Source organism: Microcoleus vaginatus HSN003, assembly GCF_022701255.1.
In the GTDB taxonomy this organism is placed as follows: Bacteria; Cyanobacteriota; Cyanobacteriia; order Cyanobacteriales; family Microcoleaceae; genus Microcoleus; species Microcoleus vaginatus_B.
Genome location: NZ_CP031705.1, coordinates 1548297 through 1663639 on the forward strand (window position 1 = coordinate 1548297; position 115343 = coordinate 1663639).

Below are 115343 nucleotides of genomic sequence, written 5' to 3' on the forward strand. Positions count from 1 at the left end.
CGGTCAATTCAGCGCGGGCAAAATTGACGAAACAGAACTCAAAGCAGTGGAAGAGAAAGCTTGTCCGGGTGCGGGTTCTTGCGGCGGAATGTTCACAGCAAATACGATGTCGAGCGCTTTTGAAGCGATGGGCATGAGTTTGCCTTATTCTTCGACAATGGCTGCTGAGGATGCCGAAAAAGCTGACAGCGCTGCCGAATCTGCAAAAGTTGTGGTGGAAGCAATCCGCAAACAGTTGCTACCGAGCCAGATTTTGACTCGCAAGGCCTTTGAAAATGCGATCGCGGTCATCATGGCAGTCGGCGGTTCAACCAACTCTGTGCTGCATTTATTAGCCATTTCCAATGCGATCGGAGTTGAACTGTCCCTCGACGATTTTGAAACTATTCGAGCAAAAGTGCCGGTGCTGTGCGACCTCAAACCCAGCGGCAAATATGTAGCAACCGATTTGCACAAAGCAGGCGGCATTCCTCAAGTAATGAAAATGCTGCTAGAAAAGGGTTTACTACACGGAGACGCCCTGACAATTACCGGTCAAACTGTTGCTGAAGTGTTGGCAGATATTCCAGCCGAACCCCGCACCGACCAAGATGTCATCCGCCCTTGGAACAACCCGCTTTACGCCCAAGGACATTTAGCAATTCTCCGGGGAAATCTGGCAACAGAAGGAGCCGTTGCTAAAATTACTGGCGTTAAGAAACCGCAAATTACCGGTCCAGCGCGGGTATTTGAATCTGAAGAAAATTGTTTGGATGCAATTTTAGCCGGCAAAATTCAAGCGGGAGATGTGATTATCATCCGCTACGAAGGGCCCAAAGGCGGGCCGGGAATGCGCGAAATGTTAGCACCAACTTCGGCCATTATTGGCGCAGGTTTGGGCGATTCTGTAGGGTTAATTACTGACGGTCGCTTCTCTGGCGGAACTTACGGAATGGTTGTCGGTCACGTTGCACCAGAAGCACAAGTTGGCGGGACAATTGCTCTGGTAAAAGAGGGCGATTCGATTACGATTGATGCGAACAATCGCTTGTTGCAGCTCAATGTTTCTGATGCTGAATTGGAGCAGCGGCGCGCTCTTTGGCAGCCTCCTAAACCTCGGTATACTAAAGGCGTTTTGGCTAAATATGCTAAGTTGGTTTCTTCTAGCAGTGTCGGTGCTGTGACTGATTTGGGTTTGGGTTAAAGTTGGAATTAGTTAAAAATCGCCGATCGTAATCGGCGGTTGAAACCTGCACTACACAAACTTTCGCCCTCTCGCTTGAGACTGAAGAATAAAGCTGTAGGGTGCGCCTCGGCGCACCTTGCCGCTATGAGCAGGAATATTATCAATTCCGGTTGCAGTCCTCATGATTGTTGGCTGTTGACTGTTGACTGTTGACTGTTGACTGTTGACTGTTGACTGTTGACTGTTGACGGGCGGGTCGAAAAACTGAATGGTTGAGTGTTAACTGTTGACTCGATTTTATTATTCCGATGCAACCGGAAACGATATATCATGTTTGGTCGAACGTAATATTACACCAGTTTCAAAAAAGAATGTAACTTGAGGCAAGCTCCTAACCCGTATCGAATCACTCATTCCCAATTCTAAAATTATTCAAATCTTCAAATCTTCAATTCTAAAATTATTCAAATCTTCAAATCTTCAATTCTAAAATTATTCAAATCTTCAAATCTAAAATCTAAAATCGTATCACCCCTGTCCAAAAACCTTCACCGCTTCAGCCAAGTCAGTCTCACCTATCAAAATGCAGCATTTCAACAGCTCGATATTCAGCGTTTCTAATCCTGACAACTCGCTCTGAATTACTTCTTCATAACCATCTTCTCGCAGGTGATACAACCGCAGTGTGCCATCTTCCCAAAACCACACCTCCGGCACGCCCAAAGCGCGATATTTTGGCAGTTTGTTCAATCCACCGCTGGTATAAACTATCTCGATCGACAAATCGGGAATTGACTTAGCTTCCTTCAAACAAAATGATTTGTCAGCTTGGGTGGAAACTTCTCCGGTTTTCTCCTGCGTCATCGAACCACAAGGGTAAAATCTGATGCCTTGTGTTAGCAGAAAAGTTGTCACCAGATAGCCTATGATTTCAGAAAAGTTTTCGTGTTGGAATCCCGGCATCAGAATCTCGATCGCCCCTGCAAAAAAAGATAGCTTAACTCCGGGTGAATCTTCCGAAGCTTTCTGGATTAACTTAAACTGCTCCCAATTGCCGCCGATCACTACTCGCTGGTCGATAGTTTCTCGATCGAGAATTTGTGTCATAGCAAATTCATCTATAATTGGTACGCTCAATTATTGTATGTAATTTCGAGCGATCGCCCTTGCCCTCAAAAGAGCGATCGCCCGCCAATCTCTATCCGCCCATCTTAACGCTAACGGCGCTGATTCAAAAAGCGGCCTGCCATCGACATGGCGTCAGTAATATCTACATCGCCGTCTCCATCTGCATCTAAAAATGTATTCAAAACGGGATTTCCGCCCTGGGCTGGATTTTGGGCGTTGCCGCCGGTTTGTAGCAAATTCAGTACGAGCGGCACCAAAACAGGTATCATCGCTTGCACTGTGGCGTTATTCAAACCGGTTCTTTGGGCGATATCGGCTATTATTTGCGTCAGTTGGCCTGCTCCGAACAAACTCTGTACCGCTTGGGGATTGGGATTTGTACCGCTAAATTGGTTGACAAGTTGTTGAGCTTGTGCGTCTCCTGACTGCGCTCGCACGTTTTGCAATGCCGATCGCACGTGTCCGCCCAAAACCGACATTGCTAGCTGAGTCGTGCCCGCATTGACGCCCTGGTTGCCGCTCAACTGCTCTACCGCACCAAGAATGTTCCCCAACTGATTGGGGTTTGCTTGTTGGTTGGGATTGTCGATCGCGCTCAAAATTTGGTCAAATAGTCCCATAATTTTCGCTCCGTACAGTGATTGCTCAACTTGAAATTATAGCAAATCCTGTTTTTCCAGATTACTGAAAATAGTGTTGAGTTGGCTATTATCACTCCGCGAGTGGGGTAGCGACAGCCAGTCAGTAAGCAATCTCATACAATGTTAGATTTTAGATTTTACATTTGGCATGAATTATGATATCAGAGTTTAGATTGCGCGCTTAGAGTGGTCTTCTTTTTTGAAACTGCTCTCAAAACTGAGAATTTTTAAGTTTTTACAGTTCCTCTCTCCTCGGACTTGGTTGGCGCGTTCCCGCTGGAGAGGGAATTATATTCGCTAGCAATTGGAGGTTTTAAGAGCGTATTTTGCCTTAAATTCTCCTGCTTAATCGGCAGGGCGATCGAAAATTCCGTCCCCATTCCCACCTCCGACCAAAAGTTAATAGTCCCGCCGTGTTTCTTGACGATAATTTCGCGACCAATTGCCAATCCCAAACCAGTACCTACACCTCTCGGTTTAGTAGTAAAGAATGTTTCAAACATTTTTTCTTGACTTTCTGGTGCTATTCCCATACCGTTATCAGAAATTCGCACTACCACTGAGTCGTCGTCCAAGTATTCTGTAGCAATGACAATTCTCGGCGAAAAACTCGGTGCTTCCTGTTTCATTGACTCCGAAGCCGATTGTTTTTTCGCCTCCTCAGAGCGGCTTTTCTCAATTTTTGCTTTTTCTTCCACAGCATCTAGTGCATTGTTCAGAAGATTCACAAATACCTGGTAAAGCAAACCCATATAGCCTTCAACAGTCGGAATGTTCCCGTAATTGCATACAATTTCAATGCCCTGTTTGATGCGGCTGTTGAGAATCAGCAAACTGCTGTCTATGCAGGCGTGCAAATCGACGGGATGAGGGGCCGCATCGTCGAGGCGAGAAAAATCTTTCAAACTTAAGATAATAGCTTTGGCTCTTTCCGCCCCTAGCTGCATCGAGTCAAATATTTTGCTCAAATCTTCTTTGAGAAAATCGATGTCTATTTCTTCGCCTTTGGCGATAACTGCAGCAGGCGGGTTGGGGATTTCTGTTTCGTAAGTCTTGAGCAAATCTAAAATATCTTCAACATAATGTCTCGCTGGATCGATATTGGCATAGATAAAATTGATGGGATTGTTAACTTCGTGAGCAACACCGGCTAACATCCGCCCCAAAGTTGCCATTTTCTCATTTTGAAGTATCTGGGTTTGTTGTTCAGATTTCAATTCTTCTAGCAAGTGATTTACTTTCTGAATTAGTTGATTCAGCGAAGCTGCTAATACTCCCACTTCATCGGTGCTGGTAACTGGTACTTGCAACTGAAAATTAGATTCTTCAGTCACTCGCTGAGCGATTTTAGTTACAGCGGCGAGGGGTTTGGCGATCGCCCGACTGGTGAAGCCCGCCAGCAGTGCTGCAACGACGATCGACAGCGCCATGCTACCCAAAATTATTTGCACCCGCAGCGCCTGCGCTTGCAGCAGGGCCTCCCGCCCAGCATCTTCTTGCTCTTGGGCGCGATCGATAATTTCTGCTATATCATTGACCGCCCTATCTAGTTGCAACCCTATTTTATCTCGATCAAAATTCAACAGCAACTTACGTTTAATATTTTGTTGAGCGGGGTTGTTTGGCAACTTACTAATTTTTTTATTCACCCTTTCTAGTGGATAAATATAATTGACCAGTAGCGAATCGCCCGTTTTTCTGATTTTTTTGATTCCTTCAATTCGTTCCCGCGAGTTAGGTTTTTTAAATTCTGCAAACAACACTTTTAAACTGGAAATATTGTTTTGTAACTCTTTGTATTTACTGTCAAATGTTTGGGGCTGTTGTAGTCCGTAAATCAGCCATTGTTGGCTGTTTTGCGTCCGCAGTAAAGCCACCTGCAACTTATTTAAAAGCTGACTTTCTCGATCGATGTGTACTTGATTATTAGTTATTCGATAGTAATGAGTGCCCACCAACATCCCGACAGCCGTTCCCCCAATCGCAACACAAAGAGCCAGTGCGTAACCACGGCAGATTTTGTCGTGAATACTGAGGTTGCCGAAGGAACGGGCTATGTGAGCGAAATAATTGGGCTTTGGTGGCTGACTGTCTTTGATGTTATGCTCGCAAGAGGTAGAGAGTTCTTGTGAAGGCTGATTCAGATGTTTGACCTGCATAGATGCTAACCTAATAATTCACGCACTGACAATTCAGTCTAGCTTAACTCGCGGCTAATTTGAGAGTACCGCAGGGATAATTAATTTGATAATTTTTGTGAATTAGGATGCTCTTACCTTGCCTAAGAAACCCGGTTTCTCGTTTCCGCTTTCGGAGCTTCCAAGACGCACTTACGTTAACAAACCCGGTTTCTCTGTACTTAATGTCATATTTTTTTATTAATAAAAAACTATTGCTAGACTTGCGAGCGAATAAATCACTGAATAAATAAGTAGGTAGATGCAAATAAGCCAGCCTGCATTTCGATCGAGTAATAAGCTGTAGCTTAACTAGGTATGCGGGACACATAATCTTTATGTAACTAAATATTAAGTAGCGTGATTAAAATGAAATTTAACACGTTGTGTAGGGTAGTTTACTCTTTCTCCTCTAACTTCTAATCCCTGAATTATGGGGTGGCGACTTCTAACTCCGATTCAAATATCTCTCCCGCTAATTCATCTTTTTGCATGGGTTGCTACTCCAATTCAATTGGGCTTATTTCTGCCCAATATTTGGATAATAAAAAATATGTGAAACCTATTTTTTTGTTTTTATCTTAACTGTCGTAATTCTTGACAGCGGTGTATCATCAGTTTTTTTTATGATTATTCGGGAGGATCTAATTTTAGCAGTTTTTTGGGGTTATTGCTCCATCATTTTGATATAAATTTTCGATAATAAACCCAATTAGCCAACCGCAAATCAAGCTAATTTAATGTTAAAAAGTTTCTACAATAATCTACGAGTTTTCAAGTAATGCGCTTAGAAAAGGCCAGAGTTATTGTTCATTGCTTAATCCCACTACATGAGATATTGCTGGTAGTGTTTTACGCTTCCTATCACAAAATCCCCACATGAAAGTAATTTAATCCCTCACAACTTCTCACTTGGGGGAATAGTGTTCTGTATGCTCTGTATAATTCCCAGTAATCGTCAATCGTCAACAAATTTTATCTTTACGGCGAGTTCTCCGAGCTTCAACATAGTCGTAAAGGGTTTACGGCACTTGCTCTTTTTATTATCTCAGGAAAGTGATGAAAGAGCGTTACTTGCTCTTTTTATTATCTCATGAAATTGATAAGAGATCGTTACCTTAGAGTAGCCGAATTTCCCTAACTCATTTCATGCAGGAGCCAACAGTAAGTAAATATAATATTTAGAGAATGTTGTGCAGCTAAGTAACTCTTTTGGTTACTATGGCTGACCCCAGGCTACGCTATCAGCTCATGTGTTTAAGGCGAAGTGTTTAAAAAAATAATCAGCAATAAAACCCTATAAACTCATGTTCATGCGTACTACGGCTCTCACTCCAATAGAACTCAAGACTGCGATCGTCCGGGAGCCCTTGGTGGTTTCGCCCGATACGACGGTGATGGATGCGATCGCCCAAATGAGCAGCGTGCGATCGCTCTGCAACACCACTAGAACCGCCGATGGTCAACTTGACGAGCTCCACCTAGAGGCGCGATCGAGCTGCGTGTTTGTAGTAGAAAACGAGCAATTGGTCGGCGTACTGACCGAGCGAGACGTGGTGCGACTGAGTGCCCAGCAGCGTTCCTTGGAGAATTTGGCGCTCCGGGAGGTGATGACATATCCCGTCGTCACCCTCCGCGAGTCCGCCTTCACCGATTTATTTTTGGCGATTAATCTGCTCCAGCAGCACCAGATTCGCCATTTGCCCATCCTGGACGAACTCGATCGCCTAGTGGGCCTAGTGACTCACGAAAGTCTGCGCCAAACCTCTCGACCGATCGACCTGCTGCGGTTGCGTATGGTAGCAGAAGTGATGACCCGCGAAGTGATTTGTGCTGCGCCAGATTGTTCCCTACTGGCGATCGCCCAACTTATGGCAGAGCATCGCGTCAGTTCCGTGGTGATTGTACACCCAGGCGGAATCTCTACTGAACCGCTACAAATTCCAGTGGCGATTCTCACCGAGCGGGATATTGTGCAATTTCAGACATTGGGCTTGAACCTGGAAACCTGTCTAGCTCAGGCGGTAATGAGTACGCCGATTTTTGCCGTTAGACCCGACGATTCGCTCTGGACTGTGCAGCAGATCATGGAGCAGCGATCGATTCGTCGGTTGGCGGTGACAGGGGAGCTAGGAGAGCTATTAGGCATCGTCACCCAGACCAGTTTGCTGCAAGCCCTCAACCCGCTGGAGCTATACAAACTGGTTCAGAAGTGGCAAGAGAAGGTGGTGCGCCTAGAGGCGGAAAAGGTGGCGCTGCTGGCAAATCGCAACCTTGAGCTCGAGCAGCAGGTGGAAGCTCGGACAGCCGCCCTCAAAGCAAAGGCCGATCGAGAGCAACTTCTGAATACCATTGCCGATCAGATCCGCTCCTCCCTGAATTTGTCAGATATTCTGCATACTACGGTGCAGGAAATTCACTCGCTTCTGGGGTGCGATCGCGTCATCATTTACCAGTTTGGGCCTGACTTTAGCGGCACGGTGATTGCGGAAGCGATTACCGACACGGGGCGATCGGTGCTTCATAGGGAAGCCCACGATCCTTGCATGAGCCCAGAATGGCTTGAACCCTATCGCCAGGGCAGAATTCGCATCATCAACGACATCTACGGCGAACCAATGACCCAGTGCCATCAGGAACTGTTAGTGGGGTTTGATATTCGCGCCAAGCTGATGGTGCCGATCGTGATTGAGGAACAACTGCGCGGATTAATGATCGCCAGTTATCGAGCCACTGCACACTCTTGGACGACTGACGAGATCGAACTCCTGCGACAAGTTTCTCTACAAGTGGCGATCGCCCTTGGGCAATCCACGATCCAGCAAAAATTGCAGAATGAACTGGTAAAGCGACAGCGGATCGAAGCCACCCTGATCGAGAGCGAACAACGCTACGCCGCCCTTGCCGCTGCTGCTCCGGTGGGGATTTTTCGCACCGATACGGAGGGGCGATGCACCTATATCAACGATCGCTACTTTCAGCTCAGCGGACTCAGACCAGAAGTCACTATCGCGCAGGGATGGCAACAAGGAGTGCACCCCGACGATCGCGATTGGGTCATCGCCCAATGGGAGCAATTCATCCAAGGTAACGACTCTTTTGAACTCGAATATCGCTTTCAACGTCCCGACGGTACGGTAACGTGGGTTTATGGGCAGGGCGTCGCCGAACTCGATGCCAATGGACATCAGAGCGGCTATATAGGCACGATTACCGACATTAGCGATCGCAAACGAACTGAAGTCCGCCTGCAAGAAAGCGAAGAACGCTACGCCACCCTAGTGGCAGCCGCTCCCGTGGGGATTTTTCGCACCGATGCTGTGGGCAATTGCATCTATGTTAACGATCGCTGGTGTCAGATCAGCGGACTCACCCCAAAAACCGCCGTCAGGGAAGGATGGCAACAAGGGCTACACCCCGACGATCGCGATTGCGTCATCGCCGAATGGGAGCAATCTGTCCAAAGAAATCGCCCTTTCCAACTCGAATATCGCTTTCAACGTCCCGACGGTCGGGTAACGTCGGTTTATGGGCAGTCCGTTGCCGAACGGGATGCAGACGGGCAAGTAGTCGGCTATGTAGGAACTACTACAGACATTACCGATCGCAAACAAGCCGAACAAAAACTCCAGCAACTCAACCAACAGCTAGAAACCAAAGTCGCAGAACGCACCCAAGAGCTTTGGCAAGTCAACAGCCTGCAACGCGCCATCCTCGATTGTGCTGATTACTCCATCATCTCCAGTGACCCAACTGGCATCATCCAGACCTTGAATGCCGCAGGCGAAAGGATGCTGGGTTACAGTGCTCAAGAAATCATCGGCCAAGCCACCCCCGCACTCATCCACGATGCAAATGAGGTAATTGACCGGGCAGCATCACTCTCTGCCGAACTAGGGCAAAATATTCCCCCGGCTTTGAGGTTTTTGTTGCCAAAGCACGCCAAGGCTTGGTCAGCGAAGAAGAGTGGAGCTATATCCGCAAAGATGGTTCTCGATTTCCTGTGTCGCTATCCATCACCGCCCTCAAGGATGTCAATCAGCAAATTATCGGCTTTTTAGGCGTCGCCAAAGATATTAGCGATCGCAAACGTGCAGAAGCGGAACTAAAGAAAGTATCGGATCGCCTCGCTTTGTCTCTCAAATCAGGGGCGATCGGCTGTTGGGACTTCGATCTTGCACAGAACACCGTCTTTTGGGATGAGCGGATGTACGAACTGTACGGTGTCACAAAAGAATCTGATTCCTCTCTGCCTTACCACATTTGGGCAAACGGGCTACATCCCGAAGACCGCACTGCCACCGAAACATTGCTCCAGCAAGCCGTTTTAGGACAGGCAGAATACGATATCGAGTTTCGAGTGGTGCATCCCGATGGCAGCATCCACTTTATTAAAGCCAATGGAGTGGTGGTACGAGATGCCCAAGGCCATCCCCAGAGCATGATTGGGATCAACTTTGATATTAGCGATCGCACACAGGCTGAACTCCAACGACAGCAGTTAATTCAAGAATTATCAGCCTTTAAACAGGCCTTGGATCAATCTGCCCTTGTGGTCATCACCGATGGGGAAGGGGTGATATCCTACGTCAACGATCGCTTCTGTGTAGTCTCTGAGTACTCCCGCGATCGACTGATCGGACAAACCCATCGCATTGTCAACTCTGGCTATCATCCCCCGGCTTTTTTCCAAGACTTGTGGCGCACCATTAACAGCAGTCAGATTTGGCGCGGTGAAATTTGCAATCGGGCAAAAAACGGTAGCCTGTACTGGGTAGCCACCACCATCGTTCCTTTTTTGGACGAACAAGGCCGGCCTTTTCAGTATCTAGCCATTGGCTTCGACATTACCGATCGCAAGTTGGCCGAAGCAACGCTTCAGCAGGAAAATACTTTCCGTCAACAAATTGTAGAAAACATGGTAGAAGGGCTGTGCGTTTTCCATCGAGTTGAGGAATTTCCCTTTGTCGGCTTCACAGTCTGGAATCAGCAAATGCAAACGATTACGGGTTACACCTTAGAAGAAATTAACCGTCTGGGGTGGTATCAAACCTTGTACCCGAATCTAGAAGATCGAGAACAGGCGATCGTCAACTGTAGACAGATGCAGCCGATCGCTGTGGAAAGGGAAATCCAGCGTCAAGATGGACAGCGGCGCACTATCTCCATTTCCACCTCTGTCCTATCGGGTGATGATGGACATCTCTATTCGCTGGCCCTGATCCAAGACATTACGGATCGCCAACAGACAGAGCGAGAAAATCGCCTGTTGAAAGAACGCCTCGAATTTCTTCTGGCATCCAGTCCCGCGATGATCTATAGCTGTAAGCCCTATGGCGACTATGAATTAACCTTCATGAGCAAAAATATGTCAGCTATTTTGGGCTACAAGCCAGAAGAATTTTTATCGGAATCTGGCTTCTGGGCTAACCATCTTCACCCAGAAGATGCCCCTAGAGTGTTGGCAGATCTATCCGCTCTCTTTGAGTACAATACTCATCAGCATGAATATCGATTTTTGCATCGCGATGGTCACTACGTTTGGCTACGGGATGAGCTGCGCGTGGTGCGAGATGAACAAGGTCGCCCAACCGAAATTGTGGGCTATTTTGCCGATATTAGCGATATCAAACAAACCCAAGAAACCCTAAAAATACAACTGGCGGCAATTGAGGCAGCGATCAACGGCATTGCGATTCTCCAAGGAGATACCTACCTCTATTTGAATCAAGCCCATCTAGAATTGTTTGGCTACGAACGCGCTGAAGAAATCTTGGGCAAATCTTGGAAACTTTTGTATTCCCAACAGGAGTTAGAACGGTTTGAGCGGGAAGTCTTGCCGGTGCTGAGGCGCGATCGCGCTTGGGAGGGAGAGGCGATCGCCCTCCGCAAAGATGGCTCTACCTTTGCCCAAGAGCTATCCCTGACCCTCACAGAGGATGGATTATTGATTTGTGTATGCCGGGATATCAGCGATCGCAAACAGATCGAAGCCGAATTAGCAGAGAGTGAAGCTAAATTCCGGCGGCTGGTAGAAGGGGCTAATGATTTGATCTGGTCATGTGAACCCGATGGCATACTCACTTATGTGTCACCGCAATTCAAGACCATGTTTGGCTGGGACGAGAGTGCATGGATTGGTAAGTCGTTTATATATCTGGTGCATCCAGACGATCGCTCTTTGGTGATTACTGATTATCGGGAGAAGGTGAAACTTGGTAAAAAGTCAAGTGATTATGAGTTCCGACATCGCCACCGAGATGGCAATTATGTCTGGGTAAGAAGCAGCGCCACACCCGTTATAAATGCTGAAGGGGAATTGATTAGCATCCAGGGAATTTTATCGGATATCAGCGATCGCAAAGAAGCTGAACTCGCAAGAGAAAGCAGTGAAATCCGCTTCCGCCGGGTGTTTGAGTCCAGTGTGAGCGGCATGATGTTTGCCGATTTTCAAGGGAACATTATCGATGCCAACGCTCGCTTCTTACAGATGGTTGGCTACACTCGGGAGGAACTAGATGCGGGGCTAATTCATTGGGATGCCATGACCCCCCCCGAATATCTCCCCGCTGATGTTTTAGCGATGGAGCGCGTGATGCAGGATGGCGCGATCGAACCCTGGGAAAAGGAATACTACCGTAAGGATGGCACCCGGATTTCTGTCCTGATCGGAGTGGCACTCCTCCCAGATTCAGACGATCAAACTATTTGTGTATTAGTAGACATCAGCGAGCGCAAACAGGCGCAGAAAGCTTTGCAGGAATCTCAGCAGTTTCTGCAAACGGTACTCGATACCATCCCGCTCGCCGTGTTTTGGAAGAATCGAGAGTCGGTTTTTTTAGGATGCAATCAGCAGTTTGCCAAAACTCTAGGCTTGCCATCTACGACGGAAACTATAGGTAAAAAAGATTTAGATATTTGCCAGGAAGAAGTCGAGGCGAACGAGTATTGTGCGATGGATCGGCAGTTAATGGAAACGGGTGAAGCTATATTAGGGCTCGAAGAAACGCTAACCCTACCCCATGGTAAACTAATATTTATCGAAACCCACAAGGCTCCCCTGCGAGACTGCTCAGATAATGTTATTGGTCTGGTAGGCACGTTTCAGGATATCACCGATCGCAAAGAAGCCGAACAGAGATTGCAACAACAAGCAAAACAGGAACGTTTGCTGGGAGCAATTACTAAACGGATGCGATCGTCTCTGAATCTAGACGAGATTCTTAATAGCACAGTTGAGGAAATCCATCAGCTCTTGCAATCAGACCGAACGCTGGTTTATCGGGTTTTTCCTGAAGGGACGGGGGCTGCTATTGCTGAATCTGTTTCGCCAAATAGGTCTAGGCTCCTGGATATCCTCTTCCCAGAAGAGGTTTTCCCCGAAGACACCTACGAGCGCTATATCCAAGGAAGAGTTTATGCCCTCAACGATAGCGAAGATGAAAACGAGTCAATCTTACCCTGCTTGGTCGAATTCCTCGCACAAATCCAGGTCAGAGCCAAACTCGTAGTTCCAATTATTCAGAATCAAACCCTCTGGGGGTTGCTGATTGTTCATCAATGCGATCGTCCGCGCCAATGGCAAGACTGGGAAATCAATTTACTTAAACAAATTGCTAACCAATTAGCGATCGCGATTCAGCAATCTTACCTCTACGAACAGGTACAATCGGAACTGGCTATCCGCAAGCAAACAGAAAATGCGATCGCTTTACAACTGGAACGCCAGCGAACTTTGGGAGTCATCGCCCAGCAAATTCGCGAATCGTTAGATATTAACCAAATTTTGGCGGCTGTCACACAGCAAGTCAAAGAAATCTTGCAAGGCGATCGGATCATCGTGTTCCGGCTATTTGGGGATGGCAGAAGTCAAATTGTTGAAGAAGCTGTGTCTAGCGAGTTCCCCGCGCTCAAAGACCTTCACTGGGAGGACGAACGGTGGTCGCCAGAAATCCTCAACCGGTACTGGCAGGGCAAGCCCCGCATCGTCCCCGATGTAATGACTGATATCTGGACTGATTGCTTGGTGGAATACGCAAGCGTTGGTCAAGTCCAGTCCAAAATCGTTGCACCTATCCTGCAAGAAGTCCGAAGCAGCGAAAGCCATAGATGGATTGCCCCAGGGCAAACCAAGAAGCTGTGGGGGGTTTTAGTCGTCCATGCCTGTCGAGAACAACGAGTATGGCAAGAGTCTGAAGCGCAACTCCTGCAACAAATTGCCAACCAGTTGGCGATCGCAATTCAACAAGCTAGCCTATTTGAGCAGTTGCAGCAAGAACTCACCGAACGACAACAAGCCCAGCAGCAACTCACCGAGCGCAACCAACAACTAGGAGCCTCTAACGAAGAACTCGCCCGTGCTACCCGTCTCAAAGACGAATTCCTTGCCAACATGAGCCACGAACTCCGCACCCCCCTTAACGCCATTCTGGGCATGAGCGAGGGGCTACAAGAGCAAGTCTTTGGCATCGTCAACGAACAACAAATCAAAGCTTTACAAACCATCGAGCGCAGTAGCTCTCACTTACTAGAGTTAATCAACGACATTTTGGATGTCGCCAAAATTGAATCGGGCCAAATGGAACTCGATTGCACCCCAGTTTCAATCAATCATCTCTGTCAATCCAGTATGGCCTTTATCAAACAACAAGCCCTGCAAAAACGCATCCAGCTAGAGATTCAAATGCCACTCAATCTGCCCGACTTATTGATTGATGAACGGCGGATGCGCCAAGTCTTGATCAACCTGCTCAATAACGCTGTCAAATTCACTCCTAACGGAGGACGCATAACCCTAGAAGTCAGCCGTCAACAGGGCCCTGCTGACCCAGATTCTGCCGATTCCCCACCCAATTTTTTGGTCAAAGAGACCCTGCAAATTGCCGTCATCGATACAGGTATTGGTATTGCCCCAGAACATATCAACAAACTGTTTCAGCCCTTTATCCAAATCGATGGCGCGCTGAATCGTCAATATACAGGCACTGGCTTGGGGCTTGCCCTGGTGAAACGCATTGTCGAACTCCACGGCGGGCAGGTGGGCCTCACCAGCACTGTGGGTGTAGGAAGTTGCTTCATGATCGACCTTCCCTGCACTGGTTGTGCGCCCTCCTCTGTTGATCTGGAATCCCAAACAGAGTCCCGCATCGAACCCAGCCAGCCCGAAGAGGGAGGCTCTCCCTTAATCTTGCTGGCAGAAGACAACGAAGCTAATATCACTACGATTTCGAGCTACCTGAGAGCTAAAGGCTATCGCATTCTCTTGGCGAAGAATGGAGAGGAGGCGATCGCCCTGGCAAAGTCTGAAAACCCCAATCTAATTTTGATGGATATTCAAATGCCTGGTATGGATGGTCTAGAAGCTATGCAGCGTATTCGCTGCGATCCCAACTTAGTTGATCTGCCGATCATTGCCCTAACTGCCTTAGCCATGACGGGCGATCGCGATCGTTGCCTTGCCGCCGGAGCCAATGATTACCTCACCAAACCCGTCAAGCTGAAGCAATTGGCAAGCACTATTCAACAACTTTTAGCTTCTAAGTAAAGATAACCCGTGAACAGACCCTCCGTTTTAATCATTGATGACGATCCCAATAATTTTGATGTAATTGAAACCCTCTTGAGCGAGCAAGACTATCAATTGCATTACGCTGCCAGCGGGCAAGAAGCGATCGCATCCCTCGACATATTTGAGCCTGATCTTATTTTGCTGGATGTGATGATGCCAGGAATAGATGGTATCGAAGTTTGTCGGCAAATCAAAGCCATGCCAAAATGGCAAGCCGTTCCCATCATTATGGTGACAGCATTAAACTCAAAATCTGACCTTGCCCATTGTCTAGCTGCCGGCGCTGACGACTTCATTAGTAAACCTGTAAATGGTATTGAACTACGTGCCAGAGTTCACTGTATGCTACGAATTAAGCACCAGTATGACGACCTGCAAAGCTTACTCAAATTGCGGGAAGATATGGTTAAAATGGTAGTCCACGATTTACGCAATCCCCTGGCTGGTATCTTGCTAGGCTTGGAACTCCTAAAAAGCATAGAGTATCCTAGAGAAAAACAACAAACCCAACTGGCTCGACTTTACTCTTCAGCACAAGCAATACAGCTATTAATTGATGATTTATTGCAAATTGCTTTACTAGAATCCGGTAAAACCCGTCTCAATTACACAGAGGTTTATCTGTGCGATCTAGTAAAGTCTGCCCTATCAAACTTTGAAGCGATCGCTGCTAAAAAAAATCAGTCGCTGGTCGCTCAATTACCAGGAGAAATCAGTAAAAAAGTCTCGGTTGATGCCACGATGATACATCGAACGCTGGATAATCTCCTCTCGAATGCTATTAAGTTTTCCCCACGCAATAGTCAAATCATACTGAATGTAGAATTCCTCCCATCGGGCAACGCCAAAATCCAGGTTATCGACTCTGGGCCTGGTGTTCCTGATACATTGCGACACAAGATTTTTGAGAAATACGAGATTGGAAATTTGATGTCGGAGGTTTCTCAAATAGGGTTGGGTTTAGCTTTCTGCAAAATGGTCGTTGAGGCACATGGGGGCGAAATTGGTGTCAGAAGTAACCAACCCCAAGGAGCCATTTTTGAAATCACTTTGGCAGCCTAGCTGATTGCTATCACATCAACTCATAAAACTTTTTACATTATTCAAAGGGTGGCAATTATGTCTCAATTCTCTCTCTTAATTGTTGATGATGAGCCGGATAACTTTGATGTGATTGAAACCCTGTTATCAGAGCAGGATTATCAATTGCATTACGCGGCCAGCGGCCAAGAAGCGATCGCATCCCTCGACCTATTTAATCCGGATATTATTTTGCTGGATGTGATGATGCCAGGAATAGACGGCATCGAGATTTGTCGGCAAATCAAAGCCATGTCAAAATGGCAAGCCGTTCCCATAATTATGGTGACAGCATTAAGCTCAAAATCAGACCTTGCCAACTGTCTAGCTGCCGGAGCCGACGACTTCATCAGTAAACCTGTAAATGCTATTGAACTGCGTGCTCGCGTGCATTCAATGCTCAGAATCAAGCAACAGTATGATAATATTCAGAACTTATACCACATCCAAGAAAATACCATCAATCTCTTGGAAAGCACCCTCAATGAGCTGCGTGGCAACTTAGCTTCTACTCTATCCCACGAACTGAATACGCCCCTCAATGGCATCTTAGGCACGATCGGGTGGCTCAAGGACGAGATCGAAGACATTGAGATCGCCCAAATCCGTGAGATCTTAGGCTGGGCATATAACTCGGCCCGTCGCCTAGAAACATTAACGAAAAAATTCCTGATTTATTTAGGATTAGAACTATCCGCAAGTCAACAGCACAAGATCGAATCTGCCCGGACTCAATTTTCAGCTTCCGCCGTTGAAGCCGAGTTGACATACCAGGCTCAGAAGGTCAACCGTAGCAACGATCTGTTGTTAACTCTTGAGGAAGCGGAGATCGCTCTATCAGAGCGATCTCTATCAACGATGCTCCATGAATTAATTGATAATGCACTGAAATTCTCCTCACCAGAGACAACCATTAAAGTTAGTAGTCAAGTCGTAGGGGAGATGCTGCATTTATCTGTACAAGACTCGGGGCAGGGCATGACAGAAGAGCAAATTGCTAAAATTGGTGCCTTCATGCAGTTTGAACGCAAGAGGTATGAGCAACAGGGTACTGGTATCGGCTTAAAAATTGTCCAGAAAATAGTCGAACTGGCAGGAGGAGAGTTCTCAATTACCAGTATCTATCAAAAGGAAACAACGGTACATCTCACTCTGCCGATTGTCTGCAATTAGCATGAGTTTTTATATCATATCAATTCCGGTTGCACCGGAATCATTGTTGACTGTTGACTGTTGACTGTTGACTGTTGACTGTGAGTCAAAAAACTGAAAATTGCGCGAATTATTTGTTGACAGCTTGATTCGACTTTACGCCCGACGATGAAGCGCGGATTTGATATCATTCCGGCCCAGCGGGAATTGATATGAGAAGGAATAAATTTGCTTTGCCTGGGAATGGCAACACATCAAAAAAGATGAACGAGCAGGACAAATATTTGACTCCGAATTAGAGCTTGCTTCTGCGCTAATTCATGGGGTAGAAGGTAAAGAAAAAACCGTACACAACCTTACACACCCTATTAAATTTAACTCGAATCACCCTACTTAATCTTTTGTTACATACTGGTGGCGAATTTTCCCACCGACTTACTAAGTTCTCGTGCAAGCTACAATTGCAGACTCCGGCGCGATCGCACTCCATCTGCACCCGCTACCACTAAAACCCCGCAAATCGCGCCCGCAGTGCGACAGAATCGGGATTTGCGGGTTCGCGCAGTACGATCTGGCGCTTCGCCATTTTAGATTTTAGATTTTAGATTTTAGATTGGCCATGACTGATGACTATCGGCGTAATGTAAAAATCAAAGCATAACCCTTTTATTTGCCACTTTCCTCATGCCTTTGCCGCGCCTGTTAACCTTAATTGCTGCTTTCTGCCTCGCCCTGGGGCTGATTATTGGGCTGGTGAGTTCCTTAACAGGGCTTTACAGTCAAGTTGCGTGGTCTGCTTCTCCGCTGCTGGCTAATTTGCTGATTTTCTTGATAATTGTACTTTTGGGAACCCTAATTTTTGCGCTGGTTTACTATTTTAGGCTGCTGCAACGCCCTCAGAAAGTTAAGGGAAAACGGCCGATTACTCCGAAGGTTCCTGTGGTTAAAAGTGAAGCAGCTTCGGAAAATCTCAAAGCAATTCGGCAACAAGTCGATCGCATTCAAGATGAAGTAGCGCGGCAAGCTTTGCTGTTGAGAGCTCGCGAAATTGAAGCTAGCATGGCTCGCGGCAGCGTTCGAGTGGTTGTTTTCGGTACCGGTTCTGCGGGCAAAACTTCCGCTGTGAATGCGTTGGTGGGGCGGATGGCGGGACAGGTGGGCGCGCCGATGGGAACTACCGAAGTTGGCGAAACTTACACTCTGAAATTGAAAGGAATCGATCGAGAATTAGCAATTACTGATACCCCAGGTATCTTGGAAGCGGGAGTAGCGGGGACTTACAGAGAAGAATTGGCGAGGCAGTTGGCGGCGAGGGCAGATTTGATCTTATTTGTTTTGGACGGTGATTTGCGAAAATCAGAGTACGAACCGCTGCGGACTTTGGCGGAAATTGGCAAAAGGTCGATCGTGGTTTTTAATAAAGTTGACCTTTATCCCGACACCGACAGAGATGAAATTCTCGCTCAACTGCGGCAGCGAGTCAAAGGTTTTGTATCAGCAATGGATGTAGTCGCGATTAGCGCCAATCCGCAAAAAGTTGTACTAGAAGATGGCACAATTTTTCAGCCAGACCCGGATATTATGCCATTAATTCGGCGGGTGGCTGCGATTTTGCGAGCTGAAGGCGAAGACTTAATTGCGGACAATATTTTGCTGCAATCTCAGCACTTGGGAGACCAAGCGCGCAAGTTAATTGATGCTCAAAGAAGGCGGCAAGCTGATAAGGCAGTAGAGCGATTTCAGTGGATCGGAGCCGGAGTAATTGCCGTAACGCCTTTGCCAGTTGTGGATTTGTTAGCGACAGCAGCAGTTAACGCTCAAATGGTGGTAGAAATTGCCAAGATTTACGGCTGCGAATTAAATATCGATCGCGCGAAAGAATTGGCATTGTCTCTAGCAAAAACCCTAGCAAGTTTGGGAATAGTTGAAGGCGTAATTCAAGTAGTGTCAAGGGCGCTGCAGTTAAGCGTAGCCGGGTTTGTACTGGGCAAAGCAATTCAAGCAGTCAGTGCCGCTTATTTAACCAGAATTGCTGGTAAAAGTTTTATTGAATATTTTCGCCATGACCAAGATTGGGGCGATGGCGGCATCGCCGAAGTCGTACAAAGGCAGTTTCAGTTAAATAGGAAAGACGAGTTTGTCAAAGCATTTGTCAAAGATGCGATCGCCCGCGTTGTCGAACCTCTGAATATTTATCAGCAGGAATCGGAACCAGAATTAGAAATGTCAGCCGAATTGGAATCAGAAATAGAACCAGAACCCTTGTATCAGCCGCCGCAAGACGACGATTGGGAAACTTACAACAACAAACGAAAGGATGACTGGTAATTGGGCATTGGGAATTGGGCAAACAGGGAATTGAGAATTGGGTAATTACGATCGTTCAATGAGATGTTCCCTGAGTATGCTTTGTTGAATTTTATTAAGAAATTTTACAAAAATTTTACACCTGGGGGAGACTCCGGGGGGATCAAGTCAAACCGAGCGATCGGATGCAACACAATTTTGATAAAATTGAAGATTCACAACAAAATTTGCTATTGTGCGTCCGGGTAAAAACAATGAGCGATCGACCAATTATTCTCGGTATTGTCGGAGATAGCGCAGCGGGCAAAACCACCCTCACGCGGGGAATTGCCCAAGTATTGGGGCCAGAAAATGTCACGGTGATTTGCACTGACGACTATCACCGCTACGACAGAAAGCAGCGGGCCGAAATCGGAATCACAGCATTGCATCCCGACTGCAATTACCTCGACATCATGCAGCAGCACCTCAGCCTGCTTCGTACCGGACAAGCAATTCTCAAACCCATCTACAACCACACGACAGGTACATTCGACCCACCAGAATACATCAAGCCCAGCAAATTTGTCATAGTTGAAGGTTTGTTGGGTTACGCAACCCGAACAATCCGCGATTCTTACGACGTAAAAGTGTATCTTGCTCCTCCAGAAGAGTTGCGAACTCAGTGGAAAGTTAAGCGCGATATTATGAAGCGCGGCTATACTGAAGAACAGGTGCTTGCAGAAATAAAAAAACGGGAACCGGACTCGGAAGACTTCATTCGTCCTCAGCGCAAATCGGCCGACGTTGTAGTTAGTTTTTACCCGCCAGAAGCGGACAATGAATCGAATTTGAGCGTCCGTTTAGTGCTCAGACCGACAATTCCTCACCCTGATTTTACTGAGATTTTAGGTCGAGGCAGCGAGAGTTTTAAACCTGCAATTCGCTTGGGACTCGATCGGGATATGGGCAAACCTGTTGACGTTTTGGAAGTAGACTCCCACGCTACCAGCGATCAAGTAAACGAACTGGAAATGCTCTTGTGCAGCGAGTTGCCACACCTGCGGGGATTTTGCACCGCCCAAGGCAACCCGGAAATTGGCAAACTGATCGGCACAACTGGCGAAGTTTTGCAAAGTTACCCGCTAGCTTTGACGCAGTTGCTAGTGGCATATCACATGATGAAAGCAATTCATGTGTATTAGTTAGTTGTTAGTTGTTAGTTGTTATTTTTTAATGGTTATTAGGTTTTTGGTCATTAGCTTCAATTACTATTACCAATTAGAATTAGTAACAAATAACAACTAACCCATGACTAAGGGTTCATAATTTGAGAATCTGCAATTTTCCAGATGCCATCCCCATATTCTAAGGTATAGCGAACTAGCTTAGTATTAAAACTGCTAGTCTCGACTCTGCCATTTCGGTACACTGTGGCATCTTCGGTGACTCTGACTTCAATAGTGGCTTTGTTTCCAGATGCTGCAAAGCGTTCGACGGATTCAACTTTTTGGACACCGTATCGGTACTGAGAATTGGTGTTTCTCAGATTGTCCATCGCTTTGACTGTATCGGTATACAAAATACCTGTAGTCATTTTAGCCAGCAATTGGCGATCGAATGGAGTACCAAATATTTGCTGCTTTGCCTCCAGCCACTTGCCAATTAAATCCGAAGCTTGTCCGAGAGTAATATTCGGAGCTTCACTAATATAATTTTCGCAGTAATTTGTTGCTAGCCGTTGTCTGCTACAAGTAATATTTTCCGCTTTCGCGGGCGGAGTCAACCAGAAAGGAGTTAAGATAGCGAGTAGGATTATCGGTTTCATATCTAAATTCCTCAATCATCCTAAATTGACTTTGTTTAGCCAAAATATAAGTGAGAATTATTAGGAAATAATCTCAACCTATCATTAGTTGGTCAGTAATTGGCTCTACATCATGTACTGGGGGAATTTCGGAATTTTAATTGTATTATTTTTGTCACAATTGAGAATAAATCCTCGGTGCTCGCAAAGTCGGGTAAGCCGTGGCTAATTGTTGAATTGGCGTGGAGACTGGCAATTGACTTTGAGGTGCGGGCACCATTTCGCCTCGGAAGTCCAGGAGGGTGACGAGCAGCAGGTAGGCAACTGCTAAAATTATAGAAATCACCCCAGTGATAATAGCAATAATTTTTGAACGATCCATATTCAGAGAAATTTAAGTTCACGTAAGATTAGTTTAACATTAAAAACAGCAATTATTACTGAACGTATGCCATAGAATATAATCAGGTGCTAGTTATTTATCTGACAAAAATGGAACCTCTTGTAGATGCGCCAAATCCCACCGAGATGCACGGAGCTACCCCTGTGGTGGAAACATTTAATCTGGGGAAGTTCTACCGTACCGGCTTCTGGATGAATGAAAAAATTGAATCGCTCAAAAATTGCACTCTGACTGTCTGTGAGGGCGAAACTTTCGGGTTGTTAGGGCAAAATGGAGCGGGGAAAACTACGCTGCTGAAAACTTTGCTGGGTATAGTGCGCCCCACTTCTGGGCGGGCGCTGCTGTTGGGGAGGCCTTTGGGCGATCGCACTGTGAAGCAGCGAGTCGGCTATTTGCCAGAAAATCCCTATTTTTACGATTATCTCACCGGCTGGGAATTCTTGCAATTTGCGGCAGGGTTATTTCAAATTCCCCCGTCAATTCAGCGGCAGCGAATTCCGAATTTGCTAGACTTAGTTGGGCTATCTCAATCGGCGGCAATTAAAAAACAGTTGCGCCAGTATTCTAAGGGAATGCTGCAACGGATCGGCATGGCTCAAGCTTTGATTAACAATCCAGATGTGGTGTTTTTAGATGAGCCGATGTCGGGTTTAGATCCGATGGGGCGCTATCAGATGCGGGAGATAATTTTATCGCTGAAAAATCAAGGAAAAACAATTTTTTTTAATTCGCATATATTGTCTGATGTGGAGAAGATTTGCGATCGAGTGGCAATTTTGGCTAAGGGTGAATTAATCTCCATGGGTGCGATCGACGAAATTCTCGGTAATACTGAAACTTACCGGGTTGAAGGCAGGGGCGGCCACTTGAATATCCTGAAAAAATGGATACCGGATATGGAAGTTGATAATGATTTGTGGTACGGTCATTTGCAGGGCGATCCGAAGGAGTTTCTTTCTAGTCTGAGCGGTACGGGAGGGCAGCTAATTGGGATGAATTTGGCTAAGCCTACTTTGGAAGAGTTTTTTATGCAGCAACTGCAAGAAAGAGGAATTTATTCTAGTAGTTGAAGTCAATACATCTGATTTCTTGTGGGGTGGGCATCTTGCCCGCCCTGACTATAGAAACGGGCAAGATGCCCGTTCCACAGCAGATAAAGTTTATTTTGGGGTGGGCATCTTGCTCGCCCAAACTAATAAGAAAACGGGCAAGATGCCCGTTCCACAGCAGAGCAAGTTTCTTGTGGGGTGGGCATCTTGCCCGCCCAAACTAATAAGAAAACGGGCAAGATGCCCGTTCCACAGCAGATAAAGTTTCTTGTGGGGTGGGCATCTTGCCCGCCCAAACTAATAAGAAAACGGGCAAGATGCCCGTTCCACAGCAGATAAAGTTTCTTGTGGGGTGGGCATCTTGCCCGCCCAAACTAAGAATAAGAAAACGGGCAAGATGCCCGTTCCACAGCGCATCAAGTTTATTGTGGGGTGGGCATCTTGCCCGCCCCTGAAAGGCTAAGGTTTTTAACCTCTGTTAACAATGGCAACTCTATATTTCCACACACCAACTCTGCACAATTCCACTGCCGCAAATACTCACAAACTTCAGAAATAATCGCATTTGCTGCCTCTAAATCTCCTGCTTGATAAGCATGATAGTGCGCTCTGATTAGGGGCTTAATATCCTCGATTTCTTGCCATTCCAATTTAGGTTTGAGGGGAATGCTGATATAATAGTGATAGGCTTGGCTGTGGGCGGTACGGAGATTTTCAGCGTTTTGAATTAGCAGGTACTCGCCCTTTTCTCCAACTAGCGGATGCCACTGATAGGATTTGAGGTGGCGAGCGTAATATAGCAATAGAAAGCTGCTTGGGTAGTGATGGATAATTGTACTATTCATACCCGAGAAGAAATAGAAAAATCCATCACAAATAAAGGGGCAAAATTAATATACTTTTCGCCCTATTCGCCGGATTTCTCACAAGCATGAAAATTTATGGTCAAAACTTAAAAATATTCTCCGTTCTCTCAAGACGACCTCCCATCTGCCTTCATCCCCGTTCATCCGCCTTCATCGGCGGTGGAAAAAAGTGCGATCGCCCTTTATCCAAAAAGTGCGATCGCCCATTTCAATTCCTAGCCAGAAATCACCTCACTCAAAAGATGAGCCTGAGAACCCTCCAGACGCGGCCCGTGAATCTGCACCACCATAGAAGCCAAATAATTGCCCCAGCGAGCCGCTTGTACAGAACTCAAACCATTAGTAATTCCAAACAAAACACCGCCCGCAAAAGCATCTCCAGCACCGACAGTATCGATCGCCTTTACCGGAAATCCAGCGACATCCACAATCTGTTTGTTCTCCACCACCATGCAGCCTTTATCCCCATTAGTGATAAAAGCCAAATCCGAAATCTCGCTCATTTTCCGAGCGCACTCTTCCAAAGATTCCTCCTTAAAAAAGCTCCGAACCTCATCAGAATTGCAAAAAATTACATCGCAATATTCGGAAACCACCTTGTGAAAATCATCAGCAAAGCGATCGACTAAAAAGCCATCCGAAAAAGTAAAAGCCACCTTCACACCCAGACGCTTAGACTGTTCCATCGTCTCAATGCTAGCCTTTCTCGGATCGGGAGCATCCCAAAGATAGCCTTCAACATAACTATACTTGCAGTGACTCAGGCGATCGACATCAATATCAGTCGCCGCCAGAGTAGTAGAAACACCCAAATTAGTACACATCGTGCGTTCCGCATCCGGCGTAGTCAGCACAACACAAGTACCCGTGGGTTCCTGCGACGACTCAGCAGGATGCACATTAAAATCAATCCCCGCCGCCAGCAAATCTTGCCGATAAAATTCGCCGTTAGTATCCTTAGCAACCTTCCCCGAATAATACGCTTTACCGCCGCTATGAGCCAAACCAATCATCGTATTTGCCGCCGAACCCCCCGATCGCATTTGTAGCGAATTGTGCTCTAAATCGTGCAAAATCCCCCCCTGCGTTTCCGAATTCATCAGCGTCATCCCGCCGCGATCCAGCCCGTGGCCGAGTACAAATTCATCTTCTACCAATGCTAGGATGTCTACCAGGGCATTTCCCACGCCAAACACATCCACGGAGCGGGAATCTTGATTGTTTTCTGTCATCAGTAATTTTTGGTTTACACTAATTATCAACTTTATAATAAATCGACTTCAACTCAACATCTATTTTCTTTAAGTTATCTTTATCTAAATCCCCAAGCCCAAATCGATCTAATCCAAAATCCCAAATCTAAAATCCCAAATCTAAAATCGCTATGACTGATACTTGTCTCCCACCTCTGATTCAGCAAATGTTGCAGCCCGAGTTTTACCCGCACGGGGTGACAGAACCAGTGCAGCTAATTCAGACTCACGCTTCCTTTGTTTTGCTGACAGGAGATTATACTTACAAACTCAAGAAACCCGTCAATTTTGGCTTTTTGGACTATTCAACTTTGGAAAAAAGGCAGCATTTTTGCAACGAAGAATTGCTGCTGAACCAACGCACTGCTCCGAAAATTTATCTAGAAGTTTTGCCAATTATTCAAGTGGGGGATTCGTTTAAATTGGGCAGCAACTTACCTGCTATAAATTCTACTACAGAAAATGCGGTAGAATATGTGCTAAAAATGCGGGAGTTTCCTCAAGATACGCTGTTGCTTAGTTTGTTGGAACGCGGACTGTTAACAGAGCAACTTATGGCAGACTTAGGGCGCGAAGTTGCCAACTTTCACAGCAGGGCAATTAGTAATAGCTATATTCGGACATTTGGCGAAGTCAGTCAGATTCGGACTGCAATAGACAACAATTACCTGATTTCGCAAAAATATATCGGCGGGCCGCAGACTCAGACACAATATGAGGAAACTAAAAATTATACAGATGGGTTTTTTGAAAAAAATAAAGAATTATTTAACCTGCGGATTGCCAACAATAAAATTCGCGAGTGCCACGGAGATTTGCACTTGCGGAATATAGCATTCTGGCAAGATAAAATATTGCTATTCGACTGCATTGAATTTAATGAGCCTTTTCGCTTTGTTGATGTCATGTACGATGTAGCTTTTACAGTAATGGATTTGGAATCGCGGGGGCGCAGAGACTTGGGCAATGCTTTTCTCAATACTTACATCGAACAAACAGGGGATTGGGAAGGACTGCAACTGTTGCCTCTGTATTTGAGCCGTCAAGCTTATGTTAGAGCGAAAGTAACTTCGTTAATGTTAGACGATGCCGCTATTTCAACAGCGAAAAAAGCAGAGATTTCACAGACAGCAGCTCATTACTATAAACTGGCTTGGCAATACACACAACCGCCCCGGGGAAAGTTAACTTTGATGTCGGGTTTGTCGGGTTCTGGAAAGAGTACAGCGGCTCGATATTTGGCTCGCCGCACTGGGGCAATTCACATTCGATCCGATGCTGTTCGCAAACATTTAGGGGGGATTTCTTTAAATGAACGCGGCGGGCAAGATTTGTACTCCGATGAAATGACGGCACAGACTTATGGTAGATTGTTAGAGTTGGGGATAGTGCTGGCTGACCGAGGTTGGGATGTGATTTTAGATGCAAAGTTCGATCGCCAAAACAGGAGAACCGATGCGATTAATCAGGCTCAATCCCATGGCTTGCCCCTGCAAATTATTTACTGCACCGCACCAATTGAAGTATTGCGAGAACGACTGCAACAGCGCAGGGGCGATATTGCCGACGCGACTGCAGAACTATTGAGTTCGCAGCAAGCAGCTTTTGAACCTTTTACAGAATTAGAGCAAATTTCTGTACAGATTGTAGATACCGCGCAAGACTTAGAGGTACAATTAAACGTGATTTGTGGGGAGTAGTTGCAGATCGATCGCCCTTCCCAATTTGATTGTCTGCTAAGATTATCAATATCTTTCTGTGTTATTACAAAAAAAACTTGCAGCTCATGCCAAAATTTACCGGAGACTCCAAGGGGTTTAGCCCCGCGCTGATATGGTTTGTGTTTTTTACCGTTGGGTTTCGCTTAGTAGGATGTACGCTGCCGGTGAGTCTCGGCCTTGGTGTCATCGGCGGCGTGGCAGCAGGTTTAATTGTCGCTTGGTGGCACAACGAACTACTACTAAACCCGAATATGCGTTCCAAGGATAAAAGCTCGGATGCTATCGTCAATAAAGAAGTAGTGGAAACAGAGAACAAATTCTATAGCAAAACCTCTAGGCGTGACGCTGCTACATTGTTCGACTGGTTGTCGGGGCCAGAGGATCGTCGCTAGCACAGAAAATAGTTTTTAGTAGGGAGTTTTAAACTTTAAGTTAAAGAGTTCATAATTCAAAACTCAATACTAAAAATCAACAACTCCCGCCACCTAAATTACTAATTACAGATTAGCGAGTAACGAGAGTCTATTAAAATTACCCATTACCGCTAACTAGCAATTTAAATTACTGGCTGAATGTTTGTATTTCTATCGAAACTCTTGCCGCTGTTTATTTATCCTTTGGGGTTGAGTTGCCTGTTAATGATGGCGGCTTTAATCACACTTTGGAAGCGTCCCAAATGGGCGGCGGCGCCAATTGCTGCGGCTCTAATTATTTTACTGCTGGGAAGTAGCGGTTGGGTTTCAAAATCGTTAGTTCGATCGCTCGAATGGCAAAACTTGCCAACGGCCGAACTCCCCCAAGCTGAAGCGATAATCGTCTTGGGCGGCGGTGTCAAAGCAGCTTTACCTCCCCGTCCTTGGGTAGAATTAGCGGAAGCGGGCGATCGAATAATCTACGGTTCCCGACTTTACCGGCAAGGCAAAGCTTCCCTGCTAATTCTCAGCGGCGGTAGAGTAAATTGGAAAGGCGGCGGGCCTCCCGAATCGGCAGACATGGCAGAAATTGCCCAAACAATGGGTGTACCGGCATCAGCAATTCTGCAAGAGCCCGATTCACACAACACTTATCAAAATGCCGTCAACGTGCGGAAAATTTTAGATGCTAAAGGCATAAAAGGGTCGGTTTTGCTAGTGACATCGGCGATGCACATGACTCGATCGCTCTTAATTTTCAAGCGTCAAGGAATAAAAGCAATTCCAGCACCAACAGACTTCCAGATAACGCAGCAGGATATCGCAGCATCCCAAAACAATTGGCAAGCAGTCGCACTGGATTTATTGCCGGATACCTATCAGTTAAACCAGTCAACTAAAGCTTTGAAAGAATACATCGGCTTAATCGTTTATCGGCTGCGGGGATGGCTTTAACAGAATTTTAGATTTTGGATTGTGGATTTTGGATTGAAGAATTCAAGTAGTCTCAACCGTGAAGCCACTTCCAAAATCTAAAATAGATTCAGTGTGTTAGCTTAAAGTCATTACAGCAAATATTAGCCACAGTCGCCCCCAAACAATCATGCTGCCCCACGAGTTGCAAAACATTGCCCCAGAACCGACTCCCGCGGCCGAAATTTTTCAGAGACACCAAATTGTCCGCGAGTTTTACGACGAAATTAAGTACCGTCAAGAACTAGAACTTCACTGCCAGTGGTATTACGCTACAGCCAAGCAGCATCAGCAGGAATTGCAGAAAATGCAGGGAGATTGGAATATTTTAGGTTGGTTTAGCCGCGGACGCTCGAAAAATTAAGGATTAGATAAAAAAGATAGGGTAGTGCTTTTTTGTAAAGGGCGGAGAAAAATAGTATAATCGATCGACGATCGCGACAGAGGAATGATTGAATGAAACTCGATCTAAGTTGCCCGACCTGTGGATCTGATGACATTATGAAAAATGGGACAACGCGCAGAGGAAAACAAAACCATAAATGTCGAGACTGTGGAAGACAGTTTGTGGAGGATCCACAGTGGAAACCAAAAGACAAAGACATCATCGCATTGGTAAATTTATTGTTATTGGAGAAAATCCCCTTAGCCGGAATAGTCAAAACAGTAGGTGTGTCAGCAAGCTGGCTCCAAAACTATGTGAACAAATATTATCAAGCATGTAGAGCAGCAAGCAGAAGTAGTGCCAAAAGCCAAAGGGAAGCTGACGGTTCAAATGGATGAGTTGTGGTCGTTTGTGGATCATAAAGGAAACAAACAATGGGTCTGGATTGCGCTCGATGCTCAAACCAGAGAAATCATCGGATGTAATATCGGAGAGCGTTCACGGGCATCAGCCAGACAACTCTGGGATTCATTACCAGGGGTATATAAGCAGTGCGCCAAGGTGTATACAGACATGTGGGAGGCGTATGAAAAGGTAGTGCCAAGCAAAAGGCATTTTGCGGTAGGAAAGGAGACCGGATTAACGAATTATATTGAAAGGCTCAACAACACGTTAAGACAGAGAATATCAAGGTTAGTGAGAAAAACATTATCATTCTCGAAAAAGCTAGAAAATCATATCGGGGCAATCTGGAACTTCATCCACGAATATAACCAACAAGTCAGAAAAAAAATGGGGATTGCATAACAAGATCGATTTTTTTCTCTGTCCTTTACAAAAAAGGACTACCAAAGATAGTTTGTAGTAAGAACTTTCGTTCCGCCGAGCGACTAAAAGCTACAGAAAAAACTGAAGTCCTCACTACAAACTGTACAACAGCTATATGACTCCCGCCCAAAAACGGATACTTGCTTTCCGACAGAAGTCGTGATCAGCGAAAAATTTTAGACTCTAGTTCAAACTCCCAGATTCATCTGTGGAGTAAATCTAAAATCTAAAATCTAAAATCTAAAATCGACTGACCGGATTGGATATTGTCTTGGGGCTCCGGCTTCAACTTTTGAGACAGCTAGACTTCCGAAGATATCAATTCGACCTCATCCTCTTTCAGGTGAGCTCGAAATTTTTTGTCAAATTGTACTAGAACTGGCCAATTAGCACTGACAGGTCGGCCGTGCCATTCGTGAACGATCGCCACGACTTCTCCTTCCATACCCTTAATATCAAATGGTTGACTGCGATTTTCAGGATGGTGGTAGACAACAACAGAGTTTTTAATGCAAACGCGATCGCCAACTTTCATAAATTTAAACTTAGTGTTCTTTCTTCCAAACTCTACAAAGCGCGCAAGTGCAGAACACCTGTACGCTTTGCCGACAGTCTTTTTATCTTCCCACATAAGTAGAGCGAAAACTTAAACAAAGTTGGCGCTTCCCTGTCGGTGCTTCGATCCCCAGCCGCGATCCACGTCAGCCGAAATGCCGATCGATCCTCGGTTGAACCGGCAGGCCCGATCGAGATTTAAACCTCGATCGGGCGGATTCTCAAGGGCGTGAATTGATGCCGGCTAATCGAGAAACGATTAACTTAACTGATTTAACCAACACTCAACATCAACACCCAAGGTTTGACCCAACTCCAGCAACTGCCGGATCGAAGACAAGTCCCAGCCGGCGCCGGAACCTGCAATCCCCAAGGCAACGGCAGCGACCACACTGTCGCCCGCCGAGACATCTTGCAGTTGCAGCCAGCCCAAACACAGAGGCACAATTTGACTGTACAGAGAATTGAAATACAGTTCCTGCGATCGATCCAGACACAAACCCAAACTCAGTCGATCGCCCACCGCAATCAAACGCTCGATCGTGCGGATATCAGCTTCTAAGTTGACAGGCGAGCGAGCCTCCGCGCCCGATCCTGCTTGCAGCAGCGCGTCAAGCGATCGCCAAACCATCTTTTCCAAAATTTCCTTGACTTCGGGAACGTTCAACCGACAGCGGAGATGACCGCTTTCAGTGGCGATCGCCTCAATTTCGCCCAGCAGCGGTTCGACATCCTCGGTTTCCACTTCTAGGGCCTTGGCCGCCGTCAAACAGCGGTGTCCCAAAGCCACCTCAGCAGCCACCTGCAACTCTACCGGCACCTGCAACTCGTCTCGGTGGAACGCCATCATCACCCCGTAATTTTCGCGGTAAACCTGAGTGTAAAGCTGATCCAACCGAGTCAAATTTTCCTGACTCAGCAACTGCACGATCCGGTGGCGTTCCTCCGCAAATAAATCCCGCAAGCTAAAGGACTGATCCCCAAACAGCCGCACCATTTCCAGAATCGCGTGGGACGCCGAAGCTTCTTGCATAACTCCAAACAACCGCTCTTTGAGCATAGTGTAAGACCGGCGGCTGCCAAAAGGCTGAATGCAGCAGTGGAAGTCCCAGCCGCCGAGGTGCAACGCAGCAAACACAAAAATCTCTGTTTCCCGCGTAATTTCCGAGGTTAACTGCAATTGACCCACAGCCAGAGTCATCGAGCCCATGCGCTGAATTTGGAAATCTTGCTGCTCGGCCTGATAGCAGTAAACTCGCTCTTCGCGGGGAAATTTGGCAAACAGAGAACTGATTGCGTAGTGGGCGGCCACTTGTTTGAGACTAATTTGGGCTGTCACCACCAGTTGGCGGTAAACTTCTGCCCCTGTTTTAAAACACTCAACGTTGCTGGGTACGAGGGCTAGTCGAGCGACAAAATCCTTTTCTAGCTGGATGCCGGTAACTTCCCCCGCCAATTCCAGCGCCCGGGCCGCGTAGCGCAGAATTTGCACGCCTTCTGGCCGCGAGATTTCTTCAAAAAACCAGCCGCAGCTAGTGAACATTAACAGGGCGTGGCGCTGCATTTCCAGCAGCCGCATGGCGTCCACCTGTTCGGCGTCGTCGAGGGGGCGAACTTGATGGCGTTGGAGGAAACTGTCAACATTAGTGGACGATCGATCCCGGATAACCTCAATATATTCATCTCTGGCTTTCCAGGGATCGCTCAACAGCTTGCGCCCCGCTTCTTCGTAAATCGGAATCAGTCGATCGCGCAGCCAATTGAGAGTATCCCGCAGAGGGCGGCGCCATTTGAGGTGCCATCCGCCGCCACCACCGCAGCCGCAATCATCTTGCCAGCGATCGACCCCGTGAGAGCAACTCCAGGCCGTTACGGGTTTGAGTTCCACTTCCCAAGCGCTCGGATTTTGACTTAAATAATGAGCAAAATTCGTCACCGTCCAGCCTCGGCGGGGAAACTCTTCTGTGAAGGCGTAGGCGAGGCATTTTTCGGTACTGTTTTTGTGGTGGCCGAAAGTTTCGCCGTCCGTCGCCACGCAGATTAATTGAGCCGGGCGGTGGTCTCCCCGTACTGCTTGACCCAAGCGCCCGACCAAGTGGTGGCTGCTGCTGAGAACGTCATTGAAGCCCATATCTCGCGAGATCGGGCCATCGTAGAAAAAGATATCGATGTAGGGAGTGTTGGCAGTTGGGGCAGCAGAATTTTGGGAGTGCTGGCGGCCAAAATGGTGAGCGCTCAGTGGCGAGAGTTGGTCAGCCATCAACCGCATTTCTGGTTTCAAATAGCAGCGGTACGGGCGAGTCGGATCGATTTGACCACCGCCGACTTCGTGCCATTCGGAATTGTGCCCTGGTTCCCCTTCGTGGTTTTGCCCGATTAGCGGGCGGCAGCGTTCGGCTTGGGAGGGGGCTAAGACAATGAAGCGGATGCCTTCAGCGACTAAAACTTCGAGGGTGGGGTAGTCTACTGCGGTTTCGGCGAGCCACATTCCTTCGGGATCGCGATTGAATCGGGAGCGGAAATCTGCGATCCCCCACCGAATTTGGGTGTATTTGTCTCGCTCGTTAGCCAGCGGCATGATGATGTGATTGTAGACTTGCGCGATCGCGTTGCCGTGACCGTTGAGCCGCTGACAGCTTTTGCGATCGGCCTCCAGAATCCGCTGGTAGACTTCCGGGTCATAGCGTTCGAGCCAGCTCATCAGGGTGGGCCCGATGTTGAAGCTCATATACTCGTAGTTGTTGACGATCCCCGCGACTTCGCCGCGATCGTTGACTATGCGGGCAAAGGCGTTCGGGCGGTAGCACTCCTTGTCAATGCGTTCGTTCCAGTCATGGGAGGGAGAGGCGCTGGCTTGGCGTTCGATCGCGTCCAGGTAAGGGTTTTCCCGGGGTGGCTGGTAAAAGTGACCGTGAACCGTCACGCACACCCCAGTTGCAGCAGCCACGCTGGTTTGGGTTGGAGCCGTTACGGTTGGCGAAGGCAAAGGTAGCACATCGGATTGAGTTGTAGAAATCGAAATCATGCGAGCAACTCCTCAAGTAGTTAAAGACAATAAAACCAGCCTAATTAGAAACTTAAACCTTACGCAGCAAGAGTTACAGCTAGGCATCTGTTAGGGCTAAATTTGGCTGACAAGTTTTCATACATTTGTAGTATTGGGAGCAAAGCATTCGTTCCAAGATGCCAACCGTCGATCCCTGGTTTTTCTGCCAATGCTTTGCTGTTGAAAGAGTTAAAAAAGGTAGCTTTTGCTGCTTTTTGGCACTTGCGACCCATTTCGGGTTCGTGCTTGCAGGGCTGCTCATTGAGAGTTTCATTTACCTTGCTGGATTGTAAAGTCTTATTCATTAAATAGCAACTTTTCGCCGGAAAGATTTAATTTTTGGCAATAAATCTTGGCGGTTGTGGATATCGGTTTAATGCCCGATGAATTTATAGAGTAAGAGTTTTGCCCGAGTTTCGCATCATACTTTAGGTGCTTTTTACCTAAGTTCTGGAGAAGTTAGGCCAGTTGGGTTAGGGCGGGGCAGAGTTGCTGCAAATGTACTTTCCAGAAGAGTTTTGACACTGGTGCGGAGTCAAAGGGCAACAAAAAAGCAAGACGGTAAGTGTTATGTTTTAACTCCTGAGAGGTATGTGGGGGCGGAGGCCTTGGAGGAGGAGGAGGAGAGTTTGGACGAGAAGATGCTGCATTTGACGGCGAAGTTTGAGAGGCAATTTGCCGAGAGTGCCAAGTTAGAGCCGATGATTCAGGAAAATCTGCCGAGGGTGGGTTCTGGCGGATAGTTCGTCAATTGCTGAAGATTATCATGACTTTTGGCGAGAACTTAAGGAACGTATTGTGCAATATCAAGTGCGGCCCGTACTTTCTGTTAATCGCGAATTACTGTTGCTTTACTGGCCAATTGGACGGAATATTTTAAACAGGCAACAGCAGCGAGGATGGGGAGCAAAAGTTATAGACAATTTAGCTGTTGACTTAGAAACAGCTTTTCCTGAAAGGATGTTTGCCGACGATTGAGCAGTTGGAAGCTGAGTTAGAAGCGGTGGATGTGGAAATTGAGGAGGAATGATAAAATCGGAGAGTGCGAAGTAAAGATAACTATTATGAAAAATCTTAGAGCAATCCTTCACCCTAGCTGTAACCCGTGATGTTTTGCGACCCAAGGTGCTCTCAGGTGAGATTCGGGTGAAGGATTTAGAGAACCTACCTAGAAATATCAGGAACCCGCACCATCATTTCTCCTATGCACCGTCTTTTCAAACTTGATGCCTTCAGGAGGTTTTGGAGGTTTTGGAGGTTCTGGAGGTTCTGGAGGTTTTCTAGAAGTATTAGACTCTTGCTGATCGGCTGAATTATTATTAGTCATGGAGGTTCCTTTGAGTAATAACGAATGTAATCCCAATATAACGCTAATTTACGAATACGCGGAGCAGGCATTAAAAGATTTAGATCAGAGTATCAATAGGCTTAATACAAAACTAGGTGTAGTGCTGGGATTTGATGCAGCTCTAATTCGCTTTTTTTCAAGCTTACCAGATCGTTCGCTTGCAGTAAATATTGATGCTTTGGATATTTCGTTGGAGTGTAATTTTTGTTTAGTGTTAAAAATTTTAAGTTACCTTGCTTTAATAATTTCTTTGATTTATTGTTTCTTGGGGTTTAAGCCACAAACAGCAGGGCAAATAATTTTACCAGAAGAATTAATAGAAAAATGTCTTGACATAACAGAGGAAGACTATAGACTCTCAATCCTAGAAAATTGGAATCAATCAATCAAGGAATTGGCGAAAAATAGAGACAAAACATCAGATTTGTTTAAAAGGGCTATCGGGGCACTAATATGCGCTGCTATTTTGTCAGCTATTGACGTAATTTTATCTTCTTTCCTAGTCAAGTAAACTACTAAAATAGAGAGAGGATTAATTAAGGGACATCAACCAACAAAAATAACAATTCTGCAACATCTACCTGCAATCCGTTACCACTGTTGCAGGCTATTCCCTCTGCAAACTATTCGTAGACGATGATAGCGTAGACTGGCGAGTAGCTGCGAAAGGCGGGACAGGCCCCATTAGAGCACCTCGCTTAGAATTGCAGTTAAAATCTACATCAAGAGATATCCAAGACGATAACTCCATCCGCTACCCCCTCAAGCTCAAAAACTACGACGACTTAAGAATGGATAACTTCGCCATTCCCCGAATTTTAGTTGTCGTTTTAATCCCCGAAACACCCGAAGACTGGTTAACGCAGTCCGAAACAGAACTCTGCATCAGAAACTGCGGATATTGGGGTTCGCTGCGGGGAAAGCCAAAAACACAAAACACAAACGCTGTCACCGTCGCCATCCCCAGAACCAACCAATTTACAGTCGCCGCCCTTCAGTCAATTATGGAGGGAATTAGCCAAGGAGTTCAACCATGAAAGCCACCGTAAAAGATAGCCAAACTCTCGAAACAATCGAGCTAAATCAACTGAGAAATTACTTACAAACTCACGGCTGGCATGAAGACCAACCTTTTTTAGATAATGCCACACTTTGGCACAAACCGACAGCCGATGCAGAAGAATTTGAAATATTGCTACCTAACCGGGAACACCTGGGAGATTATGCAGCCCGCATCCGCGAGGCAATCCAAACCCTAGAAAACGCAGAAAATCGCCCTCAAATTGAAATTTTAAGCGAACTACTTACCAGCATTCCCAACACGATTATTCAGGGAATTGTTATGCAAATTCACACCCCAAATACCCAAAAATTAAGTGGCGAAATTACTCTCCTCGGCCTTGTAGCTGACAAATTGCGGAAAATTCAAACTGCACTCGCAGACAAAGATTACATCCTAGCGATTAAAGCTTATCAAGAACGCTTACCGATTCTCTGTAGCGGTGACTTAATCAAAGACAACAACGCCTTCATCCTCAAAAACCCCCACAACTTAACTCTCGATGAATTGTGGTAAAACTAACAGATTTTGTCGAAATCTATATTAAACACCTTCCAAACAAATATCCAGTTCCCTAGCAAAGGCCTCTGGCGCATCCAGCATCAGCCAGTGTCCAGTATCGGGGATCGTAGTTGTCGTCAGTGTGGGACGGAGGATGTGGAGGCTGAAGGGAAAAGTGTTTGAGGAAGCAATAATGGCGTGGGCCCGTGTTCCAGGGGCTGCTAGGTAGCGATCGAGAGCATCAACTGCTTCAAAGGCAAACATCCCGCGATACATTCCACACAGGCAATCCTGTGGAGTCGCCGCCAAGCAAGCGAGAATCCGATCGCGCGTATGGGTCGTGCTTCCTGTCAGCGCCTCGTTGAAACTGGTTTCCACAGCAGCCCGCCAATCCTCCGTCTCCAGAGCCCTCTGGTAGGGGACGATGCGTGCCTCGTACATCTGTGCAGGCACCTTGGTAAAATCTCCAGGTGAGTCTGCCAGGATCAACTGCGCGATGCGGTGCGGTGCGCTGGCTGCTGTGGCGAGGGCAATACAAGCACCGAAACTGTGCCCGACGATCGCCACTCGATCGAGTCCCAGCCCATCCAGTACCGCGAAAACATCCGCTGCACAGGAGGCGGGCGCATAGTTGCCGTCCTCCGGCGGTGCGGAATCACCGTGTCCCCGCACGTCAAGGGCGATCGCGCGTCGGGTACGGGCGACACGGGCAAGCTGTGCCTCCCAAATGCTCGCAGAAACCGCCATACCGTGCACGAACACCACCGGCAGCGACTCGGACTCCCCAGCGGTGACAGGGGGGCTGGCTTCGATGATGTGAATAGTGCCGATCGGTCCTTTGATAGTTGTCGATCGCATACAATTTTCTCCTAATTGTGAATTTCCTTTTTTCACACAACCAATTTTACCTCTGTTACTCCTTGGCGCAATTCATACTGTCCTTTTACCCAAAATTGTTTAATTTTTTCACCCAAAAACGGAGCAATTTGCATCATCAATAAACGCAATAATCCATTTTTTCGCAGTTGTTCACCTTTCCACGCTTCTTGTGCTTGCAGTTGTTGGGCGCGAATAATTTCTGGTTCGCGTTCTGCCTGAATCCGCGATAATGCTAAGTCAATATCCTCGTAATTAGCCCCTGCTTTCAATAAAGGTACAAGGTGATTGGCGGCAACAATTACATCACGTAAAGCCATGTTAATTCCTTGAGCGCGAACCGGAGACATGGGATGTGCAGCATCCCCCAAAAGTATGATTCCTGGTCGATGCCAGCGCGGACAGCGACCAACCACAACAGATAATCGCATCGGAGATTCGATCGTATCGGCACAGTTGCGGAAATGTTCTGCCATCCACGCAGGCGATCGCGATGCGAAAGTTTCTGCCCAGTCTGTGTGTTTCCAGTCAGTTTGATCGTCTGCCGATAGCACCCAAGCCAGATGAAGTTTTCCTGATTCTGCCCCATGAAAGACACTGAATCCGCTACCGCCATTCAGGATGGAATAAAATACATTATCCCCCACAAACCGAGGATGAGCAGCCAGTTTAAACCACAGAACATCTATACTATTCTGCTGTTTTACTAACTCTAATTCTGCACGTTGTCGTACAACCGAGTTTCTACCATCTGTACCAATCACAAGTGCAGCAGGAATTTCTCGCCCATCTCCTAGCTTTACACCCGCAATGCGATCGTTGCTGTAGAGTAAATCTTTTACGGGAACACCTGGGATAAATTCAAACTCTGGATGCAATTGAGCTTCTGAAATTAGTGTTTCTAGCAAAGGCGGTTGCGATACCAGTGTACAAGGTTGATTTGACCCCATTGGCTCATCAACTCGAAATAGTTGTCGATCGCCCAAAATAAACTCCCAGGCATCAATTTGTCGGTGTGGAACACGTTCTAACATTGAGGATAAGCCCATTTGCTCGATCGCATCCAATCCGCTCGGCATTAACCCTTCACCGCGAAACACTCGGTAGGAATCTTTTGCCGCCTCAACCAAGGTTACGGCAATACCTCGTTTGACCAGCAGCAAGGCAAGTGCCGCACCAGTTGGCCCCGCTCCCACAATTACAACTTGCGTCATTCCCATTCCCCATTGCTTTTTAATGTATATCCCAGCTTAATTTCCATCCTAAGAGATAAAGCACGGCCCGCAACTCTTTACCCACTTTTGCTGGCAACTATTTTACTAAGTAAATTAATCTAATTCAACGTAAAATTATCTCGCTGTTATATCACCGACTTCTTTAAAAATTCGGGGCTTGGGGTGTTCTGTTTTACATTAGGAATAAAACAGCATTTGCTAAATATTGCGGTTGTCCGATGCGTCTCGATCAAACGAAGAATGTGTGGCATAGCTCGTGAAGTACAGGTATCGCAGGCTGCCTCAAAGCTCGATCGCCCGATCGCCCACCCCCAGCTTTAAGCCCACACCCAAATATCGAACCCTCCCCCTTTCTTAAACTTTGTGGCAGGCTATGATTGACGGTTGGCAGCTTTTGAGAATCTAAATGCTAAACACAAATACAATAATTTCCAGTCTGCTGTTATTTATCCCGGTTTCCATCGCCGGACACTTTCTCGGCTGGGAATCCTCCACAATCTTCATCACCTCGGCTTTAGCTATCATCCCCCTAGCCGCCTGGATGGGGACAGCCACCGAAGAAATCGCCGTCGTCCTCGGCGCCAACTTGGGGGGTTTGCTGAACGCTACCTTCGGAAATGCCACGGAACTGATTATCGGCATCGTCGCCCTCAACGCCGGACTAATAGATGTTGTCAAGGCCAGCATCACCGGTTCAATTATGAGCAACCTGCTGCTGGTGATGGGATTTGCAATGCTGCTGGGCGGCTTGCGCTACAAAGAACAAGATTTTCAGCCGACAGTCGCCCGCTTGAACGCTTCAGCGATGAACTTAGCGGTGATTGCCATTTTGGTGCCGACGGCAGTTAATGCCACCTCTATTGGCATCCCTCCCGAAACTATGCAGAACCTCTCTAGCGCTGTTGCTGTAGTCCTGATTATCGTCTACGTGCTGACGCTGCTGTTTTCGATGAAAACCCACAGTTATCTGTACGATGCAGGGGTGGCAGAAATAGGAATGCTTGAAGAATTAGCCGAAAGTAACTTAGCACCAGACAGTCCAGACCACAAAGTCAATCTGCCGCTGTGGATTGGGGTGCTGTTGGCCTGTACCCTGATGGTAGCTGTCGAGTCAGAACTGCTGGTGGGTACTCTGGAAGAAGCGACGGCGCGTTTGGGGCTGACATCATTGTTTACCGGGGTGATTTTAGTGCCGATTATTGGCAATGCGGCCGAACATACGACGGCGGTGACGGTGGCGATGAAAAATAAAATGGATTTGTCGGTTTCTGTGGCCGTGGGTTCGAGTTTGCAAATTGCTTTGTTTGTTGCCCCGGTGTTGGTTTTGGCAGGTTTTGTCTTGGGCAAACCGATGGACTTGAATTTCAACCCGTTTGAACTTGTAGCGGTTGCGGTGTCGGTGCTGATCGCCAATTCTATCAGTTCTGACGGCAACTCTAACTGGCTCGAAGGTACTTTGCTGTTGGCAGCTTATACGGTTTTGGCGCTGGCGTTCTACTTCCATCCGGTAATTGAGGGACTTGTTTAAAAGGCTTTCTTATCGGGAAGGAAGAGGGAAGAGGGAAGAGGGAAGAAGGTATTCAGCAGAAGGCGGGTTTTCCCACTTCCCTTTTCCACTCGCCCACTCGCCCACTCTCACTTCTTTCTTCGAGAGTGGTGGTTGCGATCGTACAATTGGAATCTGGCTGCTCTGGGTTATTAGTTCTGGTCTTTTTGTAAATTATCTGCTGTCATCAGGGATTTTTGACATTGATCGGCTGTGACAAAGAACAGAACCTTTGGCCTCAACCCGATCGTTAGATCGCAGTGCCACTGGTTATAGAAAAAGAGGGGATGCTGAAGTCAAGCGAGACTAAAGCCTCGCTTGACTTCAGCGACGCTGCAAGATTTCAATCAAGAGTGCTCATGAGTTTTGTACTAGGTGTGCTACGATCGTCATAAGTTGAAAATCGAGTAGAACTAGACAACGTAAAAACTTAACTAGATTGTTAAGTACCTAGTCACACAAAGACGGTGTTGCCGTCTAGGAAAACTCGTATTTGAACAAAAACCGAACTAGATAAAAAGGACTACTCAAATACGGTATGCCCTACCAAAATTAACGCTCTTAGAGAAGACACCTCTACTTTGGCTGGAGTAATCCTATCAAGGCAAGTGAGGCAAGCTGAACCAAAAATCTCAGTCACCAAGAGTGCACAGAGGTTAATCTAATCGCTTAATACTTTATTAAACTTGCTCATAGCGAATTATGGTCAGCCTATTGACAGAGGCACAGTTATGTGCAACATTCTCAGAATAATGACGAAAATCGGCAGCAAAAATTTTCTGGGAGAGTAAACGACGGTTGATTTAAAACTGACCAGCCTATAAAAAGGTCGAACGGGATACCACGATTCGTTAAATTGGTTGAAAATAATGGTTAAACAATGGCTAAAAGCTTCCACAATAATAAATAGTTGTACAGACTGGAAAAATAGGGTGCTGCTCCACCCGAATTTACGCCTGTGGACAAGTAAGAGCCGACTCCCTTGGCAGAAGCAGGAATCAGACCCTCTAGAAAATACTTCTAGTTGAATGGTGAAGCAAAAATAAGCTTAGCCAAAGTTTTGTATAGCAGTGTCAAAGTAAAACTTGATAGAGCAACCTCAATCAGGGTTATGTGGCTTCTGTGAGTTATTGCCTCAATCCCAAATGCCCGAATCCCTCCGATCCAGCCAACTCTGGCAAATCCGTGTGTATCCACTGCGGGTCTGAACTTTTGTTGCAAGGTCGATATCGGCTTGTCGCGCCTCTCGGAGGCGGCGGCTTTGGCAGAACATTTGAAGTGGACGACAACGGCGCCCGAAGAGTGCTCAAAGTCTTGCTCAAAGAACATCCCAAAGCTGTAGAACTTTTTAAGCAAGAAGCCGACGTATTGGTCAGGCTAAGACATCCAGGTATTCCCAAAGTCGATCGCGACGGTTATTTTATATTTACCCCTGCTCACAGCACAGAGTCTTTTCACTGTCTGGTGATGGAGAAAATTGCTGGGGCCAATTTGCAAGACTGGCTGAAACATCGGGGCCGCCCCATCAGTCAAGAACAAGCTGTGAACTGGCTCAAACAACTGTCGGAAATTTTAGACCAAGTTCACCGCCTCAACTATTTCCATCGGGATATCAAGCCGCACAATATTATGTGCAAGCCAAACGGGCAGTTAGTGCTGATTGACTTCGGGACTGCTCGGGAAGTTTCCGCGACTTATTTCGCTAAGGTGGGCCAGGGGCAAAATGTGACTGGTATTGTTTCCCCGGGCTACACGCCGCCGGAACAAACTAATGGCAAGGCTGTTCCGCAGTCAGATTTTTTTGCTCTGGGGCGCACTTTTGTTTATTTGCTGACTGGAAAGCCGCCGACTGCGTTTCCAGAGAACCCGCGCACGGGCAGATTAATGTGGCGCAAAGGAGCTCCTCAGGTTTCCGACGCCGTGGCTAATGTAATCGATTATCTGATGGCGCCTTTTCCGGGAAATCGACCTCAAAGTCCGCAGATGGTTTTGCAGTGCTTGGAGGAAATTAAACTCGATGGCGCGGAAAGTCAGTTGCCGACTCAGTTGCCGACGACGGGGCAAACTAAAATTCGCGCAACTTCCGGGCCGTCTGGGGCGAAGAAGCAGAGTTCCATAAACCGCCTCAGACCTCTGAATTCGGGATTGAACAAGACCGAGAAAGATGTTTTTGATTGGAAAAAGAAGTTGCTGGCGGGCGCGGCTGTTTTGATGGTGAGTATTGGCGCGTCTCAAATTTACGGTTCGCTGCGTTACGGGGTGTTTCCGGCAAACCCGGTGTGGCTGCTTTCTACTTTACCTACCACTCATTTTTTGCAAAGAAGTTTGGATAATGTCGGGGGTGTAAATGCGATCGCCCTGTCGCCTGACGGTCAAACTTTGGTGAGCGCAAGCTTTGGGACGATTAGAATTTGGAATGTGAGGACGGGACGCCTGGTGCGGACTCTCAATTCGGTGCATTCTAAAAAATCGGTCAAGACGCTGGCGGTGAGCCCCGACAGCTCGATTTTGGCCAGCGGCGGCGACGACAATAGTGTGATTCTCTGGGATTTGAAGACGGGGCGGCGGACGCGGACGATTGCCGCTCACACAGCCCCCGTCAACGCGATCGCTTTTAGCAGGGACGGTCAAACTCTGGCTAGTGGAAGCGATGACAAAACTGTTCGCTTGTGGAATGTCAGAACCGGCAGCAGGTTGCGGACTTTGAGCGGCCACGCCGGAGGAGTAAACGCGATCGCTTTGAGCCGGGACGGTAAAACTCTGGCTAGCGGCAGCGAGGACAAGACTCTGCGTTTGTGGAATCTCGGCACGGGAGAAGTCAGAAGAATTATCACAGGGCACGGGGGCCCCGTTAATGCTGTGGCTCTTAGCCCGAACGGGAAAATTGTGGCTAGTGCTAGCACCGACAAGACGATCCGTTTGTCGAACGTGCAAGACGGGAAGCGCACCCGCACTTTTAAAGGGCATTCGGCCTGGGTGAGGACGATCGCCTTTAGCCCAGACAGCCGCACTTTGATCAGCGGGGGCGGAGATATTATAGTGTGGGATTTGAAGACGGGAAAAGAAAGAAGCACTCTTTCAGGTCACAGCCAGTTTGTGAGTTCTGTTGCTATTGGCAGAGATAGCAAGACTTTTGTGAGCGCCAGCCCCGATCGCACTATTAAGATTTGGCGAATGCCATAGTCCTAGTATTTTAAGATTTTAGATTGAAGAGTCGAGGCGATCGAGAAATCCCATCCCGACTCCGACGTGGAAGTCTGGGCATTGCCCGCCCTACAACTGTTACTTGCCGCAATTGGCAAAAGTAGAAAACAGGTTAAATTCTGTAACTCTCCACGCTTGCCATGTCTGCGCGCCAGCAAAAAGACTGTACCTAGTTATGCTTTTATCGCTGTCCACATAACTTTGCCAACTTAATGAAGCAACAGTTGGATACTGGGCTGGAAACTCCCCTGGTATAGGACTTACTTGCGAGCTCATGTTCCATCCTACTTGCTTGCTAAATTCTTTAATTTGACCTTCGCAAGTTCGACAGCTAGAACCGCCCACTTTCTGCCAAATCTCTAACTGTGGAGTCAATCCATATTTGCCATTGCTCGATTGCATCCACATCTGATCGATCGCCCGGAGGTTCGGACAAGACAGATTGGCGGAGTTGTTGCGGATCAGAGAGACTGTTTCTTGATCGGCTTCGTACCATTTTTTGGCTTCTAATAAGGATTGAAGTTTGCTGAATTCGCTGGTGCTTTCTTGTGAATGAGCGGTAAATGCTGGTTGCAAAACTGCAAGAAATGTGCCTATTAATGCGAGTGATTGTTTGCCAAGTTTAATCATGATGTTCCTGTGAGCAAAAGTGATTTAACAAATGACCAGTTTACCATCTATCTCTAGACAGAGATGAAATTTTCAGAACCGAGGAGATTGGGAGCAACGCCTGTCAAAGAAGCTAAAACTTCACCGCTGCTGGCTACTCTAATTAATGTGCCGTCCGTTCCCGGCGAAATTGATAGCTGTCCGAAGGTCAAGCCATTAATTAATTGAATGGTATCTTGAGAGTTGGCGAAATCAGAGATTGTATCAACTCCCAACCCCGCACCTAAAACAAATACATCGTTGCCCGCGCCGCCGACTAGATTATCGTTGCCCAAACCACCGTTGAGGGTGTCAAAACCTTTGCCGCCATAAAGGATATCGTTGCCACCCCCGCCAGTGAGAATATCGTTGCCCCGCAAACCGTTGATGTTATCGTTGCCTGGAGTGCCAGTCAGGTTGTCGTTGCCGTTCGTGCCGTTGATGACGTTTGGAGAGTTATTGATGCCGCCTGGAGCGTTGCCTATGTCAGAAATAAAGAGGTCTGGGCCGTTGTTGGTATCTCCCGGCACGAGATTGGCTGCAAAAGATGAAAACGCCACTTTCTGCCCGTTGGCCGAGATGGAGGGCAACTCGGAGTCGCTGTTCCCCTGATTGCCTGCTGAGTCAACAGAGAGACGGGTAGTAGTATTGGTTAACAAGTCGCGCAGGAAGATGTCTTCTTTATTGTTAGTGTCCCCTGGCACGAGGTTGGAGGCTTCAGATGAAAACGTCACAAACCCCCCGTCAGCGGATATGGAGGCGGACCCGGAATCTTGGTTGCCCTGATTGCCTGTTGAGGAAATAGAGACGCGAGTGGTGGTATTGGTTGACAAGTCGCGCACGAAAATGTCGTCGCGATCGTTAGTGTCCCCCGGTACGAGGTTGGAGGCATCAGATGAAAACGCCACAAACCTCCCGTCAGCAGAAATAGAGCAGAGGCTGGAGGAGTCGTTCGCGCGATCGCCATTGGAACTCACAGAGACGAGGGTAGTAGTATTGGTCAACAAGTCGCGCACGAAAATGTCGCGTTCGTTGTTAGTATCCCCAGGCACGAGGTTGGTGGCCCAAGAGCGAAATGCCACAAACCGCCCGTTGGCGGAGATGGAGGCGAAGTCGGAGTAGTCGTTCGCGCGATCGCCACTAGAACTGACAGAGACGAGGGTGGTGGTATTAGTTGACAAGTCGCGGACGAAGATGTCCTCCTCATTGTTAGTGTCCCCCGGCACGAGGTTGGTGGCACTAGATGAAAACGTTACAAACCGCCCGTCGCCCGAGATGGAGGGGTTCCCGGAAAAGTCGTTCCCCTGATTGCCTGCTGAGCCAACAGAGACACGGGTGGTGGTGTTGGTTGACAAATCGCGGACGAAGATGTCGTTGTTATTATTTGTGTCGCCCGGCACGAGGTTGGTGGCATCAGATTGAAACGCCACAAACCTTCCGTCAGCAGAGATGGAGGGGTCGTAGGAGCTGTCGTTCCCCGGATTCCCTGCTGAGTCAACAGAGACGCGGGTGGTGGTGTTGGTTAACAAGTCGCGCACGAAGATGTCGTCGCTATTGTTAATATTATTGTTCGGAGCTCCGATTCGGAAGATGGATTGTTGAAGTGTAAACGCCACAAACCGCCCATCACCGGAGATGGATGATTTGACCGAGTAACGGTTGCCCTGCACATCGCCTGCTGGGTCAGAGATGCCTGTTGAGTCTACGGGGATGCGAGTAATGGTCATAAGCCCTGACATTTAAGAGTAGAAGTTTGGAGATGCCGTGCGGTTGATTGAAATTATTCAATAAGCCGCTCTCCAAGTCAATTCATAAAAGTCATAACTTGGAGTTCATAAAAGCCATATTTATCAATAAATGTTACCAACACTAGACAAAATAGCCTAACTCATATGCAGTCAGCGAGCGAATGATACTTGCTCCAGAATTAAGGAAGTTTTCTGTATTGCAAAATCTAATAACTAATTCCCCGCCCGTTTTTGGCAAATTCATCCACAGTTTGCTGCGAAAGTTCATGAAGTGCGAGCGCCTGCAATACATCAAAAGGCAATGTCAAATGATGTGCTCCAGCTAATAAAGTCTTTACCGCTTCTTCCGGCGATTTAATGCTAGCTGCCAAAATTTCAGTATTACTTTTCTTCAAGACATTTGCCATATCTTGCACTAAGGCAAAACCGTCTCCCAACAATCTGGTGGCGCGATTCACATAGGCGATCGCATATTTAGCACCCGCTTCTGCTGAGACAACTGCTTGTGATGCGCTGTATATCGCCGTCACCGCGCAAGGAATGGACGGTGACAAATGCGCGACTGCTTGGAAACCCGCCGCCGTTGCTGGAACTTTCAAAACTGTTTGCTGTCCAATTAATTCAAAAGCAGCTTTTCCTTCTGCTACCATGCCATCAACATCAGATGCCATTAGCTGATAATACACTTCCCCAGGAATCAGTTGTGCCAGTTGTTTAAGGGTTTGCTCAGGAGATAACTCGCTTTTTGCCAAAAGTGTCGGATTAGTAGTAATTCCCGCTATCCATCCGAACTTGCTCGCCCGTGCGGCTTCCGCTACAATTGCAGTATCAACATAAATTGCCATCGGCTCTACACCTTCAGTTTCTTAATATTTTCCAGAGACTTGCTTTCAGATTGAGATAAATCCGAGCAAAATTAATTGTTAAGCTTTAACAATATCAGAATCTCGGAAATATTACTGTTAAGTAAATATAACAATTCAGTGATGTGCATCCTCGGTAGTAGTACGTGAGTTTTGAAGGCGTTAGTTTTGAATTCAGCAGGACTTAGGCCCAGAAATCCAGTTTATTCTCAAAAATTGGTGGAGGACGACATATCTGTGAATAAACCGGGTTTCTGAGGAAAATTGGCGAAGTGCTATTTAAGATAGCTAACAACTGAAATCAAAACTTTTAAGGCAGTTGGTAACTGCGGTTGTCGGGTAAGGAAAACTTTACTCGACCCATCCCGGATACAAATAAGTTACATTTGTAGTAAGGGTTATGTATGCAATAACTCCAGGAGGTGACTCAGAAAATGACCGAACAGAAAAATCAGCAGCCACAAGTCAGCCTTGAGACATCTTCTGAACAGCCCCAGTTGGAAAAACCAGCAGAAACCCCTGAAGAATTGTCGAGAAATGTTAAGTCTGAAACTCTGTCTCAAGCAATTGAAAATAACGCCGAAGACCGTTTGAAGGCTCTAGGTCGCTTAATGATGGTGAGCCTAACTTGGTCGCTGGCGGGGCTTTCCAAACGCGAGTAAGTTAGGGAGCGCTACTGCGTAAGGGCGAGTTATGATTTGTGAGTTTTGTTGTAAGTTTTGTTTAACTCAAAACTTACAACTCCCGGACTTACATGATGTCCGGTTAGTTGCAACAAAACCTGTTTTTTGGAAAAATTTTATTCCTTAAAGCAACGACAAAATTCTTCAACAGAGCACTCATAACTGTTATTTTATTCCTTCAAACGGCCCCAAAAAAGTCGGTTCCGGACGGGTAACGCGCACTTCCCAAAGCGCTTTGAGGACTGCCAAAAATTCGCGGAAACTGTAGTGAATCATGCCCTTATGGCTAAATTTGCCCCAATCCGGCGTTCCTAAACCGATCGCCTCTATGCCCAACCGGCGACAGGTATAAACAGCGCGGGCTAAGTGAAAGTTTTGGGTAACTAAAACAGCCTGCGTTATGCCAAAAATCTCTTTCGCCCGGTAGCAACTTTCATAGGTGCTAAATCCGGCATAATCGAGAATGATATTATTAATCGGTACGCCCTGTGCTTCGGCGTAGTCCTGCATTGCTTGGACTTCGTTGTAATCGACGCTGCTATTGTCTCCTGTCATCAAAAGTTTGTCCACTCGCCCCGCTTTGTACAAATCGACGGCTGCTTGCACTCGATCGGCTAACATGGGGCTTGGAGTACCGTCTTCCCAAACTCCGGCACCAAAAACGATAGCAATGGGTTCTGTCGGCACGTTAGCTATATCGCTGTAGCGGTAGTTGCTGGTAACAAGCCTGACGTAGTAGTTGAGGGCTACGGGTATGAGGGCGGAGGCTAGTATTAACAGCGGTAAGGCAAATCGCAGTTGCAATAGAAACGATTTAGGCAGCATAAATTCAAGCCAATGTGGGGAACTTTTTCATTGTTTCAATAGATTCTATCTCAGATGACCCAGCGGGTGGAAGTTGGCGTATTGAAGTGATATAGATATTATCATAAGGCAAAAAAGATTTTTGAGCTAGTGTAAATAGCCTCTCGGTGTGGAGGGCGCACCCTACAAATATAATGGGCAATTAACTGGGTGATTGTATAGGTAATGCCGAGCCAGAGGTTTTGACAGTGAGTCGAATTGTTTGAACCACAATTGGTTGTTTGGGCGAGCTCCATCCTCCTACAATTGCGATCGCCCTTGAATTGCGAAAACACGGTCATGATGTCGTGTTTGCAACCCACAAGAGGCTGAAAATGGTATTTTTGTGGTTAGCGATGAGATTGAAAAACTGCTTTGATAAGCTGCTATTTCGGTGTAAAATTATTAGATATCTTGCAAAAATCCTTTTCATCAATTGATGGGACGGGCAAGATGCCCATCCCACAAGAGTTATTTTTTCTTGTGGGATGGGCATCTTGCCCGTCCTAATTATTTTTGCAAGAGGTCTATTACTCATTGGTAAGCCCTGCTAATTCATTCTTTCACCCGCTATAGAATTAAACCCTTGTGGGAGTGTGGTAATGTCGCACTACTTAATGTTTTCCGAACCAACTGCCTGGGAAATCGAATTAAATCCTTTTTCTTCTAACTTTTGCAACAAGCCTTGTAGAATCCGCCTCACCATCCAAGGCCCTTCGTAAACCCAACCGGTGTAAACTTGAATTAAACTCGCCCCGGCGGCTATTTTTTCCCAAGCATCCTCGGCGGTAAAAATGCCACCAACTCCAATTATGGGCAATTCGCCTTTTGTATATTGCCAGATAAATCGGATTACTTCTGTCGATCGCTCCCGCACAGGAAGCCCGCTAATTCCCCCGGCTTCTTCGGCGATTGGTTTGTTTGTTTCTCGCAATATTTGTGTTTTCAATCCGTCGCGGCGGATGGTGGTATTTGTGGCGATAATTCCTGCTAGTTGGTAGGTTTTTGCTAAGTCGAGGATTGATACGATCGCCTCCGACTCCAAATCCGGCGCAATCTTGACTAAAATTGGCTTAATTCCCCGATTTTCTTGTTGCAAACTTTCCAAAATTGTGCTAAGCCCAGCAGCATCTTGGAGCGATCGCAACCCCGGCGTATTCGGAGACGAAACGTTGACTACAAAATAGTCGCCCCAATCTTTCAGCAGCTTAAAACTCTCCAAATAGTCGGCTGCTGCCTCCTCTAACGGTGTTACCTTAGATTTACCGAGATTGATGCCCAAGGGGAACGGAGACTGAGGCATGGGGCGCGAGGCATCGAATTTGGACTGTTTCTGTGCTGCCTGAAACCGGGCTGCCATTGCCGCGGCTCCTTGATTGTTAAATCCCATGCGGTTGAGGGCTGCACTGTCCTCCGTCAAGCGGAACAAGCGAGGTTGGGGGTTTCCCGGCTGCGGTTGACAAGTGACAGTGCCGAGTTCGGCAAAGCCAAAGCCAAAATTTGCCCAAATATCGGCAGCTACGCCGTTTTTATCAAATCCCGCAGCCAAGCCGACAGGATTTTTCAAGCTCAGTCCCCACAAAGATTGTTCGAGGCGAGAATCTTGCACTCCCAAAGATTTCTGCAATCGGGAGAGCATTTGGCTGGTTGCGGGGTTTGACTGGGTTCTGGCTGCGAGTTCGAGAACTTGGAGAGTGCGGTTGTGCAGCCACTCGGCATCGGTTTTCAATACGGAAAACAACAGCGGCCGTACACCTGATTGATAAATATCCAATGACTTGTACTGGGGCAATTTACAAATGAGAAATGAGAAGCGAAATAAAAATATTCACGAGCCGACAGCGAAGGCGAGGTTGTTACTTCAACTTCCATCGACTTTATCCAATGTTTTAGATTCAAGGATAAGTGAGACGATTATATTATAAGTTGATTCTTTTGTTTTTTAAGTTTTTTAATTTTTAAGTTGGTAATTTTAAATTAGACAAAGGTGTGGGGAAGCTTGGAAATGGGGCAGCAGCAAAGACCGAAGGATTTAGACGAACAAATCGCGACCCTGGAACGCGTTCTGGAGACTCTCCGAGAAGAGGAGAATGTTGAAGTGCTACTTTCGACCACACTCGGTTACTTGCAAGCGGAATTTGACTGGGGGTTGATTTGGATCGGGTTGTACGATCGACAGGCCCACAGATTATTGGGAAAAGGCGGCATGACTCCTAACGGCGACCAGTCTTTTCTCAAACAGCGGTTTTCCCTCAGCCCAGGGGATTTGCTGGAACAAGTTGTGATTCAGCTCCGGCCGGTGGGAGTCCCGGATTTGCGATCGGAAGGTAGAGCCGGAGAATGGCGCAAAGCAGCTCAAACTTTCAATATTCAAGGCACGACTCTGTTTCCCCTGCGCTACAAAGACCGCTGCTACGGCGTGATTTTGCTCGGGACTGACGTGTGGGGAGCGTCGCCAAAGTCGGGGGAAAAAACGCAGTTGGCGATCGTATTTGGAGCGCTGGCAACTGCTCTTTACCAAATAGAAAAAGACTGGCAGCGACAACAAGTCAAACACCCAGATCAGTCTCTTTTAGCGCTGATTTCGCAGTTGGGGGAACTGCGATCGCTCGACCAATACTTGCAAGCGGTTGTCGAACAAGCCCATGAATTTATCGATCCCACGCGCACCAATGTTTATTGGTTCGAGCGAGAGCGGCGCTATTTTTGGCGCCGAGTCAGCAACCGCGAAGTTACTCCGGGTTTGGGCGGGCCGGGCCGAGCGGCTTCGGGCATCACCGTCCAAGACTTGGGCGAATTTTATCAGGCTTTGGGCAGGGAAGAAATGGTTTGGATCGGTGAATCTCAAAGTTCTCTGAAAACTGAGCTGACGGGGCGATTGATGCAGCAAATCCGCGCTCGCTCTCTGTTGGCTGCGCCGATTGTTTCAGAAGGGGAATTGTTGGGATTTTTGGCAGTCGAAGCCGGCGAGCCTCGGATTTGGCAAGAGAATGAAAAGCATTACCTGCGGGGAGTGGCGCGTTTAGTGGCTCTGACGGCTCCTGTCTCGGAGATGGAGGAGAAAATTCAGCAAACTGAGATCGATCGAGATTTAACTGCCGGAATAGCTCACGCTATCTACAGCGATGCTGACTGGGAGGCGACTTTGAAAAATACCGCCGAACAGTTGTGCGAGCGGCTCAAATGCGAATACTTTTTGCTGCTGCTGTACGGCGAAGAACAAAATCGCTTTGAAATTGTCTGCCAAAATCTGCCCCGCAACCGCAGGTCAGTGCCGTCGCCGCTCAACGCCCTGGATGTGGCTGACGTGGGGCTGTTGCAAGAAAGCGAACCTGTGGCTATTGAAAATTGGGAAGAAGACGGGAGGTTAGGCGCTTGGCGGGAAGTGTTGGGGGAGGCGGGGGTGCGATCGCTTTTGGCATCGAGCACTCGGGGGAAAAAGAAAGAGGGAGAACGCCCCAATCGCCAATCGCCAATCACCAATCGAAAATCCATCGAGGGTTTGCTGGTTGTGGGGCACAATGCAACTCGCACTTGGAGGCGATCGGAGCAAGAATTAGTTCGGCTAGTGAGCCAACAGCTAGGATTGATCCTGCACTCCTGGCAGCAGAGTTCGGAAATCGACAAATATCAGCAATTTGAGCGATTGCTCAAATCGGGTTTGGCGGTTTTGCAGCATTCTCCTGATGAGCAATCTGGGGAACCGATATCTGCTGCTTCACCGACGATGTTCCCAGAGTTGCCGCTACAAAAGCTCGATCGTAACTTTGCTCAACACGTTTCCCAGACACTTTCCTGTCCTTTAGTAGCCGTAATTACTTGGAATCCCGGTGACGAGGAAGGTTCAATTGCGACGGCGCTAGCTGCCAATCCCGTATTTGCGCTCAATCCCGAGGCGGTGATTCCTGTCAAAACCGATGCCTTGATCCAACAAACCCTGGCTGCTAGCGGGGTGCTGCAACAGAGCACGAGCCAACTGCCGCTGGCGACAAAGCGGTGGCTCCGCAGTCCGGGAATTGGCGAGATTCTGACGGTGGCGCTGCGGACGGCCCCAGAACACGCTCCGGCGGGCATTGTGGTGGCTGCGGACGCTCCCGGTCGCCAGTGGTCGGAGTTGTCGGTGAGTTTACTCAGCTCGATGGCGTCTCAGTTGGCTTGGTGGCGCAGGTATTTGGCGGTGCAATCAGCCGAGGAGTCGCACCGATTTGATCTGGAGATGCTCAACTGGTACAAACAGCGACGTTTTGAGGACTTTTACCGCACTGTGGGAGCGGGGGTGAAGGAGTTGGGGGAGTTGAGTCAGTCGATTTTCCAGTCAGTGAAGGAACAAAAGGATGCTCTGAAAACTTTGCGCTACCAACAGGTTTTGCGGCAAATTGGCAATGCTTTGGGGTCAACTCATTTGCTGCTGAAACAGGAACATTGGCGGCTGCAATTTGGACAAGATGCGGTGCCTGTGAGCGCTTGGCTGAGGCGATCGATCGATCGAACAGCCTCCCTGGTCAAACAGTCGCAAGTCTTGCTGGAAGTACACAGAGAAACTGCTGTGTCGATGCCTGCGGGTAAAACTTTGAGCGTTCGCGGCGACAGCATCAAGCTAGATTTGATCCTGTGCGAATTGCTGGCGACGGCTTGCAGGCGCTCTGCTGTTGGCGCCAAGATTGAGATTCGCTCTCAGTTGGTGGGGGAAGATTGGCTAGAATTGTCTGTGATCGATAGCGGCGCGTGCGATCGACAGTTAATTGCTGCTTTCAACGGCGGTTCCGGGCCGGACATATTAGCCGTTTCTAGTTCCAATAGGTCGATCGTCCAAAATCTCTTAATTTGTCAGCGAGCGGTACGCTTAATGGGAGGAAACTTTTCTATAGAAATGTTAGAAAACAATTTAATTGTGGCTCGTTTAGTGCTGCCCCTAGCCCATTCTTAAAATTCTGTACCGGCGATTTCACCCCTATCTGCAATTCACATACTAAATAGTTATAAACCAGCCCCAACCCAACTTCTAGCGGTAAAGTGCTTCAGGTACACCCTATATAATTAGGTTCTGCGTCCAAGAGTGGATGATTGATATCAACTCCGCTTCTATTAGATCGAGTTGTGTTAGGTAGTAAGATTAAATGAACCGCGAAGACGCTCATAGCGCGAAGGAATAACCGCATCTTCTTCTTTCTCTTCCTTCGCGTCCTTTGCGCCTTCGCGGTTTAATCATTCCGATGCAACCGGATGCGATATAACATCCAAGGTATTAAAAACCCTCGGCCTAAACCGATGAAGTAACAGTTTCCGCCGCCTCAGAACTGGGGAAAAACCTTTGAGTAATCCAAGCAGTTACAATATGAGAAAGCAATCCCATCGGCCCAGCAAAAAAGCACAAAGCCAAAGAATGAACCGTCCAAACTCCTGTCCGCTGTCCTTCCAAATAAATCCAGCGCCCGACAAACAAGTCCATCACTAAAAAATGTATCCATCCCGTAGCCGCCGCCGTTTCTTCCCCCAGAAACTTAGCAATATCTGCTAACTTAGGATTCGACAAAGCAGCCGCATTTTCCGCAGTCAGACTGCTACCAAACAAATATATGTACAAAACGGCTAGCACTGCAAACGGAATAAAGGAATTCATCACTTTTCGGGTAATTCCCCAGTTTGGTAATAAAATCATAATTGCCCAGAAAGGCACAACGAACAGATTACCGGCATTAAAAATTAGTTCGGGTGTCATAGTTGGCTCTTGGCTCCTGCGAATACAATGCAATTAAGGATGTTAAGATTACTTTACACAATTTTTGCGGAAATTTCTCAAAACCCGAAAAAAATCTCATTCACAAATGAAATAGAATTGCTATACTTATCTAAAATTTCAAATCTCGCATCTAAAATCGATTAAGGCAGCACAGCCCATGACAAATTATAATAACTTTGCCGATTGGTGCAAGCAAAAAGAGAATCTCTCACCCGATGCTAAACATACGGTAGAAATACTGTTGCAAATATCAGACTCTTCCGAGTGCGAGCGAGCCAACGAACTGCTTTCTAATACAACAGAACTTAACCTCAAAAACCTTCAAATTACCGATATCAGTCCCCTCTCATCCTTCACTCAACTTACTAATCTCATCCTAACCAACAATCAAATATCGGATCTCGCTCCCCTGCAATCTTTAACCAACCTGAAAAATCTGGTTATAGATGTTAATCAAATATCAAATATCAGTCCGCTGTCATCTTTAATAAATCTGACTGTACTCGTTCTCGATACCAATCAAATCTCCGACATCAGTTCCCTAGCAGGTCTAACTAATCTTACCGCACTTGTCTTGTTTGACAACAAAATTTCCGACATCACTCCGGTGAAAAACTTAACTAAATTAAATGCGCTGATCCTCTACAACAATCAAATTTCAGATATCGCTCCTCTGGAAAATTTAACTGAACTCCAGACACTCTACCTTTACAATAATAAAATATCGGATATCACTCCGCTGGCTTCCTTAAAAAATCTGACTACGCTGTTTCTCTTCGGAAATAAAATATCTGACCTTACTCCCCTAGCATCGCTAACGAACTTAAATAAATTGGTTTTATTCCAAAATGAAATCACAGATATTAGTCCTTTGACATCGCTCACTAATTTAATTGAACTCAACCTCGGCAACAATCAAATATCAGACATCAGTCCGCTGAAATCGTTAACTAATTTGACTGAACTTTATCTGTTCAACAATCCGATTTCGGATAGCAGCGCGCTAGAAGCTTTAAATAATTTATTTTTGCTAGACTTGTACAACAATCAAATCTCTGATATCAGTTCCCTGCAATCTTTGCAAAAGTTAACTAGCTTGGACTTGCGCGGGAATCCCATTGTTAATAAAATTTGCCCTGTCAATCCTGAATCTATATGTCGGTTTTAATTCTTAAGGTCGAGGCAAGATGACGGTTTATAGAGTATAATGTTGAACGTCAATATCAGGAGAAAGTGATGAGTGGACACGATGCTTTGATGTTAGGATTGCTGCTGTTGCCCGGTTTGGCTTTGTCGATCGCAATTCTGGGCGCTTTTGCCGCTGGTGGATAATCAGTCTTTAGCACTCATCAGCGCTCCAGCAAGCAGTTTACTGGTTCCGAGAGGGCGGGTTTATCTATTTGTTGAGTTGCCGGAAATATCTTGGGCAAAACCCGCCCGCTTTCTCTACCAATTTACAAAAATTGTGCTGTCACATCCGAATTTACCAAAGTGTTCGCGCACAAAATACCCGATGCTGCGACGGCGGGGACGCCAATTCCTGGCATGGTGCTGTCTCCCACCCTATACAAGCCTTTGACTGGTGTTTGCGGCCCGGGAAATGTGCCTTTTCCGGCGGCAATTGCAGGCCCGTAAGTTCCTTGATATCGGCGCAAAAATCGGGCGTGGGTTAGCGGTGTGCCGATCGACTCTAAGACTATCCGCGATCGCAAATCCGGTATAATTTTTTCTAAAGCTTGAAACAGAGATTGCGATCGCTCTTGCTTTTTCTGCTGATACAATTCGCCATATTCCCAACCCTCGTAAGGTTCCAATGTATAAGCGTGAACGGCGTGGTGTCCGGGCGGCGCGAGAGTTGTATCCCACACCGTAGGAATCGAAATCATACAAGTATTTCCGGGTACTGTAATGTCAATCTTGCTGTCGTGAACGACGACGTGGTGGCCAGTCAAACCTTCTAGTCCTTCGGCCTTAATTCCTAAATGCAGGTGCATGAAACTCTCTACTGCTGGCATCGACAAAGCGCTTTTTCGATAGCTTTCCGGCAAATCTTCAGGCCGCAGTAATTTTGTATAAGTATCCCAGATTGTAGCATTTGAAATGACAATTGGGGCGCGGATAATTTCGCCATTTTGCAAGCGAACTCCGGTGGTTTTGCCGGATTCAACTAATATTTGCTCGACAGAAGTTCCCAGGCGCAATTTTCCTCCCCAGCGCTGCAAGCCTCTGACTAAAGCATCGACGATCGCACCGCTGCCACCTACAGGATATTCGATCGCACAGCGCGATCGTTCGCCAATCATAAAAGCTATTTCCGGCGCGATAGTTCCGTGCGCTTTCAAACCCGACAGCAAAAAGCACTCCAAATCGATCAAACGCCGCACCCAAGGGTCATGTACGTCCCGATCCATCAAGGAACCAGCAGAACCCGCGATCGCACCTACTAGCGGCAACAGCTTCAGCAAAGCAGGCGAGTACCGAGACAGCAAAACAGGTATTAATTGCCAGTCGGATCTCAGCGCTAAAGCCGGAATTCCACGCAAAGCTTCATACAAAACTAATAAATTTTTTTGAAATTGCTGTAATTCTACAGCGCCTTGCGGTGCGAACTTAGCTACAGCATCTAAGTAACTTTTCGCATCAGCATAAATCGGTAAACTTCCCTCTGGAAAATGGTAATGCCCCAGGGGATCGTAGGCAATTGCTGCGATCGATTCCTCTAAAACATCAAAAACTTGCCGTAAAGGATTAAACGACTGCGGGTCAGTCAAACCGCAATAAAAAGAAGGCCCCGAATCAAAGTGAAATCCCCGGCGCGAAAAGCTGTGAGCGGCCCCGCCCGCTATGGTGTGGCTCTCGCATACAAGAACCCGCTCGCCGTAGCGAGCTAGCATCGAGCCGGCGACTAAGCCGCCAATACCGCTGCCAATTACGATCGCATCAAAGTCTTGCATTTATCCAATGTGGTATAATTGTATTATTTCTTGCTGAGTGTTGACAGGGTATTTTTATGGGAGGAAAACTATGAAAGCTTTATCTATTTTAGATGAAGTTGTTCGGGAATTAGAACAAGACGTGAATCTCTCGCGCATTAAAAAAATATTATTTTTTGCTTGTAAAGAGTCCTGGGAAAACGATCCGGCCCAACTCGCCAGCGCAGATGTAAGGATTTTAATTGAAGAACTGTGCGCCAAGTATAGCAGGTTAGAAGATATTGAAGGCGTTTTAAATAGTATAGTCTCTAAGGTTAATAAAAAAAACGAGTATGCTTTAGTAGCAGACCTCATAGTCTGTCAACTTAGCAGGCTGTATGAATTTGAAGATTTCACCAAATTAGAAATAAACATATCTAGTTTTGGCGGTCAGGAAGCTCCCGCATTTGAAGAGCACTTTAGTTCGGAAGTACCCAGCAGCGAAGAAAGTGCAAGAAACCCCGGCAAATTATTTGATGTCAGACAAAAAATTTTGCAGCAAACAAATCCGCTGAGGGCGAAAATTCTAATTTTTTCTACTCTTTATCACCAGTTTACTTTTAGCGATCGCGACTGGCTACTGCTGAAAACTCAAGAACTTGACAATCTACTACGACAACTGTTTAATGTCTGTGGCAGCCTAGCCGAACTGGAATCTCGATTGTACACAACTGCTAGCAATCTTGACAACAGAGATGAAAACGACCAAGCTGCGAGCGTAATCATCAAAGCGATGAATTCTTGTTACGCAAAAATGCAACAGGAAGAACCGGATGAAGCGGAATCTTCGGCTGGTGAAGATTACGATCAGACACATTTAAACAACAGTGTTTATCAAGAGAGCGAGCTGGTGGACAGGGGCAGCGATTATTTTGATCCAGGCGAGATTACTCACATCCTTCAAGCTGCTCCATCTCACTATCATTATGACCCCCAAAAGAGTTCCTTAGTGCCGGATACGGCAGAAAATATACAGTTTAAAGAACCCGAAACCCGCAATAATTATGCTACCGATTTCAGACCGGAAATGGTAGAAACATTCCCAGTTGCAGAAATGCCGACTATTATCGAAATTTTAGAACCGGCGGCTCCTGTTATTATAAATATTAGCGATTCCATCAAACGCAAGTTGGAATTGGAAGAAGAAATGACAGAATTAGTCAGTCAAAGTGCTAACTCCGCAACGGCGCAAATAGAAAATATATTCACCCAGTTAGAAGCTGCTTTGAACGGAAAATTTTCTACGGGAAGTGTAGAGGAGCGTTTGTACTGGAAATATAAAAATCTCAGAGAGTATGTAGGGAAAGTTCAGAAGTTTACCGATAAATTGCTGGAAATTTTGAGCGAATTGGAGTCAAAAGAAAGCGGTAAATATCCTTCTGAAATCACAGAAGACCTGGATGACAATATTTCAGACATACCGCAGGAACACTCTAGCCATAAAGCAAATCAGTATCAGCTTCTGGAAATGGCAAAACAAGGCAAACCAAAGGCGATCGCCCAATTGATTAATCAATTGCTACAGCCTAAAGGAATTGCTGCTACAGCGGGATTTAAAGACGGTTGGCTCCATGTGATTCTAGAGTCTGCTGAAGTACCAAACCAACAGGCGACAGCTACATACATTCACAAAAAACTCTGTACTTTAAAATCCAAATATCTTACTCATGTGAAAATTCACGGGCGACAGTTAGGTAATAAAACAGTCTTTTGGACTCAAGAATTTGTCAATCAAACTCATTAAATGTCCTACTCAAGTCTGAGGCTACACAAACTAAATCCGCTTGCGTCAACTGAAGTTCAAGAAATTTCATCAAATTTCTCAGACTCAAGTCTGGTGCTAAAAAAACTAAGTCCGCCTGCGCGAACCGAGATTTAAGCAGTCTAAAAATAGCCGATTGTACCTAATTAACAACAAAAACAAATATGAATGCCAGCGAAATTTTAAGGCGATATACATCAGGAGAACTAGATTTTCAAGGTATGAATCTCAGAGGGGTATACTTGAGCGGTGCCGATTTAATTGGCGTCAATTTAAGCAGTGCTGACCTCTGGGGTGCAAACTTAGCGATGTCGTACCTGAGCAGAATTAACCTTCAGCGCGCCAATTTAACTAATGCAAAGCTGTGCGGTGCTAACTTAAATCAGGCCAACTTGAGCGGAGCAAATTTGTCCGATGCCGACTTCCACGGAGCGACTTTGCAAGGTGCAGACTTTCGCAAAGCTAACATCTCTTTGGCAGTTTTTATTGATGCAAATTTGAGCGATGCAGATATGCGAGGTGTCAACTTGCAAGGTGCAGATTTGCGCGGTGCGTGCTTGCGGGGTGCAAATTTGCGGAAGGAGCTGCGGCTTTTTGAGGGTGCAAATTTGCGGGGTGCAAATTTGCAAGGTGCAGATTTGCGGGGCGTCAATTTGCAAGGTGCAGATTTGACTAAAGCTAATCTCAGTCACGCTAATTTGACTGAAGCATTTCTGGGAGAAGCAAATCTGACTCAGGCAAATTTGAGCGAAGCTATTTTAGATGGCATATTTTTGACTGAAGCAACTTTGGTAGAAACAAATTTTTCCTGGGCTGTAATGGCCAATGCTAAGTTGGAAAGAGCTGTGTTACTTGATGCTGAATTGGCTGGCGCTAATTTGCGCGGTGCATTTATGACTGATGTTAAGTTGAGCAATGCTAATTTAATCATGGCTGACTTGAGTCGAGCTAATTTGGTGCGGGCTGATTTGAGTCGAGCTAATTTAAATCAGGCAAATTTGAGTGAAGCTGATATGACTGATGCTTACCTCGCTAGAACAGATTTGCGGGAGGCAAATTTGCACCGCACAACTTTGATTAGGGCAGATTTGAGCACTGCTAATTTAGCGGGAGCTCAATTGCGCGGTACAATTATGCCGAATGGAGAAATGCACCTCTAATTACTTGTAGTAGCAATTTAAGGCTGTCGCCAAAAGAGTTAATCTTGGACCCTGTGATTTGACTATTATGAGTAAAAATGAGCTGGGTAGGAGAGCCGTCATTAATTTAATAGTTAAGGCCATTTTGTAGCATTCACAACTGGAGGGCAATGCTGTGTTAGATACAGGAAAAATTTTACAAGAACGTTATCAATTGCAACAGCGTTTAGGACGCACAGCGGCCGGTCATCAAACTTGGCTAGCAGTGGATTTAGAGTCTCAAGAACAGGTGACGCTAAAAATGTTAGCTTTTAGCCCGGAAATGCACTGGGAAGAACTCAAGCTTTTTGAAAGAGAAGCACAAGTTTTGCAGGCGCTAGATCATCCCCGCATTCCTTGCTATCGAGATTATTTTTCCCTAGAGCGGGAAGTCGGAGCAGGATTGCCTTGGTTTGGGTTAGTACAAGATTATATTCCGGGATTTTCCCTTCAGGAATTATTAGAAAAGGGTCAGCGTTTTTCAGAAAAAAAAGTACGAAAAATTGCCACTGAAGTGCTAGAAATTTTAATTTATTTGCATGAATTGAGTCCCCCGGTTTTGCACCGAGATATTAAGCCGAGTAATTTAATTTGGGGGGAAGATCAGCAGGTTTATTTAGTAGATTTTGGTGCGGTACAAGCTCAAGCGGCGGTGACAGGTGTAACGTTTACAGTGGTAGGAACGAGTGGCTATGCACCCTTAGAACAGTTTGGGGGGCGGGCGGTGGCGGCTTCGGATTTGTATGCTTTGGGAGCTACTTTAATTCATTTGTTAACGGGGATGACTCCTGCGGATTTGCCACAGAAAGATTCTCGGATTCAGTTTAGCGATCGCGTGAGTGTGAATCCCAGTTTGGTAAGCTGGATTGACAAGATGACGGAAATCGGGTTAGAAAAGCGTTTCAGCAAGGCTAGAGAGGCTTTAGCAGCTTTGAAATCGGGAAACATACAAGGGGCTAATCTTCAAATTGAGACTGTGAGGAAAATTGCTAAACCGCGTCACTGTCGCATTCAAGTTAGCAAATCAGCGACGGAGTTAAACATTAAAATTCCCTCTAGTTTAGTCAGAAAGCCTTTTTCAGTTGCTGTTGGAGGAATATTATTTTTACTGCTAACGGGGCCAATGATTTTAGTATTTTCTCTAACAGTAAATTTACCTATTGGATTAGGATTGTTTACGATTCTAGCAAGTTTCTTAGGTAAGATTTTGGGCAAGGGTAATAAAATTACCTTTAATCGGAACTACTTTAAACTGGAACATCAGATATTTGGTTGGAGTTATTTACAACAAACTGGCGAAATTTCGGAAATTTTGGGTACTTTTATATATAGCATGTTTGAGGGAAATCAAATCAGGATTCGTTCAGGTAACAATATGAAAAGTTACTTTTATATTTTAGCAACAAATGTGAAAGAGGTTGAGGCGGCTTGGTTAGCGCAAGAAATTCAAGATTGGTTAAATTTAAGATAAATTTTTGTAGGGCGAAGCCTTGGTGATTAATTTTTTTGTATAATAGACACCTCGCAACTAAAAATGGGTGACGCGCTCACTTATAGGGGGTCTAAAATATAGCATATTCCAGGTTCATTAAGTACAGTAGCAACAGCTTGTAAACCAGACGGCTCGATCAAAAAAATGATGCTACTTTAAAAGAGTTATGCCAAGGCTTTCAAAAAAAGACCCCAATCAAAGTCAGTATATCTTATTACGCGATCGCCTAAAAAACATTGAATTTTAATTCAATTTTCTCCCTTCACAGGCAAAACGATCGCAAACTCAGTGCCAATTCCAGGCTCCCCATTCACCTCAATGCTTCCGCCATGTTTTTCTACCGCAATCTGGTGGGCAATTGCCAATCCCAATCCAGTTCCCTTCCCGACACCTTTCGTCGTGAACAAATGGTCGAATATCTGCTGTTTAACTTCCTCTTTGATGCCGATGCCGTTATCACCAATGTTAATTTTAATGTACCCTTCGCCGACTATATCCGTGCAAATCGTGATGCGGTTGGGATTGGCGGTAATTTCGCTAAAACTGCGTCCTATATTTGACTCTTCTAAGGCATCGATCGCATTGGCCAGCAGGTTCATGAAAACTTGATTCAATTGACCGGGAAAACATTCGATTTTAGGGAGATTGCCGTATTTAGTTATCACTTCGATCTGCGGGCGGTGTTCGTTTGCTTTGAGGCGGTGTTTCAAAATTAAAATAGCGCTATCAATGCCTTCGTGAATATTAAAAGGAACTTTGTAGTCTTTGTCGCCTCGGGAGAAGGTACGCAAACTGTTGCTGATGCTGCAAATGCGCTCGCACCCGAGTTGCATTGAATCAATCATCTTCGGTAAATCTTCCAAAAGATAATCGAGGTCTATCTCTTCGGCGTGGTCTGCTATTTCCGATTGCGATGCAGCGGAGCGATACAATTCTAAGTGTTCTATAACATCTTCCAAACTTCTTTTACCTTCGCTTAAATTGCCAGAAATAAACCCAATCGGATTGTTAATTTCGTGGGCGACTCCGGCGACTAAATTACCCAATGCGGACATTTTCTCATTTTGCACGATTTGCAGTTGTGCTTGTTGTAAATTTTTTAAAGTTCGTTCGAGCTGTTGATTTTGCTCTTGCAAAAGTTCCGCTGCTTGCTTGCGCTCAGTGGCATCAACACCCAAACCAATAATCCCTATTGTCTCGCCCTGGGAATTTTTTAACTGGACTTTCGTGATTTCTAAATAGTGTAGTTGGCCGTCAACAAGTCTGAGAATTTCGCTGGAGTAATGTGGCAAATCTTGAGCAAGGCAGGCGGCATCGGAAACCAGACAGCCCGCTGCATTCTCCCCCAGTATATCTTTATAATGATCGACAGCTAGGAAATCGCTCAGAGGCACACCCACATCTTGAGAAAATGTCTTGTTCAAAAACTGTACTTTACCACTGGGATTCATCATCCAAATCCAAATCGGAGCGACATCAAGAATCGCTTGGAGCATTTTCTTCTGATCCGCAAGCTGAGCTTCGGTTCGGCTAATTTTTACTAGCGATCGCTCTAATTGTTGGTTGTAATCCTGATATTTTTTATACAGCAGAGCATTTTGCAAACAGATGGCTGCCTGGGAACACAGTAGATTGAGAAGTTGCAGGCGATCGCGGGTAAAAACTTTTGCGGTTAAGCGATTTTCCAGATACAAAATGCCCACTAAGTTGCCTCGATCGAGAATCGGCCAACACAACAGGCTCTGCGGTTCGTATTTAAGGAGGTAGGAGTCGGAATCCCAATCACGTTGTTGAGTGAGATCCCGAACAATCACAGGTTTCAATAAATTTTTAACGCAGTCAACAATTCTGAGGGGCAAGATATCGCTGTTTTCATCCAGTGTTGCGGATGATAAGTCGATCGCGCACTCGACTCCCGAATTGTCGATCGTGCTGGTAGCCACGATTTCCCATTGATTGCCGTTTGGCAAAATCAGCGCTCCCTTGTCAGCTCCTGTGTTTTTCATCGCCAGTTGCATCAGTTTGGCAATCAGTCGATCGAGTTCTCTTTCACTAGAGAGCGCTTGACAAGCTTTTAGCAGTGTTGAAAAACTCCCGAAATCTGAGACGCTCGCCGAAACAGAGGGAGAAATGGATGGATGAATGGATGGATGAAGCGCTTGATTTTGCCCCGCAGGTGTTGGAAAATTTGCTAATGGATTTGCAGGGAGTTTTGCGGGTTCTAAAATCGGTTTTAACAATTGAGAATAACGTTTTTCTAAGTCGTCAATTTTGGCTCTATCCCCCAGCGGACATAGCAATCATAGGCATCTATCATGTAGAGTCGGGCAATTTTTTCCCTTCCTAATGACAGGTAAAACTTAGCAGCGAGTTCGCAGGCAAGAGCTTCTTCATTGACATATTCGTTAGCTTTAGCTCCGGTAATAGCTCGATCGTACAGTTCCATTGCTTCTGCTGTCTGTCCCAAAACGCCGAGCAATTCTGCCTCAACCAGATCGAACTTGTGTTGGTAATTGATCGGCGTATGGTGCGCGAATTCTTTGAGTTTTTTCTGACTAGCCCCAACGCGCTTAAGGATTTGTTGGCGCTCCGCCGGTGCGGCATCTGCATAGATTGCCAAATGTGCCAGTGCATCATAAAAGTCGTGCATCATCGTTACTAGCATCAAAACACAATTCCCAAGATAAGGTTTGCCTCCATTTCGCCTGTCGGTTGGCTGCGGATTACGGCTCGAATATATCCCGAATCCGTGGCCTCTTTTTGCTAAAATTTATACACATCCATCTAGCAGGTAACAGGTAAAATCAATTGAAAGATTGGAAGGTGTAATGTATTTGTAAATAATCGGTCTGCGTTCAAGTTCGTCGAGAATGTCTGTTCGGTTGAGGACTATTTCTACCTATGCAATTAACGGTCGCTAATGCAACCTTTTGGGATTGTGGCAGCACCGCCTCCCGCAATTCCTCCGCCACAATGACGTAGGTTTGAGAATTTTAGTGGCAGGTTGTCGGTTTTCTCGCGCAGGAACCGATCGATAGCCGATCGAGAATCTGTGTACAATTGCGCGATCGGGCGATCTCCGGGCATTACCGCAGTCAAATCTACTGCATCTACTGTTGCGTCCATATCGGCTGACCTCAACTCCGACATTAGCTTGACAAAACTTAGTGTATCTATCTTAGGGCATAAACCGCATAATTTTTGATCGCCAGATCGAAAATTCCAATTATCTGTTAGAACAAAATTTTATACTTGGGCGATCGCGATTAAAGCTTTTTACTTAGGTATAAGTTTCTGCTGTTAATCTCAAATGCGATTCAATGAACGCGAAATACCGTAAAAGCACTGCCTTATCATGTCTTGAAAAATACAATGGGTAATTAATTAAATTTAATATAGCTCGATCGCCCAAATTTCCGCTACGCCGGCAAAAAAGTTAGTACCTTAAAAAGTTCAAATACAATCTATAGAAATTATAAAGAATCCGTCGTGAAAGGAGGGGCACTCCAGTCCCCCCTAGAAAAGGACAGGGCCGTTGCATTGTGGTGAAACCCCCCTCAACTCTACTTGCGGCCTCATAGCCTTCCCAGGGGTTAAAACCAAATCAAATATTAATAGGCAGTAGTCTTCACCTGACCGAAAGCATCCAGGATAGAAGCCCCCGGATTCATTCCTTCGCAGACTCAGGACGGAGAAATAAAAAACCTGTATCCGATGAAACTTGCCCCCCGAATTTATCCGTGGGGTCAATGCTTCAATTCTTTAATCTAAAATCTAAAATCTAAAATCTAAAATCGATTGACTTTACCGAGATTCCGACAGGGGTTAAACCCCCTGTCGGAATGTAGCTTCCCGAGAAGGAAACAGCGTTATTTGAGATTAGTCGATCGCGTCTGCAGCTGTTTCTGCCACTCGTTGAGTTATGTTAATATCTCGATTCACTTTCTAGCAAATATTCTCCGAGGCATCTTCAGCGTTCTATCTTGCATCTCGCGCTGCATCATTGATATTTTCTTGGCCACCGCTGGTACCATATCTCAAAGACTCAGTACCCTCTGATACTCTTTCTTTTGCTCCCTGGGTGGCTTCTTTAACAATATCTTTTGCTCCCTGCAAGCCTTCGCGAGTGTTTTCTTTAAGATTAGAAAGGCCTTGTTTGGTTTTGTCGCCAAAGTTATCAGCTTTGCTCTGAGCTGTGCGAGCATCGTCCTTCACCTTTTCACCAACTTTGGTGAGTTTCTCAGGCGCGTCGTCCGCTACCCGCCGCACGTTTTCGCCTACATTGTTGCTAGATTTGGTATCGATGCGGTGCTGCGCTTGCTCTTTGAGAAGGTCAGCTTTTGCTTCTGTTGTTGTAACCTTTTTGCTTCTGGGATCGACATCGGGGTAGTCGTTCATGCCGCCTTTGAATTCGGAAGTTACAGCCCCTGAAGGCACTTCTTCTCTAATTTGGTCGGCAGTTTTTCCTATCCTCGGATCACTTTGTCCTCCCGTCACATCAGTTTTTCCTGCCGTCACATCAGGGCGGCTGCAGGCCGTACTCACTAATACTAAAATGCCAGCCAGAAACACTGTTAAAATTTGTACAGCTCGAATTTTTTTCACAAATGCAGTTAGTCTCTTCATAAAAATGCTCCTTTCTATTGTGAGAGGCTCAAATGCCTGGTGGTTCTGTAGATGGTTAGCATTACAAAATTAGGCACTTAAACACTTTTTTAGTTTACGAATAGAAACAGGAGCTTTTCATCTATCTCAAGTTAGATTTCTCAAGTTATAGTAGAATGAAGAAGGAAGAACGAATGGACAATCCTCAATCTTCTACCAATTATTAAAAATCGCAGCACCCCGCGCCCGACACGGCAATGTCCTTTCCCTATAGGGCTGTTTGGTTCTCCGTACCCGCACTATATTGAAATGTTTTGCATTTTCGGCTCAAAAAAAACCTTCTAGTCAGGAACTAGAAGGAAGGTGGTGTATGATCTCAAGTACAACAAGGTCTTTAATCGCAATTGTGGCGACACATCCCGATCGCACACATCTGTCTAATGGCTGAAAGTATCTGCACAGTGGCTAAGTATTTTGAATCGCTGTTTTTAGACTCTTGCAAAATTCGCCGATCGCCTCTAAACCCTCTTCTGGAGTACCTTGGGCCAAGCGTTTGACAAAAGCACTGCCAACAATCGCAGCATCTGCACCCCATTCTTTCACTTGGCGAGCGTGTTCGGGTGTCGATATACCAAACCCGACGCCAATGGGTTTGTCGGTGACGGTGCGGAGTTCTTGCAGCAACTCTTTTGCTCTCGTTTCTAAGCCTTCGCGTACTCCCGTAACCCCCGTCACACTGACTAAGTAAATAAATCCTTGAGACTGACGAGCGATCGCTTCTATGCGACTTTTGGGGCTTGTCGGAGCAACTAATAATGTTAGTTCAATCCCTAATTTATTGGCAGGTTGGATGAGACTGTCGGCTTCTTCTAATGGCAAGTCTGGTACAACCAATCCCTGAACTCCGGCACTTTTGATTTGCTGCAAGAAGGTTTCTATACCTCGGTACAAAATCGGATTGTAGTATGTGAAGAGAATGATGGGCGATCGCAAATTCGGACTAACTTTCGCTACCATTTCCAGCACCGAATCTAACCGCGTCCCCCGCTGTAAAGCCCTTGTAGCAGCGGCTTGAATCACCGGCCCGTCAGCTAACGGGTCAGAATAGGGAACGCCAAGCTCGATCGCATCTGCACCGTTATCATCCAAAATTTGCAGTGCTTTAGCCGTTGTCTCCAAGTCTGGGTCGCCAGCAGTAATAAAAGGAATCAATGCACACTGGTTGCTTTTTCGCAACGTTTCAAAACAATTAGAAATAGTCATTAGTTATTAGTCATCAGTCATTGGTCATCAGTCATCATAGGATGTCCCCTCGATCGAGCGCAATTAAATTTGTTGGTAGTGAGGACTTCATTCCTCATAAAACTCCCTCGGGCTGAAGTCCTCACTACAAACCTATCGCACTTATTTTAGCGGACGTGATACCAGTCATCAGTCATTAAATTAGCAGTCAATATTACTATTGATGAGTTATTCTTCCCCAGTCATTAGTTCAGAGTTTATTGCTAATGACTAATCACTAATAACTCACTAATAACTAATGACTGAGGACTAAAGACCATTGACTAATTATCTTTTTCCTGCTCAATTTCCGCTTGAAGTTTGGCTAATTCTTCAGGAGTGAGTTCATCCAGTTGCTTCTGCAAGACAGCTTCTTTATACTCTTGCAATTGCTGGCTGTAGGTCATATTTTGAGTCAGTGCTCGAAATAAATAAGTCACCAGCCAGCCAATTAAGCCGGCGACCAAAAATAACTGACTCCAAATCCCTGCATTCATGCTGTCGAGTCCGGCCAATTGCAGCAGCAAGTAGATAAACCCACCTGCCGCAAAAAAGCCGATACTGATTCCAATTACGTCAATACGTCGCATTTAGGCTTCTATCTGCCGCCGTTTGGGCCGAAAATTCAAAAACGGAGCTAGGAGAAACATACCTGGGAAGAAGAAGAACATCAAGAAGTACATGAAGCCGCGCTCAAAAGAGGTAGCGACGTACCAGCGACTGTTCAGGTAAGCGTAGGTGGCCGCGGGTACTACCAGGAGGTAGGCTCCTGCCAAGACGGCGTAAAGCAGTAAGGTAATATACATAGATTTGCTTTATGGGAATAATAACACGGGTAAGTCAGTTGACACGCTCCGTTAGCTGGTTAACTATTGTACCGCTTGGGGAGATGCAGCGCGACTTTTGGGAATTTTTTGATTAGGGGTTGCGTAAATTGGGGTTTTGGCTGTAGAATAAAAGGCTGTTGCTGTTAGTGGCTCAAAACCACAGCAGTTTGACCAAAGGGGGGCGTGGCGGAATGGTAGACGCTACGGACTTAAAATCCGTTGACCCGAAACGGTCGTGTGGGTTCAAGTCCCTCCGCCCCCATAAAAATTTCAGAATTATACCTTGCAAGCGATCGTCCCCGATCGCTTGCCATCATCGCGAAGGGCAAGTGCGATCGTCCCCGCAAACAAAAACGAAGTCGCCCCGCGTTATCAACTGAGGCTCATCTAAATTTTACAGTCAAGTTTGATGAAATTCTTGTGCGGCGTCCCGCCCGCCCAAAAATACAATCGAGATTCGTAACAGCTTATTAGGCAGCAACTGGCAAAGTAATCACAAATTCCGTGCCCTGTCCTATTTGAGAATTTACCTCAATTTTGCCTTGATGCTTGGCAAGGATTTGATAGGAAATAGCCAATCCTAATCCAGTGCCTTTGCCGCTCGACTTTGTAGTAAAAAATGGGTCAAATATTTGTTGGGCACTGGCGGAGGCAATTCCCGGCCCGTTATCCCGAATCTTGACGGTGACAGTATTGTGGGCTGTAATTTCCGTGCTAACCCAAATCGTTGGCGAATAGCCTTTGTCTTCCTTTTTCACCTCCTCCAGCGCATCTATTGCATTACTAATAATATTCATAAATACTTGATTCAGTTGCGCGGGATAGCACTCAAGCGCAGGCAACTTACCGTATTGTTTAATAACTTGAATACCTTGTTTGAGTCGGTGATTGAGAATGACGAGGGTGCTATCTATTCCTTCGTGAATGTCGGCTGATTTCATTTTTCCGTCGTCCGATCGCGAAAAATTCCGCATGGATACGACAATTTCGCGAATGCGATCGGCTCCCATTTTCATCGAAGAAAGGGTTTTTGGCAAATCTTCTCTGAGAAATTCGAGTTCAATGTCTTCGATGCGTTCTAGAATGGCATCTGGTGGATTTGGATAATATTCTTGATAGAGAGTTACCAAACCTGTCAAATCTTCGATGTATTGGTTGGCATAGTCAATGTTGCCGCCGATGAAGTTGACGGGATTATTGATTTCGTGGGCTATCCCTGCAACCATTTGACCGAGAGATGACATTTTTTCGGTCTGAATTAATTGAGATTGAGTTTGTTTGAGTTCTTGTGTATATTCGCTAACTCGCTGAATCAATTGATTGAAAGAGGCCGCTAAAACTCCGATTTCGTCGTTTGTGGTGACTGGTACTTGCAGGTTAAAATTCGATTCGCGAGTGACTTGCTGAGCAAAATTAGTGACGGTTTCGAGGGGTTGGGCGATCGCGCGGCTGGTTTTGTCCGCCAGCGCGACGGCGATGAGTGCTGAAATTAGCATACTCCCGAGAATAATTAGGTTTCGCAAATTTTCAGCTTGTTCTAATGCTTGGGTTCCTTGCTGTTGGTGAGTTTCTACGGTTGAAATTAGGTCAGTTAAACTTTGAGCAAGGTTATCTAGTACGATCGCCTCTTGACCGCTGCTAGTCCTCAACATTTGTAGCTGTGCGGATTCGAGGCTGTTGGGCTGCAAATTCCAAACTTCCGCTTCTTTTAACTGCAATTTAATTAGCTGAGCGTAGTAATCAATGACGAGGGCAGATTTCTTCAAGAAAGCCTGCAATGTGGCCTCTTCTGTTGCTAGTGTATCGGGATTTTCTCGTGCGAAAGATTGAATTTCTGAAATCAGGATTTTCGCCTGATTGATTTGCCCGACAAAGCGATCGTGTTCGTATTGCAGCCACACGGCGTTTCCCAAAACGACTGGCAATCTCGCCGCGTGCGATCGGGCTTCAAATACGGTATTTTGCAAATTTTGCAGCAGTTGCTGCTGCTGTTGGGCAGCATTCACCTGAAGTAAAGCTTGCTTGCGAAAGTCATCTCCCAATCTCATTCCCGCACCAGTTCCCAAAATCGCTATGCCGATAGCTAAAGCATAGCCATAGCTAATTTTTTGGCTGATTCGCAAATGGTTGCATCCTCCCTTTACCCCTGTTAGATTAATATTTGAAGTCGGTAACAATTTTTTTTGAGCAGAGTGCTCTTGCTCTAGTTTGCTATTTTTGGACTGACTGTGGGTAAATAATAACATTGAAAGTTCCTCCCAAACAAATTAGGAGTAATTGAGAGAATAAAAGCATAATGCACTTATGCTGAAGGCGAAAAACAGTTTTGAGTGTTGAATTTTAAATTATGAAATCTTTAACTCAAAACTTAACTCTTCCCCTAGTATCTCTGTTTTTATACTAAAGTGTTTGTGATCTCTATCAACAATTTATGTGATTATACCCAATTTACAAAATTTATGGTAACAACGATTAGTATTTTTAGGCAGTTGGCGCACAAGGCCCAACTACGGGTTCTCCCCGTTTTTCTTTTTCTGCCAGTTCTAGGTTTAATTCCAGCACTTTGGCTAAAATATCGTCGCTGTCAATAAATCCGTAAGCTTCCATTACTTCGCGATCGAGCTTAGCATGAAGTTTAAAGAGCTGACTTGTTGGTTCTTCAAAAAAATTATTGTAAAGTTGAGTAATTCCCCACTGCTTTGCGGACATTTGTTGAGTGCGGTAAAGTGAAGTAGTAAGATCGAAGCGCGATCGGCTTTCTCATTTTTAAACATTTTCCGTTTTTATACTGTAGCAGGTTAAATATGACTTAAATTATTCAGTTGATGATTATCTTATCTTGACCAAGAAATAAGTACAAAATACTTCCTTTGCTCGCCAGGGACTTAAGTCCCTGTCTAATAGCAAAAGTAGGTTGAAACCGACTGAAATACTAATTTTCCCGTCCTATGCAAGAGGACTTCAGCTTTGAGGCCGGGGTTTCAACCCCTGCCTGACTGTCGGACTGGATCAGTGACCGATCATCCAAGGTCGTCCCCCTCGGTGTTCACGATTCCGCTGCGGTTTAGGTTCCTCAGAACGCTTAACTACCTGCGGTTCCCGATTTTCTTGACCTTTCAAGCGCAGCTTTCCAGTTAGAATCATCGGCGGCGAAAAGATGCGTTTAGCAACAGTTTCGCAACTCGGGCAAAGCACCGGTGTATCTGCTTCTGCAAGAGGGCGCCACTTATCAAAAATGCCGCAAGTTTCACACTTAAAATCGTAAAGAGGCATATCAATTTTTGATGGTAAATTTGGATGCAAGGACTAGGTGGCGGGCAGCGCCCGCCCTACTAATTGAGGACTTACGCAAGAAAGCAATTTTGAGACTATTTGTGGGGGTAAGGTGCGCTGCGGCGCACCCTACAAAAGCGAATCTGTGCGTAAATCCTGTAATTAAGATGGCAGAATATCCATCTCGAAAATTTCTGTCGGTAAAGCAATCGTGCAGCAAGCATTGGGAATATCCACAATGCCGCTGATGCGACCCTCAACCGGAGCACAGCTTAATAGCAAATACGCTTGTTCTCCAGTAAAACCAAACTTTTTCAAATATTCGATCGCATTCAAACAAGCTCGGCGATAAGCAACGTGGGCATCCAGATAATACTGCTGACCCGTAAATTCATCAACAGAAATCCCTTCAAAAACGAGGTACTCAGAATAGCGGGGTTCCACCGGCCCGGGTTTGAAAATCGGGTTGACCATCGCGTATTTATCCATGCCACCTTTGATAATATCAACGTGGAGGTCGATGTACCCCGACATTTCAATTGCCCCGCAGAATGAAATCTCCCCGTCTCCTTGAGAAAAGTGAATATCTCCCATCGAAAGTTTCGCGCCTTCGACATAAACCGGGAAGTAAATTCTCGAACCCCGCGACAGGTTTTTAATGTCGCAATTGCCGCCGTGTTCCCGGGGAGGAACTGTGCGCGCCGCTTCTGCCGCAACTCGCTCGAATTCTGCCCCTTGCAGCGACCCCAAAACTGCATTTTTGGGGTTCGGCAGTGCTGCTAAAGGCGGCACTCTATCGGGATTTGTTGCTACTAATTCCGCTTCCCGTTTGTTCCATTTATTCAACAATTCCTGAGAAGGAGCGCAGCCGATTAAACCCGGATGAGTAATCCCAGCAAACCTGACTTTTGGTATGTGTCGGGAAGCGGTATAAATTCCCTGCAAATCCCAAATGGCTTTAGCAGCAGTCGGAAAATGTTCGGTTAAGAAACCGCCGCCGTTTTCTTTAGCAAAAATGCCCGTAAAACCCCATTCGTCTCCTTGCAAAGCCCCGATATCGAGGATATCGACTACTAAAATATCCCCTGGCTGCGCGCCGTTAACGTAAATTGGCCCGCTCAAAACGTGAACTACTGTTAAGTCTACATCGCGAATGTCGTCGGGACTGTCGTCATTTTTAATTTGTCCGTCTGTCCAGTCTTTGCACTCGATGCGAAATACATCGCCGGGATTGACGGAAACTACTGCTGGAATATCTGGATGCCAGCGATTGTGACCGACTAATTCCTGTTCTGACATCGCTTTGGTCAAATCAACTTTGAAGAGAACTTGAGGCATATTCTGCACTCCTCTAGTTACTGATTTTTACATGGTACGCGCATCTTCGCCGATCTGATGGTTGATAAATGTAAATTCTTATACTAATAAGTGCAGAAACCACAAATATTTCAGATAACGATTATCATTATTTAACTAATTGCAGGGAAGCGCCGCAGTCGTGGTATGTTTTTGATTGGGAATGTTTTTAAATTAAAAAATTAGTGACTGAAAATTTGACCAAACAACATATAGATCAAGTTGAAAATGGATGGCACGGCCGCCTGAATTTAGCCTACGCTAACCGCAGCGGTGCAACTCACATCATTCACAATCAAATGCAAGCGCCCCTCAAGGTGCAGCGTCCGTTTTATCCTGAAGGGAAAGAGGTTTGTCACAGCGTCATCTTGCACACGGCCGGCGGAGTTGTCGGGGGCGATCGACTTTCCAGCAATTTTCACCTCCAACCCAACGCCAAAGCCTTGATTACCAGCGCCGCTGCTAGTAAAATCTATCGTAGCAGCGGACTAGAATCACAACAAAATATCGACATCAAACTAGAAGCCGGTGCTAATTTAGAATGGCTGCCACAGGAAACAATAGTTTTTGACGGCGCAATATATCGGCAAAATTTGCGGGTAGAATTAGCACCAACAGCGAGGATTTTACTGTGGGAAATTACCCGATTTGGACGCAGTGCAAGGGGCGAAAAGTTCTTGTCTGGAGAATGGATCTCGCACACCGAAGTCTGGCAACAAAACAGCCCTTTATGGATTGACAGACAATTGCTCAAAGGTGGCGAAAAAATGCTCGAAAGCCCTCACGGCCTCGCAGGAAAACCCGTAGTCGCCACCCTAGCTTGGGTAGGCGAACCTGTTACAGCCGAACTCGTGGAAAAAGTGCGAGATTTGCCATCTGAGGCAACAATTTATCCTGGTAATTCCACCGTCGGCGTGACTCGTATTCCTAACGGTTTGCTGTGCCGATATCGCGGTACATCAACCACCGCAGCTAGAGACTGGTTTGTCAACATTTGGCAGTTGCTGCGCTTGTCTTTTTCACAACGCCCTTGCTGTTTGCCCAGAGTTTGGATAAAATAGGATGATCATTGAGTTTCAATGTATAGTTGCCCTCCTAACAAGATTATTCATCTCTCTCTTCTCTGACTCTGCGCCCTCTGGGCCCTTTGCGGTTTAATCATTCACAAACAACCGTAAAAGATATCATAATCAAATAATGCGATCGCACTTACAAGAATAAAAATGCAACTCACCCCCCAAGAAAAAGACAAGCTGCTGATTTTCACCGCCGCCCTGGTAGCAGAGCGCCGGAAACAAAGAGGTTTAAAATTAAACTATCCAGAAGCACTCGCCTACATTTCCGCCGCCATTCTAGAAGGAGCCAGAGACGGCCTCACCGTCGCCGATTTAATGAGTTATGGAACCACTCTTTTGACCCGAGAAGATGTGATGGAAGGTATACCAGAAATGGTGCATGAAGTCCAGGTTGAGGCGACTTTTCCCGATGGAACTAAACTCGTTACAGTACACGATCCGATCCGTTAAAAAATTAACCACAGAGACTCATAGGAAGAAAAAATGATTCCAGGGGAAATGATTGTTTCAGCAGGCGAAATAGAACTAAATGCAGGTCGCCCAACCGTGCGGTTGCTGGTAGGAAATAAAGGCGATCGACCCATACAAGTTGGCTCCCACTATCACTTTTACGAAGCTAACGAAGCCTTAGAATTTAATCGAGAACAAGCCAAAGGAATGCGGTTGGATATCCCCGCCGGTACAGCAGTTAGATTTGAACCCGGAGATGAAAGGGAAGTGCAATTAGTACCTTTTGTAGGTAGTCGTCAAGTCTACGGCTTTAATGGAAAAGTCAACGGTCATCTGGATGCTGAAGTATGAAGTCAGATGAGCGGTCACGATTGTTGATTTTGGAATGTGAAACTTTTTAACTTCAAAGTTCTGCCAGTTTCCAAAAAGAATGCAACTGTAGGAAATATCCACACCATGATAGTAATAAGTCCTCCGCAATCCCCAATCTAACATGGTATCACTTCCAGCCCTATGCCTGGAGATTGACAAAGCAATCTCACAACTTTTTCTCTGCCTTGTGTATAAGTTCTTTCTGGCTTTCTTTTGTTAGTTCCATCTCCGACTTTTGAGCGAGTTAAAATTTGCATTTTGCATCTACAGTGGTTGTAAAAACTGCAAAGATATACAGCACAAGCCCGTGATGAACCCCAAATTAGTTGACCAGATAAAACAGGCATTGAAGCAGAGCTTGCTGGCAACATCAAGGCGTGTCTGGAGAACCCCGTTAGATAGGCGCACCAGCATCAAATTGTTAGATGACAGCATCGTTTACAAAAAGCAGCACGAACCCATCAATATACCCGCATTAGCCTCGGTTAAAAAAGTGCCTTCTCGGTTTTTTGCCACGGAAAAACCCGTGTCTTTTGACCCAGATTATGTGTGGAAGATTACCCTCAATCAAAAAATAAATTCTCTAACTATTTGTACGTCTGGCAACACGCTGCTGAATAACAAGTTGCTTTTAGACTTGGATTTTCGGATTAGCGGTGCGGGCATTCTGGAATGGCCTTACAAACCTAACCAAATTACCTATCCGCTGGTAGTTGCTCCTTGGTCGCATTTGTGGTGTAGTTATTATGATTATGTGATTTTTGTGCTGGCTAAACTTTGTCGAATTGAGGAGGCTTTAGGTAAGGAAATTTGGCAAGAAGCTAAAATTTGTTATCCTTTACGACATACAGATTTTGAGTGGGGCTTTATGACCAAACTCGGTATTCCTGAAAGTTCACTAATCGACACTCGGGCTAGAGATAGGGGATATCATGCAGAAAGTGTGGTGGTGGGAAACAATCAAGACTGGTATTTTCCCAGTCCTTACGATATAGAGCTTTTGCGGAAAAAATTCTGTCTTAAGGAAAAGGTAAAGCCTTATAGAAAACTTTATTTGTCTAGAAGTGGCCGGCGTCAGGTTAAAAATGAAGTACAAGTGCGAGAGGTTTTGAAAGAATTTGATTTTGAAATTTTGGAAGATATCTCGCGCACTGTTGATGAACAAATTCGTCTGTTTGCAGAAGCGGCGGTGGTTGTCGGCCCTCACGGGGCTGGTTTTACAAATTTGCTGTGGTGTCAGCCGCGAACGAAAGTATTGGAATTCTTTTATGGAGGGTACACTCCGCCATATTTCTATTACATTTGCCAGCTATTGGGATTAGAATACTCTCGTATGGTTGATGACAATAATGTAGCGGAAGATTGGAGTTTCATGGGCATGGATATGACGGTGGAGGTGGAGATTTTGAAAAGGCAAATCCAGAAAATGCTGGAGTAAATTTGCTGCTTCATAGCATTTTCGATTTTCGATTGGGAATAATTGATGACAAGGGGCGTTTAAAGCTTGCCTAATGTTACGTTTTTTTCAACTAACCTCAGATTGAGTAACTAGGCTCATAGTATAATTCAAGTGGGTCTCAACTGCTAACTAAAAATTTATTAATATTAGGAGCGAGAATGAGTTACAGAATGGATCGCCGCGCTTACGCGGAAACCTTCGGGCCGACTGTGGGCGATCGCGTCCGGTTAGCCGATACAGAATTATTCATAGAAGTTGAACAAGACTTCACAACCTACGGGGATGAAGTTAAATTTGGCGGTGGCAAAGTCATTCGCGACGGCATGGGACAATCGCCGATTTCTAATGCAGACGGCGCTGTTGACACGGTAATTACTAATGCTTTAATATTAGACTGGTGGGGAATTGTTAAGGCAGATGTCGGCATTAAAGACGGCAAAATTTACAAAATTGGTAAAGCCGGAAATCCTTATATTCAAGATAGGGTAGATATTATTATCGGGCCTGGTACTGAAGTAATTGCGGGTGAAGGAATGATTCTCACGGCTGGGGGAATTGACGCTCACATTCACTTTATTTGCCCACAACAAATAGAGGTGGCGATCGCCTCCGGCATCACGACAATGATCGGCGGTGGCACAGGCCCTGCAACGGGTACAAACGCCACAACTTGCACTCCCGGGCCTTGGCATATGTACAGAATGCTGCAAGCTGCTGACGCTTTTCCCGTAAATCTAGGGTTTTTAGGTAAAGGAAATACCAGTCAACCCCAAGCATTAGTTGAACAAATATTAGCCGGTGCAATGGGTTTGAAACTCCACGAAGATTGGGGAACTACACCAGCAACGATCGACACTTGTTTGAATGTAGCTGACGAGTACGACGTGCAAGTTGCAATTCACACGGATACTCTCAACGAAGCGGGATTTGTGGAAACTACAATTGCCGCCTTTAAAAATCGCGCTATTCATACTTACCACACCGAAGGTGCGGGTGGCGGACACGCACCGGATATTATTAAAGTGTGCGGCCAAGCTAATGTTTTGCCCTCGTCAACTAACCCGACTCGCCCTTACACTGTCAATACTTTAGAAGAACATTTAGATATGTTGATGGTTTGCCACCATTTGGATCGAGGCATTCCTGAAGATGTGGCTTTTGCTGAATCGAGAATTAGAAGAGAAACTATTGCGGCTGAGGATATTTTGCACGATTTAGGTGCGTTTAGTATGATTTCTTCTGATTCTCAGGCGATGGGAAGAGTGGGAGAGGTGATTATTCGGACTTGGCAAACGGCACATAAAATGAAGGTTCAAAGGGGGATTTTGAACGGGCAAGATGCCCGTTCCACAGGTGATGTAGACGGGCAAGATGCCCGTTCCACAGGGGGAGAAAATGACAATTTCCGGGTGAAGCGGTACATTGCAAAATATACAATTAATCCGGCAATTACTCACGGAATTAGTCAGTATGTCGGCTCGGTGGAAGAGGGGAAATTGGCGGATTTGTGTTTGTGGCGGCCGGCTTTTTTTGGGGTGAAACCGGAAATGGTAATTAAAGGAGGGGCGATCGCCTACGCGCAGATGGGAGATGCTAACGCCAGCATTCCCACGCCGCAACCGGTGCATATGCGGCCGATGTTTGGCAGTTTTGGCGGGGCGATTGGGGCGACTTGTCTGACGTTTGTTTCGCAGGCTGCGCGCGATCGAGATATTGCCGCACAGCTCGGTTTGCAAAAGCCCACTGTAGCAGTTTCCGGCACGCGACAAATTAGTAAAAGAGATATGAAACTCAACGATTATTTGCCACAAATGGAAGTCGATCCAGAAACTTATGAAGTTAGGGCGGATGGGGAATTGTTAACTTGCGAACCGGCAACAGTTTTGCCAATGGCGCAGCGATACTTTTTGTTTTAACTGATATCTTGTACCATTTTTAGCAACAGGCTTTCCGGCCTGTTCCACAAAATATAAATTTTATTGTGGAACAGGCCGGAAAGCCTGTTCATAAAAGGCTAATTGAAAAGGGTGTAATATCTCAGTTTTAACCGATTATACAATCATGTAGTGGCGGGTTTTACCAACAATATTTGCCAAAAACCGACAATCTCAAAAACCCGCCCCCACCCAACGGGAAATCTTCATCTTACTTCATTCGGCATTGGATTTATTGTTATAAAAATTGAGCGATCGCATTATCAAACCCTGACACAAAAACCAAAAATAAAGTGCAATATTAATCCCGCTCAACAGCTTCGGTATTCCCTCCAGCAAGCTCGAAACAATCTCGTTTTTTAACGGCAGCGCTTCTGCAAAAAAGGCAACAAATAACAAACCAACGCCACTCAGCAGTAAAGCATAGGGAGTCGAGCGAATTTGTCTCCGAAAAGCTAATCCGTATGCAATTGCCAGCACGCCGTAAAATATGACAATTGTCACTTTCGGAAAACCCCCACGTCCCAGATGAACATGGGTGCGGAAAACTTCATTGAACAGAAAGCAACCTGCAAACAGTGCCGAATATAAAATAAATCGATTTTCTGGGCGCTCTGGTTGAATAATTCTCAGCAATCCAAAGGTAAAAGTGCACACCATTACCGAGCAATAAAATAACATTTGAAACGCCAAAAAAAAGAAACCTGCACCCGGATATGTAGCAGAGCAAGGAGGCAAAAATAACCCTTTTACCGAAGAACCAAATAAACTCAGACACGCCGTCACTAGCCCAACCACCATTAAAGTTAGACTGTTTAAAAACAACACAGTTCTGTAACTTGCCATAATTTAATACCAATTCTCCAAAATCTTGCAACAGTTATGAGTTTTTGGTTTGTTTCCTGAAAGACTGTATGCACCCTACAGCTACTGTTGCAAGATTTCTTAGAATTAGTATAACATCGGGATTTTCAATTGCCAACAGCGGTAAGGTACGCACTGTGCACCCTACATAATACCAAATCGGGTTGGGAAACCCCGCCATATAATGCTAATTGCCACAACTGGCAAAAATTGCTTTAACTTAGAATTCCTGAACCGAGATGATGCTGTTTTGGAGTCGATCGATGGCAAGTATACCGAGCGTACTTTCCATAAATTGGCTCCGATAATTTGAGATTCACTTTTGTTGACGGGAGACAATGCTTGATTTTAAATTAATTAACATTAATCCATCGGCGAGATGATAAGTCAATTCATAAATTCATTGCTTGAGTTCATAAAAGTCATAACCCTAATTTCATAAAAGTCATATTTTTCGGCAATTTATGCCGTTTCAAGCTGAAGCTGTTGTTTTTTCGTCAAAACCATCGCTGTGTGTTTTTCGTAATAGGCAGCTTCGTTAATGAATACAGGGAAAACAGTAGATTCTCCTTGATAGGGGAGTGATTCTCCCGTAAATGTGAGAAACATCGGTTCACCGGGATGTAAGGGTTCATAGTCTTTGAACTGAAGTTGGGGATGGATCACAGCTTGCAGTTCACCTACTGAATTTCTGGGATAGTCTACTGAGCCGATCGCCTGATATACAGTTAAATATGATGGTATATGAAGCGGCTTTCCCCGATTTTGTGCATCGAGATAATCCAGAATGGCGTGAACCAGCATTTCGGTTTGCTGAAGCTGACGGGCGTTAATGACTCCCTGGGCGATGGGCCCAACTTCTACGGTGCAACCGAAAGCAGAGAGCGATCGAAGCATTGGGGCATCCTGACCAGAATGCTGTCCGAAACAAACTCGCAGTGAGGGTTCGATCTCACTCAAATAAGCTAATAATTGCAAATTGAATGGATGTTTGCTAGATGGTAAAATTGTCAGCCCCATGTTGGCCGTTGTGCTGTGAAGGTCAACGATTACATCAGCCCCATGTTCGTCTTTCGGACATAGTTGGGCGGAGATTTCCTTAGCACGTCTGTTCTCGTAACCCATCAAATCGGGGTTAGACAAATCTTCCTCGGCAAAGCAACGGTTCAAATCGCGATCGACATAACGCCGATTGGACTTTACCGCTTGAGGATTAGCTAATAGAGTAACCACCTCAAAGCTCGATCGTTTCAGTAAGTCTGGGAATTGTTGAAACTTCTTAATCAGATAAACCCCAGTCAACTCGTTTCCGTGGGTTCCTCCCACAACTGCCACTCGTCGAATTACTTGCGAAATCATGAATAATCCTCATTAAGCAATACTTAAATGGGTATTGCGTCCGAATTTTATAACTATTACTTTCAAGATAAAAAAGTTATTGCTATATGTCAAATACTTTTTTTTATATAACAATATACTTAAAAAATATAGTATTTAAGCACCGTTAGAAAAGAGAATGTAACTGTAGGCCCGTGCTCCAAACCATGATAGTAATCATTCATTCCCAATCGTTCAATTCTCAAATCTAAAATCTAAAATCGTATAACCTATGGAACTTCGCCATCTTCGTTACTTCATTGCAGTGGCAGACGAACTGAGCTTTAGTCGCGCGGCAAAGCGATTGCACATTGCCCAACCGCCCCTAAGTCAACAAATTAAAGATTTAGAGGCTGAACTGGGTGTGAAGCTATTCGATCGCAAAAGTCACCCGATTCAGCTAACCCCAGCAGGACAGGCGTTTTTAGAAGAAGCTCGCGCAACTTTGGTACAGTTAGAACAAGCGGTACATAAAACCCAGCGCATTAATCAGGGTGAATTGGGTTATTTGACGGTGGGTTTTCCCAGTTCGATCGCGAACGGTATCTTTCCAGAGATGCTGCGAACTTTTCGACAGCGATATCCAGAGGTACAACTGATTTTGCAGGAAGAACACAGTGCTTTCTTAATTCAGAGGTTGCGCGATCGCCAGACTGATATCATTTTTCTCTATCTCTACCACGATATTTCTGAAGCCAATGATTTAGAAACGATGTCTCTCACGCAAGAACCCCTTGTCGTCGTTTTACCCAAAAACCATCCGCTTACAGCCCAATCCAAAATTTCGCTTTCCGACCTAAAGGATCAAGAATTTGTAATGCCCCTTCATCAGATTGTGGCTGGCTTATCTGAGGAAATTTACCATGTATGTTCGCAAGCAGGGTTTGTTCCTAAAGTTGCTCAAACAGCCGTCTTTATGGTCACAATTTTGGGATTAGTCGCAGGCGAAACAGGTATCAGCATTCTGCCATCTCACGTACAGAATCTTCAACGCGAAGGAGTGGTCTATCGTCAGATTCAGGAACAAACGACAACCACTCAATTAACTGCTGTTTGGCGGCATAATCATTCGTCCACCATTTTGCAGCAATTCCTCAATATTATTAAAACCCTCTCAATTTATAGCAATCCTAAATGATTTGTGAGAAACAGGCATAGGTAAAAAGCTTTGAAAAGTCAAGCAAGTAAGGTGCGTCGCCATCAACAATCTGCAAGTTTTATCCAATATCTCGCAGATCCGCACCCTACAGATTAACACCACACAATATAGCTGCTACTGTAGTTCATGAACCTGGAATAGGCTGTATTAACTGTTAGTTGCCGCAATTGGCGAAAGTAGAAAACAGGTTAAATTTTGTAACTCTCCACGCTTGTCATGTCTGCGCGCCAGCAAAAAGACTGTACCTACTTATGCTTTTATCGCTGTCAAGATAACTTTGCCAACTTCATGCAGCAACTGTTGGATACTAGCCTGGAAACTCCCCTGGTATAGGGATTACTTGCGAGCTCATGTCCCATCCTACTTGCTTGCTAAAATTTTGAATTTGACCTTCACAAGTTCGACAACTAGAACCGCCGACTTTCTGCCAAATTTCTAACTGCGAAGTCAATCCATATTTGCCATTGCTGGATTGCATCCACATCGCATCCGCGCGGAGATTCGGACAAAACAGACTCGCGTGGATGTATGGCGATCGACTAATATTTCTGAATAGTGGCTGCCTATTCTTTGTAGGCTATTATCTCATTTGGGTTGGCTATTGTCGTCAAGATATACTCAACTTGAGCCGGAGTAAGAGTCGGGTTGGCATTCAAAACCAAAGCCGCTACACCCGCTACGGAGAGTCTTAATCGCTTGGTAAACTCAATTTTAATACCTGTCCAACTGATACCTCGTGCTTGTGCGTCGCTACTACCACGGCACCTTCTAATCGCGGATCGTAACATCCCACCCAAGCCGCAGGATGACATTCGTGTACTAAATACCCGTACAGCCAAATTGCTCCTCTACCTTCAATGACAATTCCTTGACTCAATTGAACGTCTTGAGGAAGTTTCAAACCTTGTAAATCATCGGGTGTGATGATACCGTCTTGAGTTGTAATTCGCAAGCGCAAATGTTGGTAAGCTAAACCGTCTTGAGTTTGATGGGAGATTATTTTTAATTCAATAGGATTCATTGGATGCACAAATGTTGAATGCTGCGATAAAATCATATACCTTTTAGGGTAAATTGGGAATCCGATCGCCAACTTTGAGTCCCAATTGGGCCGCCCTTCCGCCTCTGAGTTCAATAACTCCGTCAACGGGAACATCCGGGCCGTAGTTGGGGCAGGTTTCGCTCAAACACGGCGGTACATTAGGAATTATCGCCTGCACGACGCCTTCCCGCAGAAAAACCATATCGAGCTCAATTAACACGTTTTTCATCCAAAAACGCACGTTTCGCGCGGGTTCGATGGGGAAAAACATTCCTCTGTCATCCGGTAATTCTGTGCGAAACATTAAACCTGTCGCTTGTTCTTGGGGAGTTTGCGCCACTTCCAGTCCGATCGCGCGATCGGCTATAATCGTGTTAACGGAAATTGGCAAAAGCTGACCCCTATCTAGTCCGCCAAACAGCGATATAAAGTTTGATTCACTCAGATTAGAATTTCCCGAAACAACTCCTAAATAATTACCAGAGGTTTTGTCTTTCATAATAGTTTGGTTATCGGCAACAGAAAGCTCTAAATCGCTAAACTTCATGCCATCGGTCAAGACAATTTTATCATTGCCGTTGCCAAAATCTGTAATTATATCGGCTTCCGTAATAGTAGATGCGGCGGAGGTTCTTTCAATCACAAATAAATCATCCCCCGCGCCTCCTGTTAAGATATCCCCGCCTTCGCCGCCTATTAGCAAATCGTTACCCCGATCGCCAAAAATCCAATCCGAGTCTTGTCCTCCATAGATTGTATCGCTTCCCTGACCGCCCCACAGCGTATCAGCGCCTTCATTTCCTGCTAGCAAATCATTTTCCCGATCGCCAAAAACTCGGTCATTTCCCCCCAAACCTTGAATAGTATCATTACCCGCAAATCCTCTAATCGTGTCGTTGCTGAGAGTTCCCAGGAGAAAATCGAAGCCGAAACTACCGTCGATGTTAACCATTTTGCGTTTAATGATGCGTTTAATAGAAGGAAGATTTGGCGATCGGCATCCGCCAACCAGTACCAAAAGCTCGATCGCTAATTTTCAAACCCGGGGCTGCTTGCCGCCGTTTAAACTCCGCTTGCCTGACTAATTTTACTACACGTTTAACCACCGCTTCATCATGTCCGGCCGCCACAATTTGTTGGGCAGATTCGTGATATGCGATCAACCGCTGCAAGATGTCATCTAAAACATCGTAATCCGGCAAAGAATCTTGGTCAATTTGGCCAGGCTTCAGTTCAGCACTCGGCGGTTTAGTAATAATATTAACCGGAATAATTTCCTTTTCCAGGGGCTGATCCGGGGGCGTCGCCCCTACATATCCGCCAGAATTCAGCCACCGACAAAGCGAATAAACGCGAGTTTTCGGCACATCAGCAATCACCGCCAATCCCCCATTCATATCGCCGTAGAGAGTGCAGTAACCAACCGACATTTCCGACTTATTGCCCGTCGAAAGCAGCAAATGTCCGAACTTATTAGAAATCGCCATCAACAAATTGCCTCGAATCCGGGATTGAATATTTTCCTCAGCAATCCCGAAAGTTGTATTGACAAACAAATCGGCGAGAGTGCGATCGTAAGTTTTCATCAAATCGCCGATCGGCAATAGTTCGATCGCAACGCCCAGATTTCGGGCTAATTCCAAAGCATCATTAACCGAATGATCCGAACTGTAAGGAGAAGGCATCAACACCCCTAGAACATTTTCGGGCCCGATCGCGCAACTGGCGATCGCCGCCACCAAAGCCGAATCTATCCCGCCACTCAAACCGAGTACAACCTTAGAAAAACCGCACTTGCGAACATAATCTCGTACTCCCAAAACCAAAGCAGCCCAAATTTCTGCATCTCCTTCTGCCGGATGAAAACTTAAATCTGTTGTGGATCGGGCATCTTGCCCGATCCCGCCGCTGCCAACTAAATCTTGTTTAGCGGCGTCATATTCCAGCACCGCAAAATCCGTTTCAAAAGAAGCTAATACCTCAATCAAATCACCCTTTCTATTCACAGCAAAACTGCTGCCGTCAAAAATAATATCGTCATTTCCCCCTAGCTGATTAGCGTAAATAATCGGTATCCCGCAGCGGATGACACTGTGCTGCAACATAGCCGATCGCACTTTCCGCTTTCCCGCAGAATAAGGCGATGCCGACAAATTCAGCACTAAATCTACACCCAATTTTGCCAAATCGGAAACAGGATCGCCTGCGTAGCTGCGTTTACCCCAAAATTCCTCATTGTTCCACAAATCTTCACAAATTGTCACGCCGATTTTGAGTTCGCCAATAGAAAAGTAATTGCTGTTTTCGCCCGGTTGAAAATATCTATCTTCATCAAATACATCATAAGTAGGCAACAAGCGTTTATGAAAAACTTGTTTGACGGCGCCATTTTGCAACAAAACAGCGCTATTAAACAATGATTTTCCGCCGAGTTTAACAGCATTAGCATTAGGTAAGGCAGTGCCTACTATGACTGCCAACTCCCGTGGCAAAGCTTGCGCCAGTTGCTGCAACTGTGCACCTGCATCTGCAATGAAACTCGGATTGATTAACAAATCGCGCGGCGGATAACCAATCAGGGAAAGTTCCGGTGTTAGCAATAAGTTTGCGCCCTCAACCTCAGCTTTTTTCGCTGCCTCCAGAATTAGGTTGGAGTTGCCAAAGATATCACCGATAGTAGGGTTGAGTTGTGCGATCGCAATTTTCATCTCACCAAATCACCTAATAAATATTGCTAACAGTCCGCCCGCGCGGACTGAACTTCCTATAGTCCTAGATTTGAATGTATGGCCACCTTAGTCAGATTTGTAATGTTTCAACTCTTCCTCAATATAGTAATTTACCAAATCCCGGTAAATATTTTCAACCACATCAGGATTCAAACCCGATTCTTGAGCCCACTTGCGGCGCTGCTGTAACATATCATGAAAGCGATCGAACGATCGAACACTAGCTTCACTCGTTTTGAACCTTGCTGCCGCGATGACGTATTGAAATCTCTTGCTCAAAGCCTCGATAACTTCTCGATCGATGACATCAATTTCCTCCCGAACTTCGTTAATATTAGCGCATTCATCAGGGTCTTTCATAGTCTGCACTCCTTAATAGCTTCTATTCTAATGTTACTAAATTGATCCCCGAATGTCATCCAAGGAACAGCTAGATAAACACCAGCGGCTTATTTTTGAAAGGAGCAAAAGCGGTCGCATCAAAGCGGTACAAACTAGCAGGGCGGCCCGCCCCGCGTGAAACCTTAACACCGGTATCGCACAAAAAACCCAATTTCAACAATCGAGCTCTAAAATTAGAATAATCAGAAAAATTTTCCCCCAAAATAGTTGTATAAAGTTGATACAAATCGCTCAAAGTAAAAAGTTCCGGCAAAACTTCAAAAGCTACCGGGCTGTATTCAAGTTTGTTACGCAGTCGCCGATATCCGTATTCGAGAATTTGAGTGTGATCGAAGGCAAGCTTTGGAACTTGTTGCACGGGATACCAAGCAATGCCGCCGACACGGTGCCCGACACCCGCGACTACACTCCCAGCAATTAACTCAGCTTCCTCAAAGCGAACCAAAGCAAAATAACTAACCGAAAGATAACGCTCGCCCCTGGTAAATTCCCGAGGATCGCGCCCTGCTTCTCCGAAAGTATACAATTGCTCCAGATACAAATTTTTTACCCGAATTTTCTCAGACAAAATTCGGTAAGCCGCATTTTCAAGAGACTCTCCCTGACGCACCAAAGTACCGGGAAGACTCCAAGAATCGATAAACGGTTCGTCTGGCCGCATTACCAACAGCACCAACAAGCGGTTCTGCACGGTATCGACGGAAAAAATAACATTATCTACTCCTACTTTAAAGTCAGCTAATGAGCAACCCTCGCTCTTTTTTGTGCCTCGTGCCATGCGTACAAATGCTCCCTATGGATGTAATCTTCAATGGTCGGAGTCAGAGCTTCCCTGTCTCCTGTTTCCCGATAGGAAGTAGAAGAAACATTGGGACCACTCAAAGATGCGATCGCCACGTCTGCACCCAGGCGCCTCAACTGCCACAAATCTAATTGCTCTGACGGATAACCCGGTCGTGGTACTATCAGCAACTCCACTTGTTTTAACAATTGTTCAAATTTGTACCAGCGAGACAGTTGCCCCACCAAGTCCGAACCTATTACCAGCGTCAAATCTGCATTCGGCCACAGCAATCTTGCTTGTTCCACAGTTTCCACCGTCCTCGGACTGCTGAGTTCTGGATGCAAGCAAAGATTATGTCGGGGCGAATTAATTTCTTGAATCATTAACAGCAGCATTGCCGATCGGTGTTCTAGAGAAGTTTGGTGCGACTTAAAAGGATTATCCGACGCCCAAACTGCTACCCAATCAAAATGTTGCGAAAGCCAACTCAGAATTGTTTTATGTCCCGCTGTGGGTGGATCGGCACTGGTTCCAAAAAGAGCAATATTCTGCATAGGTAATCGGTAATATCGTTAATAGTTAATGGGGAATTGTTGACTGTTGACTGTGGACTGTTGACTACTGACTACTGACTACTGACTCTTTTTCGTTTTTTGGGTGAGACTCTGCAAATCTGTAGAAATTTCCACTGAGGGCGAAATCGGGTTGTCAAGTTGGCGAGTTTCGGGTCGAAGACTGGCCACAGAAGCAGCAGTGCGTTTGGCGATCTCCTCCAAACTTTCCTGTTTCTGGACTCGTTGGCCATCCTTGACAACCAACTTCATTAATGGTAAGTAAGAATCGCAATTGTGAATAGTTTCTCCCGACAATCCCAAATAATCTCCTACAATTTGCCCATTTTTAATATGTCTAAATATTTGCTTTCTTCCTGGATATGTTACCTTGCCGCTTGCCTCTTTCATCACCGGAAGTCCGTCAATTTCCACCAACTTATAAACACCGTTGACAGGGGAACCGCTGACCAACTTGGTTCCTAAACCGTAACCGTCAATGCAAGCACCGCTACTTTTTAATTTAGCAATTTCTCGCTCGTCCAAATCGCCGCTAGCAAAAATTGGAACGCCCGGAAGGATCGATCGAACTTCCCGAGACAGCACCGCCAAATCGCCCGAATCCAGCCGCACGCCTTCCAACTGCATTTCACCGCTGTTTACTCGATCGGCCAACATCCGCGCCGCCGCCACAGTATCGTAAGTATCGATCAGCAGCGGCGCCCCCGGAAAATAGCGGTGAAAAGCTGCAAACGCTTGATTCTCGCTACCTTCGAGGGCAGCCACAGCCATTACCAAAGCATGGGCGATCGTACCGACAGGCTTACGGCCCAACTTCAAAGCAGCCAAAACATTAGAAGTTCCATCGAATCCCGCAGCCAGGGCAGCCCTAGCCGCCCACACAGCAGCTTGAGGCCCAAAAGCCCTGCGCGTCCCGAACTCAAGCAACTTAGCCTCCGGGCCCGCCACATCGCGCAGCCGCGCTGCCCGCGTCGCAATCAAAGTTTGATAATTTATGGCATTCAATAAATAAGTTTCCACTAACTGAGCCTGCCACAGAGGAGCCTCAATTCGCAGCAGAGGCTCGTTGGCAAACACCGCCGTCCCCTCCGGCACCGCCCAAACATCGCCAGTAAAACGGGCTGTGGCGAGTAAAGTCCAAAATCGCTCCGGGGCACCGGCAAAAATCCCAGTGGATTGCAAAGCCTCAATTTGGGTCGGCGAAAACCGAAATTTTTCCAAATAATCGAGAACTTGAGCCAAACCCATCGCGATCGCGTAGCCAAAACCCTCTGGCAGCCTGCGCGCGAATAATTCAAAACTCGCGGCGCGCCCGTCGAGCCCTTCCCCGACATAACAAGCGCCCATCGTTAGCTGGTAGAGATCGGTCAAAAGGCTGTAATCTGCTGAAGAAACCGTTAGTTCCTGGTCTTCTAAGATTTCTTCAAAACCTGTGAGCTGCAGGCTTTCTGTGGTAGTTTTCATAAGAAAAACCCCGGACAAACTTCTTTTTTTAATTATAGTGACAAACACTATATCTTTTTGTAAATCTTTGATAAAGATTACAGATATTTGTCGGAAAAATTCGCTGATTATGCCCTTTAATAGCGGATTTTGGTTAATTTTACATTAATATTATGGTAAAATCCATATAAATTCTTAATTTAACAAACTCAGGAATTAACCACAAACACTCAAGCGTTCCGGGTTTTTTGCGAAAATATTTCCTTGCAGCCTTTGAATAGAGTTAGAAAACCCGGTTTCTGAGCGTCGGGAGGGCGATCGCGACTGCTTGACTTGAGTAAGGAAAAATCTACCAGCAAAAGGTCGATCGTCCAACAATGCGTAATTTATAAAACCTTCAGCTTGCTTCAATGTTGCAGACCAATAAGTAATTCAAATAAATATTGCTAAACTCATCCAAAGCTCAAAAATCCGAGTAATATTAAAAGTATCAGAACTCAGACAAGAGAGGCAGATTCTATGAATCTTTCTAAATCTTTGGCAAACGCGATGCGTTACGTTTCGGAAGCAGCGGTGCGGATTTTTAGCCCCAGCGATGACAACTATCCAAATAGTGGAGTTCAACCTTTTGAGGGTAAGCTTTCTAAAAGTTCTAAATCGAGAGACTGAACAGCCATTAACGCAGTTTCTAGCGAGTTCGGCACAGCCATTCAGTTTAACAGTCAATGGTTAACACTTAATTGTTGACTGTTGACTTTTGACTTTGACTATCAATAGTAATTGTAGATGGGGTTTCCCTTCCTTCTACCCAACCTACAATTACCAATCACCAATTACATTGAACTTCCCCAATTGACAAAAGACCGATTCAGTGTAGAGTAAGCTTTTGAAATAAAGATTTTGGCGTTGCTGATTTAGGGTATGAAAGGCTAAATATGCAAGTCATAGAAACCAGTATTCACAAAACTTAGGGATTTTCAAGTTATTTTTTTCATACCCTGATTAAGCAACGCCGACGTGAAGATTTCTGAGTTGAAAGCGAATTCTCAGGTGAAACAAGCTCAAGGCGAAGCTGAGTCGATTCGGGTGAAGGGAAATGCTCAAGCTGAAGCTTATCGCGCGGGTGTTGTAGCTTTGGGAGGTTCCGGTTATACGGCTTTGCAGTTAATGCAAATTATAGGCGATCGCAACGTGCGAGTTGTGCCGGATGTTGCGGTAACAGGCAACGGTAGCGGTGGCGGTTTGGTTGATGGTTTGCTGGGAATGATGATGTGGAATCAAACGAGCAAAAATGGAGAAAATGGCGGGGAGTTACCGTTAGTTAACCTACAGAAATCGGAACCTGCGGCCAAGTTATCAGTAGCCCAGGTGAATTCTGTTAAGCCGTCGGCATCTCGCGCTAATTCCCCTGTTGCGAATTCTGAGGCTGATATTGATTCGCGGTTTGATGAATTGCCGTTTGACGATCGCTCTTTTAGTTAGGCTGTGCAGTTTGTAGCGAGAACTTGAGTCCTCTCTTATCGAAAGGGGGTATTACCAGTTTGTAGTTGGGCCCGATACCTAGCCAAAAGTTCAGCTAATCTCCTCAACCCAATGTCAGCATTAGCTGACCTTTTTTTATAGCTAAAAACTAAACTTTTAACCAGCTATTTTGGCGAAGACTTTTTCTAAACTTCAAACTTAATTGACATGCCGATTTTAAAATGCTACTCTCGGCATATTGCTATTTCGTTCTTAGTGTGCTGGTTTAGTTTCACTTTAGCCTCAAGGCTTTGCTAGGTAACGCTTTGAGATTATTTACATCCGCTTGCGGGCAACTTGCTCAACTCGGGGCGATTGCCTTGAAATCCTAGCCAGCTATGGTTTAGGACACCAGAAAACTAATAATTTGGCACACTAAGTACGGAAGAGCCCGGCATATTTGGAGTGTACTTCCTTAGCAATTAGAGTAAGTTATGCAACTTTCAACGATGGATTTAGATACATTTTCTCAGGCGAGTCTCCTGGGATTCGCGGCCTTAGCAGGCTATATTCTGACACTGCTTCCCACAAATTTGAGAATTGTTTTCCCTCTCACAAAAAAAACTGGCTTTCCCCAATGGCTGCTGAAATATCGCCGTTTCATTGGTCTGATCTCTTTCTTTTTAGCTGTAGCTCACGGATTCATCTTTTTCAAACAAAGAAACTTTGATATCTTTGATATCAAAACTTATTTTGTTTACTTCCAGGGAGTAGCGACATTCATTATTTTTACTCTTTTGGCTATCACCTCTAACGATTGGAGCGTGAAAAGACTTAAGAAAAATTGGAAAAAATTGCAGCGTCTCACTTACCTTGGTATGTTTTTAGTAACCTGGCATATCTGGGATAAAATGGCCGGTCACTGGACATATTTAACGCCTGTTGGAATTGCAGCTATAACCGCCACAATAGTTTTATTCCTCGGTCGAGTCTTGATTGAGCGCCAATCTAGACAACAAAAACATCAGCCAACAGAAGGCAAAGTAACAGTCCTAACAAGAGTATGGGATAGCATTTCTCAAAGGTAGAATGCAGCAGAAAAATCTTCTATTAATTTCTGGGCTTGAAATCTGGAAGTTTATTTTAAATAAAGTGAGTTGTGGAGGCCATATTTATGATATCAAAAGCAGTTAAATGGAAAGTTTCAGCAGTCTGGACACTAACAGCAGTTGTAACTGCGGCGGGCATCGGGTGGTCTAGGTCGCTTCCGGAATTGAAAACAACTGCATCGCAGTTTAAATCGGGGCTGTTCACTCAATATTCTCGCAGTTTTAAAGATAATTCTGGGTGGATTTACGCGATCGCACTCAGTCCAGACGGCACAACTTTAGCCAGCGGGAGTTATGGCGGCATTATCAAAATCTGGAACTTGCAAACCGGCGAATTACTTTACACCTTAAAAGCACATACCGATGCAATTGAATCCCTCGCCATTAGTCCTGATGGCAATCTTCTGGCTAGCGGGAGTTGGGATAACCGGATTAAATTGTGGAATCTCAAAACTGGCATACTCATCAATACCTTGAAAGGTCATGCGGATGATGTCAAAGCAATAAGTATCAGTCCTGATGGAAGGTTACTCGCTTCTGGAAGTACCGACAAAACTGTAAAAGTGTGGAATTTTTCCGATGGCAAACTACTCCGCACACTTCCAGATACAGACTGGATTAAATCTGTCGCTTTTAGCCCGGACAGTAAAATTTTAGCAAGCGGCAGCGAGAATGGAACTATTAAGATTTGGTGGCTTGATGATGGCGGCAATTACACGCTGACGGGGCATTCCGGGTCGGTAAAATCAGTGAGTTTTAGTCCCGACGGGAAAACTTTAGCGAGTGGCAGTGCGGATAAAACTGTTAAGCTGTGGCAGTTTACAAATGGCAAAGTTCTGCATACATTAACAGGGCATTCGGGCCCGGTGCAGTCAGTTGCTTTTAGCGCGGATGGACAGGCTTTAGCTAGTGGCAGCTACGACAAAACTATCAAGCTGTGGAATTTGAAAACGGGCGAACTGATGACAAATTTTGCGGCTCATTCTAAGCCTGTTTGGTCGGTAGCTTTTAGCTCTCAAAATCCTGTTTTAGCCAGCGGTAGCGCAGATGAAACTATTAAGCTTTGGCCTGTACCTGTCCCGCTTGCGACTCCGGTTAACTCTCCAGCGCCAGAGGTAGAGGCCACATCTTCTGACATTATCTCGCCCGGTGAAATTGCACAGTTGAACCGGAAAGTTTACGACCAAATTGACAAGAGTTGGCGCTCGACTCCCACCTTCAACACTTCATTAGTTTATCGGGTTGCCGTGGATGAAGAAGGGGGAATTATAGATTATCAGCCAGTGAACCAAGAAGCGGTTGATTTTCTCCAAGAAACTTCTCTTCCTTCCTGTCGTAAAGCGGCTCGTCAACCAAAGATTTTTAGTCAATTTCAGGTAGTGTTTAAACCCTCAGGGGTGCTTGAAGTTAACCCGTGGCAAGGGTGGAATTAATCTTACTACTTATCTGGCTAATTAGGTTAAATTAGGACTTAATAAATTACTGAAAGACTCGATGTTATTGTCTTCTAGTTCTTGCTTCTTCCTCCTTTTCTCTCACTCATAACTCTTGATGCAATTGATCGCGGTTGAAATCTTTGTCCCGATCGCAGTACAATCGATCGATATTGCATCTGAGGAATCTCCCATGTCAGAACCGTTTTCTACTGAGATTAGCGATCGCATCTGCACTCACATGAACGAAGACCACGCTAGTGCTGTAGTGCTGTACGCTCAAGCATTTGGCGACCAACCGGAGGCAACAGAAGCTCAAATGCTCGCTATTGATGCCAACGGCATGGATTTAACCGCTAAAGTCAACGACGAAACAGTGCCTGTCAGAGTTAAATTCGATCGCACTTTAAAAGACGCCGAAGATGCTCACCACACTCTGATTGAAATGGTGAAACAAGCTCGAAAAGTTGCTAAGTAGTCAATTGCCTACTAGGCGGTTATAATTTTAACGTTTGCAGTACGGAATTTAGTCCGCTTAAATAGTTGTTAAGGACTAACATCCTTACTACAAACCTTGAGTTGGCTAAAATTATTTTAAAGACTAAAATCCTGACTGCAAACAAAATATTTAATAAAGTTGAATTCTCCTCTAAAATATCTAATAAAATGACAGAAAATTACCCAAACCCCAAAGCATTAGATGTCGTCAAGGGCAGTAAAAATAACCATTTCGATGCACTGGTAAAGCGACTAGATTTGATGATTCGCGCCCGCTATTCGCTGCTGTACATTGTCGGCGCGGAGGAGGAACCGGTCGAAGCCGTAATTGCCCAAGTAGCGCTGCAAGTAACTCCCGCGCGCCGGGTGTTGTTCTGGGATCTCGTGCGCGGCTGGGAGGATAACGGTTCAGGGAAAGGTTCGGTAATGGCGGCGCTCGATCGCGTCAGCAAAACTGCTGTTGAAGAATATACCATATTTGTACTGCGGGATTTGCACCCTGTTTTGAAATATCCATACAGCGAAAAAAGCGCGGCGGTAGTGCGAGAATTGCGGAATTTAACGCGAGAATTGAAGCGCAGCAAAAAAACTATAGTTCTTACTTCTCACACGCTGGAATTGCCGGAGGAATTGAAAGAAGAAGTAACAGTAATTGATTTTCCTTTGCCCAACGTCCAAGAAATCGACAGTTTAATTTCCCACGTTGTGGAAAAGCCGCAACAGTTGCAAGTTAGCGGTTTAGCAAGGGAACAGTTGGTTAAAGCTTGTCAGGGTTTGAGTCGCGCTAGAATCGGGCGGGTTTTAGCTAAAGCTTTGGCCGCCAAACAGCAAATTAACGAGTCAGATATTGACGGAGTTTTGGAGGAAAAACAGCAAGCAATTCGCCAAACGGGAATTTTGGAGTTTTTCAACTCCAGAGAATCCCTAAAAAGTGTGGGCGGCTTGGAGAATTTGAAACAGTGGGTAAAAATGCGACAAGATGCTTTTACTGACGAAGCTCGTCGCTACGGCATACCGAATCCGAAAGGAGTTTTGTTAGTAGGAATTCAAGGAACAGGCAAATCTTTATCTGCGAAAACAATAGCCTCAGAGTGGCGTTTGCCACTGTTGCGATTGGATACTGGGAGATTGTTTGGTGGCGTGGTCGGGGAAAGCGAAAGCCGCGTCAGGCAAATGATACAATTAGCAGAGGCGATCGCACCTTGCGTTTTGTGGATCGATGAAATAGATAAAGCCTTCGGCAACATTATCAGCGGTAGCGACGGGGATTCGGGAACTTCGCGCCGGGTATTCGGCAGTTTGATTACTTGGATGCAGGAAAAAACCAGTCCGGTGTTTATCGTCGCAACTGCAAATAACGTGCGGATTTTGCCCGCAGAGTTGCTGAGAAAGGGCAGATTTGATGAAATTTTCTTTTTGAATTTGCCCTCAGAATCGGAACGGCAAGATATTTTTAAAGTGCATTTGCAGCGTTTGCGGCCGACTAGATTGCGCGAGTTTGATTTGGCGGTTTTGGCTAAACGCGCTGAGAATTTTAGCGGTGCAGAAATTGAACAAGTCGTAATAGATGGGTTGTATCGGGCCTTTGGCACGTTTGTCAACGGACAGCGCCGAGATTTGATGACCGAGGATATTTTGAGGTCGATCGAGGATACTGTACCTTTAGCTGCGATCGCGCGATCGCAAATTGAAGATTTGAAGCGCTGGGCGGCGGAAGCGGGCGCGAGAACAGCATCTAACGATACTCACTTAATTGATGAATTGAAACGCTACAGCCAGCGGCGAAGGGATGCGATCGACAATTAACTTAATTTGGCATCTCTTTAAAAGAGGGACTTTGAACAAGTTCTTGTCCTCCGCTTTTTAAGGGGGGCTAGGAGGGGAATCGAGCTTAGCCGAACCGTATTGGGCTATATGCACCATCACTTATCGCACCGGCATCATCACCAATTTACCAACGTCAAAGTGTTAAATTCACCAGACTTAACAATTTGTGCCAATTTTCGCCTAACCAAGCAGCAGTATTAGTAAGGTGTGGCTGAAGTGTTGCGATCGCCGAAGCAAACCCCCCGGCTTTCTGGGCATAATCAAAAGCTCGTTCTAATGCCTTACCCACCTCGTTTTTATCTGGCTGTGGCTTCTTTAGCTCATCTTGAGCATCTTCAAAAGCATTGTCAATTTTACGACGATCTGAGGTTTCTAACTTCCCCAGTATCTCGCGTAAGGCGTTGAGTTCTGTTTCTATATTGACGCTTGCCGGTGCAGCTAAACTAACTTTTTGAAAATTGATGTTTGCAGAGCTGTTGTCTCCTGTTAAAATTGCGCCATCAAAATCACGCCCAATAGAACCAATAGAAACTGAGCGGTCTGACCAACCTTTACGATCATTACTCATACCATTATCCCTGTCAGATTTAACTGGATTTGTGGGTGATTCTGTCCGATCGCGCCGCCGCCTAATTTTAATCTCTGGGGTTAAATACTCTGGGATTCCCTGCAAATCGATAGAAGTACAACCCATTTGAAAACAATCTTCATAATTCATTCCAGCCGCCAAAGCTGTATAAAACCCGATGCTAAATTTAATCGCTGTCGCATCTCCAATTGCCTGATTCATCCCCACGACGCAATCAATATGTTGATGAATTGCGGTGGCTTGTTCCTCACTATAGCAGGCGTTGAGTAAGACACATTCAATTTGTTCTTGAAACAAATCAAACAGCTTTGCTAAGGCTTGGGTACTGACCAGTTGGGACTGTCCAGAATCAGCTTCTAAGACTAATCCATTCGTACCCGAACCATGTCCCGAAAAGTGAACAATAGTGGGTTGATGGTGAGACAGGAAGCGAGTTAAATCATCGACTTGTACCGCAGATTCAGTAAGGATTTGAAATTCATCTCGATGGGGAGACAGTTGCAGTATATTTTTGATTTCCCGTACTTCTTCATCGAGGCGTAGATGAGTTGTGTTTTTGGGGTTGGCGGAGAGGATAAGGATTTTTTTCATGTTTTTTTTATTGGTTTTTTATATATATTCTAGGAAAAACAGGTGCTTTCTTGCTACTTTTTTGGTAAAAATTCTCAACTTAACTCTTTGATTTCGTTGGGGTAGGTTCAATACTAGGAACATCATCGCAGAGGTGCCTGTCGCTCTCGCTGACTTGAGGATTATTCTGTAAATAACTGCGTACCAAATCGCAATTACGCCTCACTAAAGGGCCTAATTCCAATTCTGGAAGATTCCAGAGTTTGATCGTGTTGTCAGAACTACCAGAAACCAAAGTCTTGCCGTCGGGGCTAAAACTGACGCTCTTGACAGAGTTACTATGCCCTTTGAGGGTGCGGATTTCCCTTCCCGTGGCTAGCTTCCAGAGTTTGATCGTGTTGTCAGAACTACCAGAAACCAAAGTCTTGCCGTCGGGGCTAAAACTAACGCTCCAGACAGAGTTACTATGCCCTTTGAGGGTGCGGATTTCCCTTCCCGTGGCTAGATTCCAGAGTTTGATCGTCTTGTCATCACTCCCAGAAGCCAAAGTCTTGCCGTCGGGGCTAAAACTGACGCTCATGACAGAGTTACTATACCCTTTAAGGGTGCGGATTTCCCTTCCCGTGGCTAGATTCCAGAGTTTGATCGTCTTGTCATCACTCCCAGAAGCCAAAGTCTTGCCGTCGGGGCTAAAACTGACGCTCATGACATAGCTACTATGCCCTTTGAGGGTGCGGATTTCCCTTCCCGTGGCTAGATTCCAGAGTTTGATCGTCTTGTCATCACTCCCAGAAGCCAAAGTCTTGCCGTCGGGGCTAAAACTGACGCTCATGACAGAGTTACTATACCCTTTAAGGGTGCGGATTTCCCTTCCCGTGGCTAGATTCCAGAGTTTGATCGTCTTGTCATCACTCCCAGAAACCAAAGTCTTGCCGTCGGGGCTAAAACTGACGCTCCTGACATAGCTACTATGCCCTTTGAGGGTGCGGATTTCCCTTCCCGTGGCTAGCTTCCAGAGTTTGATCGTGTTGTCCAAACTACCAGAAGCCAAAGTCTTGCCGTCGGGGCTAAAACTGACGCTCATGACATCGCTACTATGCCCTTTGAGGGTGCGGATTTCCCTTCCCGTGGCTAGATTCCAGAGTTTGATCGTCTTGTCCAAACTACCAGAAGCCAAAGTCTTGCCGTCGGGGCTAAAACTGACGCTCATGACATAGCTACTATGCCCTTTGAGGGTGCGGATTTCCCTTCCCGTGGCTAGCTTCCAGAGTTTGATCGTGTTGTCATCACTCCCAGAAGCCAAAGTCTTGCCGTCGGGGCTAAAACTGACGCTCACGACATAGCTACTATGCCCTTTGAGGGTGCGGATTTCCCTTCCGGTGGCTAGATTCCAGAGTTTGATCGTCTTGTCCAAACTACCAGAAGCCAAAGTCTTGCCGTCGGGGCTAAAACTGACGCTCACGACATAGCTACTATACCCTTTAAGGGTGCGGATTTCCCTTCCCGTGGCTAGGTTCCAGAGTTTGATCGTCTTGTCCCAACTCCCAGAAGCCAAAGTCTTGCCGTCGGGGCTAAAACTGACACTATAGACCTCGCTACTATGCCCTTTGAGGGTGCGGATTTCCCTTCCCGTGGCTAGATTCCAGAGTTTGATCGTCTTGTCCTCACTCCCAGAAGCCAAAGTCTTGCCGTCGGGGCTAAAACTGACGCTCACGACATCGCTACTATGCCCTTTGAGGGTGCAGATTTCCCTTTCTGTGGTTAGATTCCAGAGTTTGATCGTCTTGTCCCAACTCCCAGAAGCCAAAGTCTTGCCGTCGGGGCTAAAACTGACACTATAGACCTCGCTACTATGCCCTTTGAGGGTGCGGATTTCCCTTCCCGTGGCTAGATTCCAGAGTTTGATCGTCTTGTCCAAACTACCAGAAGCCAAAGTCTTGCCGTCGGGGCTAAAACTGACGCTATAGACATCGCTACTATGACCTGTCAAGCTGTTGCGTTCTCTTTCTTGAGCAACACCTTCCAGCAAGGCATTCATCACCTCTAGGTTGGTTGTGTGTTGGTTTTGCAGAATTTTTTGTGCCTGAAGCACTGCCACAAAAGCATCTAAATCTTTTCCTTCATTAAATGAGGACTGGGAATAGCGAGCAAGAGATTCAGCTTGATTGAGTTCCGATTGATTCTTCTGATTCCACGCCATCAAACCCAATCCTGTACTAATCACCACCGCTACCACTGAACCCGCTGCAATTCCCCAGGCGGTTCTGATTTCGCGCTTCCGGCGGGCTGCTTCGACTTGTTTGAGGCGATTTCCTTCTTGGATACTCTGCTCAATAAATTCTTGCTCATCAATTAAGTCTTCCGGGCGTTGCTTCAGTTGTTCTTCTGCTTCTGCTAATGCTGCACCCCGCAACAATGAACCCGAATCTCGATTCGTTGCTTCCCATTGTCCCTTTGCTGCCCGCAGTCGCTCTTGCCAAGCTCGAAAAACGCGGTCCCTATTCATCCATTCTCGCAGTTCTCCCCAATTGCGAATCAGAGCTTCATGGACTACCTCTACCGTTTCTTGGCTGGTAGCATTGCGACTTGTCACCACCAATCGAGCATCAGCCAATTGTTTTACCAAAGACCAGCTTTGCTCTCCCAATTCTGCTTTCATGGCGATGCGTCTGGTATCCTCTACTCCCTCCCCCGGACGCACCAACTGAATAAAAATGCGTCGGACTTTTTCTTTCTCCTCATCTGTCAAGTTGCGATATTTCTCATCAGCATGGCGAGCTAATGCACCTTCTACTTGACCAATTTCTTCATAGATTTTGTGAGTTAATTGTTTACCCGTGCGCTTGTTCCACAACTCTGTTAAAGCAAACTCTAGCAAAGGTAAATTTCCTGGTTGGTCTTCCACATCATCCAAAATGCGTTTTACCAGTCCATCTTGAAAAGCTACCCCCAACTTTTCCGCAGGTTTAACAATCACCTGGGAAAGTTCCTCACGGTTCATTGACCTAATCTTGACATCAGGATTGCGTAACACTTCCCCAAATTTAGGATAGGAGAGAGCATTTCCCAAAAAATCCACCCTCATGGTGGCAACCAGCACCCTGGAAAATTGGCTCTGGGAAGGGGAAACTGGAAAGCTGGCTAATAAGATATCTAAAAAACTATGGCGAGTTTTCTGATCTGCACACAAAGTATAAAGTTCTTCAAACTGGTCGGCAATCAACAACACCCGATGATTGGGATAATTCCGTTGAATTTTGGAGAAAACATCTTGAAGCGGAACGGAACCATTCACAAAAAATTTAGCTAACTCACGAGCTTGAGCCATTTGTTCGGTAGCATTTTTATCATGCTCGTAAAGTGGAACCAGCGCCTCAGCCAAAGCATGAAAAGGCTCTGAACCGGGACGGAAGTGAGTAAATAACCAGTGACCTTCTTGTTGTAGTAGTTTTGGCACTAATCCCGCCAACACCACCGAAGATTTCCCACTACCCGACGCACCCAACAAGGGGATAAAATTGCGGGTTTGAGTTGCAGCGAAAAGTTCTTCTACAAATACCTCGCGTCCAAAGAAAAACTCAGCATCATCTGGTCCAAAGTGAAACAAACCGCGATAAGGACAGGGAAGTTTTTCATCAACAGCATCCGTAGAGTCAACAGGAACTACTGTTGTATTTTCACTGTAATAGTAATTGGTGATGGTAATAGTAGCAGTGTTGCGATCGCCAGTAATAATGGCACTGCTCTCAGCATCCCTCCCAATTTTAGCACTGTGGTCTTCTTCTGCCATCTCACCCTCATTTATAGATTTTTAGCCAAAATCAAAGCACCTGGTTTAATAGGTTAGCCGATAACTATAGCCTTTCTCAGCACAAGTGCGGTACGGTTGAGAATTGTCAGGTAATCGCTAAACAAGAGTGCCTAAATTTTTGATTGATAGGCTGCGCCGCAGATCGGGCTTATTAACACAGATTAACACAGATAATTTCAAGCTCTGCCTGCCAATGACAATCCGATCTGAAATTGCTCGCCCGCCTACCTCACTTAATGGAGAAAGGCTATCATTTTTCTACTGAGATTAGCGATCGCATCTGCACTCACATGAACGAAGACCACGCTAGTGCTGTCGTGCTGTACGCTCAAGCATTTGGCGACCAACCGCAGGCAACAGAAGCTCAAATGCTCGCTATTGATGCCAACGGAATGGATTTAACCGCTAAAGTCAACGACGAATATCACGCACCCTACTACTACGAACCTAATTTAAAAACATCAGCAAGAATAGCATTTTTATCCACCATTCTCCCCGCATCCGGCGAATCGTAAACCACTAACAGCGAATTCTGCCCCCCCAAATACGGAAACAGGCTCAATCCCTCAGCATTGTCAGTACCAACCTTAAAAGGCAAGTCAAACAATACCTCCAAATCTCCCCCATCTTGTCCAGTAATACTGTCGCCCGATCGCCCTAAAATTTCCTTCAACCGAAAAACCCTCGTCGCCCCCGATAAAGTCATCGTCGGCCCCGCTAAAACAATCAAATCTTTCCCATTCCAGCACAATTCTCGCACGCCCAAACCGTTTAAATCAACAAAATGTTTGTTGTACAATTTCCCTCCTTTTCCAATTTCCTTAAGCCTTAAAACTCCCGGTTCTGCCTCTTCAACTTCTATTTCTAAAATTATCGCCCAGCCTCGCAGCACTGGCCCCCGCAAGCCGAGCAAAATGCGATCGCCCCGCACCGCCAACCCTTCAATATCAAAGCCATTTTCTTTACTCGGAATCGGCACAGATAAATATAGACCGAGGTGGGGGTCATCTTTGAGCGCGTCTGTCAGCAAATTGCCCGTTTCTGTCCGCTGAAGGCACCCAACTTTCTGTTCCCTTTCATTGTCTGGATCAGAAATTGACTCGCACAAAATCCCGTCTTTCATAGGAATGCGCGCCAGCAAATAGCGGTTGACTTCTGTCTCGATTGTTGCTAATCTTTCAATGTCTTTTTCGGCGTCTTTGCCTTTAGCTTTTTTGCGTTTTGTGCTGTGAGAACCGACCAGCCAAAGATAATCGCTGCTGAAATCCATTCCTTCGATATCGATTTCGGATTTTCCCGGAAGATCGAGAAAATCTGCGATCGCAAATCTTTGATGTTCTCCGAAAATATGAGGCGCGACAGGCGACAAACGCTCGATCGAAGTCGTTTCATCGGAACCCACCCACAAATTGCCATCGGGAGTTAAAGCAACAGCCGATAAGTCTGTAATAATATCAGCCGCTTCGCTGTTGAATTGCAGCAGCAGCCGACCAAGCAAAAAAGATTCTGGCATAATGATTAGCACCTAAATTATTCTTAGGGTAAGTCATTATAGCTAAATCTGCTTGAAACTCACAGGTTGCACCATTCTCAATCAGGCTTTTATGGGCGGGCTAGGAGCAACGCTCCACAAGAAAGAAAATTCATCTGTTGTGGAACAGGCATCTTGCCTGTCCATCACAGAGGTGCAAAAAGAAAATTCATCTGTTGTGGAACAGGCATCTTGCCTGTTCATCACAGAGGTGCAAGATTTGAGTTAAAACCGACTCAAAACTAAAACAGAAAATTTAAAAAGATATCCTCCTCAAGCCTGATAGCGAGAACTTCCGTTTTGAGATAAGCATTTTTAACCCCTAGCGGGCCAAACCGCAGTCGGCGTTGATTATTCCGCAAACCGAACCTCCACAGACGGATAACACCCTAATTGAAGCATTAACATCGCCGTTACGTTTCGTTACGATAAGGAGACAGAGAGAAAAACCTCTCATTCGTAAAATTAGAGGTAGCCATTATGAACGGTACATTTCGCGTCGGCAACCTGTTTGGGATTCCCTTCTTTGTCAACGCATCTTGGTTTTTAGTTCTGGGTTTAGTAACCTGGCAATACGGCGGTGCACTCGCTGCCCTGTTTCCTACATTGGGCCCCGTAGCGCCCTGGATGCTGGGATTATTCACAGCGTTGCTGTTATTTGCTTCGGTCTTAGCCCACGAATTAGGACACAGTTGGGTAGCCATTAAACAGGGAATTGGCGTGAAATCGATTTCGCTATTTCTGTTTGGCGGACTGGCTAATTTAGAAAGAGAATCTAAAACCCCAGCCGAAGCATTTTGGGTAGCCATTGCAGGCCCGTTGGTCAGCTTATTGTTATCCGGTTTGTTAACAGCGATCGGCATCGGTGCTGGTCTCACAGGCCCCGCAGGCGCCATCGTCGGACTTTTAGCTTCGATCAACTTAGTCTTAGCCTTATTTAACTTAATTCCCGGTTTGCCCCTCGACGGTGGCAACATCCTCAAAGCGATCGTCTGGAAAATTACCGGCAACCCTTACAAAGGTGTAATTTTTGCTAGCCGCGTCGGTCAGATCATTGGTTGGATTGCCATTGCTACAGGCATATTCGGCAATATTTGGAATCTAGTAATCGGTTGGTTCTTATTGCAAAATGCTGGTCAATCTGCCCAATATGCCACAGTCCAAAATAAACTGGCAGGGCTGACAGCCGCAGATGCTTTGACCCCCGAAAGTCCGATCGTCTCCCAAGACTTGTCCCTCAGAGAATTTGCCAACAACTACGTGATCGGTAGCGCTCAAACCTGGCGCAGGTTCCTGGCAACAGATGATGCCGGACAATTGGTAGGGGCGATCGACCTTGACGACCTCAAAAGCATTCCTACTGGACAGTGGCCCGAAGTTTTAGTGAAAGAACTCCTGAAGCCGATCGAGTTTTCCACAACCGTCAAACCAGAATTATCGCTCCTCGAAGTCGTCACCCTCCTGGAACAACTCAAAGTACAAGAACTACCCGTCATTCGCGAAAATGGTGTCCTTGTCGGACTTGTAGAAAAAGCTGAAATTGCCCGCTTGTTGCAAAGACAAGCCGAAGCGAACCCTGCTTAATATCCTCAGACACTTGACAAATAACACCAGTTTCCCCCAAAAAACGCAACTGTAGCCCCGTGCTTCAAACTCTGGTAGTTCTCAGTCATTCCCGATTCTTCAATCGAAAATCGAAAATCGTATAACAGTTAACCCCCTCGATTTCCCCTTACCAAAAGGGCGATCGGGGGGGTTAACTGTAGCTGGACAAAAGCCAAGTGAAACACTAAATTATTAGCTGCAAATCAACCATGATAATTATAATAATGTATTGAGCATCTGAGCGAGGACGTTAGGCCATCTCACGGCTATGGTCGCAGCAGCGCCACCAAACAAAGTAAAATTGTAGTCTGGTATTTCTGTTAATTTCCCCCCGGAAATCGGATTTGGGAACTGCGATCGCAATCAGGCAGTTCAAACCGTAAACATCAGAAAACCCCAGCACTTCCACAAAATATTCCTCCCAGTCTCGGCTAAATTTCAGTTGTTGTCGCTGCTTAATGTCGCCAAAGCCCCCGAAGAGTTCGTATAAATATTTAGCTGCGGTGCGAATGACAGGAGTTTGGCTGTCTAAAACATTCAGCCGCTGTAGTTGCGGCTTTCCCGGCATCTTTCTAAAGGGTGATTCTTGACTCGAACTGGCAACCAGGAAGCCCGATCGTTCGATCGCGAAAATTGGTTTCGTTTTGCTAAGCTTGATGCGATCGAGATATTGCTGAAGACCCAAGAGCGAAAAGTCTACTGCACTAACTCCCAGCACTTTACCATTTCGATCGCGAATCGGTGGGCTGGCAGCAATAAAAACAGTCCCAGGAGTAAAACCCGGATAAATACTCGTCCAAATCGCTTTGTTTGTTCGCTGCGACAGCTTCTTTGTACCAAGGGTGCAGGCGGGCATCGTAGGTGGCCGGTTCTGCCTTTAATTTAGCGGTGCGAGTGCCTAGGCTGTCTGTAGCTTAGTATATGTTGTGAGAGTTGGTAGACTTGTTAGCTGCGACAATAGGCAAGCTGTTGTGGATGTGGTTGCGCCAACTGCCGAGATATTCTCCTGATTTTCCTGTACCGAAGGATATCCACTGAATGCTTGGAAAAGATCGCATTTGCTACCAACGGAACTTTTCTCCCCGAGGCTGGGGCCTTTCTAACTGTAAGTTTAATTCACCGCGCTCGATCGCTTCGGCGTTAAGTTGATTTACTCAGTGGGCATTTTCAACAACAGCAGTTAGCTTTTCTTCAACTCTCTTACCCGTCTTTGCGATCACTTCCTGGGCGAACTCTTCCACTACTCTTTCTTCGTTGCCAAAGCACACATACCCGACAATCTCGACTGCCACGACGATTTGCAGCACAAAAGAGGCCGCTAGAAGGCGAGGCAGGGGGATTTTTGTTTGGTGTTGAGAAGTTTTGCTCGCGAATCCCGGCAACGGCATAGGCTGGTGACTAATTGCTCCCTAACACTTTAACTGTTCCAGCCTGTAATTTCACTTATATCAATTCCGGTTGCACCGGAATTATTGTTGACTGTTGACTTTTGGCTGTTGACGGGCGGGTCTAAAAACTGAATGGTTGAGTGTTAACTGTTGACTCGATTTTATTATTCCGATGCAACCGGAAACGACATTACGGGCGATCGAGGCTGTTTGCTTGTGCTCAAAACACCTCCCACACACCCACAAATCAGGAGCAAGCACGAGACTTATAGAATTTTAGATTTTAGATTTTAGATTTTAGGTTAAATAATTGGGAATGAATGATCAAGCTCGTGCTTTGGAGCTTCTCTACAGTGGCATTCTTTTTTTCAACTGGTATTACGCACTGTTAGCTGAGAATACCTCCGCCATTTTCTTGCTGTGGTGGGTTTCCTACCTCAACCAAACCTAATTCTTCCTTGAAAGCTCTTCGGTTCATCCGTTACATCGGTTCAATCCCGTACATAATCGGCTGCCAAACATCCATCCCTTACATCTGTTAAATCTGCTACACCATCCCTTGCCGAACTTCTATTTAACAGGTACGCGGAAAATCCCCCGCTTCTCCAAACGGATATAGCGAGGGGCGAGAATAGGTATTCTCGGAAAATATAAAGTGGTGGCAGTGGCTTTTGTCGAGCCATTGCCATCTATAGAAGCCATACTGTTTTGGGCTCACAAAAAGATTTCCGAGCCAACTCTCTGCTTGCAGTCAATGCTTGAAGTCCAACCAACCAGTTCAAGCAAGAAGTCAAAGCAAGTCGTAAAGGCCTAAGATACTTCTTCTTCTTCTCGATCAATTTGGCGCAGGTGAATGTGCTTGCGTCCCAAAGAGATTTCAAATTCATCTCCCGGCTGGAGTTCCATTTGTTTGGTGTAGGCAGCTCCAATCAGTAAGTTACCGTTAGATTGAACGCTAATCCGATAGCTGGCAGAGCGTCCACCACGTCCATTGCCGTTTTGCTTCCCGTCTAGCTGAATGCCTTCTGCATCAATCAGCGCATTCAGGAATTTCATCATGTTGACCCGTTCTACGCCGTTCTTGGTAACGGTGTAGTAGCCACAGGCTCTAGCTTTTTCTTCCTTGGTAAGGTTCTCTAGGTCTTTGACCTTTTTGATCAGATCTTCGCCTTCAAGGGGTTCGATATTTTTCTTTTTAGCCATTTACTGAGTCCTGAAATATTCAACTGGTGTACAGATTTTTTCTCGGTTGGTTTTTGGTTTGACCAAGAAACTTTAGCTTTATAGCTGGTCGTAAAACCATATTACACCGATCGGCTCAATTGTTAACCACTATTATCTAAATATTTTTAACAACCTGGAGTCTTTCTTGAGGAGTAGCTGCAGCCGGTGCGAGCAATCTCTAAACTCGGTAGCATAAGCTATCAGCTATCAGCTAGCTGAATATTTGCCCCGCTCTTAAAATCCCATGAAGTTAACCACACGCGGACACTACAGTGTCAAAGCATTACTGGATCTAAGTTTGCAACCTCGCTATGGCCCGACATCGGTGAAATCGATAGCGAAGCGACAGGAGTTACCAGCTCCGTATCTAGAAAAATTGCTGATTGAAATGCGACGAGCCGGTTTAGTCCAATCCGTTCGGGGTTCTCAAGGAGGATATCAATTAGCCCGCCAGCCAGCTCAAATCTCTTTAGGACAAATCTTAGAGGCTGTAGGTGAAACTATTGAACCTTTACCTCGACATTTTCCAGACTCGACGCAAGCAGAGGACTGGGTAACGTTCAGTTTGTGGAACCGATTGCACAAAAAACTTGCCGAAGCGCTGTACAGTATTTCCCTCGAAGACTTATACTATGATGTCCGCAGTTGGCAAGCGGCTCTTGGGGAAGAAACTAGCTTTATCATTTAAATGGTAAGTTCATTCATTCGATCGCCAGCAATCACACATGGACGCAAGACTTGTTACCTACTTTGGCGGCTGTCACTGCGGAGCTGTCCGCTTCCGTGTCGCCGTTGACAAACACGAAGCATCTGATTGCAACTGCTCTATCTGTAAAAAGAAAGGATTTTTGCACCTCATTGTCCCGCCGGAACGTTTTACCTTGCTCAGCGGCGAAGATGTTTTGACAACCTATACATTTAATACAGGAACTGCTCAACATACTTTCTGCCGAATTTGCGGCATTCACTCGTTCTATCGCCCCCGATCGCATCCCAATCATTTCGATGTCAACGTCCGCTGTCTTGACGACGATGCTATCAAACACTTTGAGATCCTACCCTTTGACGGTGTTAATTGGGAGGAGAACGTACACTTGCTGCGCGACGAAAGTAATCTCAGCATTTAGAGCAACCACGCCTGATGATGATGAGGTTTTGAATTGCTCAAACCCTTGCCTTTATTGCTTCTCCCTTCTTCCTTCTACTATAAAATCGCCCCTCAAAAAATCAAAGTCCGCAAGGGTAGGAGGAGTTAAAATCTGCTCGATCCGGCGATCGCTCCTGCTGTGACAATCAAGGAAGATGGTTCGGTGTCCCCGGATTCATCCGTGGAGTGAGAAAAAAGATCCTCGCACCCGATCGCCAGCCCTCGGATTGATTGGTGGGGTCGCTTTCTTCAATTCTTTAATCTAAAATCTAAAATCTAAAATCTAAAATCGATTGATGGCCTATCAAGTTTGACACAATATATAATGATGCCGGATGAATTTCCTGTTTTGATTTTAGCTGCGGTGTTGGATTATTCGATCGGCGATCCTTGGGGTTGGCCACATCCGGTGCAGGCGATGGGTTGGGCGATCGACCGCTATACTCGACTTGTCTTTAATATATGGAATAATCCCGCCCGCAAAATGCCTGAAGCAGGCGAGCATCCCGCAGGAGCTCGGCACAAACTGCTGCTACGATGTGCTGGTACAATACTAGCGATCGGGGTGATTCTAGGCAGTTATACTGTCAGTTGGTCGATCGTCCAAGCTGCTAGTTGGGTGCATCCTCTTCTCGGTATTGCCCTAGACACCATTTTGCTGGCAAGCTGTTTTGCAGGTCGCAGTTTGAGGGCGGCTGCGGAGGATGTGCTCGCACCTTTAAATGTTGGAGATTTAGTCAAGGCGCGAGAAAGGTTGAGCCTTTACGTCGGCCGGGATACCGAAAACTTATCCGAGCCAGAAATTCTGCGAGCATTGTTAGAAACTGTAACAGAGAATGCAGTCGATGGTGTGACAGCACCGCTATTTTATGCCTTACTTGGGTTCGGTCTGCCGCATCTATTATTAAGTGTTACCGGTTCGCCGATCGATCCTAACTCGATGTGGGCGAGTGCTATAGTCCCCTTGGCGCTCGCTTACAAAGCAGCCAGCACATTAGATTCTACGATCGGCTACAAAGAAGCGCCATACACAGATTTAGGATGGTTTAGCGCCAAACTAGAAGACGTGCTGACGTGGATTCCTTGCCGGCTAACAGTGATTACTTTAGCCGTTATATCTGGCAAACCAATTTACATTTGGCAGATTTGTCAGAGAGATGCTGTTAAAGATGCCAGTCCCAATTCCGGTTGGAGCGAGTGCGTTTACGCCGCCATCTTGGGAGTGCAACTAGGAGGTACCAATTCCTATCGCGGAGTTCTCAAACACAAACCGCTGTTAGGCGAGCCGGTTTACCCTATCACAGCGCAGTTAATTTGCCAAGCATTGCAATTAACTCGGTATTGCTTTCTGATTTGGTTGGGACTATCATTGCTTTTTTATACCTTATTAGGTTTGAGCCGCTAACTGATGACCTCACCCGAACAGTCCAGGAAGCATAAATAACGTATTTCTGTCATTGTTCGCCCTCAGCCAAGCAATCGCAGCATCTGCTTTTCATCGGTTTGGGGTAAGTCTGCAGCAGACAGAGAGCGGCCACAGACAAAAGCCAAAAAAAGTTTAGGCCTTTGTTCAAACCCCCAAATTCATCTGTAAAGTCAATCTAAAATCTAAAATCTAAAATCTAAAATTGTTCGATCCGCCCACAGCCAACAATTAGCTCGCAGCCAACAATGACTAAAATTATCCAAATTTTATCCCCTAATGAAGTGAGGCGCACTCTCACCCGCGTCGCTTCCCAGATTGTCGAAAAATCAGGGAATCCCTCGGAGTTAGTGCTGTTGGGCATTCATAGTAGAGGAGTGCCTTTAGCTCAAATTTTGGCGGATCAAATTGAAGTCCTCGAACAAGTCAAAGTACCCGTGGGCGCTTTGGATATTACCTTTTACCGAGATGACTTGGATCGAGTTGCGATGCGGACACCGGCTAAAACAGAAATTCCTTTCGATTTGACGGGCAAAACTGTGGTGTTGGTAGATGACGTTATATATAAAGGCAGAACGAGTCGAGCGGCTTTGAATGCGGTAAATGATTACGGGCGGCCGGAGAAAATTTGGTTGGCGGTATTAGTCGATCGTGGCCACCGAGAAGTACCGATTCAGCCAGATTTTACGGGTAAAAAGTTGCCGACAGCAAAGGAAGAACAAGTTAAGGTTTACGTTCAAGAACTCGACGGGCGCGACGGAGTGGAGTTAATTAAGGGATAATAGGATTTTAGATTTTAGATTTTAGATTTTAGATTTTAAATGGGGCAAAACTGAACTGTTGAGCTAAATTAGTATATTTTGGGCGCGCTAGGAGCAACGCCCTACAAAAAGATTGAGAGTTTGGGGCGCACGGGTGGCAATTCACCGGGTTGTTTCGCAGCAATACTTCGTTGTCGCCAGCAGAAACGTTAAAAAAAGCCGTTTTATCATCAAAGTCGCAGCGGGAGCATCTCAATGAAAGCAGCCAAGCCCAAAATTGGAGTTAGGAGCCAGGAGCCAGGAGTCAGGAGGAAAGAGTCAGAAGGAAGGAGGAAGAAGAAGTGTTTTTACAAATATGAGATGCTCCCGTCGCAGCGGGCAGAAATCGGCTTTTTAGTGTCGTTACCGATTTTTGGCACCATAAACCAGCATTCTCCAAGAATATTGGCTTGAGCAACCAAGTATCTAGGAAGAAACGGGGTTTTTCGCGCGCGGAGCGCGGAGCGTCGTGATTGATTTTAAATCGGCAGTGCAGGAGTTGAACCTGCCTGGGGCGAATTATGAGTTCGCTGCCTAAACCGCTCGGCCAACTGCCGTTAAGTCGATTTGTTCGACCTAACTGAAAATGAAGTATAACATAATTTCTCAGTCCGTGCTAGAACTAGAGAACAAAAATCAAGATCTTTAGATCTGCTGATTCCCCGATCGCCTGTTAGCCACTGTGCTGGAGCTGATCGACCGGACAAAGCAGTTTCTACGACTCGGCATAAACTTATAGGCAATGGCAGTGAATTCGACGGTAGTGCTGACTCTAATTCTGCTCGCTCTAATGTTTGGAGCAGGCGTGACGAGTTCTGTTTGGGGATTTACTATAGGCCGCGAAGCCTTGCAAGGAACGACTCAACCCGATGTTCGTCCCAGCAACAATGCTGGCAGCGGCAAGCCTGCAACTCCGGCTAGCAAAGACCAAGTGAAAATTTTGAAAGAAAAAGACATTCTCACAACCGTCAAAGCACGGGTAGAAGGTCGCGATCCCGAAAAAACGGCCGGGGCAAATACTAAAACAGATAAGCCAAGCTCTAAACCAGCCCCGGCCAAAAAACCCGCTGCACAAAATGTCAGCGCCAAGTTTCCCCTGAACAGTCGCGACGGGGGAATAACCCTGGAAGTAAGCGCGGCCAGTCAGCGCAACAATTCCATGCTGCTAGACGTGAGCATGAAAAATGAAGGCTCCCAAGCTGTGAGGTTTCTCTACAGTTTCTTGAACGTCACTGACGATCGTGGCCGGGCCCTGAGCGCGACTGCCGAGGATTTGCCGGCGGAACTACCCCCCAACGGGCAGGTGTTTTACGGTACGGTGAGTATTCCCACAGCTTTGCTAGAAAATGCTAAGGAAGTTTCGTTGACGCTGACAGATTATCCCGGTCAAAAACTTCAGTTGCAAATATCTGGCATTCCAGTGGCGAAGTAAAACAAAAGGAGCAAAACCTCCAAAGTGATTCTCAGGTTTGATCGAGAAAGTTTTTTTAGGGAGCATTGTGTCACTTTTAGGGGCGAGAGTGCAGGAGATATCTGATTTACCCGCGATGAGTTTGACAGAGGTGCTGTCGCGGTTGCTGTCAGTGCTGTTGCTGATTGCGATTAATGCTTTTTTTGTGGCGGCTGAGTTTTCGATGGTGACGGTACGCCGATCGCGCATCAATCAGTTAGTGGAAGCTGGCGACGTTGCAGCTTTAACTGTGCAATCTTTGCAGCAAAGTATCGAGCGATTGCTCTCGACAATGCAGTTGGGAATCACTCTTTCTAGTTTAGCTCTGGGCTGGATTGGGGAAAGTACGATCGCCGTGCTAGTGCGAATGTCGATCGGCTATTTGCCACTGCCAATTTACATCAAGTCGGCGATCGCTCATTCTTTTAGCATATCAATAGTAACTTTTTTGTTGCTAGCTTACCTGCAAATCGTACTGGGCGAACTCTTTCCCAAATCTGTAGCCTTACTGTATTCCGAACAGTTAGCCAGAAGTTTAGGGCCTCCGAGTTTATTGATTGCCCGTTTGTTCAAGCCCTTTGTGTCGTTTCTCAATCAATCTACTCGATCGCTGTTGCGGTTTGCGGGCATCGAATACGATCTAAGGCATCGGCCGGTTACTCCCGAAGAACTGCAATTAATTATAGCTACTTCCAGCGAATCCAGCGGCTTGGAAGCAGAAAAGCGAGAATTGCTCAACAACGTGTTTGAATTTGGCGAAGTTTGGGTAGAAGAAGTAATGGTGCCGAGGCCTAGCATTGTCGCACTTCCCAAGACGGCAACCTTTCAAACTTTGCTGGACGAAATGGCGATTTCTAACCACTCCCGCTATCCCGTGACGGGAGATTCTTTAGACGACATTATCGGTATTATTGGCTTCAAACAACTTGCAAAACCCCTAGCTGAAGGTTTGCTATCTCCCGACACGCCAATTGTAACTTGGATGGGTTCGGTGAGGTTTGTGCCGGAGATGATGCTGCTGGGGGAACTGCTGCCTTTGATGCAGAGTTCGTCAGAAGAAATTGCGATCGTAGTCGATGAATTTGGTGGCATTTCCGGGTTAGTGACGCTGAGGGATTTGATAGCCGAAATTATCGGCCGCAGCTACGAGTCATCCGACAGCAAAGAAATTGCTTTGCAAGTATTGGACGATCGCACTTTTTTAGTGCAAGCGCAGTTAAATTTAGATGATGTGAATCAAATATTGAATGTGGATTTGCCAGTAACTGACGAATATCAGACAATCGGAGGTTTTCTGAGTTATCAGTTGCAAAGAATGCCGGCGGTGGGGGAAGTTTGGCGCGGCGAAAATGTGGAACTTACGGTTGTTTCTGTGTCCGGGCCGCGGTTGGATCAACTTCAAATTCACTTGTTGTCAGGGGCGGCGGGCGATCGAGCTTTAGATGAAGTTGCAGCAGCCGATGACGAAGTTGTGGGGAAAGGGCGAAAGAATAGCGGGTTGAGTAGTGTGGGAAAATTTTCTCATTAAGATTTTGATGAAAAGGGCGATCAAAATAGCGCAACTTTTTATACCAAATCTGAGTTAGCAACCCCGTTTATTCTTTAGTCTCTTAGAGAGAAACGAGAGTTTAGGGAGGAGCAATTTCAACCGCCGACTCGGAATACTGTTTAAGCATAAGCCACCGGATCTTTCAGCCTCAATTCCTCAAAAGCTGCCAGCCGCAACCGACAAGAATCGCAAACGCCGCAGGCATTTTCCCCGCCTGCGTAGCAAGACCAAGTGTGCTCCCAAGGTACTCCTAATTTGTTGCCTAATTGAATAATTTCTGTCTTTTTAAGTTCGATCAAAGGTGTGATAATATTAATAGCATTTCCTTCTCGACCCTGCTTTGTTCCTAACCGAAATACTTCCTGCATGGCTTGGATGTAATCGAGGCGACAGTCGGGATAGCCGGAATAATCTAAAGCGTTGACACCGATGTAAATGCGATCGGCTTCTAGAGTTTCGGCGTAGGCGAGGGCAAAGCTGAGAAAGATCGTATTTCTAGCAGGAACGTAGGTAATTGGGATGTTTTGAGACATTTCTCCCAGAGTGCGATCGATCGGCAATTCCATCTCATCATCCGTCAAAGCGGAACCGCCCCAAAGAGTTAAGTCAAAGTTTACTATCTGATGTGCCTTAACCGCTGCCGAAAGTGCGATCGCCCTTGCTGATTCCAACTCCCGCCGATGTCTTTGCTTGTAGTCAAAGGAAATAGCGTAACACTCGCAGCCGTCGGCTTTGGCTTGATACAAAACTGTTGAGGAATCTAGCCCTCCCGACAATAAAATAACTGCTTTCACTTAAAACATCCTCACTAAAATTAGCTTTTATATTTATATCAAATTAGTGGGAAATTGACAAGATAGCAATGCTAAATGCTTGGTGAAAGATATTTTTTTTAACGAACCGCGAAGACGCGAAGGACGCGAAGGAAGAAAAGAGAAGGGACGTTGGTTGATAATCTATAGTGCGTGTTTAACTGGTTCCTAGGCTCTGCCTGGGAACCGATATCTAGAGGCTCTGCCTCGCATTACGGTCAGGAAAATTGGAGGCAGAGCCTCCAGATATACGTTACCAGGCAGAGCCTAGTAACGAGTAGAACGAAAATTCATCTTTTGTGGAACAGGCATCTTGCCTGTTCTTGATATTGGTGCAAAATGTCAGATTTAAGTTGCTAATAAATCATCGAGTTCGCGGTAATCTGGCAAGGTTGTATCAATTTCTTTCCCCTGCCGCAAAACTGTGCGATCGCGCTGTGACCTCGATAACAGTTCGCTGAATTTTCGCGCCTTAAACAAAATCAAATCTGCTGGTAAACCAACGGCAATTTTTCCTAGATTCGGCAATCCCATTAAATCTGCTGGTGTTTTTGTGACTGTGCGCGGCCAATCTTCCCAAGGCCTATCTAAATGAGCGATGCGGACTGCCATATTAAAGACTTCTAAAACATCATGGTCGCCAAATCCGTAAAACGGATCGCGGCAATTGTCGCTAGCAACTGCAACGGGAATTCCTGCTGCTTTGAGTTCGTGCAGCAGCGTGACTCCCCGCCAGCGCGGTGTACGCCCAGATTGTCGGTCTTGTAGGTAAAGATTGCACATCGGCAAGCTGACAATGCCAATATTTGCTTCCTTGACTAAATCCAGGGTTTCTGTTACTAAATCGGGGGGTTGTACTGCTAAACTACAGCAGTGTCCGCAGATGATTTGACCTGCAAAATTATGACGGATGGCGGTTTTTGCGACTTCTCGCAGTGTTGTTGATTCTGGATCGTCGTTTTCGTCGGTGTGGAAGTCGAGGTTTAAATTTCGTTCTTTGGCTAAGGCAAAAACTCGATCGAGTTGTTTGTCTAAGTCGGGGTTGATATAGGCGACTCCGCCGAGAATGCCACCGATTTGGGCAATGCGATCGGCTAATTTTTCGCCGGCTGGTGTCAGGAAATAGTCGAGGGAAACCAGGGAAACTGCTTGCAAGATCAGCCGATCGCCCCATTCGGCTTGCAGGGCTTCAAATACTCCCCAACTAATGTTTCCCTGTTCGCCTGCGCTGTCTATGTGAGTGCGGATGGCCTTGGTTCCGTGGGCGTAGCTGCATTTGAGGCCGAACTGCATCCGCCGGTAAACATCCTCTGCATTCCAGTTTTTTTGGGCATCAGCGCCCACTGCTTCGATCGCGCTGGCAAAAGTTCCATCGGGATTGGGCGATCGTTCCCAAATGTGTCCTTTGTCTAAATGGGTGTGCATATCCACAAAACAAGGCCAAACTAAGCCGCCCTGCAAATCTACAACTGAGATATCTCCAGAGGAGGATACAGGTTTTGTACCTGCTGGGATAATTTGGGCGATTGTACCCGCTGCAATTTCTATATCCACCGCACATAAATTGTTCTCACTCCCCGTTGTTGCGACAGTAGAAGCTGACGGGGCGATCGATTGCATCTCTAGAAGAGACGCGGGTACGCGACTATTTTTTAGCCAACAATTAGATGTACTTGGCAACATTAATTTTGTGAGTTAGTATGTATTTTCTTGATAATTCAGCGCTACCAGTTGTAACTATAGCAACCCTTGCAGGAATTGTGAACGTCTCTATTTTCCTCTTTATCTCTTTACTAGAGGCTCTGCGTCCTCTGCGCCCTCTGTGGTTAGTTCAAAAAAATCTCATGCACAAATGAAATAGAATCGCTAAAGAAACTTGGATTAAATATGTAGCTTTGTTGTTGGTAGGGCAGCCCTGATCGCTGAAGCAGAAATATAAAATTTTTATATTTTTGAGGAAAGCGCGCAAGTCAGCTTCACGAGTTTGGCTATGCCGGATACTTTCAGACCCTGAATCCTTTTGCTATCATAAATCACTGCTTCAACTTGCCATTTGACTTTCAACTAACAGCAGCATCCATAGCAAGAGCCAAAAACAACTGTGTCAAAACCAAAGCATATAGTTTTAACATCCCATCCCGACAGATCGGGTACAAAACCTCATCCCATTTACTGGGGAGAAATCGATCCGCTGCAACGGGGGCCTGTGATTGGCAGCCTCACTAAATCGTCTCACCGGAATGCGATCGGCACTCATTCGGGTTCCTACTCTGTTTATCGCGCGCTAGCAGTGGCTTCCGGCGCACTCCAAGCAGATCACCGCCCGGACTTTACCAACACCTCTCCGGCGGCACACATCGGGCCGCACCCGAGTTGGGGCGATCGCAATTTGATTGTTTCTCTCGATCCGTTTGGGGGTTTGGTCAGCGAAGTTTATACTTCATTTCTCCAGCAGGGATATGATATTCGACCGACAATTGCTGTCACTAAAGCTCACATTAATATGCCGGAATTGCAAGATGCTATCGCTAAGGGGCGAGTGCAAATTGATGGCAAAATAGTCAAAGAAGGTGGCAATTTAGCAGTAACTAAAATTGCGATCGACCCGGTGTGGTATTTGCCTGGAATTGCTCGGCGAATCGGTGCCCAAGAAAGCGTTCTTCGCCGTGTCCTGTTCGAGCAAACAGGCGGAATGTTCTCGGACTTAGTGACGCGGCCGGACTTGCACGTTTTCTTGCCGCCAATTGGCGGAACGACGGTTTATATTATTGGCGATGTCGCGAATATTTCTGACCCGGACAAGCAGTTGGCGGTACGTGTACATGATGAATGCAACGGTTCAGATGTCTTCAGTTCCGATATCTGCACTTGCCGCCCTTATTTGGTACATGGGATTGAAATTTGCATCGAAACGGCACAATCAGGCGGTTCTGGGGTAATTGTTTACTTCCGCAAGGAAGGGAGAGCTTTGGGGGAAGTGACTAAGTTTTTGGTGTACAATGCCAGAAAACGGCAGGCAGGCGGCGATCGAGCTGATGCCTATTTTACGCGCACTGAATGCGTTGCGGGAGTTCAAGATATGCGGTTTCAAGAACTAATGCCAGACGTGCTGCACTGGTTGGGTATCTCTCGAATAGACAGTTTAGTTTCTATGAGCGATATGAAATACAATGCGATTATCAATTCTGGCATTCAGGTGGTCGATCGCATCCCCATTCCAGAAGATTGGATTCCCGCAGACGCACAAGTCGAAATTGTCGCCAAAAAAGCCGCCGGCTACTACACGCCAGACCCTGTGCCAGATGCTACAATTCTTGCAGAAGCGATCGGACGCGATTTAGGAGATTGAGAGGGCCAAGACGCGATCGGACGCGAACTCTCGCGTCTTGGCCACATAAAATTATTGCTGGTTTTTGATCAGTCAGGGTAGGTTATGGCTAATTTGCGTTCTACTGTGATCGTAAAAACAGATATTTGCGGATATACCGTCAGAGTCAAAAAATTATCTCAGTCGGACTTGAGTAGTTTGTTAAACGAGCATAAAACTTTTGTTTCAGATATTAGCACCAGAAATGAAGGCAGCGTGATTAAAGGGGAAGGTGATTCATTTTGGATAATTTTTCCCAGCGTCACAGCAGCGGCTGTAGCAGCCATAGAAATGCAGCAAGAATTGAGAGCGCAACAATCTAGCAAGGCAAACGACGAACGATTGGCTATTCGCGTGTCGATTACATTAGGAGATGTCTTGCATCAAGATAAAGATATCTTTGGCGATACTGTGAATTTAACAGCGCGCATAGAATCAGTAACTCCGCCGGATGAAATATATTTGTCCCAAGCAGCATGGCTGGCGCTCAATAAAGCAGAAGTGCAAACGTCTTTTGTTAACGAGTTTTCTTTGAAAGGGATGAGCGAAC

105 protein-coding genes and 2 tRNA genes (2 of these 107 cut by a window edge) are annotated in these 115343 nt (G+C 46.0%); 54 read left to right on the forward strand and 53 right to left on the reverse strand.

Features of this window, described 5'->3' with window-relative positions; all coding sequences use genetic code 11:
• Window positions 1–1183: the 3' portion of a dihydroxy-acid dehydratase gene (ilvD, locus tag D0A37_RS06480; protein WP_242722473.1), read on the forward strand. Its footprint begins 503 nt before the window's first position; only the last 1183 of its 1686 coding nucleotides appear in the window; its start codon lies off the left edge, out of view; the stop codon is at window positions 1181–1183.
• Window positions 1184–1693: 510 nt separating this feature from the next.
• Here the strand turns inward: ilvD and D0A37_RS06485 are convergent.
• From D0A37_RS06485 to D0A37_RS06495, 3 genes are all read right to left on the reverse strand, one after another.
• The gene (locus tag D0A37_RS06485; protein ID WP_445242490.1) at window positions 1694–2302 is read right to left on the reverse strand and encodes a Uma2 family endonuclease; all 609 of its coding nucleotides are present in this window, start codon (window positions 2300–2302) and stop codon (window positions 1694–1696) included.
• Between the two features lie 80 nt (window positions 2303–2382).
• Window positions 2383–2913: a hypothetical protein gene (locus D0A37_RS06490; protein WP_242722476.1), complete on the reverse strand. Its 531-nt coding sequence runs from the start codon at window positions 2911–2913 to the stop codon at window positions 2383–2385.
• Window positions 2914–3161: 248 nt separating this feature from the next.
• Complete coding sequence (locus D0A37_RS06495; protein WP_242722479.1) at window positions 3162–5093, reverse strand: sensor histidine kinase; 1932 nt, start codon at window positions 5091–5093, stop codon at window positions 3162–3164.
• Window positions 5094–6418: 1325 nt separating this feature from the next.
• On the opposite strand from D0A37_RS06495, the gene D0A37_RS06500 reads away from it, so the two are divergent.
• The 6 genes from D0A37_RS06500 (at window position 6419) to D0A37_RS06525 (ending at window position 20402) form a co-directional block, all read left to right on the forward strand.
• Window positions 6419–9172 (forward strand): PAS domain S-box protein, encoded by a 2754-nt coding sequence (locus tag D0A37_RS06500; RefSeq protein ID WP_278187162.1) that lies wholly within the window; start codon window positions 6419–6421, stop codon window positions 9170–9172.
• On the forward strand, window positions 9061–14655 hold the full coding sequence (locus tag D0A37_RS06505) for a PAS domain S-box protein (protein ID WP_278187163.1): 5595 nt from the start codon (window positions 9061–9063) through the stop codon (window positions 14653–14655). Before D0A37_RS06500 ends, D0A37_RS06505 begins: the two co-directional genes overlap by 112 nt.
• A 9-nt stretch (window positions 14656–14664) precedes the next feature.
• Window positions 14665–15741, forward strand: a complete 1077-nt coding sequence (locus tag D0A37_RS06510) for a hybrid sensor histidine kinase/response regulator (protein ID WP_242722482.1) — start codon at window positions 14665–14667, stop codon at window positions 15739–15741.
• 57 nt (window positions 15742–15798) lie between these two features.
• Window positions 15799–16932, forward strand: a complete 1134-nt coding sequence (locus tag D0A37_RS06515) for a hybrid sensor histidine kinase/response regulator (protein WP_242722485.1) — start codon at window positions 15799–15801, stop codon at window positions 16930–16932.
• Window positions 16933–17595: 663 nt separating this feature from the next.
• Window positions 17596–19239: a YcjF family protein gene (locus D0A37_RS06520; RefSeq protein ID WP_242722488.1), complete on the forward strand. Its 1644-nt coding sequence runs from the start codon at window positions 17596–17598 to the stop codon at window positions 19237–19239.
• Between the two features lie 164 nt (window positions 19240–19403).
• Window positions 19404–20402: a phosphoribulokinase gene (locus D0A37_RS06525; protein ID WP_445242491.1), complete on the forward strand. Its 999-nt coding sequence runs from the start codon at window positions 19404–19406 to the stop codon at window positions 20400–20402.
• Between the two features lie 110 nt (window positions 20403–20512).
• On the opposite strand, the gene D0A37_RS06530 is transcribed toward D0A37_RS06525, so the two are convergent.
• Together D0A37_RS06530 and D0A37_RS06535 are read right to left on the reverse strand one after the other, a co-directional pair.
• Window positions 20513–21025, reverse strand: a complete 513-nt coding sequence (locus D0A37_RS06530; protein ID WP_242722491.1) for an ARC6/PARC6 family protein — start codon at window positions 21023–21025, stop codon at window positions 20513–20515.
• Between the two features lie 154 nt (window positions 21026–21179).
• The gene (locus D0A37_RS06535; protein WP_242722494.1) at window positions 21180–21386 is read right to left on the reverse strand and encodes a hypothetical protein; all 207 of its coding nucleotides are present in this window, start codon (window positions 21384–21386) and stop codon (window positions 21180–21182) included.
• A 110-nt stretch (window positions 21387–21496) separates the two neighbouring features.
• Between D0A37_RS06535 and D0A37_RS06540 the strand changes: the two genes are divergently transcribed.
• Window positions 21497–22477, forward strand: coding sequence for an ABC transporter ATP-binding protein (locus D0A37_RS06540; RefSeq protein ID WP_242722498.1), 981 nt, complete (start codon window positions 21497–21499; stop codon window positions 22475–22477).
• Between the two features lie 401 nt (window positions 22478–22878).
• On the opposite strand, the gene D0A37_RS06545 is transcribed toward D0A37_RS06540, so the two are convergent.
• Window positions 22879–23301, reverse strand: coding sequence for a hypothetical protein (locus D0A37_RS06545; RefSeq protein ID WP_242722501.1), 423 nt, complete (start codon window positions 23299–23301; stop codon window positions 22879–22881).
• On the opposite strand from D0A37_RS06545, the gene D0A37_RS29330 reads away from it, so the two are divergent.
• Window positions 23281–23391 carry a hypothetical protein gene (locus D0A37_RS29330; protein ID WP_445242492.1) on the forward strand — a complete coding sequence of 37 codons (111 nt, stop codon included), beginning with the start codon at window positions 23281–23283 and terminating at the stop codon, window positions 23389–23391. The genes D0A37_RS06545 and D0A37_RS29330 overlap by 21 nt on opposite strands.
• Window positions 23392–23537: 146 nt before the next feature.
• On the opposite strand, the gene D0A37_RS06550 is transcribed toward D0A37_RS29330, so the two are convergent.
• Window positions 23538–24554 (reverse strand): adenosine kinase, encoded by a 1017-nt coding sequence (locus tag D0A37_RS06550; RefSeq protein WP_242722504.1) that lies wholly within the window; start codon window positions 24552–24554, stop codon window positions 23538–23540.
• A 152-nt stretch (window positions 24555–24706) separates the two neighbouring features.
• On the opposite strand from D0A37_RS06550, the gene D0A37_RS06555 reads away from it, so the two are divergent.
• From D0A37_RS06555 to D0A37_RS06575, 5 genes are all read left to right on the forward strand, one after another.
• Window positions 24707–26275 (forward strand): bifunctional aminoglycoside phosphotransferase/ATP-binding protein, encoded by a 1569-nt coding sequence (locus tag D0A37_RS06555; RefSeq protein WP_242722507.1) that lies wholly within the window; start codon window positions 24707–24709, stop codon window positions 26273–26275.
• A gap of 29 nt (window positions 26276–26304) precedes the next feature.
• Window positions 26305–26688, forward strand: a complete 384-nt coding sequence (locus D0A37_RS06560) for a hypothetical protein (RefSeq protein ID WP_242722509.1) — start codon at window positions 26305–26307, stop codon at window positions 26686–26688.
• A 180-nt stretch (window positions 26689–26868) separates the two neighbouring features.
• Window positions 26869–27663, forward strand: coding sequence for a YdcF family protein (locus D0A37_RS06565; protein ID WP_242722511.1), 795 nt, complete (start codon window positions 26869–26871; stop codon window positions 27661–27663).
• A gap of 148 nt (window positions 27664–27811) precedes the next feature.
• A complete protein-coding gene (locus D0A37_RS06570; protein ID WP_242722513.1) occupies window positions 27812–28045 on the forward strand; it encodes a hypothetical protein in 234 nt (77 codons plus the stop codon).
• 92 nt (window positions 28046–28137) lie between these two features.
• A protein-coding gene (locus D0A37_RS06575; RefSeq protein ID WP_445242493.1) for an IS1 family transposase occupies window positions 28138–28873 on the forward strand; the annotation gives its coding sequence in 2 pieces (ribosomal slippage) (window positions 28138–28401 and window positions 28403–28873; 735 coding nt in all).
• A 322-nt stretch (window positions 28874–29195) separates the two neighbouring features.
• On the opposite strand, the gene D0A37_RS06580 is transcribed toward D0A37_RS06575, so the two are convergent.
• From D0A37_RS06580 to D0A37_RS06590, 3 genes are all read right to left on the reverse strand, one after another.
• The gene (locus tag D0A37_RS06580; RefSeq protein WP_242722517.1) at window positions 29196–29429 is read right to left on the reverse strand and encodes a ferredoxin-thioredoxin reductase variable chain; all 234 of its coding nucleotides are present in this window, start codon (window positions 29427–29429) and stop codon (window positions 29196–29198) included.
• Window positions 29430–29708: 279 nt separating this feature from the next.
• Entirely contained in the window at window positions 29709–32474 is a 2766-nt protein-coding gene (locus D0A37_RS06585) for a DUF3536 domain-containing protein (RefSeq protein ID WP_242722519.1), read from the reverse strand.
• Window positions 32475–32533: 59 nt separating this feature from the next.
• On the reverse strand, window positions 32534–32800 hold the full coding sequence (locus tag D0A37_RS06590; protein ID WP_242722522.1) for a hypothetical protein: 267 nt from the start codon (window positions 32798–32800) through the stop codon (window positions 32534–32536).
• 213 nt (window positions 32801–33013) lie between these two features.
• Here D0A37_RS06590 and D0A37_RS06595 point away from each other — a divergent pair, with 213 nt between their 5' ends.
• Both D0A37_RS06595 and D0A37_RS06600 read left to right on the forward strand, forming a co-directional pair.
• Window positions 33014–33238, forward strand: a complete 225-nt coding sequence (locus tag D0A37_RS06595) for a hypothetical protein (RefSeq protein WP_242722526.1) — start codon at window positions 33014–33016, stop codon at window positions 33236–33238.
• A 55-nt stretch (window positions 33239–33293) separates the two neighbouring features.
• The gene (locus D0A37_RS06600; RefSeq protein WP_242722529.1) at window positions 33294–33473 is read left to right on the forward strand and encodes a DUF1016 N-terminal domain-containing protein; all 180 of its coding nucleotides are present in this window, start codon (window positions 33294–33296) and stop codon (window positions 33471–33473) included.
• A 199-nt stretch (window positions 33474–33672) separates the two neighbouring features.
• Here the strand turns inward: D0A37_RS06600 and D0A37_RS06605 are convergent, their stop codons facing one another.
• Entirely contained in the window at window positions 33673–33822 is a 150-nt protein-coding gene (locus tag D0A37_RS06605) for a hypothetical protein (RefSeq protein ID WP_242722532.1), read from the reverse strand.
• Between D0A37_RS06605 and D0A37_RS06610 the strand changes: the two genes are divergently transcribed.
• From D0A37_RS06610 to D0A37_RS06620, 3 genes are all read left to right on the forward strand, one after another.
• Window positions 33821–34354: a Pycsar system effector family protein gene (locus tag D0A37_RS06610; protein ID WP_242722535.1), complete on the forward strand. Its 534-nt coding sequence runs from the start codon at window positions 33821–33823 to the stop codon at window positions 34352–34354. The genes D0A37_RS06605 and D0A37_RS06610 overlap by 2 nt on opposite strands.
• A gap of 70 nt (window positions 34355–34424) precedes the next feature.
• Window positions 34425–34880, forward strand: coding sequence for a DUF4365 domain-containing protein (locus tag D0A37_RS06615; protein WP_242725400.1), 456 nt, complete (start codon window positions 34425–34427; stop codon window positions 34878–34880).
• The gene (locus D0A37_RS06620) at window positions 34877–35419 is read left to right on the forward strand and encodes a hypothetical protein (protein WP_242722538.1); all 543 of its coding nucleotides are present in this window, start codon (window positions 34877–34879) and stop codon (window positions 35417–35419) included. Before D0A37_RS06615 ends, D0A37_RS06620 begins: the two co-directional genes overlap by 4 nt.
• A 27-nt stretch (window positions 35420–35446) precedes the next feature.
• Here the strand turns inward: D0A37_RS06620 and D0A37_RS06625 are convergent, their stop codons facing one another.
• Both D0A37_RS06625 and D0A37_RS06630 read right to left on the reverse strand, forming a co-directional pair.
• Entirely contained in the window at window positions 35447–36262 is an 816-nt protein-coding gene (locus tag D0A37_RS06625) for an alpha/beta fold hydrolase (protein ID WP_242722541.1), read from the reverse strand.
• Between the two features lie 32 nt (window positions 36263–36294).
• On the reverse strand, window positions 36295–37494 hold the full coding sequence (locus D0A37_RS06630) for an FAD-dependent monooxygenase (RefSeq protein WP_242722544.1): 1200 nt from the start codon (window positions 37492–37494) through the stop codon (window positions 36295–36297).
• A 427-nt stretch (window positions 37495–37921) separates the two neighbouring features.
• On the opposite strand from D0A37_RS06630, the gene cax reads away from it, so the two are divergent.
• Both cax and D0A37_RS06640 read left to right on the forward strand, forming a co-directional pair.
• Window positions 37922–39043, forward strand: coding sequence for a calcium/proton exchanger (gene cax / locus D0A37_RS06635; RefSeq protein ID WP_242722547.1), 1122 nt, complete (start codon window positions 37922–37924; stop codon window positions 39041–39043).
• Between the two features lie 1131 nt (window positions 39044–40174).
• The gene (locus tag D0A37_RS06640) at window positions 40175–42244 is read left to right on the forward strand and encodes a serine/threonine-protein kinase (protein WP_242722550.1); all 2070 of its coding nucleotides are present in this window, start codon (window positions 40175–40177) and stop codon (window positions 42242–42244) included.
• Between the two features lie 99 nt (window positions 42245–42343).
• Here the strand turns inward: D0A37_RS06640 and D0A37_RS06645 are convergent, their stop codons facing one another.
• The 3 genes from D0A37_RS06645 to D0A37_RS06655 form a co-directional block, all read right to left on the reverse strand.
• On the reverse strand, window positions 42344–42895 hold the full coding sequence (locus D0A37_RS06645) for a GUN4 domain-containing protein (protein WP_242722553.1): 552 nt from the start codon (window positions 42893–42895) through the stop codon (window positions 42344–42346).
• 53 nt (window positions 42896–42948) lie between these two features.
• Window positions 42949–44640 (reverse strand): calcium-binding protein, encoded by a 1692-nt coding sequence (locus D0A37_RS06650; RefSeq protein ID WP_242722556.1) that lies wholly within the window; start codon window positions 44638–44640, stop codon window positions 42949–42951.
• 227 nt (window positions 44641–44867) lie between these two features.
• Window positions 44868–45506 (reverse strand): transaldolase family protein, encoded by a 639-nt coding sequence (locus tag D0A37_RS06655; protein WP_242722559.1) that lies wholly within the window; start codon window positions 45504–45506, stop codon window positions 44868–44870.
• Between the two features lie 452 nt (window positions 45507–45958).
• Between D0A37_RS06655 and D0A37_RS06660 the strand changes: the two genes are divergently transcribed.
• Window positions 45959–46186 carry a hypothetical protein gene (locus D0A37_RS06660; RefSeq protein ID WP_242722562.1) on the forward strand — a complete coding sequence of 76 codons (228 nt, stop codon included), beginning with the start codon at window positions 45959–45961 and terminating at the stop codon, window positions 46184–46186.
• 186 nt (window positions 46187–46372) lie between these two features.
• Here the strand turns inward: D0A37_RS06660 and D0A37_RS06665 are convergent, their stop codons facing one another.
• Both D0A37_RS06665 and D0A37_RS06670 read right to left on the reverse strand, forming a co-directional pair.
• A complete protein-coding gene (locus D0A37_RS06665) occupies window positions 46373–47032 on the reverse strand; it encodes a SanA/YdcF family protein (protein WP_242722565.1) in 660 nt (219 codons plus the stop codon).
• Between the two features lie 628 nt (window positions 47033–47660).
• A complete protein-coding gene (locus D0A37_RS06670; protein WP_242722568.1) occupies window positions 47661–48824 on the reverse strand; it encodes a quinone-dependent dihydroorotate dehydrogenase in 1164 nt (387 codons plus the stop codon).
• A 231-nt stretch (window positions 48825–49055) separates the two neighbouring features.
• On the opposite strand from D0A37_RS06670, the gene D0A37_RS06675 reads away from it, so the two are divergent.
• Window positions 49056–51977, forward strand: a complete 2922-nt coding sequence (locus D0A37_RS06675) for a sensor histidine kinase (protein WP_242722570.1) — start codon at window positions 49056–49058, stop codon at window positions 51975–51977.
• A 333-nt stretch (window positions 51978–52310) separates the two neighbouring features.
• Here the strand turns inward: D0A37_RS06675 and D0A37_RS06680 are convergent, their stop codons facing one another.
• A complete protein-coding gene (locus D0A37_RS06680) occupies window positions 52311–52769 on the reverse strand; it encodes an ABA4-like family protein (RefSeq protein WP_242722573.1) in 459 nt (152 codons plus the stop codon).
• Window positions 52770–52947: 178 nt separating this feature from the next.
• Here D0A37_RS06680 and D0A37_RS06685 point away from each other — a divergent pair, with 178 nt between their 5' ends.
• Entirely contained in the window at window positions 52948–53958 is a 1011-nt protein-coding gene (locus tag D0A37_RS06685) for a leucine-rich repeat domain-containing protein (protein WP_242722575.1), read from the forward strand.
• A gap of 286 nt (window positions 53959–54244) precedes the next feature.
• On the opposite strand, the gene D0A37_RS06690 is transcribed toward D0A37_RS06685, so the two are convergent.
• Complete coding sequence (locus D0A37_RS06690) at window positions 54245–55744, reverse strand: phytoene desaturase family protein (protein ID WP_242722578.1); 1500 nt, start codon at window positions 55742–55744, stop codon at window positions 54245–54247.
• A 70-nt stretch (window positions 55745–55814) separates the two neighbouring features.
• On the opposite strand from D0A37_RS06690, the gene D0A37_RS06695 reads away from it, so the two are divergent.
• From D0A37_RS06695 to D0A37_RS06705, 3 genes are all read left to right on the forward strand, one after another.
• The gene (locus tag D0A37_RS06695) at window positions 55815–57506 is read left to right on the forward strand and encodes a hypothetical protein (RefSeq protein ID WP_242722580.1); all 1692 of its coding nucleotides are present in this window, start codon (window positions 55815–55817) and stop codon (window positions 57504–57506) included.
• Between the two features lie 182 nt (window positions 57507–57688).
• Entirely contained in the window at window positions 57689–58684 is a 996-nt protein-coding gene (locus tag D0A37_RS06700) for a pentapeptide repeat-containing protein (RefSeq protein WP_242722582.1), read from the forward strand.
• 154 nt (window positions 58685–58838) lie between these two features.
• Complete coding sequence (locus tag D0A37_RS06705; RefSeq protein WP_242722584.1) at window positions 58839–60173, forward strand: serine/threonine protein kinase; 1335 nt, start codon at window positions 58839–58841, stop codon at window positions 60171–60173.
• 269 nt (window positions 60174–60442) lie between these two features.
• Here D0A37_RS06705 and D0A37_RS06710 read toward each other — a convergent pair whose 3' ends face one another.
• The 7 genes from D0A37_RS06710 to ndhL form a co-directional block, all read right to left on the reverse strand.
• Complete coding sequence (locus D0A37_RS06710) at window positions 60443–62494, reverse strand: GAF domain-containing sensor histidine kinase (protein ID WP_242722586.1); 2052 nt, start codon at window positions 62492–62494, stop codon at window positions 60443–60445.
• Window positions 62452–62859, reverse strand: coding sequence for a hypothetical protein (locus D0A37_RS06715; protein WP_242722588.1), 408 nt, complete (start codon window positions 62857–62859; stop codon window positions 62452–62454). Before D0A37_RS06715 ends, D0A37_RS06710 begins: the two co-directional genes overlap by 43 nt.
• A gap of 242 nt (window positions 62860–63101) precedes the next feature.
• Window positions 63102–63320 (reverse strand): hypothetical protein, encoded by a 219-nt coding sequence (locus tag D0A37_RS06720; protein WP_242722590.1) that lies wholly within the window; start codon window positions 63318–63320, stop codon window positions 63102–63104.
• Between the two features lie 852 nt (window positions 63321–64172).
• Window positions 64173–64820, reverse strand: a complete 648-nt coding sequence (locus tag D0A37_RS06725; protein ID WP_242722592.1) for a DUF6658 family protein — start codon at window positions 64818–64820, stop codon at window positions 64173–64175.
• A 444-nt stretch (window positions 64821–65264) separates the two neighbouring features.
• Window positions 65265–66062 carry a tryptophan synthase subunit alpha gene (gene trpA / locus D0A37_RS06730; protein ID WP_242722595.1) on the reverse strand — a complete coding sequence of 266 codons (798 nt, stop codon included), beginning with the start codon at window positions 66060–66062 and terminating at the stop codon, window positions 65265–65267.
• Window positions 66063–66364: 302 nt separating this feature from the next.
• A complete protein-coding gene (locus D0A37_RS06735; protein WP_242722598.1) occupies window positions 66365–66670 on the reverse strand; it encodes a DUF3007 family protein in 306 nt (101 codons plus the stop codon).
• Window positions 66671–66886: an NAD(P)H-quinone oxidoreductase subunit L gene (gene ndhL / locus D0A37_RS06740; RefSeq protein WP_193972727.1), complete on the reverse strand. Its 216-nt coding sequence runs from the start codon at window positions 66884–66886 to the stop codon at window positions 66671–66673.
• 198 nt (window positions 66887–67084) lie between these two features.
• Between ndhL and D0A37_RS06745 the strand changes: the two genes are divergently transcribed.
• Window positions 67085–67169: transfer RNA gene (locus tag D0A37_RS06745), tRNA-Leu, on the forward strand.
• A 208-nt stretch (window positions 67170–67377) separates the two neighbouring features.
• Here the strand turns inward: D0A37_RS06745 and D0A37_RS06750 are convergent.
• The 4 genes from D0A37_RS06750 to fmdA all read right to left on the reverse strand — a co-directional run bounded on the left by D0A37_RS06750 (window position 67378) and on the right by fmdA (window position 71518).
• Entirely contained in the window at window positions 67378–69153 is a 1776-nt protein-coding gene (locus tag D0A37_RS06750; RefSeq protein ID WP_242722601.1) for a sensor histidine kinase, read from the reverse strand.
• A gap of 235 nt (window positions 69154–69388) precedes the next feature.
• Entirely contained in the window at window positions 69389–69616 is a 228-nt protein-coding gene (locus D0A37_RS06755; RefSeq protein WP_242722604.1) for a hypothetical protein, read from the reverse strand.
• Between the two features lie 300 nt (window positions 69617–69916).
• Window positions 69917–70180: an FmdB family zinc ribbon protein gene (locus D0A37_RS06760; RefSeq protein ID WP_242722607.1), complete on the reverse strand. Its 264-nt coding sequence runs from the start codon at window positions 70178–70180 to the stop codon at window positions 69917–69919.
• Between the two features lie 162 nt (window positions 70181–70342).
• On the reverse strand, window positions 70343–71518 hold the full coding sequence (gene fmdA, locus D0A37_RS06765; RefSeq protein ID WP_242722610.1) for a formamidase: 1176 nt from the start codon (window positions 71516–71518) through the stop codon (window positions 70343–70345).
• Between the two features lie 203 nt (window positions 71519–71721).
• Between fmdA and D0A37_RS06770 the strand changes: the two genes are divergently transcribed.
• The 5 genes from D0A37_RS06770 to ureC all read left to right on the forward strand — a co-directional run bounded on the left by D0A37_RS06770 (window position 71722) and on the right by ureC (window position 76809).
• Entirely contained in the window at window positions 71722–72597 is an 876-nt protein-coding gene (locus D0A37_RS06770) for an urease accessory protein UreD (protein WP_242722612.1), read from the forward strand.
• A 162-nt stretch (window positions 72598–72759) separates the two neighbouring features.
• Complete coding sequence (gene ureA, locus D0A37_RS06775) at window positions 72760–73062, forward strand: urease subunit gamma (RefSeq protein WP_015179363.1); 303 nt, start codon at window positions 72760–72762, stop codon at window positions 73060–73062.
• Between the two features lie 33 nt (window positions 73063–73095).
• Complete coding sequence (locus D0A37_RS06780; protein WP_242722614.1) at window positions 73096–73413, forward strand: urease subunit beta; 318 nt, start codon at window positions 73096–73098, stop codon at window positions 73411–73413.
• A 331-nt stretch (window positions 73414–73744) separates the two neighbouring features.
• Window positions 73745–74872: a glycosyltransferase family 61 protein gene (locus D0A37_RS06785; protein WP_242722616.1), complete on the forward strand. Its 1128-nt coding sequence runs from the start codon at window positions 73745–73747 to the stop codon at window positions 74870–74872.
• 179 nt (window positions 74873–75051) lie between these two features.
• A complete protein-coding gene (ureC, locus tag D0A37_RS06790; protein WP_242722618.1) occupies window positions 75052–76809 on the forward strand; it encodes an urease subunit alpha in 1758 nt (585 codons plus the stop codon).
• A 234-nt stretch (window positions 76810–77043) separates the two neighbouring features.
• Here ureC and D0A37_RS06795 read toward each other — a convergent pair whose 3' ends face one another.
• The gene (locus D0A37_RS06795; RefSeq protein WP_242722621.1) at window positions 77044–77673 is read right to left on the reverse strand and encodes a DUF8692 domain-containing protein; all 630 of its coding nucleotides are present in this window, start codon (window positions 77671–77673) and stop codon (window positions 77044–77046) included.
• Between the two features lie 202 nt (window positions 77674–77875).
• On the opposite strand from D0A37_RS06795, the gene D0A37_RS28920 reads away from it, so the two are divergent.
• Window positions 77876–78004 (forward strand): hypothetical protein, encoded by a 129-nt coding sequence (locus D0A37_RS28920; protein WP_278187164.1) that lies wholly within the window; start codon window positions 77876–77878, stop codon window positions 78002–78004.
• 149 nt (window positions 78005–78153) lie between these two features.
• Here the strand turns inward: D0A37_RS28920 and D0A37_RS06800 are convergent, their stop codons facing one another.
• Window positions 78154–79050, reverse strand: coding sequence for an aspartoacylase (locus tag D0A37_RS06800; protein WP_242722623.1), 897 nt, complete (start codon window positions 79048–79050; stop codon window positions 78154–78156).
• A 250-nt stretch (window positions 79051–79300) separates the two neighbouring features.
• On the opposite strand from D0A37_RS06800, the gene D0A37_RS06805 reads away from it, so the two are divergent.
• Complete coding sequence (locus D0A37_RS06805; RefSeq protein WP_242722625.1) at window positions 79301–80206, forward strand: LysR family transcriptional regulator; 906 nt, start codon at window positions 79301–79303, stop codon at window positions 80204–80206.
• A gap of 328 nt (window positions 80207–80534) precedes the next feature.
• Here D0A37_RS06805 and D0A37_RS06810 read toward each other — a convergent pair whose 3' ends face one another.
• The 9 genes from D0A37_RS06810 to D0A37_RS06855 form a co-directional block, all read right to left on the reverse strand.
• Complete coding sequence (locus D0A37_RS06810) at window positions 80535–80705, reverse strand: GUN4 domain-containing protein (RefSeq protein ID WP_242722627.1); 171 nt, start codon at window positions 80703–80705, stop codon at window positions 80535–80537.
• Between the two features lie 210 nt (window positions 80706–80915).
• Window positions 80916–81248, reverse strand: a complete 333-nt coding sequence (gene crn3 / locus D0A37_RS06815) for a CRISPR-associated ring nuclease Crn3/Csx3 (protein WP_242722629.1) — start codon at window positions 81246–81248, stop codon at window positions 80916–80918.
• A 43-nt stretch (window positions 81249–81291) separates the two neighbouring features.
• The gene (locus tag D0A37_RS29335; RefSeq protein ID WP_445242494.1) at window positions 81292–82287 is read right to left on the reverse strand and encodes a DUF192 domain-containing protein; all 996 of its coding nucleotides are present in this window, start codon (window positions 82285–82287) and stop codon (window positions 81292–81294) included.
• Window positions 82241–83977 carry an NAD+ synthase gene (locus D0A37_RS06830; protein WP_242722631.1) on the reverse strand — a complete coding sequence of 579 codons (1737 nt, stop codon included), beginning with the start codon at window positions 83975–83977 and terminating at the stop codon, window positions 82241–82243. The genes D0A37_RS29335 and D0A37_RS06830 overlap by 47 nt, the downstream gene beginning before the upstream one ends.
• 87 nt (window positions 83978–84064) lie before the next feature.
• The gene (locus D0A37_RS06835) at window positions 84065–84358 is read right to left on the reverse strand and encodes an isochorismate lyase (RefSeq protein WP_242722633.1); all 294 of its coding nucleotides are present in this window, start codon (window positions 84356–84358) and stop codon (window positions 84065–84067) included.
• Window positions 84359–84428: 70 nt separating this feature from the next.
• Complete coding sequence (locus tag D0A37_RS06840) at window positions 84429–85178, reverse strand: NUDIX hydrolase (RefSeq protein WP_242722635.1); 750 nt, start codon at window positions 85176–85178, stop codon at window positions 84429–84431.
• Complete coding sequence (locus D0A37_RS06845; protein ID WP_242722637.1) at window positions 85139–85738, reverse strand: nicotinate-nucleotide adenylyltransferase; 600 nt, start codon at window positions 85736–85738, stop codon at window positions 85139–85141. Before D0A37_RS06845 ends, D0A37_RS06840 begins: the two co-directional genes overlap by 40 nt.
• A gap of 78 nt (window positions 85739–85816) precedes the next feature.
• On the reverse strand, window positions 85817–87220 hold the full coding sequence (locus D0A37_RS06850) for a nicotinate phosphoribosyltransferase (RefSeq protein ID WP_242722639.1): 1404 nt from the start codon (window positions 87218–87220) through the stop codon (window positions 85817–85819).
• A gap of 195 nt (window positions 87221–87415) precedes the next feature.
• Window positions 87416–87610, reverse strand: coding sequence for a hypothetical protein (locus D0A37_RS06855; protein ID WP_242722641.1), 195 nt, complete (start codon window positions 87608–87610; stop codon window positions 87416–87418).
• A 108-nt stretch (window positions 87611–87718) separates the two neighbouring features.
• Here D0A37_RS06855 and D0A37_RS06860 point away from each other — a divergent pair, with 108 nt between their 5' ends.
• The 6 genes from D0A37_RS06860 to D0A37_RS06885 all read left to right on the forward strand — a co-directional run bounded on the left by D0A37_RS06860 (window position 87719) and on the right by D0A37_RS06885 (window position 93506).
• Window positions 87719–87868 (forward strand): isochorismate synthase, encoded by a 150-nt coding sequence (locus D0A37_RS06860; protein ID WP_242722643.1) that lies wholly within the window; start codon window positions 87719–87721, stop codon window positions 87866–87868.
• A 363-nt stretch (window positions 87869–88231) separates the two neighbouring features.
• The gene (locus D0A37_RS06865) at window positions 88232–88681 is read left to right on the forward strand and encodes a hypothetical protein (protein WP_242722645.1); all 450 of its coding nucleotides are present in this window, start codon (window positions 88232–88234) and stop codon (window positions 88679–88681) included.
• A gap of 473 nt (window positions 88682–89154) precedes the next feature.
• Window positions 89155–89748 (forward strand): ferric reductase-like transmembrane domain-containing protein, encoded by a 594-nt coding sequence (locus tag D0A37_RS06870; RefSeq protein WP_242722647.1) that lies wholly within the window; start codon window positions 89155–89157, stop codon window positions 89746–89748.
• An 86-nt stretch (window positions 89749–89834) separates the two neighbouring features.
• Entirely contained in the window at window positions 89835–91202 is a 1368-nt protein-coding gene (locus D0A37_RS06875) for a WD40 repeat domain-containing protein (RefSeq protein WP_242722649.1), read from the forward strand.
• A 118-nt stretch (window positions 91203–91320) separates the two neighbouring features.
• The gene (locus D0A37_RS06880; protein ID WP_445242539.1) at window positions 91321–91680 is read left to right on the forward strand and encodes a DUF2470 domain-containing protein; all 360 of its coding nucleotides are present in this window, start codon (window positions 91321–91323) and stop codon (window positions 91678–91680) included.
• Between the two features lie 188 nt (window positions 91681–91868).
• On the forward strand, window positions 91869–93506 hold the full coding sequence (locus tag D0A37_RS06885) for a Ycf46 family AAA ATPase (protein WP_242722651.1): 1638 nt from the start codon (window positions 91869–91871) through the stop codon (window positions 93504–93506).
• Window positions 93507–93660: 154 nt separating this feature from the next.
• Here D0A37_RS06885 and D0A37_RS06890 read toward each other — a convergent pair whose 3' ends face one another.
• Window positions 93661–94707, reverse strand: a complete 1047-nt coding sequence (locus D0A37_RS06890) for a CHAT domain-containing protein (protein WP_242722653.1) — start codon at window positions 94705–94707, stop codon at window positions 93661–93663.
• A 79-nt stretch (window positions 94708–94786) separates the two neighbouring features.
• Window positions 94787–98476, reverse strand: a complete 3690-nt coding sequence (locus D0A37_RS06895) for a WD40 repeat domain-containing protein (RefSeq protein ID WP_242722655.1) — start codon at window positions 98474–98476, stop codon at window positions 94787–94789.
• Window positions 98477–98709: 233 nt separating this feature from the next.
• Here D0A37_RS06895 and D0A37_RS06900 point away from each other — a divergent pair, with 233 nt between their 5' ends.
• Window positions 98710–99012 (forward strand): DUF2470 domain-containing protein, encoded by a 303-nt coding sequence (locus tag D0A37_RS06900; RefSeq protein WP_445242495.1) that lies wholly within the window; start codon window positions 98710–98712, stop codon window positions 99010–99012.
• Here the strand turns inward: D0A37_RS06900 and D0A37_RS06905 are convergent.
• Complete coding sequence (locus tag D0A37_RS06905) at window positions 98937–100010, reverse strand: DUF3616 domain-containing protein (protein WP_242722657.1); 1074 nt, start codon at window positions 100008–100010, stop codon at window positions 98937–98939. The two genes, D0A37_RS06900 and D0A37_RS06905, sit on opposite strands and share 76 nt — an antisense overlap.
• Window positions 100011–100062: 52 nt before the next feature.
• Here D0A37_RS06905 and D0A37_RS06910 point away from each other — a divergent pair, with 52 nt between their 5' ends.
• On the forward strand, window positions 100063–100257 hold the full coding sequence (locus D0A37_RS06910; protein ID WP_242722659.1) for a hypothetical protein: 195 nt from the start codon (window positions 100063–100065) through the stop codon (window positions 100255–100257).
• Window positions 100258–100508: 251 nt separating this feature from the next.
• Entirely contained in the window at window positions 100509–101612 is a 1104-nt protein-coding gene (locus D0A37_RS06915; RefSeq protein ID WP_242722661.1) for a site-2 protease family protein, read from the forward strand.
• 271 nt (window positions 101613–101883) lie between these two features.
• On the opposite strand, the gene D0A37_RS06920 is transcribed toward D0A37_RS06915, so the two are convergent.
• The 3 genes from D0A37_RS06920 to D0A37_RS06930 all read right to left on the reverse strand — a co-directional run bounded on the left by D0A37_RS06920 (window position 101884) and on the right by D0A37_RS06930 (window position 102940).
• Complete coding sequence (locus D0A37_RS06920) at window positions 101884–102489, reverse strand: cache domain-containing protein (RefSeq protein WP_242722664.1); 606 nt, start codon at window positions 102487–102489, stop codon at window positions 101884–101886.
• A gap of 58 nt (window positions 102490–102547) precedes the next feature.
• The gene (locus D0A37_RS06925) at window positions 102548–102691 is read right to left on the reverse strand and encodes a hypothetical protein (protein WP_242722667.1); all 144 of its coding nucleotides are present in this window, start codon (window positions 102689–102691) and stop codon (window positions 102548–102550) included.
• A gap of 96 nt (window positions 102692–102787) precedes the next feature.
• The gene (locus D0A37_RS06930; RefSeq protein WP_242722670.1) at window positions 102788–102940 is read right to left on the reverse strand and encodes a hypothetical protein; all 153 of its coding nucleotides are present in this window, start codon (window positions 102938–102940) and stop codon (window positions 102788–102790) included.
• Window positions 102941–103337: 397 nt separating this feature from the next.
• Between D0A37_RS06930 and D0A37_RS28925 the strand changes: the two genes are divergently transcribed.
• Window positions 103338–103472 (forward strand): hypothetical protein, encoded by a 135-nt coding sequence (locus tag D0A37_RS28925; RefSeq protein ID WP_278187165.1) that lies wholly within the window; start codon window positions 103338–103340, stop codon window positions 103470–103472.
• Between the two features lie 119 nt (window positions 103473–103591).
• Here the strand turns inward: D0A37_RS28925 and D0A37_RS28930 are convergent, their stop codons facing one another.
• Together D0A37_RS28930 and D0A37_RS06935 are read right to left on the reverse strand one after the other, a co-directional pair.
• Window positions 103592–103723: a hypothetical protein gene (locus D0A37_RS28930; protein ID WP_278187166.1), complete on the reverse strand. Its 132-nt coding sequence runs from the start codon at window positions 103721–103723 to the stop codon at window positions 103592–103594.
• A gap of 108 nt (window positions 103724–103831) precedes the next feature.
• Window positions 103832–104224: an AbrB family transcriptional regulator gene (locus D0A37_RS06935; RefSeq protein WP_242722673.1), complete on the reverse strand. Its 393-nt coding sequence runs from the start codon at window positions 104222–104224 to the stop codon at window positions 103832–103834.
• Window positions 104225–104489: 265 nt separating this feature from the next.
• Between D0A37_RS06935 and D0A37_RS06940 the strand changes: the two genes are divergently transcribed.
• From D0A37_RS06940 to D0A37_RS06960, 5 genes are all read left to right on the forward strand, one after another.
• A complete protein-coding gene (locus tag D0A37_RS06940; RefSeq protein ID WP_242722676.1) occupies window positions 104490–104933 on the forward strand; it encodes an Rrf2 family transcriptional regulator in 444 nt (147 codons plus the stop codon).
• A gap of 37 nt (window positions 104934–104970) precedes the next feature.
• Window positions 104971–105372, forward strand: coding sequence for a GFA family protein (locus tag D0A37_RS06945; RefSeq protein WP_242722680.1), 402 nt, complete (start codon window positions 104971–104973; stop codon window positions 105370–105372).
• A 345-nt stretch (window positions 105373–105717) separates the two neighbouring features.
• Window positions 105718–106797: an adenosylcobinamide-phosphate synthase CbiB gene (gene cbiB, locus D0A37_RS06950; protein WP_242725409.1), complete on the forward strand. Its 1080-nt coding sequence runs from the start codon at window positions 105718–105720 to the stop codon at window positions 106795–106797.
• A 266-nt stretch (window positions 106798–107063) separates the two neighbouring features.
• On the forward strand, window positions 107064–107597 hold the full coding sequence (pyrR, locus tag D0A37_RS06955; RefSeq protein WP_242722682.1) for a bifunctional pyr operon transcriptional regulator/uracil phosphoribosyltransferase PyrR: 534 nt from the start codon (window positions 107064–107066) through the stop codon (window positions 107595–107597).
• Window positions 107598–107831: 234 nt separating this feature from the next.
• The gene (locus D0A37_RS06960) at window positions 107832–108029 is read left to right on the forward strand and encodes a hypothetical protein (RefSeq protein ID WP_242722684.1); all 198 of its coding nucleotides are present in this window, start codon (window positions 107832–107834) and stop codon (window positions 108027–108029) included.
• 70 nt (window positions 108030–108099) lie between these two features.
• On the opposite strand, the gene D0A37_RS06965 is transcribed toward D0A37_RS06960, so the two are convergent.
• Window positions 108100–108172: transfer RNA gene (locus D0A37_RS06965), tRNA-Ile, on the reverse strand.
• 185 nt (window positions 108173–108357) lie between these two features.
• Between D0A37_RS06965 and D0A37_RS06970 the strand changes: the two genes are divergently transcribed.
• Together D0A37_RS06970 and D0A37_RS06975 are read left to right on the forward strand one after the other, a co-directional pair.
• Complete coding sequence (locus tag D0A37_RS06970; protein WP_242722686.1) at window positions 108358–109047, forward strand: hypothetical protein; 690 nt, start codon at window positions 108358–108360, stop codon at window positions 109045–109047.
• 67 nt (window positions 109048–109114) lie between these two features.
• A complete protein-coding gene (locus D0A37_RS06975; protein ID WP_242722689.1) occupies window positions 109115–110593 on the forward strand; it encodes a hemolysin family protein in 1479 nt (492 codons plus the stop codon).
• Window positions 110594–110733: 140 nt separating this feature from the next.
• On the opposite strand, the gene queC is transcribed toward D0A37_RS06975, so the two are convergent.
• Together queC and D0A37_RS06985 are read right to left on the reverse strand one after the other, a co-directional pair.
• On the reverse strand, window positions 110734–111408 hold the full coding sequence (gene queC / locus D0A37_RS06980; protein WP_242722691.1) for a 7-cyano-7-deazaguanine synthase QueC: 675 nt from the start codon (window positions 111406–111408) through the stop codon (window positions 110734–110736).
• A gap of 366 nt (window positions 111409–111774) precedes the next feature.
• Window positions 111775–113109 carry a cytosine deaminase gene (locus D0A37_RS06985; protein ID WP_242722693.1) on the reverse strand — a complete coding sequence of 445 codons (1335 nt, stop codon included), beginning with the start codon at window positions 113107–113109 and terminating at the stop codon, window positions 111775–111777.
• A 418-nt stretch (window positions 113110–113527) separates the two neighbouring features.
• Here D0A37_RS06985 and D0A37_RS06990 point away from each other — a divergent pair, with 418 nt between their 5' ends.
• Window positions 113528–114775, forward strand: coding sequence for a GTP cyclohydrolase II (locus D0A37_RS06990; RefSeq protein WP_242722694.1), 1248 nt, complete (start codon window positions 113528–113530; stop codon window positions 114773–114775).
• An 84-nt stretch (window positions 114776–114859) separates the two neighbouring features.
• Window positions 114860–115343, forward strand: partial view of an adenylate/guanylate cyclase domain-containing protein gene (locus tag D0A37_RS06995; protein WP_242722696.1) — the beginning only. Its footprint extends 599 nt past the window's final position; only the first 484 of its 1083 coding nucleotides appear in the window; its start codon is at window positions 114860–114862; its stop codon lies off the right edge, out of view.

What these genes read in the sequence shown, in the direction of transcription:
- D0A37_RS06795 (WP_242722621.1), bottom strand. Translation starts at nt 77,673, where the DNA reads ATGGCAAGTTACAGAACTGTGTTGTTTTTAAACAGTCTAACTTTAATG.
- D0A37_RS06840 (WP_242722635.1), bottom strand. Translation starts at nt 85,178, where the DNA reads ATGGCACGAGGCACAAAAAAGAGCGAGGGTTGCTCATTAGCTGACTTT.
- D0A37_RS06675 (WP_242722570.1), top strand. Translation starts at nt 49,056, where the DNA reads ATGGGGCAGCAGCAAAGACCGAAGGATTTAGACGAACAAATCGCGACC.
- fmdA (WP_242722610.1), bottom strand. Translation starts at nt 71,518, where the DNA reads ATGCCTCAAGTTCTCTTCAAAGTTGATTTGACCAAAGCGATGTCAGAA.
- D0A37_RS06960 (WP_242722684.1), top strand. Translation starts at nt 107,832, where the DNA reads ATGAAAGCAGCCAAGCCCAAAATTGGAGTTAGGAGCCAGGAGCCAGGA.
- D0A37_RS06800 (WP_242722623.1), bottom strand. Translation starts at nt 79,050, where the DNA reads ATGATTTCGCAAGTAATTCGACGAGTGGCAGTTGTGGGAGGAACCCAC.
- D0A37_RS06720 (WP_242722590.1), bottom strand. Translation starts at nt 63,320, where the DNA reads ATGGACGCAACAGTAGATGCAGTAGATTTGACTGCGGTAATGCCCGGA.
- D0A37_RS06985 (WP_242722693.1), bottom strand. Translation starts at nt 113,109, where the DNA reads ATGTTGCCAAGTACATCTAATTGTTGGCTAAAAAATAGTCGCGTACCC.
- D0A37_RS06630 (WP_242722544.1), bottom strand. Translation starts at nt 37,494, where the DNA reads ATGACGCAAGTTGTAATTGTGGGAGCGGGGCCAACTGGTGCGGCACTT.
- D0A37_RS06875 (WP_242722649.1), top strand. Translation starts at nt 89,835, where the DNA reads ATGATATCAAAAGCAGTTAAATGGAAAGTTTCAGCAGTCTGGACACTA.
- D0A37_RS06555 (WP_242722507.1), top strand. Translation starts at nt 24,707, where the DNA reads ATGACTGATACTTGTCTCCCACCTCTGATTCAGCAAATGTTGCAGCCC.
- D0A37_RS06725 (WP_242722592.1), bottom strand. Translation starts at nt 64,820, where the DNA reads ATGAAGAGACTAACTGCATTTGTGAAAAAAATTCGAGCTGTACAAATT.
- D0A37_RS06545 (WP_242722501.1), bottom strand. Translation starts at nt 23,301, where the DNA reads ATGAATAGTACAATTATCCATCACTACCCAAGCAGCTTTCTATTGCTA.
- D0A37_RS06760 (WP_242722607.1), bottom strand. Translation starts at nt 70,180, where the DNA reads ATGCCTCTTTACGATTTTAAGTGTGAAACTTGCGGCATTTTTGATAAG.
- ureC (WP_242722618.1), top strand. Translation starts at nt 75,052, where the DNA reads ATGAGTTACAGAATGGATCGCCGCGCTTACGCGGAAACCTTCGGGCCG.
- D0A37_RS06645 (WP_242722553.1), bottom strand. Translation starts at nt 42,895, where the DNA reads ATGATTAAACTTGGCAAACAATCACTCGCATTAATAGGCACATTTCTT.
- D0A37_RS06890 (WP_242722653.1), bottom strand. Translation starts at nt 94,707, where the DNA reads ATGAAAAAAATCCTTATCCTCTCCGCCAACCCCAAAAACACAACTCAT.
- D0A37_RS28920 (WP_278187164.1), top strand. Translation starts at nt 77,876, where the DNA reads ATGCTAATTGCCACAACTGGCAAAAATTGCTTTAACTTAGAATTCCTG.
- D0A37_RS06785 (WP_242722616.1), top strand. Translation starts at nt 73,745, where the DNA reads ATGAACCCCAAATTAGTTGACCAGATAAAACAGGCATTGAAGCAGAGC.
- D0A37_RS06515 (WP_242722485.1), top strand. Translation starts at nt 15,799, where the DNA reads ATGTCTCAATTCTCTCTCTTAATTGTTGATGATGAGCCGGATAACTTT.
- trpA (WP_242722595.1), bottom strand. Translation starts at nt 66,062, where the DNA reads ATGACTATTTCTAATTGTTTTGAAACGTTGCGAAAAAGCAACCAGTGT.
- D0A37_RS06525 (WP_445242491.1), top strand. Translation starts at nt 19,404, where the DNA reads ATGCAACACAATTTTGATAAAATTGAAGATTCACAACAAAATTTGCTA.
- D0A37_RS06690 (WP_242722578.1), bottom strand. Translation starts at nt 55,744, where the DNA reads ATGCAAGACTTTGATGCGATCGTAATTGGCAGCGGTATTGGCGGCTTA.
- D0A37_RS06895 (WP_242722655.1), bottom strand. Translation starts at nt 98,476, where the DNA reads ATGGCAGAAGAAGACCACAGTGCTAAAATTGGGAGGGATGCTGAGAGC.
- D0A37_RS06685 (WP_242722575.1), top strand. Translation starts at nt 52,948, where the DNA reads ATGACAAATTATAATAACTTTGCCGATTGGTGCAAGCAAAAAGAGAAT.
- D0A37_RS06805 (WP_242722625.1), top strand. Translation starts at nt 79,301, where the DNA reads ATGGAACTTCGCCATCTTCGTTACTTCATTGCAGTGGCAGACGAACTG.
- D0A37_RS06665 (WP_242722565.1), bottom strand. Translation starts at nt 47,032, where the DNA reads ATGCTGCCTAAATCGTTTCTATTGCAACTGCGATTTGCCTTACCGCTG.
- D0A37_RS06845 (WP_242722637.1), bottom strand. Translation starts at nt 85,738, where the DNA reads ATGCAGAATATTGCTCTTTTTGGAACCAGTGCCGATCCACCCACAGCG.
- D0A37_RS06780 (WP_242722614.1), top strand. Translation starts at nt 73,096, where the DNA reads ATGATTCCAGGGGAAATGATTGTTTCAGCAGGCGAAATAGAACTAAAT.
- cbiB (WP_242725409.1), top strand. Translation starts at nt 105,718, where the DNA reads ATGATGCCGGATGAATTTCCTGTTTTGATTTTAGCTGCGGTGTTGGAT.
- D0A37_RS06830 (WP_242722631.1), bottom strand. Translation starts at nt 83,977, where the DNA reads ATGAAAATTGCGATCGCACAACTCAACCCTACTATCGGTGATATCTTT.
- D0A37_RS06940 (WP_242722676.1), top strand. Translation starts at nt 104,490, where the DNA reads ATGAAGTTAACCACACGCGGACACTACAGTGTCAAAGCATTACTGGAT.
- D0A37_RS06970 (WP_242722686.1), top strand. Translation starts at nt 108,358, where the DNA reads ATGGCAGTGAATTCGACGGTAGTGCTGACTCTAATTCTGCTCGCTCTA.
- D0A37_RS06715 (WP_242722588.1), bottom strand. Translation starts at nt 62,859, where the DNA reads ATGCTAGTAACGATGATGCACGACTTTTATGATGCACTGGCACATTTG.
- D0A37_RS06655 (WP_242722559.1), bottom strand. Translation starts at nt 45,506, where the DNA reads ATGGCAATTTATGTTGATACTGCAATTGTAGCGGAAGCCGCACGGGCG.
- D0A37_RS06925 (WP_242722667.1), bottom strand. Translation starts at nt 102,691, where the DNA reads ATGCGATCTTTTCCAAGCATTCAGTGGATATCCTTCGGTACAGGAAAA.
- D0A37_RS06535 (WP_242722494.1), bottom strand. Translation starts at nt 21,386, where the DNA reads ATGGATCGTTCAAAAATTATTGCTATTATCACTGGGGTGATTTCTATA.
- D0A37_RS06520 (WP_242722488.1), top strand. Translation starts at nt 17,596, where the DNA reads ATGCCTTTGCCGCGCCTGTTAACCTTAATTGCTGCTTTCTGCCTCGCC.
- D0A37_RS06500 (WP_278187162.1), top strand. Translation starts at nt 6,419, where the DNA reads ATGTTCATGCGTACTACGGCTCTCACTCCAATAGAACTCAAGACTGCG.
- D0A37_RS06920 (WP_242722664.1), bottom strand. Translation starts at nt 102,489, where the DNA reads ATGCCCGCCTGCACCCTTGGTACAAAGAAGCTGTCGCAGCGAACAAAC.
- D0A37_RS28930 (WP_278187166.1), bottom strand. Translation starts at nt 103,723, where the DNA reads ATGGCTTCTATAGATGGCAATGGCTCGACAAAAGCCACTGCCACCACT.
- D0A37_RS06735 (WP_242722598.1), bottom strand. Translation starts at nt 66,670, where the DNA reads ATGCGACGTATTGACGTAATTGGAATCAGTATCGGCTTTTTTGCGGCA.
- D0A37_RS06650 (WP_242722556.1), bottom strand. Translation starts at nt 44,640, where the DNA reads ATGACCATTACTCGCATCCCCGTAGACTCAACAGGCATCTCTGACCCA.
- D0A37_RS06870 (WP_242722647.1), top strand. Translation starts at nt 89,155, where the DNA reads ATGCAACTTTCAACGATGGATTTAGATACATTTTCTCAGGCGAGTCTC.
- crn3 (WP_242722629.1), bottom strand. Translation starts at nt 81,248, where the DNA reads ATGAATCCTATTGAATTAAAAATAATCTCCCATCAAACTCAAGACGGT.
- D0A37_RS06540 (WP_242722498.1), top strand. Translation starts at nt 21,497, where the DNA reads ATGGAACCTCTTGTAGATGCGCCAAATCCCACCGAGATGCACGGAGCT.
- D0A37_RS06490 (WP_242722476.1), bottom strand. Translation starts at nt 2,913, where the DNA reads ATGGGACTATTTGACCAAATTTTGAGCGCGATCGACAATCCCAACCAA.
- D0A37_RS06695 (WP_242722580.1), top strand. Translation starts at nt 55,815, where the DNA reads ATGAAAGCTTTATCTATTTTAGATGAAGTTGTTCGGGAATTAGAACAA.
- D0A37_RS06660 (WP_242722562.1), top strand. Translation starts at nt 45,959, where the DNA reads ATGACCGAACAGAAAAATCAGCAGCCACAAGTCAGCCTTGAGACATCT.
- D0A37_RS06530 (WP_242722491.1), bottom strand. Translation starts at nt 21,025, where the DNA reads ATGAAACCGATAATCCTACTCGCTATCTTAACTCCTTTCTGGTTGACT.
- D0A37_RS06580 (WP_242722517.1), bottom strand. Translation starts at nt 29,429, where the DNA reads ATGAAAGTTGGCGATCGCGTTTGCATTAAAAACTCTGTTGTTGTCTAC.
- pyrR (WP_242722682.1), top strand. Translation starts at nt 107,064, where the DNA reads ATGACTAAAATTATCCAAATTTTATCCCCTAATGAAGTGAGGCGCACT.
- D0A37_RS06935 (WP_242722673.1), bottom strand. Translation starts at nt 104,224, where the DNA reads ATGGCTAAAAAGAAAAATATCGAACCCCTTGAAGGCGAAGATCTGATC.
- cax (WP_242722547.1), top strand. Translation starts at nt 37,922, where the DNA reads ATGCTAAACACAAATACAATAATTTCCAGTCTGCTGTTATTTATCCCG.
- D0A37_RS06495 (WP_242722479.1), bottom strand. Translation starts at nt 5,093, where the DNA reads ATGCAGGTCAAACATCTGAATCAGCCTTCACAAGAACTCTCTACCTCT.
- D0A37_RS29330 (WP_445242492.1), top strand. Translation starts at nt 23,281, where the DNA reads ATGGATAATTGTACTATTCATACCCGAGAAGAAATAGAAAAATCCATC.
- D0A37_RS06885 (WP_242722651.1), top strand. Translation starts at nt 91,869, where the DNA reads ATGACAGAAAATTACCCAAACCCCAAAGCATTAGATGTCGTCAAGGGC.
- D0A37_RS06860 (WP_242722643.1), top strand. Translation starts at nt 87,719, where the DNA reads ATGAATCTTTCTAAATCTTTGGCAAACGCGATGCGTTACGTTTCGGAA.
- D0A37_RS06605 (WP_242722532.1), bottom strand. Translation starts at nt 33,822, where the DNA reads ATGACTAATAATAATTCAGCCGATCAGCAAGAGTCTAATACTTCTAGA.
- D0A37_RS06565 (WP_242722511.1), top strand. Translation starts at nt 26,869, where the DNA reads ATGTTTGTATTTCTATCGAAACTCTTGCCGCTGTTTATTTATCCTTTG.
- D0A37_RS06755 (WP_242722604.1), bottom strand. Translation starts at nt 69,616, where the DNA reads ATGTCCGCAAAGCAGTGGGGAATTACTCAACTTTACAATAATTTTTTT.
- D0A37_RS06590 (WP_242722522.1), bottom strand. Translation starts at nt 32,800, where the DNA reads ATGAATAAGACTTTACAATCCAGCAAGGTAAATGAAACTCTCAATGAG.
- D0A37_RS28925 (WP_278187165.1), top strand. Translation starts at nt 103,338, where the DNA reads ATGAATGATCAAGCTCGTGCTTTGGAGCTTCTCTACAGTGGCATTCTT.
- D0A37_RS06835 (WP_242722633.1), bottom strand. Translation starts at nt 84,358, where the DNA reads ATGAAAGACCCTGATGAATGCGCTAATATTAACGAAGTTCGGGAGGAA.
- D0A37_RS06700 (WP_242722582.1), top strand. Translation starts at nt 57,689, where the DNA reads ATGAATGCCAGCGAAATTTTAAGGCGATATACATCAGGAGAACTAGAT.
- D0A37_RS06945 (WP_242722680.1), top strand. Translation starts at nt 104,971, where the DNA reads ATGGACGCAAGACTTGTTACCTACTTTGGCGGCTGTCACTGCGGAGCT.
- D0A37_RS06585 (WP_242722519.1), bottom strand. Translation starts at nt 32,474, where the DNA reads ATGATTTCGATTTCTACAACTCAATCCGATGTGCTACCTTTGCCTTCG.
- D0A37_RS06915 (WP_242722661.1), top strand. Translation starts at nt 100,509, where the DNA reads ATGAACGGTACATTTCGCGTCGGCAACCTGTTTGGGATTCCCTTCTTT.
- D0A37_RS06570 (WP_242722513.1), top strand. Translation starts at nt 27,812, where the DNA reads ATGCTGCCCCACGAGTTGCAAAACATTGCCCCAGAACCGACTCCCGCG.
- D0A37_RS06810 (WP_242722627.1), bottom strand. Translation starts at nt 80,705, where the DNA reads ATGCAATCCAGCAATGGCAAATATGGATTGACTTCGCAGTTAGAAATT.
- D0A37_RS06750 (WP_242722601.1), bottom strand. Translation starts at nt 69,153, where the DNA reads ATGTTATTATTTACCCACAGTCAGTCCAAAAATAGCAAACTAGAGCAA.
- D0A37_RS06620 (WP_242722538.1), top strand. Translation starts at nt 34,877, where the DNA reads ATGAAAGCCACCGTAAAAGATAGCCAAACTCTCGAAACAATCGAGCTA.
- D0A37_RS06850 (WP_242722639.1), bottom strand. Translation starts at nt 87,220, where the DNA reads ATGAAAACTACCACAGAAAGCCTGCAGCTCACAGGTTTTGAAGAAATC.
- D0A37_RS06905 (WP_242722657.1), bottom strand. Translation starts at nt 100,010, where the DNA reads ATGCCAGAATCTTTTTTGCTTGGTCGGCTGCTGCTGCAATTCAACAGC.
- D0A37_RS06680 (WP_242722573.1), bottom strand. Translation starts at nt 52,769, where the DNA reads ATGACACCCGAACTAATTTTTAATGCCGGTAATCTGTTCGTTGTGCCT.
- ureA (WP_015179363.1), top strand. Translation starts at nt 72,760, where the DNA reads ATGCAACTCACCCCCCAAGAAAAAGACAAGCTGCTGATTTTCACCGCC.
- D0A37_RS06610 (WP_242722535.1), top strand. Translation starts at nt 33,821, where the DNA reads ATGGAGGTTCCTTTGAGTAATAACGAATGTAATCCCAATATAACGCTA.
- D0A37_RS06550 (WP_242722504.1), bottom strand. Translation starts at nt 24,554, where the DNA reads ATGACAGAAAACAATCAAGATTCCCGCTCCGTGGATGTGTTTGGCGTG.
- ndhL (WP_193972727.1), bottom strand. Translation starts at nt 66,886, where the DNA reads ATGTATATTACCTTACTGCTTTACGCCGTCTTGGCAGGAGCCTACCTC.
- D0A37_RS06625 (WP_242722541.1), bottom strand. Translation starts at nt 36,262, where the DNA reads ATGCGATCGACAACTATCAAAGGACCGATCGGCACTATTCACATCATC.
- D0A37_RS06880 (WP_445242539.1), top strand. Translation starts at nt 91,321, where the DNA reads ATGCAATTGATCGCGGTTGAAATCTTTGTCCCGATCGCAGTACAATCG.